At 70.8% G+C, this 111611-nt stretch carries 104 protein-coding genes, 1 tRNA gene and 2 pseudogenes (1 of these 107 running past the window's edge); 40 read left to right on the forward strand and 67 right to left on the reverse strand.

What is annotated here, in order from left to right; all coding sequences use genetic code 11:
- Positions 1–87: 87 nt before the first annotated feature.
- Positions 88–1599 carry an APC family permease gene (locus ABT254_RS21960; RefSeq protein ID WP_351472525.1) on the forward strand — a complete coding sequence of 504 codons (1512 nt, stop codon included), beginning with the start codon at positions 88–90 and terminating at the stop codon, positions 1597–1599.
- On the opposite strand, the gene ABT254_RS21965 is transcribed toward ABT254_RS21960, so the two are convergent.
- A complete protein-coding gene (locus ABT254_RS21965) occupies positions 1600–2097 on the reverse strand; it encodes a GbsR/MarR family transcriptional regulator (protein ID WP_351472528.1) in 498 nt (165 codons plus the stop codon). It lies immediately after the preceding gene.
- A gap of 83 nt (positions 2098–2180) precedes the next feature.
- Between ABT254_RS21965 and ABT254_RS21970 the strand changes: the two genes are divergently transcribed.
- Positions 2181–3080, forward strand: a complete 900-nt coding sequence (locus ABT254_RS21970; protein WP_351472529.1) for an ABC transporter ATP-binding protein — start codon at positions 2181–2183, stop codon at positions 3078–3080.
- Positions 3077–3955 (forward strand): annotated as a pseudogene (locus ABT254_RS21975) (efflux permease Rv1217c-related protein); the annotation flags it as partial. The gene ABT254_RS21970 and the pseudogene ABT254_RS21975, both read left to right, overlap by 4 nt.
- A gap of 99 nt (positions 3956–4054) precedes the next feature.
- Here ABT254_RS21975 and ABT254_RS21980 read toward each other — a convergent pair.
- The 11 genes from ABT254_RS21980 to ABT254_RS22030 form a co-directional block, all read right to left on the reverse strand.
- On the reverse strand, positions 4055–5260 hold the full coding sequence (locus tag ABT254_RS21980; RefSeq protein ID WP_351472532.1) for a cytochrome P450: 1206 nt from the start codon (positions 5258–5260) through the stop codon (positions 4055–4057).
- A gap of 42 nt (positions 5261–5302) precedes the next feature.
- A complete protein-coding gene (locus ABT254_RS21985; RefSeq protein ID WP_351472535.1) occupies positions 5303–5803 on the reverse strand; it encodes a GNAT family N-acetyltransferase in 501 nt (166 codons plus the stop codon).
- A 105-nt stretch (positions 5804–5908) separates the two neighbouring features.
- Positions 5909–6574, reverse strand: a complete 666-nt coding sequence (locus tag ABT254_RS21990; RefSeq protein WP_351472538.1) for a response regulator — start codon at positions 6572–6574, stop codon at positions 5909–5911.
- Positions 6571–7956, reverse strand: coding sequence for a sensor histidine kinase (locus ABT254_RS21995; protein ID WP_450748212.1), 1386 nt, complete (start codon positions 7954–7956; stop codon positions 6571–6573). Before ABT254_RS21995 ends, ABT254_RS21990 begins: the two co-directional genes overlap by 4 nt.
- A 121-nt stretch (positions 7957–8077) precedes the next feature.
- Positions 8078–8761 (reverse strand): response regulator, encoded by a 684-nt coding sequence (locus ABT254_RS22000; RefSeq protein ID WP_351472540.1) that lies wholly within the window; start codon positions 8759–8761, stop codon positions 8078–8080.
- Positions 8758–10143, reverse strand: a complete 1386-nt coding sequence (locus tag ABT254_RS22005; protein WP_351472543.1) for a sensor histidine kinase — start codon at positions 10141–10143, stop codon at positions 8758–8760. The genes ABT254_RS22000 and ABT254_RS22005 overlap by 4 nt, the downstream gene beginning before the upstream one ends.
- 83 nt (positions 10144–10226) lie before the next feature.
- A complete protein-coding gene (locus tag ABT254_RS22010; RefSeq protein ID WP_351472874.1) occupies positions 10227–11408 on the reverse strand; it encodes an acyltransferase family protein in 1182 nt (393 codons plus the stop codon).
- A gap of 124 nt (positions 11409–11532) precedes the next feature.
- Positions 11533–12438, reverse strand: a complete 906-nt coding sequence (locus tag ABT254_RS22015) for an alpha/beta hydrolase (protein WP_450748124.1) — start codon at positions 12436–12438, stop codon at positions 11533–11535.
- Positions 12439–12813: 375 nt separating this feature from the next.
- Positions 12814–13695, reverse strand: a complete 882-nt coding sequence (locus ABT254_RS22020; RefSeq protein ID WP_351472546.1) for an alpha/beta hydrolase — start codon at positions 13693–13695, stop codon at positions 12814–12816.
- Positions 13696–13901: 206 nt separating this feature from the next.
- Complete coding sequence (gene kynU, locus ABT254_RS22025) at positions 13902–15128, reverse strand: kynureninase (protein WP_351472549.1); 1227 nt, start codon at positions 15126–15128, stop codon at positions 13902–13904.
- Positions 15121–15966, reverse strand: coding sequence for a tryptophan 2,3-dioxygenase family protein (locus ABT254_RS22030; RefSeq protein ID WP_351472552.1), 846 nt, complete (start codon positions 15964–15966; stop codon positions 15121–15123). The genes kynU and ABT254_RS22030 overlap by 8 nt, the downstream gene beginning before the upstream one ends.
- Positions 15967–16172: 206 nt before the next feature.
- On the opposite strand from ABT254_RS22030, the gene ABT254_RS22035 reads away from it, so the two are divergent.
- Positions 16173–16655, forward strand: coding sequence for an SAM-dependent methyltransferase (locus tag ABT254_RS22035; RefSeq protein WP_351472555.1), 483 nt, complete (start codon positions 16173–16175; stop codon positions 16653–16655).
- Between the two features lie 93 nt (positions 16656–16748).
- Here the strand turns inward: ABT254_RS22035 and ABT254_RS22040 are convergent, their stop codons facing one another.
- The 8 genes from ABT254_RS22040 to ABT254_RS22075 all read right to left on the reverse strand — a co-directional run bounded on the left by ABT254_RS22040 (position 16749) and on the right by ABT254_RS22075 (position 24785).
- Positions 16749–17162, reverse strand: coding sequence for a DUF3151 domain-containing protein (locus ABT254_RS22040; protein WP_351472557.1), 414 nt, complete (start codon positions 17160–17162; stop codon positions 16749–16751).
- Positions 17163–17326: 164 nt separating this feature from the next.
- Positions 17327–18793 carry an MFS transporter gene (locus ABT254_RS22045; RefSeq protein ID WP_351472558.1) on the reverse strand — a complete coding sequence of 489 codons (1467 nt, stop codon included), beginning with the start codon at positions 18791–18793 and terminating at the stop codon, positions 17327–17329.
- Positions 18794–18867: 74 nt separating this feature from the next.
- The gene (gene fbaA, locus ABT254_RS22050; protein WP_351472561.1) at positions 18868–19890 is read right to left on the reverse strand and encodes a class II fructose-bisphosphate aldolase; all 1023 of its coding nucleotides are present in this window, start codon (positions 19888–19890) and stop codon (positions 18868–18870) included.
- A gap of 165 nt (positions 19891–20055) precedes the next feature.
- Positions 20056–20604: an orotate phosphoribosyltransferase gene (gene pyrE / locus ABT254_RS22055; protein WP_351472563.1), complete on the reverse strand. Its 549-nt coding sequence runs from the start codon at positions 20602–20604 to the stop codon at positions 20056–20058.
- A gap of 10 nt (positions 20605–20614) precedes the next feature.
- Positions 20615–21403 carry an aldose epimerase family protein gene (locus ABT254_RS22060; protein WP_351472565.1) on the reverse strand — a complete coding sequence of 263 codons (789 nt, stop codon included), beginning with the start codon at positions 21401–21403 and terminating at the stop codon, positions 20615–20617.
- Positions 21404–21436: 33 nt separating this feature from the next.
- On the reverse strand, positions 21437–22333 hold the full coding sequence (locus ABT254_RS22065; protein WP_351472568.1) for an SRPBCC domain-containing protein: 897 nt from the start codon (positions 22331–22333) through the stop codon (positions 21437–21439).
- A gap of 181 nt (positions 22334–22514) precedes the next feature.
- Complete coding sequence (locus ABT254_RS22070) at positions 22515–24149, reverse strand: polyamine aminopropyltransferase (RefSeq protein WP_351472571.1); 1635 nt, start codon at positions 24147–24149, stop codon at positions 22515–22517.
- A 99-nt stretch (positions 24150–24248) separates the two neighbouring features.
- Positions 24249–24785, reverse strand: a complete 537-nt coding sequence (locus ABT254_RS22075; protein WP_351472573.1) for a DUF2617 family protein — start codon at positions 24783–24785, stop codon at positions 24249–24251.
- Positions 24786–26703: 1918 nt separating this feature from the next.
- On the opposite strand from ABT254_RS22075, the gene ABT254_RS22080 reads away from it, so the two are divergent.
- The 3 genes from ABT254_RS22080 to ABT254_RS22090 all read left to right on the forward strand — a co-directional run bounded on the left by ABT254_RS22080 (position 26704) and on the right by ABT254_RS22090 (position 29579).
- A complete protein-coding gene (locus tag ABT254_RS22080) occupies positions 26704–27045 on the forward strand; it encodes an ANTAR domain-containing protein (protein WP_351472576.1) in 342 nt (113 codons plus the stop codon).
- Between the two features lie 29 nt (positions 27046–27074).
- Positions 27075–28280 carry a pyridoxal phosphate-dependent aminotransferase gene (locus ABT254_RS22085; RefSeq protein WP_351472578.1) on the forward strand — a complete coding sequence of 402 codons (1206 nt, stop codon included), beginning with the start codon at positions 27075–27077 and terminating at the stop codon, positions 28278–28280.
- Positions 28281–28463: 183 nt separating this feature from the next.
- Positions 28464–29579 carry a mannosyltransferase family protein gene (locus tag ABT254_RS22090; protein ID WP_351472581.1) on the forward strand — a complete coding sequence of 372 codons (1116 nt, stop codon included), beginning with the start codon at positions 28464–28466 and terminating at the stop codon, positions 29577–29579.
- A 31-nt stretch (positions 29580–29610) separates the two neighbouring features.
- Here ABT254_RS22090 and ABT254_RS22095 read toward each other — a convergent pair whose 3' ends face one another.
- On the reverse strand, positions 29611–30144 hold the full coding sequence (locus ABT254_RS22095; protein WP_351472584.1) for a type III secretion system chaperone family protein: 534 nt from the start codon (positions 30142–30144) through the stop codon (positions 29611–29613).
- A gap of 247 nt (positions 30145–30391) precedes the next feature.
- Positions 30392–32989 (reverse strand): ATP-dependent chaperone ClpB, encoded by a 2598-nt coding sequence (gene clpB, locus ABT254_RS22100; RefSeq protein WP_351472587.1) that lies wholly within the window; start codon positions 32987–32989, stop codon positions 30392–30394.
- A 129-nt stretch (positions 32990–33118) separates the two neighbouring features.
- On the opposite strand from clpB, the gene ABT254_RS22105 reads away from it, so the two are divergent.
- A complete protein-coding gene (locus ABT254_RS22105; RefSeq protein WP_351472589.1) occupies positions 33119–33532 on the forward strand; it encodes a pyridoxamine 5'-phosphate oxidase family protein in 414 nt (137 codons plus the stop codon).
- 175 nt (positions 33533–33707) lie between these two features.
- On the opposite strand, the gene ABT254_RS22110 is transcribed toward ABT254_RS22105, so the two are convergent.
- Entirely contained in the window at positions 33708–34004 is a 297-nt protein-coding gene (locus ABT254_RS22110) for a (2Fe-2S)-binding protein (protein ID WP_351472880.1), read from the reverse strand.
- A 333-nt stretch (positions 34005–34337) separates the two neighbouring features.
- Between ABT254_RS22110 and ABT254_RS22115 the strand changes: the two genes are divergently transcribed.
- Together ABT254_RS22115 and ABT254_RS22120 are read left to right on the forward strand one after the other, a co-directional pair.
- Positions 34338–35375: a helix-turn-helix transcriptional regulator gene (locus ABT254_RS22115; RefSeq protein ID WP_450748116.1), complete on the forward strand. Its 1038-nt coding sequence runs from the start codon at positions 34338–34340 to the stop codon at positions 35373–35375.
- Entirely contained in the window at positions 35372–36352 is a 981-nt protein-coding gene (locus ABT254_RS22120; RefSeq protein WP_351472595.1) for a LuxR C-terminal-related transcriptional regulator, read from the forward strand. The genes ABT254_RS22115 and ABT254_RS22120 overlap by 4 nt, the downstream gene beginning before the upstream one ends.
- Here the strand turns inward: ABT254_RS22120 and ABT254_RS22125 are convergent.
- Positions 36315–37361, reverse strand: a complete 1047-nt coding sequence (locus ABT254_RS22125) for a helix-turn-helix transcriptional regulator (RefSeq protein ID WP_351472598.1) — start codon at positions 37359–37361, stop codon at positions 36315–36317. The two genes, ABT254_RS22120 and ABT254_RS22125, sit on opposite strands and share 38 nt — an antisense overlap.
- 267 nt (positions 37362–37628) lie before the next feature.
- Here ABT254_RS22125 and ABT254_RS22130 point away from each other — a divergent pair, with 267 nt between their 5' ends.
- From ABT254_RS22130 to ABT254_RS22140, 3 genes are read left to right on the forward strand one after another with little or no spacing between them, the layout of a single operon-like run.
- Entirely contained in the window at positions 37629–39173 is a 1545-nt protein-coding gene (locus tag ABT254_RS22130; protein ID WP_351472601.1) for a circularly permuted type 2 ATP-grasp protein, read from the forward strand.
- Positions 39170–40102 carry an alpha-E domain-containing protein gene (locus tag ABT254_RS22135; RefSeq protein WP_351472604.1) on the forward strand — a complete coding sequence of 311 codons (933 nt, stop codon included), beginning with the start codon at positions 39170–39172 and terminating at the stop codon, positions 40100–40102. The genes ABT254_RS22130 and ABT254_RS22135 overlap by 4 nt, the downstream gene beginning before the upstream one ends.
- 1 nt (position 40103) lies before the next feature.
- Positions 40104–40958: a transglutaminase family protein gene (locus ABT254_RS22140; RefSeq protein ID WP_351472607.1), complete on the forward strand. Its 855-nt coding sequence runs from the start codon at positions 40104–40106 to the stop codon at positions 40956–40958.
- A gap of 31 nt (positions 40959–40989) precedes the next feature.
- Here the strand turns inward: ABT254_RS22140 and ABT254_RS22145 are convergent, their stop codons facing one another.
- The gene (locus ABT254_RS22145) at positions 40990–41871 is read right to left on the reverse strand and encodes a LysR family transcriptional regulator (RefSeq protein ID WP_351472610.1); all 882 of its coding nucleotides are present in this window, start codon (positions 41869–41871) and stop codon (positions 40990–40992) included.
- A gap of 161 nt (positions 41872–42032) precedes the next feature.
- On the opposite strand from ABT254_RS22145, the gene ABT254_RS22150 reads away from it, so the two are divergent.
- From ABT254_RS22150 to ABT254_RS22185, 8 genes are all read left to right on the forward strand, one after another.
- Entirely contained in the window at positions 42033–42485 is a 453-nt protein-coding gene (locus tag ABT254_RS22150; RefSeq protein ID WP_351472613.1) for a pyridoxamine 5'-phosphate oxidase family protein, read from the forward strand.
- A 75-nt stretch (positions 42486–42560) separates the two neighbouring features.
- Complete coding sequence (locus tag ABT254_RS22155) at positions 42561–43859, forward strand: ATP-grasp domain-containing protein (RefSeq protein ID WP_351472616.1); 1299 nt, start codon at positions 42561–42563, stop codon at positions 43857–43859.
- A gap of 1 nt (position 43860) precedes the next feature.
- Positions 43861–45120, forward strand: coding sequence for an MFS transporter (locus ABT254_RS22160; RefSeq protein WP_351472618.1), 1260 nt, complete (start codon positions 43861–43863; stop codon positions 45118–45120).
- 213 nt (positions 45121–45333) lie between these two features.
- Positions 45334–47127: a GH3 auxin-responsive promoter family protein gene (locus ABT254_RS22165; RefSeq protein ID WP_351472621.1), complete on the forward strand. Its 1794-nt coding sequence runs from the start codon at positions 45334–45336 to the stop codon at positions 47125–47127.
- Positions 47124–47990, forward strand: coding sequence for an alpha/beta hydrolase (locus tag ABT254_RS22170; RefSeq protein ID WP_351472624.1), 867 nt, complete (start codon positions 47124–47126; stop codon positions 47988–47990). The genes ABT254_RS22165 and ABT254_RS22170 overlap by 4 nt, the downstream gene beginning before the upstream one ends.
- Positions 47987–49189 carry an enolase C-terminal domain-like protein gene (locus ABT254_RS22175; protein ID WP_351472627.1) on the forward strand — a complete coding sequence of 401 codons (1203 nt, stop codon included), beginning with the start codon at positions 47987–47989 and terminating at the stop codon, positions 49187–49189. Before ABT254_RS22170 ends, ABT254_RS22175 begins: the two co-directional genes overlap by 4 nt.
- The gene (locus tag ABT254_RS22180; RefSeq protein WP_351472630.1) at positions 49186–50385 is read left to right on the forward strand and encodes an aminotransferase-like domain-containing protein; all 1200 of its coding nucleotides are present in this window, start codon (positions 49186–49188) and stop codon (positions 50383–50385) included. Before ABT254_RS22175 ends, ABT254_RS22180 begins: the two co-directional genes overlap by 4 nt.
- A gap of 14 nt (positions 50386–50399) precedes the next feature.
- The gene (locus ABT254_RS22185; protein ID WP_351472882.1) at positions 50400–51212 is read left to right on the forward strand and encodes a carbon-nitrogen hydrolase family protein; all 813 of its coding nucleotides are present in this window, start codon (positions 50400–50402) and stop codon (positions 51210–51212) included.
- 6 nt (positions 51213–51218) lie between these two features.
- Here the strand turns inward: ABT254_RS22185 and ABT254_RS22190 are convergent, their stop codons facing one another.
- Positions 51219–52334, reverse strand: a complete 1116-nt coding sequence (locus tag ABT254_RS22190) for a sugar ABC transporter substrate-binding protein (protein ID WP_351472633.1) — start codon at positions 52332–52334, stop codon at positions 51219–51221.
- 296 nt (positions 52335–52630) lie between these two features.
- Here ABT254_RS22190 and ABT254_RS22195 point away from each other — a divergent pair, with 296 nt between their 5' ends.
- Positions 52631–54289, forward strand: coding sequence for a PA14 domain-containing protein (locus tag ABT254_RS22195; RefSeq protein ID WP_351472636.1), 1659 nt, complete (start codon positions 52631–52633; stop codon positions 54287–54289).
- A gap of 75 nt (positions 54290–54364) precedes the next feature.
- Here ABT254_RS22195 and ABT254_RS22200 read toward each other — a convergent pair whose 3' ends face one another.
- From ABT254_RS22200 to ABT254_RS22220, 5 genes are all read right to left on the reverse strand, one after another.
- Complete coding sequence (locus ABT254_RS22200; RefSeq protein ID WP_351472885.1) at positions 54365–54811, reverse strand: heat shock protein transcriptional repressor HspR; 447 nt, start codon at positions 54809–54811, stop codon at positions 54365–54367.
- Between the two features lie 5 nt (positions 54812–54816).
- A complete protein-coding gene (dnaJ, locus tag ABT254_RS22205) occupies positions 54817–55983 on the reverse strand; it encodes a molecular chaperone DnaJ (RefSeq protein WP_351472639.1) in 1167 nt (388 codons plus the stop codon).
- Between the two features lie 57 nt (positions 55984–56040).
- Positions 56041–56697: a nucleotide exchange factor GrpE gene (gene grpE / locus ABT254_RS22210; RefSeq protein ID WP_351472641.1), complete on the reverse strand. Its 657-nt coding sequence runs from the start codon at positions 56695–56697 to the stop codon at positions 56041–56043.
- Positions 56694–58538: a molecular chaperone DnaK gene (dnaK, locus tag ABT254_RS22215; protein ID WP_266957944.1), complete on the reverse strand. Its 1845-nt coding sequence runs from the start codon at positions 58536–58538 to the stop codon at positions 56694–56696. The genes grpE and dnaK overlap by 4 nt, the downstream gene beginning before the upstream one ends.
- Positions 58539–58632: 94 nt before the next feature.
- Positions 58633–59667: an MraY family glycosyltransferase gene (locus ABT254_RS22220; protein ID WP_351472645.1), complete on the reverse strand. Its 1035-nt coding sequence runs from the start codon at positions 59665–59667 to the stop codon at positions 58633–58635.
- Positions 59668–59886: 219 nt separating this feature from the next.
- Between ABT254_RS22220 and ABT254_RS22225 the strand changes: the two genes are divergently transcribed.
- A complete protein-coding gene (locus ABT254_RS22225) occupies positions 59887–62169 on the forward strand; it encodes a (Fe-S)-binding protein (protein WP_351472648.1) in 2283 nt (760 codons plus the stop codon).
- Positions 62170–62245: 76 nt separating this feature from the next.
- Here ABT254_RS22225 and ABT254_RS22230 read toward each other — a convergent pair whose 3' ends face one another.
- Positions 62246–62572, reverse strand: coding sequence for an antibiotic biosynthesis monooxygenase family protein (locus tag ABT254_RS22230; protein ID WP_351472651.1), 327 nt, complete (start codon positions 62570–62572; stop codon positions 62246–62248).
- A 122-nt stretch (positions 62573–62694) separates the two neighbouring features.
- On the opposite strand from ABT254_RS22230, the gene ABT254_RS22235 reads away from it, so the two are divergent.
- The 4 genes from ABT254_RS22235 (at position 62695) to ABT254_RS22250 (ending at position 68263) form a co-directional block, all read left to right on the forward strand.
- Entirely contained in the window at positions 62695–63963 is a 1269-nt protein-coding gene (locus ABT254_RS22235; RefSeq protein ID WP_351472888.1) for an FG-GAP repeat domain-containing protein, read from the forward strand.
- A gap of 115 nt (positions 63964–64078) precedes the next feature.
- The gene (locus tag ABT254_RS22240; protein ID WP_351472654.1) at positions 64079–65482 is read left to right on the forward strand and encodes an FG-GAP and VCBS repeat-containing protein; all 1404 of its coding nucleotides are present in this window, start codon (positions 64079–64081) and stop codon (positions 65480–65482) included.
- Positions 65483–65691: 209 nt separating this feature from the next.
- Positions 65692–67167, forward strand: coding sequence for an FG-GAP-like repeat-containing protein (locus tag ABT254_RS22245; RefSeq protein WP_351472657.1), 1476 nt, complete (start codon positions 65692–65694; stop codon positions 67165–67167).
- Between the two features lie 190 nt (positions 67168–67357).
- Entirely contained in the window at positions 67358–68263 is a 906-nt protein-coding gene (locus ABT254_RS22250; protein WP_351472660.1) for a Yip1 family protein, read from the forward strand.
- An 82-nt stretch (positions 68264–68345) separates the two neighbouring features.
- On the opposite strand, the gene ABT254_RS22255 is transcribed toward ABT254_RS22250, so the two are convergent.
- The 3 genes from ABT254_RS22255 to dcd all read right to left on the reverse strand — a co-directional run bounded on the left by ABT254_RS22255 (position 68346) and on the right by dcd (position 70731).
- Positions 68346–69131 (reverse strand): calcium-binding protein, encoded by a 786-nt coding sequence (locus ABT254_RS22255; protein ID WP_351472663.1) that lies wholly within the window; start codon positions 69129–69131, stop codon positions 68346–68348.
- A gap of 500 nt (positions 69132–69631) precedes the next feature.
- Entirely contained in the window at positions 69632–70141 is a 510-nt protein-coding gene (locus ABT254_RS22260; protein WP_351472666.1) for a phosphoribosyltransferase, read from the reverse strand.
- 14 nt (positions 70142–70155) lie between these two features.
- Positions 70156–70731 (reverse strand): dCTP deaminase, encoded by a 576-nt coding sequence (gene dcd / locus ABT254_RS22265; RefSeq protein ID WP_123966424.1) that lies wholly within the window; start codon positions 70729–70731, stop codon positions 70156–70158.
- A gap of 506 nt (positions 70732–71237) precedes the next feature.
- Here dcd and ABT254_RS22270 point away from each other — a divergent pair.
- Positions 71238–71311: transfer RNA gene (locus ABT254_RS22270), tRNA-Gly, on the forward strand.
- Positions 71312–71584: 273 nt separating this feature from the next.
- On the opposite strand, the gene ABT254_RS22275 is transcribed toward ABT254_RS22270, so the two are convergent.
- The 6 genes from ABT254_RS22275 to ABT254_RS22300 form a co-directional block, all read right to left on the reverse strand.
- Entirely contained in the window at positions 71585–72244 is a 660-nt protein-coding gene (locus ABT254_RS22275) for a hypothetical protein (protein WP_351472668.1), read from the reverse strand.
- Between the two features lie 551 nt (positions 72245–72795).
- Positions 72796–73236 carry a DUF5615 family PIN-like protein gene (locus tag ABT254_RS22280; RefSeq protein WP_351472671.1) on the reverse strand — a complete coding sequence of 147 codons (441 nt, stop codon included), beginning with the start codon at positions 73234–73236 and terminating at the stop codon, positions 72796–72798.
- On the reverse strand, positions 73236–73859 hold the full coding sequence (locus ABT254_RS22285) for a DUF433 domain-containing protein (protein ID WP_078935935.1): 624 nt from the start codon (positions 73857–73859) through the stop codon (positions 73236–73238). The genes ABT254_RS22280 and ABT254_RS22285 overlap by 1 nt, the downstream gene beginning before the upstream one ends.
- Before the next feature lie 219 nt (positions 73860–74078).
- Positions 74079–75233 carry a tyrosine-type recombinase/integrase gene (locus ABT254_RS22290; RefSeq protein ID WP_351472675.1) on the reverse strand — a complete coding sequence of 385 codons (1155 nt, stop codon included), beginning with the start codon at positions 75231–75233 and terminating at the stop codon, positions 74079–74081.
- Positions 75233–75445: a helix-turn-helix domain-containing protein gene (locus ABT254_RS22295; RefSeq protein ID WP_007492203.1), complete on the reverse strand. Its 213-nt coding sequence runs from the start codon at positions 75443–75445 to the stop codon at positions 75233–75235. Before ABT254_RS22295 ends, ABT254_RS22290 begins: the two co-directional genes overlap by 1 nt.
- A gap of 142 nt (positions 75446–75587) precedes the next feature.
- Entirely contained in the window at positions 75588–75845 is a 258-nt protein-coding gene (locus ABT254_RS22300; RefSeq protein ID WP_351472678.1) for a helix-turn-helix domain-containing protein, read from the reverse strand.
- A 480-nt stretch (positions 75846–76325) separates the two neighbouring features.
- On the opposite strand from ABT254_RS22300, the gene ABT254_RS22305 reads away from it, so the two are divergent.
- The 4 genes from ABT254_RS22305 to ABT254_RS22320 all read left to right on the forward strand — a co-directional run bounded on the left by ABT254_RS22305 (position 76326) and on the right by ABT254_RS22320 (position 80675).
- Complete coding sequence (locus ABT254_RS22305) at positions 76326–77177, forward strand: helix-turn-helix domain-containing protein (RefSeq protein WP_351472681.1); 852 nt, start codon at positions 76326–76328, stop codon at positions 77175–77177.
- A gap of 7 nt (positions 77178–77184) precedes the next feature.
- On the forward strand, positions 77185–77874 hold the full coding sequence (locus ABT254_RS22310; RefSeq protein WP_351472684.1) for a zinc finger domain-containing protein: 690 nt from the start codon (positions 77185–77187) through the stop codon (positions 77872–77874).
- Between the two features lie 519 nt (positions 77875–78393).
- The gene (locus ABT254_RS22315) at positions 78394–79005 is read left to right on the forward strand and encodes a plasmid mobilization relaxosome protein MobC (protein WP_351472687.1); all 612 of its coding nucleotides are present in this window, start codon (positions 78394–78396) and stop codon (positions 79003–79005) included.
- Complete coding sequence (locus tag ABT254_RS22320; RefSeq protein ID WP_351472690.1) at positions 79002–80675, forward strand: relaxase family protein; 1674 nt, start codon at positions 79002–79004, stop codon at positions 80673–80675. Before ABT254_RS22315 ends, ABT254_RS22320 begins: the two co-directional genes overlap by 4 nt.
- Here ABT254_RS22320 and ABT254_RS22325 read toward each other — a convergent pair.
- The 5 genes and pseudogenes from ABT254_RS22325 to ABT254_RS22345 form a co-directional block, all read right to left on the reverse strand.
- Positions 80676–80918, reverse strand: a pseudogene (locus tag ABT254_RS22325) (flavoprotein); the annotation flags it as partial.
- Between the two features lie 221 nt (positions 80919–81139).
- Positions 81140–81841, reverse strand: coding sequence for an SDR family NAD(P)-dependent oxidoreductase (locus ABT254_RS22330; protein ID WP_274241413.1), 702 nt, complete (start codon positions 81839–81841; stop codon positions 81140–81142).
- A gap of 56 nt (positions 81842–81897) precedes the next feature.
- Positions 81898–82560, reverse strand: a complete 663-nt coding sequence (locus ABT254_RS22335; protein WP_351472693.1) for an NAD(P)-dependent oxidoreductase — start codon at positions 82558–82560, stop codon at positions 81898–81900.
- Positions 82561–82585: 25 nt separating this feature from the next.
- A complete protein-coding gene (locus tag ABT254_RS22340) occupies positions 82586–83230 on the reverse strand; it encodes an FMN-dependent NADH-azoreductase (protein WP_274249577.1) in 645 nt (214 codons plus the stop codon).
- A gap of 41 nt (positions 83231–83271) precedes the next feature.
- Positions 83272–83985: a DsbA family oxidoreductase gene (locus ABT254_RS22345; RefSeq protein ID WP_274241411.1), complete on the reverse strand. Its 714-nt coding sequence runs from the start codon at positions 83983–83985 to the stop codon at positions 83272–83274.
- 98 nt (positions 83986–84083) lie between these two features.
- Between ABT254_RS22345 and ABT254_RS22350 the strand changes: the two genes are divergently transcribed.
- On the forward strand, positions 84084–84509 hold the full coding sequence (locus tag ABT254_RS22350) for a winged helix-turn-helix transcriptional regulator (protein WP_120051528.1): 426 nt from the start codon (positions 84084–84086) through the stop codon (positions 84507–84509).
- 33 nt (positions 84510–84542) lie between these two features.
- On the opposite strand, the gene ABT254_RS22355 is transcribed toward ABT254_RS22350, so the two are convergent.
- The 5 genes from ABT254_RS22355 to ABT254_RS22375 all read right to left on the reverse strand — a co-directional run bounded on the left by ABT254_RS22355 (position 84543) and on the right by ABT254_RS22375 (position 88101).
- A complete protein-coding gene (locus tag ABT254_RS22355) occupies positions 84543–84692 on the reverse strand; it encodes a hypothetical protein (protein ID WP_351472697.1) in 150 nt (49 codons plus the stop codon).
- A gap of 111 nt (positions 84693–84803) precedes the next feature.
- Positions 84804–85553, reverse strand: a complete 750-nt coding sequence (locus ABT254_RS22360) for a class I SAM-dependent methyltransferase (protein WP_274241409.1) — start codon at positions 85551–85553, stop codon at positions 84804–84806.
- Positions 85550–86671 carry an asparagine synthase-related protein gene (locus ABT254_RS22365; protein WP_351472700.1) on the reverse strand — a complete coding sequence of 374 codons (1122 nt, stop codon included), beginning with the start codon at positions 86669–86671 and terminating at the stop codon, positions 85550–85552. Before ABT254_RS22365 ends, ABT254_RS22360 begins: the two co-directional genes overlap by 4 nt.
- A gap of 794 nt (positions 86672–87465) precedes the next feature.
- Complete coding sequence (locus tag ABT254_RS22370; RefSeq protein ID WP_351472703.1) at positions 87466–87594, reverse strand: hypothetical protein; 129 nt, start codon at positions 87592–87594, stop codon at positions 87466–87468.
- A 135-nt stretch (positions 87595–87729) separates the two neighbouring features.
- A complete protein-coding gene (locus ABT254_RS22375) occupies positions 87730–88101 on the reverse strand; it encodes a hypothetical protein (RefSeq protein WP_351472706.1) in 372 nt (123 codons plus the stop codon).
- A 166-nt stretch (positions 88102–88267) separates the two neighbouring features.
- Here ABT254_RS22375 and ABT254_RS22380 point away from each other — a divergent pair, with 166 nt between their 5' ends.
- The 4 genes from ABT254_RS22380 (at position 88268) to ABT254_RS22395 (ending at position 91255) form a co-directional block, all read left to right on the forward strand.
- Positions 88268–89524, forward strand: a complete 1257-nt coding sequence (locus ABT254_RS22380; RefSeq protein WP_351472709.1) for a helix-turn-helix transcriptional regulator — start codon at positions 88268–88270, stop codon at positions 89522–89524.
- A 14-nt stretch (positions 89525–89538) separates the two neighbouring features.
- Positions 89539–89904, forward strand: coding sequence for a hypothetical protein (locus ABT254_RS22385; protein ID WP_351472712.1), 366 nt, complete (start codon positions 89539–89541; stop codon positions 89902–89904).
- A 165-nt stretch (positions 89905–90069) separates the two neighbouring features.
- Positions 90070–90465, forward strand: a complete 396-nt coding sequence (locus ABT254_RS22390) for a hypothetical protein (RefSeq protein WP_351472714.1) — start codon at positions 90070–90072, stop codon at positions 90463–90465.
- Between the two features lie 253 nt (positions 90466–90718).
- Positions 90719–91255 (forward strand): hypothetical protein, encoded by a 537-nt coding sequence (locus tag ABT254_RS22395; RefSeq protein ID WP_351472717.1) that lies wholly within the window; start codon positions 90719–90721, stop codon positions 91253–91255.
- A gap of 507 nt (positions 91256–91762) precedes the next feature.
- Here ABT254_RS22395 and ABT254_RS22400 read toward each other — a convergent pair.
- Together ABT254_RS22400 and ABT254_RS22405 are read right to left on the reverse strand one after the other, a co-directional pair.
- On the reverse strand, positions 91763–92206 hold the full coding sequence (locus ABT254_RS22400; protein WP_351472719.1) for a PIN domain-containing protein: 444 nt from the start codon (positions 92204–92206) through the stop codon (positions 91763–91765).
- Positions 92203–92469 (reverse strand): ribbon-helix-helix domain-containing protein, encoded by a 267-nt coding sequence (locus tag ABT254_RS22405; protein ID WP_351472722.1) that lies wholly within the window; start codon positions 92467–92469, stop codon positions 92203–92205. Before ABT254_RS22405 ends, ABT254_RS22400 begins: the two co-directional genes overlap by 4 nt.
- Before the next feature lie 385 nt (positions 92470–92854).
- Here ABT254_RS22405 and ABT254_RS22410 point away from each other — a divergent pair, with 385 nt between their 5' ends.
- Positions 92855–93067: a hypothetical protein gene (locus tag ABT254_RS22410; RefSeq protein WP_351472724.1), complete on the forward strand. Its 213-nt coding sequence runs from the start codon at positions 92855–92857 to the stop codon at positions 93065–93067.
- 115 nt (positions 93068–93182) lie between these two features.
- On the opposite strand, the gene ABT254_RS22415 is transcribed toward ABT254_RS22410, so the two are convergent.
- Both ABT254_RS22415 and ABT254_RS22420 read right to left on the reverse strand, forming a co-directional pair.
- On the reverse strand, positions 93183–94319 hold the full coding sequence (locus ABT254_RS22415; protein ID WP_351472727.1) for a sensor histidine kinase: 1137 nt from the start codon (positions 94317–94319) through the stop codon (positions 93183–93185).
- Positions 94316–94987, reverse strand: coding sequence for a response regulator (locus ABT254_RS22420; protein WP_351472892.1), 672 nt, complete (start codon positions 94985–94987; stop codon positions 94316–94318). The genes ABT254_RS22415 and ABT254_RS22420 overlap by 4 nt, the downstream gene beginning before the upstream one ends.
- A 282-nt stretch (positions 94988–95269) precedes the next feature.
- Here ABT254_RS22420 and ABT254_RS22425 point away from each other — a divergent pair, with 282 nt between their 5' ends.
- Positions 95270–95425, forward strand: coding sequence for a hypothetical protein (locus ABT254_RS22425; RefSeq protein WP_351472730.1), 156 nt, complete (start codon positions 95270–95272; stop codon positions 95423–95425).
- A 142-nt stretch (positions 95426–95567) separates the two neighbouring features.
- Entirely contained in the window at positions 95568–96818 is a 1251-nt protein-coding gene (locus ABT254_RS22430) for a DUF418 domain-containing protein (RefSeq protein WP_351472732.1), read from the forward strand.
- Positions 96819–97318: 500 nt separating this feature from the next.
- On the opposite strand, the gene ABT254_RS22435 is transcribed toward ABT254_RS22430, so the two are convergent.
- The 12 genes from ABT254_RS22435 to ABT254_RS22490 form a co-directional block, all read right to left on the reverse strand.
- Positions 97319–99124 (reverse strand): ABC transporter ATP-binding protein, encoded by a 1806-nt coding sequence (locus tag ABT254_RS22435; RefSeq protein WP_351472734.1) that lies wholly within the window; start codon positions 99122–99124, stop codon positions 97319–97321.
- 196 nt (positions 99125–99320) lie between these two features.
- On the reverse strand, positions 99321–99542 hold the full coding sequence (locus ABT254_RS22440) for a hypothetical protein (RefSeq protein ID WP_351472736.1): 222 nt from the start codon (positions 99540–99542) through the stop codon (positions 99321–99323).
- A 103-nt stretch (positions 99543–99645) separates the two neighbouring features.
- Positions 99646–100941 carry a cation:proton antiporter gene (locus ABT254_RS22445; RefSeq protein ID WP_351472739.1) on the reverse strand — a complete coding sequence of 432 codons (1296 nt, stop codon included), beginning with the start codon at positions 100939–100941 and terminating at the stop codon, positions 99646–99648.
- A gap of 127 nt (positions 100942–101068) precedes the next feature.
- Positions 101069–102013, reverse strand: a complete 945-nt coding sequence (locus ABT254_RS22450; RefSeq protein ID WP_351472742.1) for an NlpC/P60 family protein — start codon at positions 102011–102013, stop codon at positions 101069–101071.
- Between the two features lie 229 nt (positions 102014–102242).
- Positions 102243–102725, reverse strand: coding sequence for a poly-gamma-glutamate biosynthesis protein PgsC/CapC (locus tag ABT254_RS22455; protein ID WP_351472745.1), 483 nt, complete (start codon positions 102723–102725; stop codon positions 102243–102245).
- Positions 102722–103981 (reverse strand): poly-gamma-glutamate synthase PgsB, encoded by a 1260-nt coding sequence (gene pgsB, locus ABT254_RS22460; protein WP_351472748.1) that lies wholly within the window; start codon positions 103979–103981, stop codon positions 102722–102724. The genes ABT254_RS22455 and pgsB overlap by 4 nt, the downstream gene beginning before the upstream one ends.
- Before the next feature lie 6 nt (positions 103982–103987).
- A complete protein-coding gene (locus tag ABT254_RS22465) occupies positions 103988–106243 on the reverse strand; it encodes a HAMP domain-containing protein (protein WP_351472751.1) in 2256 nt (751 codons plus the stop codon).
- A gap of 319 nt (positions 106244–106562) precedes the next feature.
- Positions 106563–108479, reverse strand: a complete 1917-nt coding sequence (locus tag ABT254_RS22470; RefSeq protein ID WP_351472754.1) for an ArnT family glycosyltransferase — start codon at positions 108477–108479, stop codon at positions 106563–106565.
- 143 nt (positions 108480–108622) lie between these two features.
- Positions 108623–109891 (reverse strand): DUF418 domain-containing protein, encoded by a 1269-nt coding sequence (locus ABT254_RS22475; RefSeq protein ID WP_351472757.1) that lies wholly within the window; start codon positions 109889–109891, stop codon positions 108623–108625.
- A gap of 146 nt (positions 109892–110037) precedes the next feature.
- Positions 110038–110661: an RICIN domain-containing protein gene (locus tag ABT254_RS22480; protein ID WP_351472760.1), complete on the reverse strand. Its 624-nt coding sequence runs from the start codon at positions 110659–110661 to the stop codon at positions 110038–110040.
- Positions 110661–111086, reverse strand: coding sequence for an STAS domain-containing protein (locus ABT254_RS22485; RefSeq protein ID WP_351472763.1), 426 nt, complete (start codon positions 111084–111086; stop codon positions 110661–110663). The genes ABT254_RS22480 and ABT254_RS22485 overlap by 1 nt, the downstream gene beginning before the upstream one ends.
- Before the next feature lie 447 nt (positions 111087–111533).
- Positions 111534–111611, reverse strand: partial view of a hypothetical protein gene (locus ABT254_RS22490; protein WP_351472766.1) — the end only. It continues 93 nt past the right edge of the window; only the last 78 of its 171 coding nucleotides appear in the window; its start codon lies beyond the right edge, outside the window; its stop codon occupies positions 111534–111536.

The following is a 111611-nucleotide window of genomic DNA, read 5'->3' on the forward strand; positions in this document are numbered from 1 at the left end:
TAACGCCCCGACACCCTTGACCGACTCATTCGGGCTACAGAGTTCCGGTCCAGTACAGCAACGGACCACCAGGAGAGGGGCCACCCGATGGCAGTGGATGAGGGCGTCGCCCCGGCGACGAAGACGGACGGCGACGGCACGGTCCACCGGCTCAAGCCCAACGCCGTGGGCCTGCTGGGGGTGGTCTTCATGGCCGTCGCCACCGCGGCCCCGATCACCGCGATGACGGGCAACGTGCCCTTCATGGTGTCGTCGGGCAACGGCATCGGGGCACCCGCGAGCTATCTCGTCGCAATGGTCGTCCTGGCAATCTTTTCCATCGGCTTCACCTCGATGGCGAAGCACATCACGTCGACGGGCGCCTTCTACGGCTTCATCTCCTACGGCCTCGGACGCACCGCGGGGCTCGCGTCGGGCCTCCTCGCGACCTTCGCGTACGCCGTGTTCGAGCCCGCACTGATCGGCATCTTCTCGACCTTCGCCACCGGAACCCTCAAGGACCAGACGGGCCTTGACATCCCGTGGTGGGCCTTCGCGCTGCTGATGCTCGCCGTCAACGCGACGGGCACCTGGTTCGGCGTCTCGGTCGCCGAGAAGCTCCTCGTGGTCCTGCTCGGCACCGAGGTGACGGTCCTCGCGGCGATGGCGATCTCGGTCGCCCTGCACGGCGGCGGCCCGCACGGCTTCACCTTCGGCCCGGTCAACCCGATCAACGCCTTCAAGGGCACGAGCGCCGGCCTCGGCCTGTTCTTCGCCTTCTGGTCCTGGGTCGGCTTCGAGTCGACGGCGATGTACGGCGAGGAGTCCCGCGACCCGAAGCGGATCATCCCCAAGGCCACGATGATCAGCGTCCTGGGCGTCGGCGTCTTCTACGTCTTCGTCTCCTGGATGGCCATCATCGGCAACGGCGAGACCGCGGCCGTCAAGGTCGCCTCGTCGGCGAACCCCCTCGCCCTGTTCTTCAACCCCACCGAGCACTACGTCGGCCACTGGGCGGTCGACCTCATGCAGTGGCTGATGATCACCGGCTCGCTCGCCTGCGGCATGGCGTTCCACAACTGCGCCGCCCGCTACATGTACGCGCTCGGCCGTGAGGGCGTCCTGCCGTCACTGAAGAACACCATCGGCCGCACCCACCCCCGGCACGGCTCCCCGCACATCGCGGGCCTGGTGCAGACGGTGGTGAGCGCCGTACTGATCCTCGCGTTCTGGGCCACGAGCAAGGACCCGGCGAACGCCCTCTACGTGCTGCTCGCCATCCTCGGCACGATGGCGATCCTGATCGTGCAGGCGGTCTGCTCCTTCGCGGTCCTCGTCTACTTCCGCAAGAACCACCCCGAGAGCCGGCACTGGTTCAAGACGTTCACCGCCCCGCTCGTCGGCGGCATCGCGATGCTCGCAGTGGTGCTGCTCCTGGTGTCCAACATGAGCGTCGCGGCCGGCTCGGAGTCCGGCTCACTGCTGCTGAAGGCGACGCCGTGGCTGGTGGCCCTGGTCGCGGCGACGGGCATCGGCTATGCGCAGTACCTCAAGCGGCGGTCGCCGGAGCGGTACCAGCTGCTGGGCCGCACGGTCCTCGAGGAGACCAAGGAGCGGTAACTAGCCTTCCCCGAACATCTCTCGGCGGTGCACCCGCCACCGCTCCATCATGGCCGCGACCTCGCCCTCGACGAACTCGAAGAAGGCGAGCGTCTCGGCCATGCGGCGTCCTGCGGGAGTGTCGGCGCCCAGGCTGCTGACGCCCTCCCGCAGGGCGACCTCCCAGCGCTTGATGACGGCCTCGCGGTTGGTCAGGGCCTCGTACCACTGATCCCCGTGCACCCGGTAGCGCTCGCGGCGGGAGCCGGGCTCGCGCTCCCGCGAGACCATGTGCGTCATGGTCAGATAGCGCACCGCCCCGGAGACGGCGGCGGGGCTGATCCGGAGCTGCTCCCCCAGGTCGGCGGAGGTCATCGAGCCCTCGTCGGAGGAGAGCAGGGCGGCGAAGACCCGGGCGGGCATCCGCTGCATCCCGGCCTCGACCAGCTGAGCCGCGAAGCTCTCCACGAACCTGGAGACCGCCTCCGGGTCCCGCCCCACCGCCTTCGACTCCGTCATGGTCACCACCCTAACCGGGCTTCATAGGCTTTATACGCTTCCTTAACTTCACAAATTTCTGAAAGAAGCGTACGTTCTGAAGCATGACGAAGGCAATCAGCGTCTCCGGCCTCCACAAGTCCTTCGGCCGCACCCGTGCCCTGGACGGTCTCGACCTGGAGGTGGAGTCCGGCGAGGTCCACGGCTTCCTCGGCCCGAACGGGGCCGGCAAGTCCACCACCATCCGCGTCCTGCTCGGCCTGCTGCGCGCGGACTCCGGCGCCGCGCAGTTGCTGGGCCGCGACCCGTGGCAGGACGCGGTGGAGGTGCACCGCCGGATCGCGTACGTCCCCGGGGACGTGACCCTGTGGCGGAACCTGTCCGGCGGCGAGGTCATCGACCTGTACGGCCGGCTGCGCGGCGGGCTGGACCCGTCCCGCCGGGCCGAGCTGATCGAGCGCTTCGACCTGGACCCCACCAAGAAGGGCCGCACGTACTCCAAGGGCAACCGGCAGAAGGTCGCCCTGGTGGCCGCCTTCGCCTCGGACGTGGACCTGCTGATCCTGGACGAGCCGACGTCGGGCCTGGACCCGCTGATGGAGGAGGTCTTCCAGCGCTGCGTGGAGGAGGAGCGGGAGCGCGGTCGCACGGTGTTGCTGTCGTCGCACATCCTCAGCGAGGTCGAGGAGCTCTGCGACCGGGTGAGCATCATCCGCAGGGGTCGGACGGTGGAGAGCGGTTCGCTGTCCGACCTGCGCCATCTGACGCGGACGAGTGTGACGGCCGAACTCGCCGGGCCGCCCGACGGGTTGGCGCACCTGCCCGGCGTGCACGACCTCGACGTACGGGGAAGGCGGGTGCGGTTGCAGGTCGACACGGACCAACTCGACGCAGTGCTGAGGAAGTTGAGCGAGTCCGGACTGCGGTCACTGACCTCGACCCCGCCCACGCTGGAGGAGCTGTTCCTGCGCCACTACCAGGACGAGGAGGTGGCGGCGCGATGACGTCGTTCGCGGGCACGGGGGTGCTGCTGCGCTTCTCGCTCCGCCGCGACCGGCTGATGATCCCGGTCTGGGTCGGCGTGAACGCGCTGATGGTCCTCTCCATGCCGAACACCCTCAAGAACCTCTACGGCACCCCCGCCGAACGCGCCGACCTGATCCACCAGGTGGCGACCAACGCCTCCTTCCGCGCACTGATCGGCCCGGTCTTCGACACCTCCATCGGCGCGCTGACGGCCTGGCGCGTCGGGGTGTACGCGGGTGCGCTCGCCGCGGCCATGAGCCTGATGATCGTCGTACGGCACACCCGGGACGAGGAGGAGAGCGGGCGGCAGGAGCTGGTGGCATCCGGGATGGTGGGCCGCCGGGCCTCCCTGACGGCGGCACTCCTTGCGGCGGCGGTCGCAAACGCCGTACTGGCACTGCTGGTTGCTGCCGGGCTCGCGGGCCAGGGGGCTGTCGGCGCGCTCGCCTTCGGCCTCGGACTCGGGGCCGTCGGCATGGTCTTCGCGACGACGGCGGCGATCGTCGCCCAGCTGACGGAGAGCGCGCGGCTGGCCCGCGGCCTGACGGCGGGTGTCCTGGGCGCGGCCTTCGTGCTGCGCGCGGCGGGCGACGCGGCGACGGACGACGGCTCCTCGCCCCTGACCTGGCTGTCCCCGCTCGGCTGGCTGGAGAACCTGCGGCCGTACGCCGACGAACGCTGGTGGGTACTGCTGCTGTTCGCCGCGGCCGTGGCGCTCCAGGCCGGGGTGGCCTACCTGCTGGCGGGCCGCAGGGATGTCGGCATGAGTTTCCTGCCCACCCGCCCCGGACCGGCGTCCGGCCGCCTGGGCTCGGCGGGCGCGCTGGCCTGGCGGCTGCAACGGGGCAGCGTCTTCGCGGTTGTGGGTGCCTCCCTTCGCAGGCAGGCACCAGCTTGACGAGTCGTTCACGACCATCGCTCGGCGTTGGTCGGTGATCAGCCAAACAAGTGATCACCTCACCGCGACACTCAGCCCCTCCAACCCCCGGATCACAAAGTTCGGCTTCCGCTCGGGTTCCGCCGCCAGGCTGAGCTTGGGGGCCTTCTCCAGCAGTGCCGTCATCGATGCCGCCAGCTCGATCCTCGCGAGGGGCGCCCCGATGCAGTAGTGGATGCCTGCGCTGAAGGAGATGTGCGGGTTGTCCGTGCGGGTCAGGTCGAGCTGCTCGGGGTCCCGGAAGACCTCCGGGTCGTGGTTGGCGGCGCCGAAGAGCATGGCGATCTCGGCACCCCGGGGGATCGTGACGCCGTCGATCTCGATCTCGTCCAGCACCCACCGCTCGAAGAGCTGGAGCGGGGTGTCGTAGCGCATGAGCTCTTCCACGGCGGTGGGGACGAGGGAGTGGTCCGCGCGCAGGGCGGCCAGCTGCTCCGGGTTCCGGAAGAGGGCGTACCAGCCGTTCACCGTGGCGTTGACGGTCGCCTCGTGGCCCGCGTTGAGGAGCAGGACGGCGGTGGAGATCATCTCCTGCTCGGTGAGGCGGTCGCCCTCGTCGTGGGCGGCGATGAGCCCGGAGATGAGGTCGTCGCCGGGGGTCCGGCGCCGCTCGGCGATCAGCTCGCGGAGGTAGTCGGAGAACTCGACCGAGGCCTGTACGGCCTTGCGGGCCGTGTCCTCGGAGGGGTTCAGCTCGTACATCCCGCAGATGTCGGCCGACCAGGGGCGCAGGGGCGCACGGTCGGCCTCGGGGATCCCCAGCATCTCGGCGATGACGGCGACGGGCAGCGGCTCGGCGACCTCGCTGAGCAGGTCCCCGCCGCCCTTCTCCACGAGCCGGTCCACGAGCTCCCCGGCGAGGTTGCTGACGTACGGCTTGAGCTGCTCGACCGTCCGTGGCGTGAACGCCTTCGAGACCAGCCGCCGGATGCGGGTGTGGTCCGGGGGCTCCAGGTCCAGCATCCCGTGGTCGTTGAGCGTGTGGAACGGCTCGTGTTCGGCCGGGGGTGCCGTACGCCCGAAGTCCTCGTGCGTGAACCGGTGCTGGTACGTCCGCCCGAGGCGCCGGTCGCGCAGCAACGCGGAGACGTCGGCGTGGTGCGGGACGAGCCACTGGTTCGTGGGCTCGTAGTGGTGCACGCGGCCCTTGGCGCGCAGCTCTGCATAGGCGGGGTAGGGGTCGGCCAGGAACGCCGGGTCCCACGGGTCGAAGGCGGTCATGGACGGACGCTAGCCCGGCATCCGCCCGCCTGACCAGGGATGTCAGTCCTCCGGTACGAGGTAGCGCCGGTACCAGGTGCCCGGCTGGCCGCCGATGTGCGCCGGGTCGGCCGGGCCGACCGGGACGAAACCGGCCTTGGTCAGCACCCTCTGGGAGGCCACGTTCCGGTGGGCGGTGGCCGCCCGCAGGGTGCGCAGCCCGTGCCGGTCCGCCGCCAGCCTGCACAGCTCCAGCACGGTCGCGGTCGCCACACCATGTCCGGCGACGTGCTGTGCGACCCGGTAGCCGAGCTCCGCCGTACGGTCCTCGATGTCGACCAGATTGAACCTGCCGAGCACCGAGCCGTCCTCCGCGACGAGCACGTGGAAGGCGCAGATACCCGCCTCCTGCTCCGCCAGCAAGGCGTCGTAGCGCTCGGTGAAGTGCTCGAAGTAGTCGTCGCCGCGGTCGGTGATCGAGGCGGCGAAGTAGGCGCGGTTCGCCAGCTCGAAGGCCAGGACCGCCGGGGCATGACCGGCCTGCAGCCGTTTCAGCTCGGGCATTCGCCCGACCCTACTCAGGTCGTGCGCCGAGGCCACCAGGTTTTTGCACCGGCGGCCCACGACGACAACTGTCGGTCATCGCGACAAAGAGGGGTGGCACGGCCCTCAGCCCGGCGTCACCAACCGCGCCTCATAAGCGAACACCGCCGCCTGGGTCCGGTCCCGCAGCCCCAGTTTCACCAGGATCCTGCTGACGTGGGTCTTGATCGTCGACTCGGCGACGACCAGGCGCTCGGCTATCTCCGAGTTCGACAGGCCCTGGGCGATGAGGACCAGGACCTCTGTTTCGCGTTCGGTGAGGTCGCCGTAGGCCGTCATCGCGGAGTGCATCGGGCGAGGGGCCTCCGACAGTTTCGAGAACTCCGTGATCAGGCGCTTCGTCACCGAGGGGGCGAGCAGGGCCTCGCCTGAAGCCACCACCCTCACACCGTCGGCCAGTTGGCGGGCCGAGGCGTCCTTGAGGAGGAATCCCGAGGCGCCCGCACGCAGGGCCTGGTAGACGTACTCGTCGAGGTCGAAGGTCGTCAGGACCAGGACCTTTGCGGTGCTGTTGGCGGCGACGATCTCGCGGGTCGCCTCGATGCCGTTCAGTTCCGGCATGCGGATGTCCATCAGGACGACGTCGGGGGCCAGGTCGCGGACGCGGTCCACCGCCTCGCGGCCGTTCACCGCCTCGCCGACCACCTCGATGTCCGGCATCGCGTTGAGCAGGACCGAGAAGCCCTCGCGCACCATCATCTGGTCGTCCGCGATCAGGACACGGATGGTCATGCTGCACCTTCGCCTGCGTGGGCGACGACCGGCAGGAACACCGTCACCTCGTAGCCTCCGTCGTCCGTACGGGCCGCCGTCATCTCGCCGTTCAGCATGGTGACGCGCTCCCGCATGCCGGTGATGCCGTGGCCGGCGCCGGGTGAGGGCTTGACCAGGGACGGGTTCGGGGGCGGGTCGTTCACTATGCGCAGGCCCAGGCCGCCGAGGACGTACGACACCTCCACCTTGGCAGCCGCGCCCGGTGCATGGCGCAGGGTGTTGCTGAGCGCCTCCTGCACGATGCGGTACGCCGACAGCTCCACGCCCTGCGGGAGTTCCCGTATCGCTCCGGTCGTCGTCCTGTCCACGTCCAGGCCCGTCTCCCGCACATTGGCGAGCAGGGCGTCCAGGTCGGCGAGGGTGGGCTGCGGGGCGTCCGGGGCCTCGTAGTCCTCGGCGCGGACCACGCCCAGGACACGGCGCAGCTCGGTGAGCGCCGCCACCGCGTTCTCCCGGATCGTGGCGAACGCCTTCTCCAGCTCCGGGGGCGGGTTCTCGACCCGGTAGGGGGCCGCCTCCGCCTGGATGGCGACCACCGACATGTGGTGGGCGACCACATCGTGCAGCTCACGGGCGATCGTCGTGCGCTCCTCCAGCAGGGTGCGCCGGGAACGCTCGGCCGCGGTCACCGTCTGCTGGGCGGTCACCTCCTGGCGGGCCTGGCGGCGGATGTGCCGGAGGGAGACCGCGAGGAGGATCAGGGCCGAGAAGGACAGCAGCTGGGCGGTGTTCGAGTCGAGGGTGCCCTCGGGGGCGGCGGAGAAGATCTCCGCCGCGGCGCCGTACAGCCCCGTCAGGATCCACATCCAAGCCGCGGTGCGCGGCCTGGTGCGCAGGGCGACGATGGTGAGCACGAACAGGTGGCAGACGAAACTGCCGGGCAGCCACGGCCACGCGTCGCCCCAGCTGCTGCCGAACACCGCGGCCACCGGCGTCGCCGCCATCGACAGCCAGAACGCGCCGATCGGCCGCACCATGGTCAGCAGGACCGGGCCCAGGGCGAGCAGGCTGAGGAAGAGGTTGACGCCCGCGCCGCGGTAGTCGCTGTGCGACGCGACGAGCATGGCGAAGAGGCCTGCCGCGGTGATCAGAGCGTGCGGCGTCCAGGTCGCGTACTCGCGCCACCGGCCAAAGAAGCGGCGGACGAACGGGGCCTCGACGCTCAGGCGCGGCAGCGGACGGTAGGCGAAGGCGTGGTGGAACAGGTCCTGACGCATTCCGCGCAGGGCGTCCATGGCCGCCCGGAACTCCGGGCTGCTCGGCTTGTACGGCTCGAATGCGCGGTCCGGCGGTTCCAGGTGCCTGGTGGGGTCCGGCGGTATCGGCTGCGTGCGGGGCATCTCGGTCACGATGAAAAGGTAGGCCGCGGCGCGGGTCGCGGTCGTCACCAGTGAGAAGGGTCCTTCGGCCTCCCTCTCAGGTACTACGAGTACGGGGAGTACGGGCCCCGGGACCGACGGGTCAGTAGCCGGACGGGCGTACCAGTCCCGACTCGTACGCGAACACCGCCGCCTGTGTGCGGTCCCTGAGGCCCAGTTTCACCAGGATGCGGCCCACATGCGTCTTCACGGTCTGCTCGGCGACGACCAGGCGCTGGGCGATCTCCGCGTTCGACAGGCCCTGGGCGATCAGTGCGAGGACCTCCGTCTCGCGCTCGGTCAGGTCGCCGACGCGTTCCTTCAGCGGAGGGCGGGGCTTGCCGTCCAGGCGGGAGAACTGGGCGATCAGCCGACGGGTGATGCCGGGCGCGAGCAGCGCGTCGCCGGCCGCCACCACCCTTACCGCCTCGGCCAGTTGGTCCACCGAAGCGTCCTTGAGGAGGAAACCGGACGCGCCTGCGCGCAGCGCCTCGTACACGTACTCGTCGAGGTCGAAGGTGGTGAGCACCAGCACCCTGATGTGCGGTGTCGCGGCGGTGATGCGGCGGGTGGCCTCGATACCGCCGAGCTCGGGCATGCGGATGTCCATGAGGACGACGTCCGGGGCGAGTTCGGCGACCTTGGCCACGGCGTCCAGGCCGTCGACCGCCTGGCCGATCACCTCGATGTCCGGCTTGGTGTTGAGCAGCACGGTGAAGCCCTGCCGGACCATCTGCTGGTCGTCGGCGATCACTACCCGGATGGGGCTGTTGCTGCTGCTCGTCATGCGGTGTCGTCCTTCGGGTCGGTGGCGGGGTCGGGGGCGTCGGGCAGGTCCGCGCCGTCGGCGCGCGGGTCGACCGGCAGGAAGGCGGACACCTGGTAGCCGCCGTTCGGTCTGGGGTGTGCGGACAGGTCGCCGCCCAGCATCGCCGCCCGCTCCCGCATCCCCAGCAGACCGTGCCCCGCGCCCGGTGACGCCGGAGCCTCGTGCAGCGGACGGGAGTTGACGACCTCCACGCGCAGTCCGAAGGGGACGTAGGCGACTTCGACGCTCGCGCTCGCGCCGGGCGCGTGGCGCAGCACATTGCTGAGCGCCTCCTGCACGATCCGGTACGCCGACAGCTCCACGCCCGAGGGCAGCGGGCGCCGCTCCCCCGTGGTCCGCGTGGTCACGGCCAGACCGGCGGCCCGGGTGTTCTCGACGAGCGCGTCGAGCCGGTCCAGGGTGGGCTGCGGGCTGTGCGGGTCGTTGCCGCCGTCGGCCGGTGCGTCGTCCGTACCGGGGTCCTCCGAGCGCAGCACGCCCAGTACCCGGCGCAGTTCGGTCAGCGCCTCCAGCGCGTTGTTCCGTATGCCCTCGAGGTTCTCCCTGAGCTCGTCGGGCGGGTTCTCGACGAGATGGGGGGCGACCTGGGCCTGGATGGAGATGACGGACATGTGGTGGGCGACCACGTCGTGCAGTTCGCGCGCGATGCGGTTGCGCTCCTCCAGGAGGGTGCGCCGGGCCCGCTCCTCGGCGGTGAGCGTGGTCAGCCGTCCGACCTCCGCGCGCGTCTCACGGCGGCTGCGCAGCGCGATGCCGAGCAGCACGGCGACGGCGGACAGGGCGATCGCGAGCGGGCCCGTCGACTGCTGGGGGCCGTCGGACACCGGGTGCGGTGACTCCCACACACCCTGAAGGACCAGGGTGACGAGCACCGTCAGGGCCAGCGCCTCCACGGACACACGGGTACGCACCCGCAGGGCGAGCAGCAGCAGCACCAGCAGCTGGGCGATGATCCCGGCCGCGGTCCAGGGCCAGGTGAAGTCGCGGGCCGCGGCGCCGGTCAGGCTGAAGTGCACCGCAACGGCCCCGAGGACCGAGCCCGTCGTCGACAGCCACCAGGCCGGGATCGGCCGCCACAGCGCCAGCGCCACCGCGCCGCCCTGCGCCAGCGCGATCAGCAAGCCGTAGCCGAAGCCCAGATGTCCGTTGTCCGTGAGCTGCGCGACACCGCCGAACGTGATCCAGAACGCGGCGACGTACAGCACGCCGTGCGGGAACCGCCGCAGCCGCCCGAAGGCGGGCAACGGATCCGCGCGCGCCGTCCACAGGTCGTCGCGGAGCAGGCGCAACCAGCGCAGGACGCGACCGGCCAACCGCCGCTGGATCCCCGTGTCAGTCACGTCGCAACCCTAGGCGGATCAAGCGGAGTCGGCCGCGGTCCGGCAGCGCACCGAAGGGGCGGGGGGCTGTGTCGTCATGCGGCTCAGGCACGATGGGCGACCCTCGCTCCCGCCCCGTCCGGGCCGCCGTGGCGGCGGATCACCCGGGAGGGGCCGGTGCTTCTGCCGCGCGGGCCCCGGTGCTCGTAGGAGTGGAAGGCCGCCCAGCAGACCGTGAGCGCGAGCGCGAACACGGGGAGCCAGGCCAGGCGGAACGCCACCCAGTCGAGGCCGTCGGGGGTGGTGTGCAGGCCGGGCAGGTGACCTGCCGGGAGGGCCGTGGCCGTGGTCGCCATCATGGCCGTCTGGTGCCAGAGGAAGATCGTCATGGCGGAGAGGTTCACAAAGGCCACCGCGGCCCAGGCCAGGGGCCGGCGCATCGTACGGCGCAGCCGGTCGCGCAGAAGCAGGGCCAGGCCGCACTGGGCCAGGCCGAAGGTGACCGCGGCCAGGGTCGGCGGGTTGAGGTTCGAGATCGTCCCGCCCGGGACGCCGACCATCGAGGCCGGGTAGCCCGCGAAGGCGACCAGCAGGGCCGTCGCCGCCGCACCCGAGGCGAGCAGGATCCAGCCCGCGCGGGCGCGCTCCAGTTCGCCGCGGGTCCAGGCCGCGCCCAGGGTGTACGGCACCAGCCAGCCGGCCGCCAGGTTCACCCAGCCGAGGCTATGCGGGGCGCCGAGGCCGAAACGGAGAAGGTCCACATGGAGAACGACGGCCAGCGGCCACAGGGGGTTGAGCCGGGTGAGAAGCGGGGTCGCCGCGGTCAGCGCCGCGAAGACCAGCAGGAACCAGAGGGGGGAGAGGGCCAGTTTGACCAGGGTGTGGATCGTGTCGGGTCGCGCGCCCGAGACGAACAGGGCCGTCGCGGCGATCGTCCAGAGGATCAGCACGGCGGCCACCGGCTTGAACAGCCGTGCCAGACGGGCGGTCAGCCACTGCCGGTACGGGGTGCCCTTGGCGCGGGCCGCCGTGTGGCTGCGGGTTGCCACATGGCCGCCGACCAGGAAGAACACCGCCAGGGTCTGGAAGACCCAGGAGATCGGGGCGAGCCACGGCATGTGCTGGAGGGGGCTGGAGGCGTGCAGGGAGCCGCCGTCCGCCACCAGGGCCGTGACCAGCCAGTGGCCGAGGACCACACCGAGGATCGCGAAGGCGCGCAGGGCGTCCACCGCGCGGTCGCGGTCGGCGGGGGTGGCGGCGTCGATCCGGCCGGCGGCCCTCCGCAGGGCGCTCTGCCGTACGGCGCCCTCCCGCTCCCGTACGGCGCTGTCTCGTACGGCCTCCTGTCCTGCGGCGCTCCGTACCGCGGCGCCGTGCCGTATGCCGTCCCACGCGTGGCGCACGCTCGACTCACGCACGGGTCACCTCCTTGGTGTCGCCGAGGACGATGCGGGTGAGGTTGGCCAGGGAGACCGAGCCCGGCCTGAAGTAGTCGCTGTGGCCGCCCGGACCCGCCGCGAAGACGCGGGCGCCGAAGGCCGGGGACACGGGGTCCGTGCCGAAGCCGACGGTCCAGCCGAACAGGTCCGCCCTCACGTGCGGGACCTCCTCGACCCAGTCGTCGGCGCCGCGGGCCGCCCACACGCGGGCCCTTGTGCGCAGGGCCGCCGCCGTGTCCGCGCCGGTGCCGGGGCTGCCGAGGAAGGCGATGTCCCGCACGTCGAGGCCGGGGGCGGTGCGGGCGCAGACGACCGTGCCGTAGGAGTGGCAGAGGAGGGAGATGTCGGCCTTCCGGCCCGCTATGCGGCGCAGTTGGGCGATGAACTCGCGCAGGTGCGGGACTGCCCGGTCGGCGCGGTCCGTGGTGAGGACCGTGGTGCTGACCGTGCCGGGGGTCTTGTAGCCGAGCCAGGCGACGACGGCGGTGGTGGTGCCTTTCGGGGCCTCCTGGACTAGGCGGTCGTGCAGGGCGACTGCCGTCGCGCGGAAGCGGTCGTAGGTGTCGAGGGAGGTGTCCGAGCCCGGGATCAGGACGGCGATGCGGGTGGCGGTGGCGAGGTCGCCGAAGACCTCCGTGGCCTGGCCCTCGCCTCGGCCGTCGTAGGCGAGGAGGTGGCGGGCGGGGGCGGCCATGGCTCGGTCTGCCGCGGCGCGCTGGTGGTCGCCGTCGGCTGCGGCCATGCGGGCGGCTCGGGCGGCGTTGGTGCGGTTGGCTTTGTAGGCGGCGTCGAGGGTGGTTGCCGTGAGGGGGGCGAGGGCTGCCGGGGGTGGGGCGGGGATCTCCGGTCGGGCTGCGCCCGAGAGCGGGACGACCATGGCGGCGGTGATGAGGGCTGCGAGCGTGGCTCGGCGCCACCTTTGGGTGCCGCGGCGTTTGGGCTGGGGTGAGGGGGTGTCGCTCGCCGGCGCATGCCGGGTGCCGCTTTCTTCGGGTCGGGAGCCGCCCCAGCGGCACGACTGGCCGCAGCTACGGCGGCTGCACGATTGGCCGCAGCCATCGCGGCTGCCGGCTGCGTGCCCCGCCGCCACCCGCGCGTCCGTCTTCAGCCCCATGGTCGTCCCCCTCCGGTTCGCCCGGCCATCGGGCTTGTCCGGAAGGGAAGTTACGGAGTGTTACTTGTCGTCCGCGTCACGCCAGGGAGCTGTCCTGGGGCGTAGCTCTCAGGTACTACGGGTATGAAAGGGGACCGGTCACCAGGCCAGTTGGGCGATTTCCTCCGCGACGACCGCACAGGCGTCCGCCGCCGGGTCGATCAGCGGGAAGTGGCCGACGTCCTCCAGGAGCGTGAGGCCCACGACCTCGCCGGCCTTCGCCGCCGCGTCGGCGTACGACTCGGCGACCGCCTGCGGGACGGTGAGGTCCGTGCGGCCCTGCACCAGGGTGGTCGCGATGCCCGTCGGGAGCAGGAGCGAGGGGTCGGCGTACGGACGGCGTTCGGCGAACTTCTCGTCGCCGCCCAGCAGTTGACGCGAAGCGCCCCCGCACACGTCCAGTTTGTCGGCGACCTCGAAGTCGGCGATCGGGGCCAGGGCGACGACCCCGCGCAGCGGCGCGGGGCGGTCGATGCGCCAAGGGGCGTCGGCGGGCAGCAGATGGCGGGCCGCCCCCCACAGGGCGAGGTGACCGCCGGCCGAGTGCCCGGTGATCACCATGCGGCGCGGGTCGGCCCCCGGAAGACACTCGCGTACGAGAGCGGGCAGCGCGTCCAGCGCGGCCGCGACGTCGTCGAAGGTCTCCGGCCAGCGGCCCGCGACAGGGCCGACGCCCTGGGCCGGGACCGCGCTCCCCCGCCGGTACTCGACACTGGCCACCGCGAAACCACGCCGGGCCAGGAAGTCCGCGAACGGGGAGATGTGCAGTCGGTCGTACGGCGCCCGCCACGCGCCGCCGTGCAGCACGACGACCAGCGGGGCGAGGGCGCCGGGCACCACCTCGGTGCGCGGGGCGTAGAAATCGATCAGCTGGTCGGGATGGTCACCGTACGCGGCGGTGGAGTCGGGATCGGCCGCCGGGTGCGAGAACGCCGACTCCTCCTCGGCGGCGGCCCGGGCAGCTGCGGCGTCGTCCGGCATGCTCCAACCTCTCAGCGACGTAACGTTATTGACGTGGCGGACCAGGGTGGGAAACCGGCCGTTGGCGGGGACGGTATCAGGCCGGTGACGTGGGCCGACACGGGGATGTCACGCTCGGTGAGGGGAAACGATTCTGTAGGCCGCGGGCCGGGCGGTTCCGCGACCACCGAAGCCACCGCGGACCGCCCGGCGCCAGCCCCCTGGTGCTATCCCGCGAGTTCGCCGAGCGTCTCCGCCAGCACCCGCGCCGCGCGCTCCACGTCCCCGAACCCGACGTACAGCGGTGTGAATCCGAACCGCAGGACGTCCGGTCGCCGGAAGTCCCCGACCACCCCGCGCTCGATCAGCCGCTTCATCACGTCCCCGGCGTCGTCGCAGCGCAGCGCCACCTGGCTGCCGCGCTCCCGGTGGGCGAGGGGGGTCAGCGACTCCACCCGCCCCTCGGGGACGTACGCCGAGACGCACTCCAGAAAGAAGTCCGTCAGCGCCAGGGACTTGGTCCGCACCGCCTCGATCGAGACCCCGTCCCAGACGTCCAGCGCCGCCTCCAGGGCGAGCATGGACAGGATGTCCGGCGTGCCGACCCGGCCGCGCAGGGCACCGGACGCCGGTTCGTACCCGGGCCGCATCCCGAACGGCTCCGCATGGGAGTTCCAGCCGGGGAGCGGCGAGTCGAAGCGGTCCTGGAGGTCCCGCCGGACGTACAGGTACGCCGGGGAGCCCGGGCCGCCGTTGAGGTACTTGTAGGTGCAGCCGACCGCCAGGTCGACGCCGTGCTCGTCCAGTCCGACCGGCAGCGCGCCCGCGCTGTGGCACAGGTCCCAGACGGCCACCGCGCCCGCCTCGTGCACGGCGGCGGTCAGCGAGGGCAGGTCGTGCAGGCGGCCCGTGCGGTAGTCGACATGGTTCAGCAGGACGGCGGCCGTACGACCGGACAGCGCGTCCGGCACCTGCGCCGGGGCCACCGGGCGCAGCGTGCATCCGGTCATGCGGGCCGCCGACTCGGCGATGTAGCCGTCGGTGGGGAACGTCGTCGCGTCCACGAGGATCTCGTCCCGGCCCGTCCCGGACACCAGCCGTACCGCTCCCACAAGTGCCTTGAAGACGTTGACACTTGTCGAGTCGCCCACGACGATCTGCCCGGCCGCCGCCCCGACCAGCGGGGCGATCCGGTCGCCGATCCGCTCGGGCGCCGTCCACCAGCCGCTCTCGTCCCAGGAACGTATGCGGAGCTCACCCCACTGTCTGCGGACGACGTCGTCGACCCGCCCCGCAACCGCGGCCGGCAGGGCGCCGAGCGAGTTCCCGTCCAGGTAGACACCCGCGGCCTCGGCCGCATGATCGGACACAGTGTCCAGCACGAACTGCTTGCGCGTACCGGCCAGTTCGTCGGCGGCGTCGAGTTCCTGCGCGCGTGCCGTCAGCTCAGACATGAGACCTCGCCGTCCACAGCTCGGGGAACACGTTCTTCTGCGCGCGCTTCTCCAGCCAGGCGACGCCCGCCGAGCCGCCCGTGCCGGGCTTGGAGCCCATCGCGCGGCGGGTGGCGACCAGGTGGTCGTTGCGCCATCGCCACACCAGTTCGGCGACGTCGGTCAGGGCCTCGCCGAGGCGGGCGAGTTCGGTGTTCTCGTCGCCCGCGTAGATCTCGGTCCAGGCGGCCTCGACGGCGTCCGAGGGCTCGTACCGGCGCGTGACGTCGCGACGCAGCACCGATCCGGGGATCGCGCAGCCGCGCCGCGCCATCAGCCGCAGCACCTCGTCGTAGAGGCTCGGCTCGGCGAGGGCCTTCTCCAGTTCGGCGTGGACGCGGGGGGCGCCGCGGTGCGGGACCAGCATGGACGCGGACTTCTCGCCGAGCAGGAACTCCATCCGGCGGTACATCGCCGACTGGAAGCCGGAACCCTCGCCCAGCGCGCTCCGGTACGAGTTGAACTGCGCCGGGGTCAGCTGTCCGAGCGGCTTCCAGGAGGCGTTCAGCGCCTCCAGCTCCCGTACCGAACGCTTCAGCGCGGCGACGGCGGTCGGCACGTCGTCGGAGCGCAGGGCGCGCGCCGCGATCTCCCACTCGTGGACGATGACCGTGAACCACAGCTCCATCACCTGGGTGGTGACCAGGAAGACCATCTCTCCGGGGTCGTCGGAGAGGGTGTGCTGGAGGTGGGTGAGCACGTCCGCCTTGACGTAGTCCTCATAGGGCGTCGTGCCTGCGAAGTCGAGATGCGGGGTCTCGGGCTCCGAAGCCTCGTGGGGCTGAGCCTGGTGGGACATCGCTGTCTCCTGTTGTTGCTCCGGGTAGCGGTCCGCCCCTGCCGTTACCGACACGGGGGCCCCGGTCCCCGCCGGGCATCTTCTTCGATGGTCCGCCCGGAACGCAAGGCCCGCCTGGTCACCGGCTCGTCGAGCCGCCGGATGACCTGCAGTACGCTCGGGCGCCGCACAGAAACCGTTGTCGCACTTGACGAAAGGCACGGCAGATGTCTGAGAAGAGCACCTCGTCCGAGGTGGTCTCCGTCCCGGTGGGCCGGGTGGTCGGCGGACGTGCGGAGGTCCTCGACGACGACTGGGGGAAGGTCGAGGCCGTCATCCGCCTGGACGGCGAGCAGTTCGACGCGGACGCGCTGGCGGGTCTGGACGCCTTCTCCCACCTGGAGATCGTCTACCACTTCGACCGCGTGCCCGTGGCGAAGATCGAGACCGGTGCCCGCCATCCGCGGGGCAACACCGACTGGCCGATGGTCGGCATCTTCGCGCAGCGCGGCAAGAACCGCCCCAACCGCCTCGGTGTCTCCCGCTGCCGCCTGGTGCGCACCGACGGACTCGACCTGCACGTCCAGGGCCTCGACGCGGTCGACGGCACCCCCGTCCTCGACATCAAGCCCTACATGAGCGAGTTCGGCCCCCAGGGCGCCACCAGCCAGCCGGACTGGGCCACGGACATCATGAGCCGCTACTACTGACCGGGCGGTGCCCGCCGCAGGACACCGCTCAGCGCAGCGCAAGGCCCGCCCGGTCGCACCGGGCGGGCCTTGCGAGGAAACAGCAGCGGACCGCTAGCCGAGGGTCTGGGCCGCCGTCGGCGAGGAGTCCTTCAGGAACTGGGTGCAGCGCTCGTACTCCTCCTGCTCGCCGATGGATCCGGCGGCGCGGGCGAGGGCGTGCAGGGCGCGCAGGAAGCCGCGGTTCGGCTCGTGCTCCCAGGGCACCGGGCCGTGGCCCTTCCAGCCGTTGCGGCGCAGGGCGTCGAGGCCGCGGTGGTAGCCGGTGCGGGCATAGGCGTACGACTCCACGACACTGCCCCGCTCGAACGCGTCGTCGGCCAGCTGGGCCCAGGCCAGCGAGGACGTGGGGTACTTTGCGGCGACGTCCGCGGGCGCGGTGCCGTTCGCCAGGAGCTCGCGGGGCGCGGGGTCGTCGGGGAGGTGGGTCGGGGGCGGGCCCCCGAGGAGGTTTTCGTGAATCGACATGTTCACCAGTGTCGCCCTTGCCGGGGGCTGCCGCCCCCAGACCCCCGCTGTCGGCCCTCAAGGGGCCTCGTCCTCGAACTCCCCCACTCTCGCCTTCGCTCGAGGGGGACCCCCATGACGGGCTGGTGATGCCGACCGGCGCTGGAAACGGCACCCGCGGTCTGTCACCCGATCCGCTTCCTCGCCCGCTCCCCCTCCAGCGGCGGCGCCGTGACCGAGCCGTGCGTACGGCACTCCGGGCGGCGGCAGCCGGGCGGCAGCGGACGTACCGTCGCGAAGGCGACGACCGCGCCGAGCACCAGGACTCCGGCGCAGATCAGCATCGCCCGGTGGAAGGCGTCGTCGAAGGCGCTCGGGGAGAGGTACGCGTCCGGGCCCATCCCGGCGAGCAGCGGCAGTGCGGCCACCGCGACCAGGCCGGCCGCGCGGGCCGCCGCGTTGTTGATGCCGCTGGCCAGACCCGCCCGCGCGGTGTCCACGGAGGCGAGGACGGTGGCCGTCAGCGGTGCCACCAGGGTGACCATGCCGGCGCCGAGGACCAGCACGGCGGGCAGGACGTCGAGCACGTACGAGGTGCCCGGCCCGACCCTCAGCATCAGCAGCATGCCCGCCGCGCACAGGAGCGGGCCGACGGTGAGCGGGATGCGCGGCCCGATGCGGTCGGCGAGGGCGCCCGAGCGGGCGGAGAACAGCAGCATCAGAACGGTCGTCGGCAGCAGGGCCGTACCGGCGGCGAGGGGCGACCAGCCCACGGCGACCTGGAGCTGGAGGGCGGTGAGGAAGAAGAAACCGCCGAAGGCCGCGTAGACGCAGAGCGTGACCAGGTTGACGGCCGTGAACTCGCGGGACTTGAAGATGTCCAGCGGCATCATCGGATCCGGCCGCCGCTTCTCGACCTGGACGAAGGCCACGCCCGCGGCCAGCCCGGCCACCGCCGTGACGGCGACCACGAGGGAGCCCTGCCGGGCCTCGATCAGCGCGTACGTCACCAGGGCGAGCGCGAGGGCGCCGAGGACCGCGCCGAGCACGTCGAAGCGGCCGTGGGTGCGGCCGTCGGCGGACTCGGGGACATGCCGTACGGCGATGGGGGCGCACAGCAGCGCCAGCGGGACGTTGAGCAGGAAGACCCAGCGCCAGCCGGGGCCGTCCACCAGCCAGCCGCCCAGGAACGGGCCGACCGCCGCACCGATCCCGCCGAAGCCGGACCACAGGCCCACCGCCCGGCCCCGGTCGTCGGGGTGGAAGGACGCCTGGATCAGGGCGAGGGAACCGGGGGTGAGGAGCGCCCCGCCGACCCCCTGCAACGCGCGGGCCGCGACGAGCACGCCCGCGCTCGGCGCGAGGCCGCACAGCAGGGAGGCCGACGCGAACCACACCACCCCGATCACGAAGATCTTGCGGCGGCCGTAGTGGTCGCCGAGGGAACCGCCGAGCAGGATCAGCCCGGCCAGGGTGAGCATGTACGCGTTGACCGTCCACTGGAGGGCGGCGAGGTTCGCGTCCAGGTCGCGGCCGATGCGCGGCAGGGCGACATTGACGACGGTCGAGTCCAGCATCGCCATGCTGGAGCCGAGCACGGTGGTCAGCAGGATCCACTTGCCCTGCGGGGTGGCGATCCGGACGTCGGGCATGCCCCCAGGTATACGCCGAGCCCGGCGTCGTGGCACAGACGCCGGGCTCGTGAGTTCCCGAGAGGCCCGCGGGGTTACTTGATCTTCGTGCCGGCCGAGCGCAGGTTCTGCGTGGCCTCGACGACGCGGGCGGCCATGCTCGCCTCGGCCAGCTTGCCCCAGGTGCGCGGGTCGTAGGTCTTCTTGGAGCCGACTTCGCCGTCGACCTTCAGGACGCCGTCGTAGTTGCGGAACATGTGGTCGGCGACGGGACGCGTGAAGGCGTACTGCGTGTCCGTGTCGATGTTCATCTTGACCACGCCGTTCTCCAGCGCGGTGCGGATCTCCTCCTCCGTGGAGCCGGAGCCGCCGTGGAAGACGAAGTCGAACGGGGACTGCTTGCCGAACTTGGCGGCCACGCCGTCGTTCAGCTCCTTCAGCAGGTCGGGACGGAGGACCACGTTGCCCGGCTTGTACACGCCGTGCACATTGCCGAAGGACGCGGCCAGCAGGTAGCGGCCCTTCTCGCCGAGGCCCAGCGCCTCGGCCGTACGGATGGCGTCGTCGACCGTCGTGTACAGGGAGTCGTTGATCTCGTGCGAGACGCCGTCCTCCTCGCCGCCGGTCGGGGTGATCTCGACCTCGAGGATGATCTTCGCGGCGCGGGCGCGCTCCAGGAGCTCCTGGGCGATGGCCAGGTTGTCGGCGAGGGTCTCCGCGGAGCCGTCCCACATGTGTGACTGGAAGAGCGGGTTGCCGCCGGCCTTCACGCGCTCCTCGGAGACCGCGAGCAGCGGACGTACGTACCCGTCGAGCTTGTCCTTGGGGCAGTGGTCCGTGTGCAGGGCGACCGTGACCGGGTACTTCTCGGCCACGATGTGCGCGAACTCGGCGAGGGCGACCGCGCCGGTCACCATCTCCTTGCTGTACTGACCGCCCAGGAACTCGGCGCCACCCGTCGAGATCTGGATGATGCCGTCGCTCTCCGCCTCCGCGAAACCGCGCAGGGCCGCGTGCAGGGTCTGGGTCGAGGTCACGTTGATCGCCGGGTAGGCGAACTTGCCTGCCTTCGCCCGGTCCAGCATCTCGTTGTAGACCTCGGGAGTTGCGATGGGCATCTGTCCGCTCCTTGGTATGTGCGGGTTGGCGTGCTGCGTACTACGGCCCTGACCTAGACCTTGGGTGGTGACGTCATCGTCGGGCCCATCTTTCCAGACTTGGCCTGATGCTTTGCCCGCCGTGTCCGGCTTGTGGACAACGGGGCCGGGGTACCCGGGAGTAGCTCAGTCGAGTCCCAGTTCGTCCTTGGAGTAGGCGTAGAGGTACGGCACTCCGGCGCCCTCCTGGATCTTCTCGGCGGCACCGGTCGCACGGTCGACGATCGTGGCGACGGCGACGACCTCCGCGCCCGCCTCACGCACCGCCTCGACGGCGGTCAGCGGGGAGCCGCCGGTGGTGGAGGTGTCCTCGACGACCAGCACCCGGCGGCCCTTGATCTCCGGCCCCTCGACCCGCCGCTGCAGCCCGTGCGCCTTGGCCGCCTTGCGCACGACGAACGCGTCGACGCGCTTGCCGCGGGCGGCGGCCGCGTGCAGCACGGCCGCCGCGACCGGGTCGGCGCCCATGGTCAGACCGCCCACCGCGTCGAAGTCGAGGTCCGCGGTCAGGTCCAGGAGCACCTGCCCGACCAGGGGGGCGGCTTCACCGTCAAGGGTGATGCGGCGCAGGTCGACGTAGTAGTCGGCCTCCAGACCCGAGGAGAGGGTCACCTTGCCGTGCACCACGGCCTTGTCCTTGATCTGCTGCAGCAGCTCGCCACGTACGTCCGTCATGCCTGCCAGCTTAAAGGCGGCGCCAAGTCCAGGTCGTCGAGGCCTCGAGCGGCTCCAGCGGGGTGACCAGGCGGGGCAGGGTGTTCAGGCCGTTGGGCGGGCCGGTCTGGGGTTCCACGCAGACGGCCTCCTGCTGCTCGTCGTAGACGACGACCCACTCCTCGCGGCTGGTGACCTTCAGCTCCAGCCGGCCCGGCCAGGTGAGGGTGACATCGACTCCGCCGGGCATGCCGAAGCAGTCGTCCCAGGGGCCGGGGCGGGGGTCGACGCGGCTGCCGGTGGGCAGGTGGTCGTCGCCGCGCTCCTCCTGCCAGGCAGGGGTGAAGTCCAGTTGTACGTCCTTGCCGCCGAGGTTCCGGTTGAACCACGGGTGCCAGCCGATCTGGGCCGGGAAGGAGGAGCCGATCGTCTCGACGGACATCGTCAGGGTCAGGGCGTCGGGCGTGAGCGCGAACTGCTGGGTGACACGGCCGGCGTAGGGCCAGGGCTCGACCAGGTCGTACGTGAGGACGGCCTCGTCGGCGTTCACGCGCGCGGTGTGCCAGGCGCCGTCGCGGACCGTGCCGTGGATGGCGTGCGGCGGGGAGTTGAGCGGCATCTGGTGGACGGTGGCGCCGTCCCGGAAGCGGCCCTCGCGGATCCGCCCGCACCAAGGGACCATCGGAAAGCAGCCGAAACGTTCGCCCTGGCGGAGCAGTTCCGTGCCGCCGACGCGCAGTCCTCCGACCCGGCCGCCGTTGCCCGGCTGCACGGTCACCTCCGCGTCGCCCGCGGTCAGCGTGATGTCTTCGTTACTCACGGGACGACCCTACTGGGGCGATCAAGACCGCCGTCAGTGGCGCTTGCGCAGCAGCCGGCCCACGACGATCGCCGACGCGACGACGAGGGCCGCCGCCGGGGCCGCCCAGCGCAGCGAGGAGCCGGCCGAGACCGTCTGCGGGGCGGGGACCGGGGCGTAGCGGCCGCGGGGCGGGGCGTGGTCGACCTCCTCCGCGCTGCGGCCGATCATCGTGCGGCGGGCGTGGGCCGCTTCGGCGGGGGGCGCGCCCTCGACCACGTCGTCCGTGTCGTCGGTGTCGTCCGTGTCCTCGGCGAGCGGGTCGAGGGACGGCGGGGGCACCTCGGTGTCGTGGACGGAGGTGTGCTCCGTGGGCTCGGCGGCAGGGGCGGGCGCGTCGTCGGCGTCCGGGGTCGTTTCGAAGTCGCTGGTCGCCCTGGGCTCGAACTCCTGGGTGACGAGGGGCTCGGGCTCCTCGGCCTCCTCGGGTTCCTGGGGCGTCTCGGGCTGCCCCTGAGCGCCCTCGGTCCCCGCGCCGGCCGCCAGGCTCTCCGCGAAACGGTTCAGCAGACGGGTCGCGGCCGACGCGACCTGTTCGGCCGGCAGTTCGGTGAGGCGGCCGTCGGCGGAGGCCGTGCCCTCGAAGGTCAGCCGGGAGCCGCCGTCGGCCTCCTCGACGCGGAGGGTGAGGGCCAGCTTGACCGAGCCGGTGCCCCGGGTCTCGGTGGCGTCGCCCTCGGCGGCGTACGAGCCGTCCTCCTGCGCGGTGACGCGGACGGTGCCGCGGTAGGTGACGGAGTGGCTGCCGACGCGCATTTTCAGCCGCCCGGTGACCGGCTCGGCGCCCGCGTCCTGCTGGAGGCCGGGAACCGCCCGGGCCACCTGCGCGGGGTCGGCGAGGGTTTCTTTCAGCCGTGCGGCCGGAACCGGAACGAACACCTCATGCTCCATGTCGGCCGAGCCTACCTAGATGGCCGGGTCATGCACCCGCGTTGGACGAAAGTGACCGCGCGTCGGTGTCTTCGCCCCAGGCCGCGCACCGGGCACGGACCAGGCGTCAACCGGCAGCCGCCGTAGCCCGCGGAAGTTGGGATTCGGGGCGGGCCGGGACGGCCGCCGGCCGTGGCCGGCTTCAGTACCGGGGGTGGACCAGCGTCGACGCCAGGAGGCCCGGGATGCGGGTGGCCGCCGCCGCCCTGCCGTCCGCCGCCAGGGACGCCGGGGCCAGGGTCCGCGGTCGCGGGGCGTGCGGGTCGAGGCCGAGGGGCGGGGTCGTGCGGGCCGCCGCCAGGACGAACCCCCAGTCGCGGACCGCGCGGGAGGCGTCGGCCGTGCGGTCGGGGCCCGCGGCGAAGCCGGAGTGGCGGCCGCCCACCCGGTAGGGGGTGGTGTGCAGGCCGGCGGCGCGCAGGGTCGCGGCGACCGTCCAGAACACCCGCGGGCGGGTGGCGAACGGCCCGGCGTGCACCACCAGACGGCCACCGGGCGCGAGGGCGCGCCGGGCGAGGCCGTAGAACTCCTGGGAGTACAGCTTGGTGCTGGCCGTGATGCCCGGGTCGGGGAGGTCGGAGATCACCACGTCGTACGTCGAGGTGGGCGCCGTGCGCAGCCAGCGGAAGGCGTCGGCGGTCGTCACGCGCACACGCGGGTCGTCGTAGGCGTGACGGTTCAGCTTCGCCAGGGCCGGGTCGTGGCGGGCCAACCGGACGACTCCGGCGTCGAGTTCGACGACGTCCACCCGCCGCACGCCCGCGTGGCGCAGCACTTCGCGGGCGGCGAGGCCGTCGCCGCCGCCGAGGATCAGCACGCGCGCGTGCGGTCCGTTCATCACGGGGTGCACCAGGGCTTCGTGGTAGCGGAGTTCGTCGCCGCCCACCCGGAGGCGTCCGTCGAGGAAGAGGGCGAGGGGGCGGCCGTCGGTGCCGCCGGTGAGGACGATCTCCTGGGTGCCGGTCTGCAGCGCCACGCGCACGTCGTGGCCGTACACCGCGTGCCTGGCCGCCTGTTCGAAGTCGTCGACCAGGACGGCGGCGGCCGCGAGGAGGCCGAGCACGGCGAGGTTGGCGATCAGCAGCAGCCAGCGGGTACGGCGGGTGAGGTCGCGGCGGAACAGACCGAGGACGAGGGCGCCGCCCGCGACCGCGTTGACCGCGCCGGTGATCAGCGCGCCGGTCAACTGGCCCAGCAGGGGCAGCAGCAGGAACGGGAAGGCGAGACCGCCGACCAGCGCGCCGACATAGTCCGCGGCGAACAGGTCGGCCACCGCGCCGCCCGCGTCCTGCCGCCGGATGCGCTGGATCAGCTCCATGAGGAGGGGGACCTCGGCGCCGATCAGCAGACCGATGGTGAGGGAGAAGGCGACCAGCAGCCAGCGCGGCCCGCTCGCCCACAGGCCGCCCCAGTCGCCGGTCCACGCGAACACCGCGTACAGCGCCATCGCGCTGCAGCCGCCGACGAGCGCGAGCGTCGCCTCGATCGCGCCGAAGGCGGCCGCGGCACGCCAGCGCAGGCGCTTCGCGGCGAGCGAGCCGATGCCCATCGCGAACACCATGACCGACAGGACGACCGAGGCCTGGGTGACCGAGTCGCCGATCAAGTACGAGGCCAGGGCGACGAGTTCGAGCTCGTACACGAGTCCGCAGGCCGCGCAGACGAAGACGCATGCGAGCACCAGGAACCGTCCGGTGCTCGGCTGGACGGGCAGCCGCGCCGGGCCCGCCCAGGGGGGCGGGGGGCCGGGTGGTGCCGGCGCGTGCGGTTCGATCACGACTGCGACGTTACGTCACTGCTACTTCACGCTTCGTCACCCACACGTGTGGAACTGCCGGACAGTTCCACATCGCGTGTTTGAGAGCGCCTGTTCGGGTCAGGCGGCCGGCGGACTGACCTGCGGTGCCGGAACCCGGGCGCCCACCCGCGTCCGCGTCGCCACCAACTGCCCGTCCTGCGGGTACGCGTGCCAGGTCCGCCAGTGGACCTGGCCCTCGTGCCACCGGGCCAGCAGCGCGGTGAAGGCGTGCGGGCTGCCCGGGAAGACGCCCGCAAGTCCGTGCGGATGGTCGGAGACCAGCGCGAGCAACTCCTGCGCGCGCCCCGCGAACGACCCCGGTGACAGGACCTCCACGCGGGCCGCGAACTCGTACTCCCAGTCGCCCATCCGCTTGGCGACACCCAGCGGCAGCGGTGTGCTGCTGCCCGGCATGCACGCCACCGTCTCCGAACAAGTGCCCCGCTGTTCCTCCAGGAGCACCTGGTGGGACGCGCCGAGAAGTCTCAACTGGAGCTTGGACCCGGCCAGTTCGAGGTCGAGCGTGGCCAGGGCGGGAAGCGGCTCACGCCCAAGAGCCCAGGCGAGGTCGGCCGCGCGGGTGTCGGTGTATGAGGTGTTCAGGGTCGTGAGCATGGGTCGGCTCTCCGCTGGCACACAAAGAAAGGTAAGGAGGAAGGCGTGGGGGGGTCCGGCACACCGGGCGACACCGGGGGATCGGCCCGGACGGCCCGGTCGGCCCAGTCGGGAGATCAGGGAGGTCAGGAAGGTCTCAGCAGGACGTCCGAGGACCGCACCGGCGTTTTAGAGGGAATCATGAACGGTGGCGCCGTCACAGCGTTTTTACCCAACTTCGTGGGGTTTCCATCCCTCAGAGGGCTCCACTGCTCAACTGTTCAACCACGGCGTGCGCCACGGCGGCCATGGCGTACGCCGGAGCACACGAGCACCCGCCGGGGCGTGGGCTCCGGCGGGTGCTCGGCGGGTGTGACAGGCGAGTATGCGGTTCCCCCTCGGAGCTCGGCCGCCCCGTGTCAGCTGCCTCCGCCGCATCCACCACCGCCACCGCAGGACGACCCACCGCCACAGGACGACCCACCGCAGGAGGAGTGACCGCCCCCGCAGGAGTGGTGCCCCCCGGAGTGGTGCCCCCCGGAGTGATGACCGCCCGAAGAGCCGCCGTCTCCCCCGCCGGCCCACCAGCTGCTGCTCCCGGTGCTGCTGTCCCCGCTGTGCGAGCCGCTCCGGCTCCCGCCGCCGAACGACTTCGCCCCGCCCTTGCCCGCTGCCTTCGCGACGATCGCCACGAACGCGATCACGACCGCCACCACGATGAAGCCGGTGATCATGGCGCCACCGTCCTTTCGATGTCCCCCGAAGCAGCCCCCCGTGGGTGCCTCGCTTCTTGCGTGAACGGGGGATGCCCGGCGGTCCCGGCGGCCAAAGCAGAGTTGAGGAACTTCAGAGGGTTCTGACGCGCGAACGGCCCCTGACCTGCACAGAAGGGCAGGTCAGGGCGGCGACGGCGGCCAGGAGCGATGAGTGCGGGCAGCCAGTTCGGCGGCGGCACGGCTGTCGTGGTCGACGGCACAGCTGGTTTCTTTGTCCGCTTGCCTGCGGCACGCGGACGTGCGTAGATGAGCGGCATGTCACAAGGGGCACGGCGGCTGGCCGCCTTCGGTTCGGCCGCGTTGGTACTTGGGCTTGCGGCTGTTGGGGGAAGGTGGTGGGTGGGCGAGTCCTGGACCACCGTGATCACCATGTGCTGCCTTGAGGTACTGATCATTTCGACGGTTATCGGAACCCGCCGACTGCTGCGGAAGCGCTAAAGCCCCCCGACGGGGCCCGCCTTCAGAGCTGGGCGGCGATGGCTTCGGCCATGGGAGCCGGAACGCCGAGGCGGGCACGAAGGGTTTAGCCCCGTATAACGAAGTGGGCTGGCTCTCCAGCAGTGTTTCCACCGTCAGGGTTCCTGCCAGCGTGCCCGCCAGCCACTCCGCGAGGTTCACGCCCTGGGGCCAGCACTCGCCTTCATGACGGCCTCCGGCGTTGCGGGCGGCGGCAATATCCCCGCCCGCGCTACGATCCGCACCGCCTCGACAACCTCGTCATCAGTCACGGGCACAGGCTCTCAGCCCGAAGTGGTCGGACGCGCCAACCTGAGGCCCCGGCATGCACTGGCTCCCCGAAGCGTCAGAGCAAGTCCCGCCAGAAGGGGACCGTCGCTCGCGGATTCCAGCTTTCGTCGCCCTCGCCCCGAGCCTCGTCGAACTCCTTTCTCATGTCTGCGCTGAAGCCAACTTGCCGTTGGGCGCAGTGCCGCGGCACTGCGTCGCCGGGCAGTCTCTGGGCCGTCCGACACCGCCCGACGACAGAGGGTGACCGTCGATGACAGCCCTCCCCAGCTCAGAGACGGCGCCTGCCGCGTCGCCGCCCCCGCTCAACCCCGAAGCAGAGTTGAGCAACTTCCCAGGCCGCGTGTACTGGGCTCTTCCCGGGGCAACAGGACCACAGAGCCCAGTCCCCGCCCCTCTCGCCCAGTGGAGAGCCCCCCATGGCCTTCTTTGCGGTCTCCCGATCGCAGCCCCTGAAGTTCCTGTCGGCCACCGATCTGGCCATGGAGCACGAGCGCCTCGAAGCGGAGTGCGCCCAGCTGGAGCAGGCGGTCACCTCGCACGCCATCGTCGACCAGGCCATCGGCGCCGTCGTCGTCCTCGGACGGATAGCGCCGGAGGAAGCGTGGCGAGTCCTGCGCGACGTGTCGCAGCGCACCAACACCAAGCTGCGCGTGGTCGCCGAGCATGTCATGGAGTTCACGCAGGGTACCGAGCTGCCGCAGGCCGAGCGGATCGAACTGCGGAAGGCGATCGCCCGGTACCAGTCGTGGAAGCGGTGAGTTGAGGAACTCCGCAGCCTGGGCGCAGGATGACCGGCATGACCTCCAGCACCCGCCCGCTCCTCAACCGCCGCCTCGCCGAGTTCGGGACGACGATCTTCGCCGAGATGTCGGCCCTGGCCGTGCAGACCGGCTCCATCAACCTGGGCCAGGGCTTCCCCGACACGGACGGCCCCGAGGAGATTCGCGAGGCCGCCGTACGGGCCCTGCGTGACGGACGCGGCAACCAGTACCCGCCGGGCCCCGGCATCCCCGAGCTGCGCACGGCGATCGCCGCACACCAGGAGCGCCGCTACGGCCTGGCGTACGACCCCGACACCGAGGTCCTGGTCACCGCCGGCGCCACCGAGGCCATCGCCGCCACCCTCCTCGCCCTGCTGGAGCCAGGCGACGAGGTGATCGCCCTGGAGCCGTACTACGACTCGTACGCGGCCTGCATCGCCATGGCGGGCGGGACACGCGTGCCGGTCACGCTGCGTCCGCACGAGGATTCCTTCCGCCTCGACCTCGACGAACTGCGCGCCGCCGTCACCGACCGCACCCGCCTGCTGCTCGTCAACACCCCGCACAACCCCACCGGCACGGTCCTCACCCGTGAGGAGCTCACCGCGATCGCCGAGCTGGCCGCCGAGCGCGATCTGCTCGTCGTCACGGACGAGGTCTACGAGCACCTGGTCTTCGACGAGGCCGAGCACCTGCCGCTCGCGACGTTCCCGGGCATGCGCGACCGGACGGTCACCATCGGCTCGGCCGGCAAGACCTTCTCCTTCACCGGCTGGAAGGTGGGCTGGGTGACGGCGGCCCCGGGACTGGTCTCGGCGGTCCGCTCCGCGAAGCAGTTCCTGACGTACGTCTCCTCCGGGCCCTTCCAGTACGCCGTCGCCGAGGCGCTGGCACTCCCCGACGGCTACTTCGCCGCCTTCCGCGAGGACATGCTCGCCAAGCGGGACCTGTTGGCGGCGGGCCTCGCGGACGCGGGCTTCAAGGTCTTCCAGCCGGCCGGCACCTACTTCATCACCACCGACATCCGCCCTCTCGGCACCGTGCTGTCCGAAGAGGGCGACGGCTTCGCCTTCTGCCGCGCCCTCCCGGAGCGCGCCGGGGTCGTCGCCATCCCGAACGCCGTGTTCTACGACCACCGGGAGGCGGGCGCCCCGTTCGTACGGTTCGCGTTCTGCAAGCAGACGGCGGTCCTGGAGGAGGCGGTCAAGCGGCTCAAGGCACTGGCGGGCTGATCCGGGGCCCGTCACGCCGCCACGCCGAGCGCCCCGAAACCGTACCCGGCCGGACGCCCAGCGCTCGCGCGGTCCCCGTTCACGCTGCACTGTGCCGGTGTGACCCACGCCAGCCCCCTCACTCGTTCCGCCGTCGCGGAGCCTGCCGCCCGGGGTCGTGTCCATGCGACCCGGGTGGCAGCCATGGCCACCGCGCTCGGTCTGTTCCTCGCCGTACGGCTGCTCGGTGTCGCCACGCTCGCCCTGGTGGCCCGGGCGACGACCGGCCGGGACGCCCTCGGGCTGCTCGGGCGGTCCTGGGACTCCGTGTGGTACCTGGGGATCGCCGCCCACGGGTACGGCCGCATCCAGCACCCCCGGACGGGGGTCATGTTCAGCGACATGGCGTTCTTCCCGCTCTACCCGGCACTGGTGCGGGCGGTGCGCGCCGTGAGCCCGCTGGGCGGGGGCGCGTCCGGGCTGGTGGTGTCCTGGGCGGCGGCCGCCGTGGCCGCCTGCGGGATCTACGCGATCGGTGCCCGGCTGCACGGCCGGGCCGTCGCGTTCGCACTGGTGCTGCTGTGGGCGCTGCTGCCGCACTCCGTCGTGCTGTCCATGGCGTACACCGAGCCCCTGCTGACCGCGTTCGCCGCCTGGTCGCTGTACGCGGTGCTCACCGGGCGCTGGCTGTGGGCGGGGTCGCTGGCGGCGCTCGCGGGGCTGGCCCGGCCCAACGGGTTCGCGGTCGCCGCGGCGGTGCTCGCGGCGGCGGCCTGCGAGGTGTGGCGGTGCCTTCGTGAGCGCCGCAAGGTTTCCCACAGGCTGTGGACGGGCGCCGCGCTCGCCCCGACCGGGTGGATGGCGTACATCCTGTGGGTCGGGCGGCACGAGAGGAATCTGCTCGGCGGGTACTTCGCGGTGCAGCGGCAGTGGGGCTCCCGGTTCGACTTCGGGCGGGGCTCGCTCCGGTTCGTGAAGCACCTGCTGCTGCACGGGGACCGGTTCGTCTTCCCGATGACCATGGTGATCGTGGCGGCGGGCGTCGTGCTGTACGCCCTCCTCCTCGCCGACCGCGCCCCGCTCCCGCTCCTCGTCCACAGCGGTGTGCTGCTGCTGATCGCCCTCGGCGGCTCCGGCTTCTTCGAGTCGAAGCCACGCTTCCTGCTCCCCGCCTTCCCGCTCCTGCTGCCCCTCGCCCAGGCCCTCGTGCGCACGGCGAGAGCCCGGCCGTGGCACGCGACCGTGGTGGTCGCCGCCCTGGCCGGGCTCTCGTTCGTATACGGGGCGTATCTGGTCGTGATCGCCCAGATGCCCCTGTAGAGCTGTCGCGCTGTGGAAGCGGGCGGGAGGACTACTCCTCGTCGTCCCCGGGCTTCTCGTCCGCCTCGTTGATCTCCTCTTCGAGGCCGAGCTGCTCGATGAGCCACTTGTCGAACTCGATGGCGGCCCGCACCCAGCTGACCGTCGACGAGACGAAGTGCTCCAGGCTGACGCCGGTGCCGATCAGCATCTGCGCCTCGCCGATCAGCCGGACGGTACCGTCGTCGTGGGTGTGGCTGTAGACCTTGGGCCACAGGGTGCGGCGGTTCCAGTCGTCGATCGACTCGAGCAGCTGCGGCTTCTCGTCGATCTGGTGGGGCCGGTCGTAGAACGTCCGCACCGAGAAGACCTGCTGCTCGCCCTCACCGCGGAACATGAAGTACGTACGGAACTGCTCCCACGGCGCCGCGAGGTCACCCTCGTCGTCGACGACATACTTGAGCTCCATCTGGTCGAGGAGCTGCTTCACGAGGTCCTGATCCGGGACGACGGGGCCCGCCGGTCCTTGGGGCTGCGGCTCGGGCTGGCCCCCGAAGTTCGGAATCGAGGACGGGTCGATGCTCACCGTGATTTTCCCTTCGTACGGATGCCGCCATCCTCCCCCATGCAGGGAGGGGGGTGGCAACCCGGTGCGATGATCCCTCCGTGCGTCTACCGAGAGCGTTGCGCTGGTTGCTGTGGGTCCTGTGGCTGGGATGTCTGGTGTTCGCCGTCTGGTTCTTCGTCACCGTGTACCTCGCCATGACCGAGGTATGACATGCGGCGGGCCCGCCACCGGAAGGTGGCGGGCCCGTGCGGCGGCACCTGGCCGGTCACAGCGTCTTGCCGGTCGCGGGCCCCACGATCAGCCCCTCCCCGAAGGCGTCCACCCGGACCGTGTCGCCGTCCTTGACCTCGCCGGAGAGGATCTCCTTGGCGAGGCGGTCACCGATCGCGGTCTGGACGAGCCGACGCAGCGGCCGGGCGCCGTAGGCCGGGTCCATGCCCTCGACGGCGAGCCAGTCCAGGGCCGCGTCGGTGACCTCCAGCGTGAGCCGGCGCTCCGCAAGACGCTTGGCGAGCCGGTCGATCTGGAGCCGGGCGATCCGGCCGAGCTCGTCCTTGGTGAGGGCCGAGAAGACGACCAGGTCGTCGAGCCGGTTGAGGAACTCCGGCTTGAAGGAGGCCCGCACGACCTCCAGGACCTGCTCCTTCTTCTCCGCCTCGCTGGTGATCGGGTCGACGAGGAACTGGCTGCCCAGGTTGGACGTCAGCACCAGGATCGCGTTGCGGAAGTCGACCGTGCGGCCCTGGCCGTCCGTCAGGCGGCCGTCGTCCAGGACCTGGAGGAGGACGTCGAAGACCTCGGGGTGGGCCTTCTCGACCTCGTCCAGCAGGACCACGGAGTACGGGCGCCTGCGCACCGCCTCCGTCAGCTGGCCGCCCTCCTCGTAGCCGACGTAGCCGGGCGGGGCGCCGACCAGGCGGGCCACGCTGTGCTTCTCGCCGTACTCCGACATGTCGATGCGGACCATGGCCCGCTCGTCGTCGAAGAGGAAGTCCGCGAGCGCCTTGGCGAGTTCGGTCTTGCCGACGCCCGTCGGGCCGAGGAAGAGGAAGGAGCCGGTCGGGCGGTCGGGGTCGGCGATGCCCGCGCGGGTGCGGCGGACGGCGTCGGAGACGGCCTGCACGGCCTCCTGCTGGCCGATCAGGCGCTTGCCCAGCTCCTCCTCCATGCGCAGGAGCTTCTGCGTCTCGCCCTCCAGGAGGCGGCCGGCGGGGATGCCGGTCCAGGCGGCGACGACGTCCGCGATGTCGTCGGAGCCGACCTCCTCCTTGACCATGGTGTCCTTGGACGCCTCCTCCTCGGCTTCGGAGGCGGCCTCCAAGTCCCTTTCCAGGGTGGGGATCTCGCCGTAGAGGAGCTTGGAGGCGGTGTCGAAGTCGCCGTCGCGCTGGGCCCGTTCGGCCTGTCCGCGCAGTTCGTCGAGCTTCTCCTTCAGTTCGCCGACGCGGTTGAGGGACTGCTTCTCCTTCTCCCAGCGGGCGGTGAGGCCCCGCAGCTCCTCCTCCTTGTCGGCGAGGTCGCGGCGCAGCCGCTCCAGGCGTTCGCGGGAGGCCGGGTCGGTCTCCTTCTCCAGCGCCAGCTCCTCCATCTTCAACCGGTCGACGGCGCGCTGGAGTTCGTCGATCTCGACGGGGGAGGAGTCGATCTCCATGCGCAGGCGGGAGGCCGCCTCGTCGACGAGGTCGATGGCCTTGTCGGGGAGGAAGCGGGAGGTGATGTAGCGGTCGGAGAGGGTGGCGGCGGCGACGAGTGCGCTGTCGGCGATCTGGACCTTGTGGTGGGCCTCGTAGCGGCCCTTCAGACCGCGCAGGATGGCGATCGTGTCCTCGACCGTGGGCTCGGCGACCAGGACCTGCTGGAAGCGGCGCTCCAGGGCGGGGTCCTTCTCGATGCGCTCGCGGTACTCGTCGAGGGTCGTCGCGCCGACCATGCGCAGCTCGCCGCGCGCGAGCATCGGCTTCAGCATGTTGCCGGCGTCCATGGCGGAGTCGCCGCCGGCGCCCGCGCCGACGACGGTGTGCAGTTCGTCGATGAAGGTGATGATCTGGCCGTCGGAGTCCTTGATCTCCGCGAGGACGGTCTTCAGGCGCTCCTCGAACTCACCGCGGTACTTCGCGCCCGCGACCATCGCGCCGAGGTCCAGCGCGACGAGGCGCTTGTCCTTGAGGGACTCCGGTACGTCGCCCTTGACGATCCGCTGGGCGAGTCCCTCGACGACGGCGGTCTTGCCGACGCCGGGCTCGCCGATGAGGACCGGGTTGTTCTTCGTACGGCGCGAGAGCACCTGCACGACGCGGCGGATCTCCTGGTCGCGGCCGATGACCGGGTCGAGCCGGCCCTCGCGTGCCGCGGCCGTGAAGTCCGTGCCGAACTTCTCCAGGGCCTTGTACTGGCCCTCCGGGTCGGCTGTGGTCACCCGGCGTCCTCCCCTCGCCTTCTGGAAGGCCTCCTGCAGCTTCTTCGCACCGGCCCCCTGCCCGGACAGTACGTCACCGGCGGCGCCGCCCTTCGCGGCGATGCCGATGAGCAGGTGCTCGGTGGAGAGGTACTCGTCGCCGAGGTCCCTGGCCCGCTCGGCGGCGTCCGCGATCACGGCGAGCAGCTCGCGGCCCGCCTGCGGGGGCGCGACGGTCGAGCCGGTCACGCTGGGCAGCCCGGCGAGGATCTTCTCCGCGCCGGCGCGTACGGCCGCCTGGTCGGCGTCGACGGCGGCCAGCAGGTCGGTGATGTTCTCGTTGTCCTGGCCCTGGAGCAGGGCAAGGAGCAGGTGCGCCGGGGTGAGGTCGGCGTGCCCGTCGGTCAGGGCCCGCTGCTCGGCCGCCCTGAGGGCGTCCCGGCTCCGGTTGGTCAGCTCGGCGTCCACTGTCGCGTTCTCCTCCTGAGGTCAGCCGTCCGCCACAAGTCCAGTACTGACTCAGTCAGCGTACACAAAGTTGAGTCTATTCCACTCAAGTAGGCGCCCGGGAGAGTCCGGGGGCTAAGTTCCGGAGCCATGGCGACCTATTCGCAGGACCCGGGTGCCCCCGACGCCGCGTACCTCGACTTCTGGCGGGAACGGCACCTGTGCACGCTGACGACCCAGCGTGCGGACGGCAGCCCGCACGTGGTGCCCGTCGGGGTCACATACGATCCCGGCGCCGACCTTGCTCGGGTGATCACGAACAGGACGAGCACCAAGGTGCTGAACGTGCTGGCCGCCGGCGACGGGGGCGCCCGGGTCGCCGTGTGCCAGGTGGACGGCCGGCGCTGGGCGACGCTGGAGGGTCTGGCCGTCGTACGGACCGAGCCGGAGCGGGTCGCGGAGGCGGTGCGGCGGTACGCCGAGCGCTACCGGCGCACGCCCGGTCCGAACCCGTCACGCGTGGTGATCGAGATCGAGCTGACGCGGGCGATGGGCCTCGTATGACGGCTGCGGCCGCCGTGACGGCAGGGACTGCTTTCGGCCAGTACTCGTCTGCGGCCAGATATGCCGATACCCGGAAATGTCCCGCAAAACTGCAGCGGCGTCACCGTGTTCAGGTCACGGTGACGCCGCTGCGGGGGGAAGCACCTGAGCGAACTGTTACGACGGGGGATTCGCGTCAGGCACTGCGGGGGGTGGCTGAGATGGTCCGAACATCGGGGGTTTCCGGTTCCACCAGCCGGTGGTCTCGCTGGTCGAGATTCACAAAGATCATTCCGTACCGAATGGCACATCGCACAGGCTGCGGCGCCCCCCGAGGCCGCCGCAGACACCGGTACGCCCGTACGTCCTCGTCCTCGTCCCGCGTGACGACGACCGGCTCACCGAAGACGGTCACCATCAGCGAGTCACCGGAGTGGGGGATCGCGGTGACAAGATCGATGAAGTGCCAGCCGGAGCGGTAGGCCGTGGCCATTTCGCGGCGGAAGGAGCGGTCGTCGGGTGGGGTGCTCACGATCAGCTCCACACACTGTCGTCCGCGTGGACAGGAGTGCCATCCGTAGCCGCGCTGGCGGCTGTGAACGACCAGACACTGTCCGCCCGCACGTCACCCTTCGCGCCAGAAAGGCCACTCAGCGTTCCGAAGGCCACAACGGCGGAGAAGGCGGCGACAAGCACCGAGCGAAGCATTCTCTTACCCATAGTCGGCTTCGTCCTCACTTGAAGGTCCCCTCTTCCCCCGTCTCGAGTAAGACGATGGCTCATTCGGGCACGTCATGGCCACACGATCGGTGCATCATGTTCCTGCATGTTCAGGACCCTGGGGGGTGGAGATTTGGAATCAAATCGGACTAAAGCGACGCATCCCCACGCCGTGACGGAGCTGTGTGAGGAAGGGAGTCGTCTCTACGCGAACGCGCTTCGCACGGGACGTATCGCCCGCGCGGACGTGGAACCCGCCCCTTGTCTGATGGAGTTCGCCCTGCTCCACCCTGATCCCGACGACGCGAACTGGCTGCGCCCCGTTCCTCCGGCGATCGCCCTGGCCCAGCGGCTCAATCCCATAGAACGCGAAATCACCGAACGCCGGCAGCTGTCGATCCAGATGGCCGACGCCTTCGAGCCGTTCATGGCTCTCAGTGCCCAGGTCACGGCGTCGACTCACTCGATCAGCGTATTGGAGGGCCTCGACCGCATCAACGCGGCGCTCGACCTGGCGATCTCGCAGTGCCGGAACGAGATGCTCACCGTCCAGCCGAGCCAACGCCACCCGGAGCGCAGGCTCATGGAAGCCCTGGAGCGCGACAAGCCGTTGATCGAACGTGGGGTGCGGATCCGGACCCTCTACCAGCACACGGCCCGCTACAGCCCGGAGCGGCTCGCCTGGGTGGACCACTTCGCCGACGGGAAGGCGGAGTACCGCACCATCGACGAGCTGGTGGAGCGCCTCATCATCTGCGACGAGACCGTCGCGTTCATCCCCACGCGCGACGACCGGCAAGTCGCCCTCGAACTCCGTCATCCCGGTCTCGTCCGGTACCTGATCAAGGTGTTCGAGTTCATGTGGAGCCGTGCCGTCCCGCTGAGTGCCGGCGCCCCCTACGAAACCGCTCCCGACGGCATCACGGACATCCAGCACTCCATCGCCAAACTCCTCGTGGAGGGTCACGTCGACGAGGCGATAGCCCGCCGCCTCGGCATGAACGTACGCACCTGCCGAGCCCACATAGCCAAGCTGGCGACCGCCCTCGGCAGTGGCAGCCGTGCCCAACTCGGCTTTCTCATAGCTCAGTCGGGGATCCTCAACTCGGACCAGCCGATACCGGAGGGAGAGGACCACCCGTGACCGGGGCGCATGCGCACGGCGTGGAGGAGCTGTGTGCCGCCGGGACACGGCTGTACGAGCGGGCGGTGAAGGAAGGCAGGGTCCGCGCCGAGGAGGCCGGCCCGGCGCCCTGTCTGGTGGACTTCGGGCTGCTGCACCCCACGGTCGAGGACCTCGACTGGCTGGAACCCGTCGCCCCGGCGGTCGCACTGCGCCGGCTGCTGCGGGTCTCGGAGGACCGCATCGCGGACGAGCGGCGGCGCGGTGAACGGCTGGCCGAGACGTTCGAGTCGCTGCTGCGGATCGGCGACCGCGGCGCGGGAACGACGGACACCCCGACGCTCAGGGTCCTCAGCGGGCTGACGCGCATCAACGACGCTCTCGACCAGGCCGTCTCCGAAGCCTCCGGCGAACTCCTCGCCATCCAGCCGCACACCACCCACACCCGCATCTCCGCCGAGCGCCGCGCGGCCGCCCTGGCCCGCGACCAGGTCCTGCTGGACCGCGGCGGCCGCATCCGCACCCTCTACCAGCACACGCTGCGCCACGCGCCCTCGGTCCGCGCCCGCCACGAGCAGCTGGCGGGCGACGTCGAGGCACGCACCCTGGACGAGGTGACGGACCGGCTGCTCGTCATCGACCGGACCGTGGCCTTCGTACCCGCCGCCACGGACCACTCGCTCGCCCTGGAGGTCCGTCACCCGGCCCTGATCTCGTTCTTCGTCACGGCCTTCGACCGGCTGTGGCGCCTGGCCGTCCCGATGTATCCCGAAAACGTGCAGGCCCCCTCCCTGGACGGCATCACCCCCCGCCAACGCGCCATAGCCACCCTTCTCGTCGAAGGCCGAACAGACGCCGTCATCGCCGACCGCCTCGGCATGAACATCCGCACCGCCCGCGTCCACATCGCCAAACTGGCGGCCACCCTGGGCAGCGAGAGCCGGGCGCAGCTCGGCTATCTCATCGGACAGTCGGGGATTCTTGACCGGGAAGAGTGACCGACGAGCCGACGTCCGCCGGGTGCCGGGGGCCGTCGAGGCCCACCTGGGCGATGCGGACGCCGAGTTGGGTGCGGCTGGCCGCGCCTAGGGTCTCGGAGAGCCGCGCGATATGGGCACGGCAGGTGCGCACGCTTATGCCGAGCCGTTCCGCGATCACCGCGTCCTGGTGGCCCTCCGCAAGGAGCGCCGCGATGGACCGCTCGCGGTGCGAGATGCCCTCGATGCCGGTGTCGGGCAGTGGCGCGGTCAGCGGGATCGCCAGGCGCCACAGCCGTTCGAAGACCGTGACCAGGTACTCGACCAGCGCCGGGTGGCGCAGCTCCAGCGCCAGGGTGCGGTCCGCGTTCGCCGGGATGAACGCCACCGTGCGGTCGAAGAGGATCAGCCGGTCGATGACCTCGTCGAGGGTGCGGGCCTCGACAGAACCGCCCATCAGTTCAAGGTAGTTGAGCAGCCCCTGCCCGTGCCGGGCCACATGCGTGTACAGGTCGCGCATCCGTACGCCCCGTCCGCGCAGCGCCAGCGCCCGGTGCAGCCCCTCGGTCAGCTCGTGCTCGGGGCGGATGCCGCCGGGCTGGACGGTGAGGACCTCCGTGGTGCACGCCTCCGTCGCCTTGTCCATGGCGTCCTGGATGCGGGAGAGTCCGTCGAGGACGCGGATCGCAGCGCCCTCCCCGGCGCCCGGGCCCGTCTGCGTGGCGGGGCCCAGGCCCGCGTACCGCTCGACGGCTGCGACCGCCGCGCCCACCCGCCGTTGGCTCGCGCTGACCTCGTCGTACACTCCGCGCAGCAGTCTGGTCATGACCTCCTGCGGGGACGTCGGGACCAGCCAGTCCATGTCGTCGGGGTCCGGGTGCAGCAGGGCCAGCTCCAGCAGGCAGGGCACCGGTTCGGCGTCCCGGCGCGCCACCCGGCCCCGCCGTACGGCCCGGGAGTACACGCGGTCCCCGGCGTCGCACAGCCGGTCGGCACCGTGCGGATGCTCATCCGTCCCGCGCCCGGCCATCGCCCATCCCACCCCCGGTTCCACCGTCTGTCGCAGCGCAACTATGCGCGGCCCGGACCAGCTCCGCAACACGGCTCGGCCCGAACCGAGCGCCCCGTAAGGGGCGGGCCCGTGTCGGTTTGCGGCTCCGCCGCGCGGGCCCGGGCAGGCACCACACGGCTGCGGAAAACCGGCGGGGCAGGCCGGCGACAACCCGCGAAGAGCCGCGCAAGCTCCCGGAAATGAGCCAGTGATCACCTCGTTACACCCCGCCTCTAACGTCCCCTCATGGCGGACATATTTGACGCATACGCGTTGGCCGACGCGTGGGACGAGATGTTTGAGCGGCCGGGTGAGGTCAGGACCGCCTACGAGCCGGTGCTGGCGGCACTACAGCCCATCGAGCCGAGCGAACTCCGGTTCCGGGCCGACCAGATGGCCCGGGCGTTCACGGACCGCGGCGTGACCTACGCCTTCGCGGGCGAGGAGCGGCCCTGGCCGCTCGACCTGGTGCCCCGCATCCTCGACGCCCTCGAATGGGATCTCATACAACGCGGGGTGAGCCAGAGAGTCAGGGCCCTCGAGGCCTATCTCGCCGACGCCTACGGGCACTGCCGTGCCTTCGAGGACGGCGTGGTGCCCTGGCGGCTGCTGCTGAACTCCCCGCACTTCCACCGGGCGGCCCAGGGCGTCGAGCCACCGGGCGGCGTCCGCATCCACGTCGCGGGCATCGACCTCGTGCGCGACGAGGCCGGGGACTTCCGGGTGCTGGAGGACAATGTGCGGGTCCCCAGCGGGGTCAGTTACGTCATCGAGAACCGCCGGGCGATGACCCGGATCTTCCCGTCCCTGTTCGCGGAACAGCACGTGGTGCCCGTCGACGGGTACGCGCAGAAGCTGCTCGCCGCGCTGCGGGCCGCCGCCCCCGGCGGGGTGCAGGACCCGCGGGTCGTGGTCCTCACGCCGGGCCCCAGCAACGCCGCCTACTTCGAACACGCGCTGCTGGCCCGCCTGATGGGCGTGCAGCTGGTCGAGGGGCACGATCTGGTCTGCCGGAACAACCGCGTGTGGATGCGCACCACGCGCGGCGAGGTGCCCGTCCATGTCGTATACCGGCGCCTGGACGACGACTTCCTCGACCCGCTCCACTTCCGCCCCGACTCGGTGATCGGCTGCCCCGGCATCATGGGCGCCGCCATGGCGGGCAACGTCACACTCGCGAACGCCGTGGGCAACGGGATCGCCGACGACAAGCTGCTCTATACCTATGTCCCGGATCTCATCCGCTACTACCTCTCCGAAGAACCGATCCTCCCCAATGTCGAGTCCTACCGGCCCGATGAGCCCGGGCAGTTGGAGGCGGTCCTCGACCAGATCGACCGGCTGGTCATCAAGCCCGTGGACGGCGCCGGAGGGCAGGGCATCGTGATCGGCCCGAAGGCCGACAAGGACACCCTGGAACGCACTCGCAAAGCCGTCACCGCCGACCCGCGCGGCTTCATCGCCCAGCGGCCCGTCGCCCTGTCCACCTCCCCCACCCTCGCCGGCGAACGCCTGGCACCCCGTCACATCGACCTCAGGCCGTTCGCCGTGAACGACGGCAACGATGTCTGGGTGCTGCCCGGCGGGCTGACCCGCGTCGCCCTCCAGGAGGGCAACCTGATCGTCAACTCCAGCCAGGGCGGCGGCTCCAAGGACACCTGGGTGATCGCGGAGGGCCCCGCGGAGCAGCCGGCGCCCGAACCGGCCGCCGTGCTGCCCTCCGTCGCCCCGCGCCGGCTCGGACCCGACGGCTCCCGCGCCGTCGTACAGGAAGGGGCCCAGCAGCAGTGAACGACGTGATCCTGTCCCGGATAGCCGAGGCCCTGACCTGGACCGGGCGCTATGTCGAGCGCGCCGACGCCACGGGCCGCATCCTCGACGCGTATCTGCACCGTATGCTGGAGGACCCCTGGCGCGACGAGGACGCGGCCTGCCGGTCGCTGTACGCGATCCTCGGCATGGACGCGGGAGCCGGGCCCTGCGACATGCAGCAGGTCCTGGACCAGCTGGCCTTCGACGCCCGCTCCACGGGCTCCATCGAGGGGGCCCTCGGCGCCGCCCGGCTGAACGCGCGCAGCGCCCGTGAGGCGATCTCCTCCGAGATGTGGGAGTGCCTCAACTCCACCTGGCACGCGCTGGCCGACCAGCGGATGGCGGCCCGCCGTACCGGCCCGTACGCCTATCTGGAGCTGGTGCGCCGCCGGGCCGCGCTCTTCTTCGGGCTCGCCGACTCCACCATGAGCCGGGACGACAGCTGGCGGTTCGTGGTGCTGGGCCGCAGCCTGGAGCGGGTGGACATGACCGTACGGCTGCTGTCGGTGCGTGTGCTGGACGCCGTGCACGCGCCCGACTGGCCGACGCTGCTGAGCGCTTCGGGGGCCGATGAGGCGTATGCCCGGGTGTACGGCGGTTTCGGCGACACCCCGCGGGTGGCCGAATTCCTGCTCCTGGACCGGGACTTCCCGCGCTCGGCGCTGCACGCGCTGACCACGGCGGAGGAGTGCCTCACCGCGCTCGGCCGCCCCCGCCACGACCCCGCGCGCCGCCCCATCGGCAGGCTCCGCACCCGCCTCGAATATCTGGACACGCACGCTCTGGAGAACCAGCTGCCCGTGCTCCTCGGCGACCTGCAGCAGGCCTGCATGGCGTCCGCGGACGCGGTGGCCGAGCGGTTCTTCCCGTACCAGGGGCCCATCGAGTGGGCCCAGGAAGGAGCGTGAGATGACCGCCGAACGCGTACGCCGCCTCCGTATCGAGCACACCACCCGGGTCTCCTACGCCCAGCCCGCGGCCTCCTCGCACAACGAGGTCCGCATGACCCCGCTGACGCTCCCGGGCCAGACCACCCTGGACGCGCGGGTCACCGTCAACCCCACGACCTCCACCTGGTCGTACTGGGACTACTGGGGCACCCAGGTCACCGGCTTCGACCTGATGGACCCGCACGGCGACCTCACCATCACGGCCTCCAGCCTGGTCGAGACCTCCCCTCCGGAGGCGCTGCCGCCCGCGCCCGCCTGGGCCGAGGTGGCCGAACGCATCGCGAACTCGCGTCTGCTGGAGTTCGCGAGCCCCACCGGCCGTACGACGGTTCCGGCGAAGCTGGTGAAGAAGGCCCGGAAGGCGGCGGCCGGCCTCGATCCGCACGAGACGGCGGTCGCGGTCTCCGCCCTGGTCGCCGACCGGGTGTCGTACCTGCCCGGCGCCACCAGCGTGAACACCTCGCCCGCGGAGGCCTGGGAGCAGGGCGCGGGCGTCTGCCAGGACATCACCCATCTCACCGTCGCGCTGCTGCGGGGCGTGGGCCTGCCGGCCCGTTACGTCTCCGGCTATCTCCACCCGGAGCGCGAGGCCGAGCTCCACCGGCCCGTCGCCGGGCAGAGCCACGCCTGGATCGAGTACTGGGCGGGCGACTGGTGCGGCTACGACCCGACCAACCGCACCCGTGCCGACGAGTCCCATGTCGTGGTGGCCCGCGGCCGCGACTACGACGACGTCACCCCGCACAAGGGCATCTACCGGGGTGTGGCGGGCGGCCCGCCGGAGGTGTCGGTGGTGTTCACGCGGGTGGGGTGAACAGCAGTGGGCTGAAACCCTGCCGTGCCCCCTATCGGGGCGTCTGCCGTACGTACGACGCGAACCTGGCCAGCACCGGGTTCGGGTCGTCCGTGCGGTGGGCGAAGGAGACGGCGTAGCGGGGCGGGTGCTCGGCGAAGTGACGGATGACGACCCCGGGCGGGCAGAGTTTGCGGGCGCGCCCGAGGTCCATCACGGAGACGCCCGTGCCCTCGGCGACGGCGGCGACGACCTGCTCGAAGTCCGGTTCCTCGGCGGCGAGGTGCGGGGGTCCGTCAGGCCAGACGTCGGCGACGAGCTCCTCGTACAGCGTGGGTCCCGCCTCCCGCGGCCACAGCACGACCGGCAGGCCGCGCAGGTCGCCGCGGGTGAGGCGGTCGCGGGCGGCGAGGGGGTGGTCGGCCGGGAGGATCACCGCGGCCTCCTCCTCGGCGACGACGGCGGCGGTGACGCCCGGTTCGCGGATGACCCCGCGGACGAAGGCGGCGTCGAGGCCGCCGTCCCGCAGCAGGCGCAGGCACCAGGACGACATGCCGGTGGTCACCGACACCTGGACGTCCTCGTGGTCCTTGCGGAAGCGGCGGATCACATCGGTGATGCGGTCGTCGGCGCCCGAGCGGGAGTAGGCGACGCGGAGCCTGCCGTGGGTGCCGTCGGCCACCGCCCGCACCCGCTCGCCCAGTTCGTCGGCCGCGCCGAGCAGCGGCTCGGCGCCCTCCAGCAGCGCCCGGCCTGCCGGGGTGAGGGTGACGCCCTGCGGGCCCCGGTCGAGCAGGGACACCTTCAGTTCCTGCTCCAGCACCTTGATCTGCTGGCTCAGCCCGGGCTGCGCGATGCTCAGCTCCGCGGCGGCCCGCCCGAAGTGCCGGTGTCGGGCGAGCACCACGAAGTACCTCAGGCGGCGCAGTTCCATACGGGCATCGTAGGCACCGCGGGACGGCGGTACGGGCCGCCCGGCGGACAGTTCATGGCCTGTACATACATCGCCTGAGCAGGGCCCGATAAACAAGGCTGATCGGCGGCGAGAAAACCTGTATTGGACCTGTGCCGAGGTGCCCCGCACGCTGGGACGACATGAGTGAGCGGGGGAAGGACCAGCAGGTGCGTGCCATGACGCGGGCGGAGCGCGAGGCGTTCCTGGCCGAGCCGCACATCGCCGTCATCAGCATCACGGGCGAGCCCGGGCGCGGCCCGCTGTCCGTACCGCTCTGGTACGGCTACACGCCCGGCGGCGACATCACACTGATCACCGCGCTGGACAGCCGCAAGGCCGCCCTGGTGCGCCGGCACGGCCGGGTCTCCCTGTGTGTGCAGCGGACCGAACCGCCGCGCACGTACGTCAGCGTCGAGGGCCCTGTGGTGGAGTTCCGCGCCCCGGCCACGCTCGACGAGCGGCGGTCGCTGGCGCACCGCTATCTGGGGGCGGCGGCGGGCGACGCGTTCGTCGAGGCGAGCGCCGGGCGGACCGCCGGGTCGGTGCTGATCCGGGTCCGGCCCGAGCACTGGCTCTCCCGCGGCGCGTCCTGAGCCCGTGCCAGGGCCTGTGTCCCCTCCCCGGCCACTCCCCACACCCATCACCACCCCAGCAGAGGGGAAGCACGCGTGGCCCACCTCGTCTTCGTCGAGATCACCGCGTTGGGCGTCCAGTCCGTCGCGCACGCCAAGCGGCTCGGTCACGAAGTGACCCTGCTGCGTTCACCGCTGTACGACTTCGTCACCCCGCCCGCCGAGCGCGCGCAGGCCGAGCAACTCGCCGACCGGACCATCCACTCGGACGACCTCCAGGACGTCGGCCGGCTCCTCGGGCTGCTGCGTGAGCACGGCATCGGGCGCGGGGACGTGGACGCCGTCCTGTCCACCCTGTCCCTGTGCGTGCTCAGTGCGGCCAGGCTCGCCGAGCGGCTCGGGGCGCGCGGCACCCCGTACGAGGCCGTCGCCGCCGCCCGTGACAAGGGCCGCTGCCGGGAGATCCTGCGGGAGACGGGCGTGCCGAGCCTGGGATTCGCGGTGGTGACCACACTGCCCGAGGCCCTTGAGGCCGCGGCGGCCATCGGCTACCCGGTGGTGATCAAGCCGGTGTCGGGCGTCGGCAAGGCCGTCACCAGCATCGTCGAGACGCCGGACGGACTGCGCGCCCACTTCGCCGCCGCCGCCGAGGAGCTGCGGTCGATGCAGCCGGGCCTGGCGGCCGAGCTGGACGAGCGGTACATCGTCGAGGAGCTGGCGGTCGGCGAGCTGTACTCGGTCGAAGTGGCCGCGGACGAGGAGCGGTTCACCCCGCTGGTGGCGGTCGGCCGCAAGATGGGCCGCGACAACCCGGTGCTTGAGCTCGGCTGCACGGTCCCGTCGGGGCTGCCCGCGGCCGAGGAGGCCGAGCTCGGCCTGTACGCGGCCCGCGTCTGCGAGGTCCTCGGGCTGGACCTCGGCATCTTCCACGTCGAAGTCATGCGTACGGCGAAGGGCTTCCGGCTCGTGGAGGCCAATCCGCGCATCTCCGGGGGCTCACTGCCGGACTCGGTGCGGATGGCCACCGACCACAACGTCTTCGAGATCCTGGTCGATCTGTTCCTGGGTGCGCCCGCGCCCGAGCACCCGCTGCCGTGGCGCCGGGCGGCCAGCCACACCTTCCTGGCCGCCGCGCAGGACGCCGTCGTCCCACGGGATCTGCCGGCCGACTGGTTCGAGGAGTTCCGGCCGCGCCTGCACTCCGGCTGGAGCCGCGCGGAACCCGGGGCCCGGCTGCGGGCGATGAACGGCAACTTCGACACCTTCGGCATGGTCCGGGTGGTCGGCGACGACGCCGACCGGGCCGCCGAGGAGGTCGCGGCGGTGCGGCGGGACATCGAGAAACGGCTCGGGTTCACGCTGACGGCGGTGGCCGAGGCGCGGGGCGGCGGCTGACATGGGCGCCTCACGCGGCACCACCCTCGTCCGCTATCTCCTCACCGCCTCCCTGGTGCGCACCGCGAGCGGCGGCGCGGCCGTCGGCCTGTTCACCCTGACCGTCCGCACGGGCGGATCGGGCGGTGCGGCCCTCGGCGGTCTGCTCGCCGCGCTTCTGACCGCGCCCTATGTGGCGGGGCCCTGGCTCGCGGGTGTGCTGGACCGGGCCCGCGACGGCCGTCGGGTCCTGGCCGTCTCCTTCGTGGTGTTCGGTCTCGCGCTGGCCGCGGCCGCGGCGCTGCTCGGGCGCGTCCCGATCCTCGCCGTGGCCGGACTCGTCACGGTCGCCGGGCTGTGCGGGCCGCTGGTGACGGGCGGACTGAGCAGCCGGCTCGCCGCCGTGGACGGCTGGGACGAGCGGGGGCGGCGCCGGGCGGAGGGCTGGGACTCGGCAACGTACGGCATCGGCAACACGTTCGGGCCCGCGGCCGTGGGCGCGGTCGGAGCCGCGCTGGGTGCGCGCGCCGGGGTGCTGTGTCTGGGCGGGGCGGCGGCGACGGCCGCGCTCACCGTGCTGACACTGCCCGTCGGAGCCCCGCCCGCGAAGGGCCCGGCGGGCCCGCTGCGGGTCCGGCAGACCTTCCGGATCATCGCGACCGTCGGCCCGCTGCGCCGCGTGATGCTGGCGATGGCGCTGACCGCGCTGGTCGCCGGTGGCATCACGGTCGTGGCGACCACGCTCGGGCACCGGCTCACCGGCAGCCCCGACGCGGGTGCCGCACTGGCCGCCGTCTACGGCTTCGGCTATCTCGCGGGGTCGGTCGTGGCCGGCATCGTGCCGCTGCGGGGCGAGCCGGAGCGGACGTCGACCGTGCTGGTCGCGGTGAGCGCGACCGCGGTGGCCTGCTGTGCCGTGGCGCCCGGCTACGCGGTCGCCGTGGTGACCTTCGCCGCCACGGGCGTGGCCAGTGCCCTGCTGTTCACGGCGACGCTCGCGGTGCGCGCCGTGTATGCGCCCGCGGAGGCCCGCGCCCAGGTGTACGTGTCCATGGGCGCCCTCAAGATGGCCGTCTCCTCGGCCGGCACCGCCCTCGCGGGCAGTCTGATGGGCCTGGGCCCGCGGACGCTGCTGGGCGCCGGCTGCGCCGTGACGGTTTTCGCCCTCGCGGGGGTGCTGGGCGACCGGCGCATCAGTGGACGAATGAATTCCATATTGCCGTCGAGGTGGAATTCATCCCCGCGCAACAATAGCCGTACATTGCCTTCCGAAATTTCTTGACGGACAGCAGTGAAACCGCAAATAATCATGTCCATGCGCAACTTCTGTCGCACTTCTCGCTGATCCTGCCGCGCCGGCGCCCTCGTGCGCCCACCCCGTCCACGGCAGTTGACAAGCAGCTTCCCCACCGGCTCCCCCCCCCACCAGGCGAAACCGGTGATTTCCGCTGTACCTGCACACGTGAATCCCGACCAGAGGACAAACATGGCAGCCTTGGCCGCACCCGCAGTGAATTCGGCCACCTCTTCCCCCACGCCTTGCTCGTGCCACGCGTTCGGTATCCGCACCCAGCACGCCCTGCAAAGCCTGCGGAAAGTATTCGCAAATCCCGGGCCCACCGCCCGGAATGTATTCGAGGACATTCTCGACCAGTGCGCGGACACGGAGTTCGGCCGCGCCCACGCCCTGCACCGCGTCCGCACGACGGACGAGTGGCGCCGGGCGGTGCCGATCCAGCAGTACGAGGACGTCGAGCCGTACGTCCGCCGCGCCCGCCAGGGCGCGCCCGCGGTCCTGACCCGCAGCCGGCCGTACGCCTTCCTGAAGACCTCAGGCTCCAGCGGCACCCCCAAGCACATCCCCACCACCCGGCACTGGCGCGACCACTACCGCGGGCCCGCCCTGTACGCGCAGTGGGGCCTTTACTTCGAGGCGCTCGCGGAGGCGGACGCGCTCTCGGCGCCCGCCGCGCACATCCCGCAGGTCCTCGACCTGTCCTGGGAGCGCACCCCGGGCCGCCCCGGGCCGGGCGGCGAGCAGCCCGTCTACAGCATCTCCAACCGCCCCGCGGCGGTCGGTGCCCGCGACTGGCTGCCGCCCTGGTACGACGAGCCGTGGCTGCTCGCCGAGCCGGGCGAGGGCTGGGAGGCGGCCCTGTACCGCAAGCTGCGGCTGCTCGCGGGCAGCGACGTACGGGCCGTCGTGGCCCTCAACCCGTCGAAGATCATCAGCCTGGCCGAGACGCTGGCCTCCTCCGGCGAGCGGCTGGTGGCCGACCTGCGCGACGGCACCCTGAACGGCCGCCGGCACCCCGCCGTCACCCCGGACCGGGAGACCGCCGACCGCCTGGCCGCCGTCCTCGAAGCGACCGGCGGCGCCCCCGGCCTGACGGACCTGTGGCCGCGCCTGGATCTCGCGGTGGCCTGGAACTCCGCGTCCGCCGCCCTGTACCGGGACTGGCTGACGGAGGTCCTGCCCGGCGTACGGCGGCTGCCGTTCAGCACGACCGGCACCGAGGGCATCGTCACCCTCCCCGTGGACGGCCACGCCTCGGCCGGCCCGCTCGCCGTCGGCCAGGGCGTCCACGAGTTCGTCCCCGTCGACGGGCCCGAGGCCTCCGACGGCCCCGACGCGCTCGCCCCGGACGCGGAGACCGTGCTCTTCGACGAGCTGGAGAACGGCCAGGAGTACCGCCTGGTGATGAGCCAGGCCAACGGACTGCTGCGCTACGACGTCGGCGACGTGTACCGCGTGGTCGGCCACTACGGCGCCACCCCGCGCCTGGAGTTCACCGGCCGGGCAGGCTTCCGTGCCTCCTTCACCGGCGAGAAGCTCACCGAGACCCAGGTCCACGAGGCCGTCGTGTCCTCCCTGCCCGACGGCCTCGGCGGCCGCCCCCTGTTCACCTGCGTGCCCGTGTGGGGCGCCCCGCCGCGCTACCACGTGATCGTCGAGGGGGCCGCCGGCCTGGGCGCGTCCACCCTGGAGTCCTTCGCCCAGGACATCGACACCGCACTGCGCCGTATCAACATCGAGTACGGCGAGAAGCGCGCCTCCCGCCGCCTGGGCCGCATCGAGGTCGTCGCCGCCGAGTGGGGCGCGTTCGCCCGCGCCTCGGAGGAACGGCTGCGCGCCCGCGGCACCTCCTCCAACCAGGTCAAGCACCACTGGCTGCAAAGGGACCGGGAAGTGCTGGACACCCTGACCGAGCGGGGGCTGCTCAGGGCAGGCACGGCACCGGGACTCCGGCTCACCGCCGCCTCCGCCGAGGCCGGTGCCGCCCGATGAGCGCCCTGACGGCGCGTTCCCACGACCGCGCGACGCTCCCCCTCACCGCCTCCGACGGCACCGAACTCGCCCTGCACCACTGGGCACCCGACCGCCCGCCCGCCGCGGCCGTGTTCTATGTCCACGGCATCCAGAGCCATGCGGGCTGGCTCTTCGAGACCGGCCCCGAGCTCGCCGCGCGCGGCCTCGCCGTGTTCGCCCTCGACCGGCGCGGCAGCGGCACCAGCGGCGGCCCCCGCGGCCACCTCCCCTCGGCCGCGCAGGTCACCGACGACTACGCCAGAGCCCTCGCGGCGGTGCGCGCGCGGACACCGGGCCTGCCGCTGACGGTCGTCGGGCAGAGCTTCGGCGGCAGCGTCCTCGCGGCCCTGGTCACCGAGGGGCACACCGCCGGCGCCCGCCTGGTGTTCTGCGCCCCGGCGCTGGGCCAGCAGCGCTCCCGCCACGGCAGCGGCGAGGCCCTGGCGGCCCTGCGCTCGGCGGGCGGCCTCGGCACCGCGCCGCTGGCGCTGGCGGACGCGGACTACACGGACGTCACGGCGTACCTGGACTTCATGGCCAACGACATCCTGATGATCCGCCAGGTCACCGCGTCCACCCGCGCGGTGATGGTGCAGCTGGAGGACGTCTACATGCGCGGCGGCACCTGGGACGCGGATCCGTCCGCGGATCCGGTGCACTTCGTGCGTCCGCGGCACGACGCGATCATCGACCTGGACACCTCGTGGCAGGTCCTGACCGGCCTGACGCGGCGCGCGGCCGCCGTCGACTTCACGGACTCGGGTCACTACGTCGAGTTCTCGGCGGCCCGGCACCGCTACTGGGACTGGCTGGCTTCGACGGCCATCGGGAGCACGCGATGAGCACTCTGCCGTTGCCCGTCGAGGTGTTCACCGCCGAGGTCCCCATGGCCCGCCCCTTCGCCCACGCGGCGCACTCGCGCCGTACCTCCCGTTCAATCCTGGTCCGCTGCACCCTGGCGGGGGCGACCGGCTGGGGCGAGGGGGCGCCGCGGACGTACGTCACCGGGGAGAGCCTGGAATCGGTGGTGCGGGCTCTCCTGCACGCCCGGCTCCCGGAGTTGGAAGGGGTCTTCTCCGGCCCGTTCGAGTCCGGTGTGCGGGAGCTCGCCGCCCTCGACCTGCCCGCCGCCCTCGGCACCCCCGGACACCCGGCCCCGGCTGCCGCGGCCGCCCTGGAGACGGCCCTGCTGGACGCCTGGTGCCGCGCCCACGGCCGGGACGCGACGGACGCCCTCGCGTTGGTGGGCGGGGAGGTGCTGCGCGCTCAGCCCCGGGTTCCGGTCTCCGCCCTGGTCGTCGACGCGAGCCGTACGCCCGCGGAGTTGCTCGGTGCCCTGCCCGCCGAGGCGCGCTCCCGCCTGACCCATGTCAAGGTCAAGGGCCTGCCCGACCCCAAGGCGACCCGCGAACTCGCCCTGTCGGCAAGGGAGTTGACCGACCCCGCCCGCACCACGGTCTCCGTGGACGCCAACGGCGTCTGGCCGCCCGCGCAGGCCCTGGAGGCGGCCGCCCTCCTCGCGGACACGGTCGACTGGCTGGAGGAACCCACCCGATCCCGCGACTGGGCCACCCTGCACCGCATCCAGCGGGAGGCCGGCTGTCCCGTGATGCTGGACGAGTCGGCGGCCGTCCCCGCCGACCTCGACGAGGCGATCCGGCACGCGGCGGCGACGTACGTCAACGTCCGGGTCTCCAAGTGCGGCGGCCCGCTGGCGAGCCTGCGCATGCTGCGCCACGCCCGCACCCTCGGCCTGCGCGCCCAACTCGGGGTGCAGGTCGCCGAGGTGGGCCCCCTGTGGGCGGCGGGACGGCTGCTGGCGGCCCACGTCGAGGGCCTCGTCGCCGTCGAGTCCGGCCGCCAGGACGAGTGGTTCCCACCGGACCTGACGACCCCGCCGTACACGATCGACCGCACCCATCACCACGCCGCCCCCTTGCCGGGCCCGGGCTTCGGCCTGGTCCCCTCACCCCGGCTCCTCCGGGACCACGCCCGCCCGGTCACCGAAGTGCCCCGACTGACGACAAGGACCCCCGCATGACCCCCGCACTCACCACCCCCGCCCCCGGCACCCTGATCTCCTCCCGGATCTCGGCCCTCTCCCTCTCCTCCCCCTACGCCGTCCCGGCCCGCAAGCCGGGCCCGGACTTCGTGAACCTCGTCAGTGGTGCGCCCGCCGTCGAGGCGCTGCCGCTGGACGCGATCAGGGAGGTGACGAACGACCTGCTGGCCGGGCCCGACACCGGCGGGCCGGCACTCGCGTACGGTCCGAACGCCGGTGATCCGGCGCTGCGTTCGCTCATCGCCGCCCGCGAGGGCGTGGACCCCTCGCGGGTGCTGATCACCAACGGCGGGCTGCACGGCACGGCACTCGCGCTCCACGCGGTCGCCGAACCGGGCGACGTGATCGTCGTGGACGACCCGGTGTTCCCCGACACGATCCGCATCGTCGAGAACACCGGCGCCGACATCCACCCCGTCCCGGTGGGCCCGCACGGCCTCGACGTCGACGTCCTCGCCGAGCGGCTGCGCGGCGGGCTGCGCCCCAAGGCCCTCTACACGGTTCCGGACTTCCACAACCCGGCCGGCGGCCTGCTGCCGTACGAGAAGCGACGTCAGCTGGTCGAACTCGCCGAGCGGTACGGCTTCTTCGTCCTCTCCGACAACCCGTACCGGCCCTTCGCCCCCGACGGCCGCAGCGAGCCGGACTTCCCGCTCGACAGCGACCGCGTGGTCGTCGTGCAGACCTTCGCCAAGACGCTCGGCCCCGGTCTGCGGCTGGGCTGGCTGATCGCACCCGAGTGGCTGGCCCCGCACGTCATCAACCTGCGGCGCCGCTACGACTTCCAGAGCTCGACCCTCTCCCAGGCCATCGCCCGCACCCTGCTGGCCCGCGAGGGCTGGTTCGACCGGCTGCTCGCCCGCGGCAGGGACATCTACCGGGAGCGCGCCGAACTCACCGTCCGCAGCCTGCGCGAGGCAGGCGACCGGCTGGAGTTCGACGACCCCGCGGGCGGCTTCTTCGTCTGGGCGAAGGTGAACGGCGGCCGCCCGGCCGCCGAGCTGCTCGCCGAACGCGCCCGGGAGGCCGGGGTCGTCTACTCCGTCGGCACCTTCTACGACCCGCTCCAGCAGGGGCGTTACGCCGACCATGTGCGGATCGCCTACTCGGCCGCCCGGCACGAGCACCTGGTGGCGGGCCTGGACCGCCTGACGACCGTCCTCAAGTCCCTGTGACCGCGCCCGTATCGCTGCGCGTCGCGCTCGGCCAGCTCGCAAGCACCGCGGACCCCGGCGCGAACCTCCTGCTCGTGGAGCGGGAGGTCGCCCGGGCCGCGGCCGCGCGGGCCCGGCTGCTGGTGCTGCCGGAGGCGACGATGTGCCGCTTCGGAGTACCCCTGCGGCCGGTCGCCGAGCCGCTGGACGGTCCGTGGGCGACCCGGGTGCGGGAGCTCGCCGCCGGCGCCGGACTCACCGTCGTGGCCGGGATGTTCACCCCGGCCGCCGACGGCCGTGTCCACAACACGCTGCTCGTGGCCGGCCCCAACGGGCTCCTCGGGCACTACGACAAGATCCACCTCTACGACGCGTTCGGGCACCGCGAGTCCGACACGGTGGCCCCCGGCACCGAGCCGCTGACCGTGGACGTCGACGGCGTCCGGATGGGCGTGGCCACCTGCTACGACATCCGCTTCCCCGGCCTGTTCACCGAACTCGCCTCGCGCGGCGCCCTGCTGACGGTGGTGGCCGCCTCCTGGGGCGCGGGGCCGGGAAAGCCGGACCAGTGGACGCTGCTGGCCCGCGCCCGGGCGCTGGACTCCACCAGCTTCGTGGTCGCCTGCGGCCAGGCCGCTCCGGGCGGGAGCGAGGCCGGTGGCGCCGCGTCCGGTGCGGCGCCCACGGGCGTCGGCGGCAGCCTGGTCGTCTCACCGCTCGGCGAGATCCGCGCCCGGCTGGGCCCGGCACCGGACTTCACCTGTGTGGACCTCGACCTGCGGGAGGTGGACCGGGCGAGGCGGGCGGTGCCGGTACTGACCGGCGGACGGCCGCTGCCGGTGGCCTGAGAGCCGCTACTTGAGGCCGATGGCCGCGCACTCCGAGGCGAACTTCGACGTGCAGATCTGGGAGACCTTGTAGATGCCGTCCGCGACGACCGTCGACTTGATGTTCTTCCTCGTCAGCGCGGTCACGGTGACGAGCTGCGCGGGGATGCCCTTGTCCGTGGGGCTGTCGACGGTGTCCTGGGTGAGGGCGTCGAACTCGATCTCCTTGCCCTGCACCTTGGCCACCGCCATCTGCGCGGCCGCCGCGGCCTCCTGCGGGTACGACTTGTACACGCTCATGTACTGCTCGCCCGACACGATCCGCTGCACGGCCGCGAGTTCCGCGTCCTGCCCGGTGAGCGGCGGCATCTTGGTGACACCGGCGTCCTCCAGGGCCTTGACGATGCCGCCGGCCATGCCGTCGTTGGCGGAGTAGACGCCGGCGATGTTGCCCTTGCCGATCGCCTCGATGGCCGCCTTCATGTTGGCCTGGGCGTTCTTCGGGTCCCAGTCCGTGGTGTCGTACGACTTGGCGATCGTCACCTTGCCGTTGAGCTCGGACAGGGCGCCCGCCTTGAACTGCTTGGCGTTCGGGTCGGTGGGCGAGCCGTTCATCATGACGATCTTGTCGGAGGTGTCGACCCCGCTGCCCAGCGCCTCCAGCAGGGTGCGGCCCTGGACCTCGCCGACAAGCTCGTTGTCGAAGGAGATGTACGCGTCGATCGGGCCCTCGGCCAGCCGGTCGTAGGCGATGACCGGGATACCGGCGTCCTTCGCCTTCTTCACCTCACCGGCGATGGCGTGCGAGTCCACGGCGTCCAGCAGGATGATGTCGACCTTGTCGTCGATCATCTTCTGCATCTGGGCCGCCTGCTTGGCCGCGTTCTGGCCGGCGTTCTGGTAGTCGACCTTGCCCTGCTGCTTGGTGAGCGAGGCGACCTGCTTCTTGATGATGGGGTAGTCGAAGTCCTCGTACCGCGTGTTGGCCGTCTCCGGCAGCAGCAGCCCGACGGTGACGTCGTTGCCCTTCGTGGGGCTCGCCGAGCTGCTGTCCCCCGACACGTTCAGCACGCCGCAGGCGGAGAGCGACAGAGTCATCGTGGACGCTGCCACGACGATGGCGGTACGACGCGTGGAACGCATGCAGGAGCTCACTTCTGGTGTCTTGCGGACGCGGGCGCAAAAATGCGACCCAGGTGACTGAAAAGCCAACGCGGAGCGGCCCCCGGGCGTCAAGCGCAACTACTTAACGAGTGCGCAACGCAACACTCCGCCGACCATGTAAAGACATGGCGGAAACGCCTCCAAAGGTTCTTTACGGACCCTCCATGCAACGGCAGGCAATCGGCAGGCAAAGATCCGTACAACCAACGCGATTGCTCACGAGTCGTGATCACGGCAGCTTGCATCAGCCGTTCCCATCCCGACCAGAGGACCGAATGAACCCAGCCAGACCCACGACCGCCGCGGCCACGACCGCCGTCGTGCTCGCCACCGCGGCCGGTCTGCTCTCCGCGACGGCCGCTCCGGCCACCGCCGCGACCACCTGCGCCTCGCCCGTCTACACGCGCCAGTTCTTCGCGAACACGTCGTTCTCCGGCACCCCGAAGAAGACGGACTGCGACGCGGCGATCGACCAGAACTGGGGCACCGGCGCCCCGGCCTCCGGCCTGCCGAGGGACAACTTCGGCGTCCGCTGGACGGTGACGAGGGACTTCGGCTCGGGCGGCCCCTTCGCCCTGCCGGTCGCCACCCAGGACGGCGTCCGCGTCCACCTGGACGGTGTACGCAAGGTCGACCTCTGGAAGAACGTGTCCACGACGGTGAAGAAGACCGTCAACATCACGATCCCCTCCGGCCGCCACACCCTCCGCGTCGACTACGTCAACTGGACGGGCACGGCGAACGTCTCCTTCGCCTACAAGCCGCGCACCTCCGCCGACGTCGACAAGGTCAGCCCCCTTGCCCCGACGGGAACTTCGGTCGCCTACGACTCCACTGCCGGCAAGGCGAAGTTCAGCTGGCCGGGGAACAAGGAGATGGACCTCGCCGGCTACCGCGTCTACCGGCGGCTCAAGGGCACGTCGTTCGGCGCCACGCCGCTCGCGACGACGACCTCGACGTCGTACACCGACACGAGCCTGCCGGTGACCGGCGACACGTACTACTACGAGGTGCGTGCCTACGACAAGGCGGGCAACACCTCGGCGGGTTCGGCCGACCAGGGCGTGACGACCGCCGACCGGACGGCGCCCGCGCGGGTCACCGGCCTCACGGCCGAGGGCACCACGGCGGGCAACACGGTGGCGTGGGAACCCTCTTCGGCGGCGGACGTGCACCACTACGAGGTGTGGGGCGCGCCGGAGGGGCAGCAGGACCCGGACGGGCCCGAGACCGTGTTCGGGACCTCCTTCACGGACGTCACCGCCGGGACGGGCACGCCCTACACGTACACGGTGCATGCGGTCGACGGAGCCGGGAACGTCTCCCCGGTCTCCGCAACGGTGACGGCCACGCGCCCCGAACCCAGCGGCACGCCCGCCCCGACCGGGCTCACCAGCGTCCTCCAGGACGACAGGACCGAGATCCACTGGGTGCTCCCCGAGGACGCCCCCCAGTACCGGGTCTACCGCCGCACCGACGGCGGCTGGACGGCCATCGGCAACCTGCACGGCGGCTGGTGGGAGGACCGTCTCGCCCCGGCGGGCAAGGCGTCCTACTACGTCGTCGCCGTGGATGCCGGCACGGGGGCCGAGTCGGCGCCCTCCGCGGAGATCACCGTCGACCGGCTCGCCCGGGCCACCCCGTTCGGCCCGGCCGCACCGCAGCTGACGCTGGTCACGGCGGGCATCCCCGCCCGGCAGGCCGTCCAGATCAAGGCCGCACCCGGCGCGGGTGACGAGGGGCGGGTGCTGAAGGGCTACTCCTGGGAGATCAGCGGCGCCTGCGGCGACAGCGGCACCCTGCTGTCCGCGACCGGCTCCCTCTCCTGGACACCGCCCTACAACGGGCCGTGCACGGCCACCGTGTACGCCGTGGACCCCTACGGGCGGCAGAGCGCGCAGAGCTCGTCGCTGGAGTTCTTCGTCGGCCGCTGACCCGGTCACCCACACCGGCGGGCATACGGAAGGGGCCCGGAGGTTCAACCTCCGGGCCCCTTCCGCACACGTACCTCAGTCCTGCTGCCGCTTCGGCCGCCACACCACCAGCGCGCTGGTCTGCTGCACCTCCTGGTACGGGACCAGATCGCGGCGGTACGACGCGTGCACCGCCGCCTCGCGCTGCTGCATGGCCGCCGCCGCGCCCTCGACGGCGGCCTGGAGTTCGGCGACGCGCTGCTGGAGCGCGGCGACCTGGTTCTCCAGTTCGATGATCCGCTTGATGCCCGCCAGGTTGATGCCCTCGTCCTGCGACAACTGCTGGACGGTGCGCAGCAGTTCGATGTCACGGGCCGAGTAGCGCCGGCCGCGGCCCGGGGTGCGGTCGGGCGAGACCAGGCCGAGGCGGTCGTACTGGCGCAGGGTCTGCGGGTGCAGGCCGGAGAGCTGGGCCGCCACCGAGATGACGTAGACCGGGGTTTCCTCGGTCAGCTCGTACGGGTTGCGTCGACGGCCGTCCATCTTGGTCATGCTCCCTTCGCGGCCTTGAACAGCTCCGCCCGCGGGTCCTCGCCCGCGGTCGCCTCGCGATACGCCTCGAGTGCGTCACGAGCCTTCCCCGTCACATCCGCCGGGACACTCACCTCGACGGTGACCAGGAGGTCGCCGCGGGTGCCGTCCTTGCGGACCGCGCCCTTGCCGCGGGCGCGCATGGTGCGGCCGTTGGGCGTGCCGGGCGGCAGCTTCAGGGTGACGGGCGGGCCGCCCAGGGTGGGCACCCTGACCTCGCCGCCGAGCGCCGCCTCCGCGAACGTCACGGGGACGGTGACGGTGAGGTTGTCGCCCTTGCGGCCGAACACGGGGTGCGCGTCGACATGCACGGTGACATAGAGGTCGCCCGCAGGGCCGCCCCGCTCGCCCGGTGCGCCCTTGCCGCGCAGCCGGATGCGCTGGCCGTCCGACACCCCGGCCGGGATGCGGACCTGCATGGTGCGCGAGGACTTGGCACGCCCCGAGCCCTTGCAGACCTCGCAGGGGTTCTCCGCGATCAGGCCGCGGCCCTTGCAGTCCGGGCAGGGGTCGGTGAGCGAGAAGCCGCCGCCGGAACCCCGCGCGACCTGGCCGGTGCCGACGCACGTCGGGCACACCCGCGGGTTGCCGTTCGCGTCGCCGGTGCCCGAGCAGGCCTTGCAGGGTGACTGCGAGGACATGCGCAGCGGGACCGTCGCCCCCTCGATCGCCTCGGTGAAGCTGAGGCTGACCTCGGTGTCGATGTCCTGGCCGCGCCTGGGCTGCACCCGGGTCGTACCGGAGCTGCCCCGGTTGAACAGGCCCCCGAAGACGTCACCGATTCCGCCGCCGAAGCCTCCGGAACCCGCCTGGCCTCCGAAGAGGTCGCCCAGGTCGAAGTTGAAGGAGCCGCCTGCGCCGCCCGGCCCGGGGCGGAAGCCACCGTTGCCGAAGAGGGCGCGTGCCTCGTCGTACTCCTTGCGCTTCTTGGGGTCGCCGAGTATGTCGTTCGCCTCGGAGATCTCCTTGAAGCGCTCCTCGGCCTTGGCGTTGCCCTTGTTGGCGTCCGGGTGGTTCTCGCGGGCCAGCTTCCGGTAGGCCTTCTTGATCTCGGCCTCGGTGGCGTCCTTGGGGACGCCGAGGACCTTGTAGTAGTCCTTCTCGATGAAGTCCTTGGTGCTCATCCCCGACGCCCCTCCTCTCTCATCGATTCAGCGGTCGGTGCTGCGACCGGTTCGAGCTCAGCCCTCGTCCGGGCCACCGCTCTCCTTGTCGTCGGCCGCCTCGGTCGCGTCTTCGGCCTTGACGGTCTGGGCGCCGGGCTGCGGCTCGGCGACGGCCACCCGCGCGGGGCGGATGGTGCGCTCGCCGAAGCGATACCCGGGCTGCAGAATCGCCACGCAGGTCGTCTCCGTGACGTCCGGCGCGTACGAGTGCATCAGGGCCTCGTGGATCGTCGGGTCGAAGGGCTCGCCCTCCTTGCCGAACTGCTGCAGTCCCATCTTCGCCGCGACGGTCTCCAGCGACTCCGCGACGGACTTGAATCCGCCGACGAGTTCGCCGTGGTCCCGGGCGCGGCCGATGTCGTCGAGCACGGGCAGGAGCTCGGTCAGGAGGTTCGCGATGGCGATCTCCTTGACCGTGATCCGGTCCCGCTCCACCCGGCGGCGGTAGTTCTGGTACTCGGCCTGGAGCCGCTGGAGGTCCGCCGTGCGCTCGCCGAGCGCCGTGCGCACCTGGTCCAGCTGGGCCGTCAGACCGGCGATCTGTGCTGCGTCCCCGGCCGGGGCCGCCCCCTCCCCCGAGGAGGGGGAGGCGGCCTGCGGCTCGGCGTCGTCGGGGGTGGCGCCGGAGGGGACGTCGGGCTTCTCGTCGAAGCCCGGGGTCTCCTCCGTCACGCGGCACCGTCCTTGCGCTCGTCGTCCACGATCTCGGCGTCCACCACGTCGTCGTCGGCCTTCGGGGCCTCGGCGCCCGCGGCACCGCCGGCGGCGGCCTGCGAGGCCTGGGCGTCGGCGTACATGGCCTGGCCCAGCTTCTGCGAGACGGCCGCGACCTTCTCGGTGGCGGTGCGGATCTCGGCGGTGTCCTCGCCCTTGAGCGCGGTCTTCAGCTCCTCGACGGAGGCCTCGACCTCGGTCTTGATCTCGCCGGGGACCTTGTCCTCGTTGTCCTTGAGGAACTTCTCCGTCTGGTAGACGAGCTGCTCGCCCTGGTTGCGGGTCTCGGCGGCCTCGCGGCGGGCGTGGTCCTCCTCCGCGTACTTCTCGGCCTCCTGGCGCATCCGGTCGACCTCGTCCTTCGGCAGCGAGGAGCCGCCGGTGACGGTCATCTTCTGCTCCTTGCCCGTGCCCAGGTCCTTCGCGGTCACGTGCATGATGCCGTTGGCGTCGATGTCGAAGGCGACCTCGATCTGCGGGACACCGCGCGGGGCCGGCGGCAGACCGGTCAGCTCGAACATCCCGAGCTTCTTGTTGTACGCCGCGATCTCGCGCTCGCCCTGGTAGACCTGGATCTGCACGGAGGGCTGGTTGTCCTCGGCGGTGGTGAAGATCTCGGACCGCTTGGTCGGGATCGTCGTGTTCCGCTCGATGAGCTTGGTCATGATGCCGCCCTTGGTCTCGATGCCGAGGGACAGCGGGGTCACGTCGAGGAGCAGGACGTCCTTGACCTCACCCTTGAGGACACCGGCCTGCAGGGCGGCGCCGATGGCGACGACCTCGTCCGGGTTGACGCCCTTGTTGGCGTCCTTGCCGCCGGTCAGCTCGCGGACGAGCTCGGCGACGGCGGGCATACGGGTGGAACCGCCGACGAGGACGACGTGGTCGATCTCGTTGATGGAGATGCCGGCGTCCTTGATGACGTTGTGGAACGGCGTCTTGCAGCGCTCCAGCAGGTCGGCCGTCAGCTGCTGGAACTGGGCCCGGGTGAGCTTCTCGTCCAGGTGCAGCGGGCCCTCGGCGGACGCCGTGATGTAGGGCAGGTTGATCGAGGTCTCGGTGGACGAGGACAGCTCGATCTTGGCCTTCTCGGCAGCCTCACGCAGACGCTGCAGGGCCATCTTGTCCTTGCCGAGGTCCACGCCGTGACCGCCGGCGAACTGCTTGACCAGGTAGTCGACGATGCGCTGGTCCCAGTCGTCACCACCGAGGTGGTTGTCACCGTTGGTGGCCTTCACCTCGACGACGCCGTCACCGATCTCCAGGAGGGACACGTCGAAGGTGCCGCCACCGAGGTCGAAGACGAGGATCGTCTGGTCGTCCTTGTCGAGGCCGTACGCGAGCGCGGCCGCGGTCGGCTCGTTCACGATGCGCAGGACGTTCAGACCGGCGATCTCGCCGGCCTCCTTCGTCGCCTGGCGCTCGGAGTCGTTGAAGTAGGCCGGGACGGTGATGACCGCGTCGGTCACCTTCTCGCCCAGGTAGGCCTCGGCGTCCCGCTTCAGCTTCTGCAGGATGAACGCGGAGATCTGCTGCGGGTTGAAGGGCTTCCCGTCGAGCTCGATCTTCCAGTCCGTGCCCATGTGGCGCTTCACGGATCGGATGGTCCGGTCCACGTTCGTGACCGCCTGGCGCTTGGCGACCTCGCCGACGAGCACCTCACCGTTCTTCGCGAAGGCGACGACGGACGGCGTGGTCCTGGCACCCTCGGCGTTGGTGATGACGGTGGGCTCGCCGCCCTCCAGAACGCTGACGACGGAGTTAGTCGTGCCCAGGTCGATGCCGACCGCACGTGCCATGGTGAATTCCTCCAGCTGACTTGAGTGGAACGGACTCAAGTGTGCACGACACCCGGCGATGGGTCAACAGACCTGAGTCGGACCGACTCAACTCTTATCCGTTCCTTACACGCAATGGGCCGCTGACCTGCGTCGATTGCGTGGGCACGGACCGCCGGAGCCCGTACACAGGCACCCGAAGGAGCATGAGGACGACGACGAGCGCCACCGCCCCCACCCAGTAGACGGCGGACAGCGCGGTCCACCCGATATGCATGAGCACTCCGACGAACACGCCGGCGAAGGCTCCGATTCCGGGCAGCACGGTCGCCCCCTGCGGGGTCAGCCCCAGCCGCCGCAGCCGGTGGGCGACATGGTCGGGTCCGCCGCGCAGCAGCGGCCGCCCGGCCAGCCGCCGCGACAGGACCACCAGGAGTACGTCGGCGCTCGCCAGGGCGGTGAGCGAGAACAGCACTCCCGCACTCGGGGCGAGCCCGTAGCCCGCCCGGGTGAACACCGCCGACGCGGCGAGCAGGAACCCCGTGAACAGCGACCCGCAGGCGCCGAGCCCCACGCGCGCGGGCGGCCAGTTGTGCATGAGGAACCCGGTCAGCGCGGCGGCCAGCACGCTCAGCAGCACCGCGAGCCCGTCCATCAGCTCGGCCGCCGCACAGGCCCCCACCCCGAAGGCGGTGAGCACCCCGACGGTCCCCGCGAGCGCGTCCGCGTGGTCGAGCGCCTTGAACCCGACGGTGACGAAGACGATCCACGCGACGGCGAGCAGCCCCACCGGCACCCCGGTCTCCTCGTACGGCACGACACTGGCCGCGGCCACGGCCGTACCGGCCACGAGCACCCGCGCCTTGACCCGCCCGATGTCCGCGACGAGCCCGAGCAGGGCCACGGCACCGCCGGCGACGAGCAGCCGCCCCACCCCCGCACCCAGGGGCGCGACGCCGGTCCGGTCCATGGCCACCGCCACCGCGCAGGTGGCGAGCACCACGGCCGTACCGCCGAGCAGCGGCACGGGCCGCTGCCGCTGCCGTCTCCGCTCGACGATCCCGAGGCGCAGCGCGGGCACCCGCAGCAGTGCGGTGAGCACGGCGGCGAGCAGCAGGGCGGTGGTGGCGGCGGCGATCCCGTATAGCACGGGTCTAAGTTAGGCGCAAATGTACCAATTTGGCATGAATAACACGATCGCATCGTCGCAAGCCGGACAGCAGACCTGGTCACGGACGCTTAAGGCAACCCTCAGCGACGCAGATCACCGCACGCCCGGCTACAGTGCGACAGAGGATGGGGGTAGTCTCAATCGGACTACATAAGTTACCGCTTAGTAATGACCCTCGCAGTCCCGAGGAGCCCCCAAATGCAACTCGCCGCGATCATCGTGTCGCTGGTCCTGACCGTGGTCGGCGTTGCGCTGCTCGCACGCGCCATCGGTCAGTTCGTCCGGTACTTCAAACTGGGCCAGCCGGTGCCCGCCGGCACCCGGACCGACAACCCGTACGCGCGCAGCGTGACTCTTGTCAGGGAGTTCCTCGGCCACACGCGGATGAACCGCTGGGGCATCGTGGGCTTCGCCCACTGGTTCGTGGCGGTCGGCTTCCTGACCCTGCCGCCGACCCTGGCGCAGGCCTTCGGGCAGCTCTTCCAGGCCGACTGGACGCTGCCGATCGTCGGCGACTGGCTGCCGCTGGAGATGTACACCGAGTTCATCGGTGTGATGACGGTCCTCGGCATCCTCGTACTCATCGCCATCCGCCTGTCGAACCTGCCCTCCCGCCCCGGCCGCAAGTCCCGCTTCGCGGGCTCCAAGTCGGGCCAGGCGTACTTCGTCGAGTACGTCATCCTCACCATCGGCCTCGCGATCTACGTGCTGCGCGGCCTGGAGGGCGCGATCCACCACGTGGACGGCTACGACGCCTCGTACTTCGCGTCGTACCCCCTGGTCCTGGCCTTCAAGGGGCTGAGCGTCGGCACGCTGCAGAACCTGGTCTACCTGGTCGCGATGATCAAGATCAGCACCTCGTTCATCTGGATGATCGTGGTCTCGCTGAACACCAACATGGGTGTGGCCTGGCACCGCTTCCTGGCCTTCCCGAACATCTGGTTCAAGCGCAACGCCGACGGCTCCACCGCGCTCGGCGCCCTGCAGCCGATGACCTCGGGCGGCAAGCCGATCGACTTCACCGACCCCGGTGACGACGACGTCTTCGGCGTCTCCCAGGTCGAGCAGTTCTCCTGGAAGGGCCTCCTCGACTTCTCCACCTGCACCGAGTGCGGCCGCTGCCAGTCGCAGTGCCCCGCCTGGAACACGGGCAAGCCCCTCTCCCCCAAGCTGCTGATCATGTCGCTGCGCGACCACGCGCACGCGAAGGCCCCCTACCTGCTCGCGGGTGGCGGCAAGAGCATGGAGGGCGAGGAGAAGGCCTCCGAGGAGCAGCTCAAGGACGTCCCGGCCGCGGCTCTCGCGGAGGCCGAGCGCCCGCTGATCGGCACCGCCGAGGAGAACGGCGTCATCGACCCGGACGTCCTGTGGTCCTGCACCACCTGCGGCGCCTGCGTCGAGCAGTGCCCGGTGGACATCGAGCACATCGACCACATCGTCGACATGCGCCGCTACCAGGTGATGATCGAGTCCGCGTTCCCGTCCGAGGCGGGCACGATGCTCAAGAACCTGGAGAAGAAGGGCAACCCCTGGGGCCTGGCCAAGAAGCAGCGCCTGGAGTGGCTCAAGGAGGTCGAGTTCGAGGTCCCGGTCGTCGGCCAGGACATCGAGGACCTCACCGAGGTCGAGTACCTCTACTGGGTCGGCTGCGCGGGCTCCCTGGAGGACCGCGCCAAGAAGACGACCAAGGCCTTCGCCGAACTCCTCCACATCGCGGGCGTCAAGTTCGCGATCATGGGCGGCGACGAGAAGTGCACCGGCGACTCCGCCCGCCGCCTGGGCAACGAGCCCCTCTTCCAGGAGCTCGGCATGGAGAACGTCATGGCGCTGAACATGGCGTTCGGCGAGGAGCTCGACGACGACGGCAAGGTGGTCCCCGAGTCCGCCAAGCCCAAGTCGGCGAAGAAGATCGTCGCGACCTGCCCGCACTGCCTGAACACCATCGGCAACGAGTACCCGCAGCTCGGCGGCGACTACGAGGTCATCCACCACACCCAGCTGCTCCAGCACCTCGTGGACGAGGGCAAGCTGGTCCCGGTCACCCCGGTCGAGGGCATCATCACCTACCACGACCCGTGCTACCTGGGCCGCCACAACAAGATCTACACGCCCCCGCGCGAGATCATCGCCAACGTCCCGGGCCTCAGGAACGAGGAGATGCACCGCCACAAGGAGCGCGGCTTCTGCTGCGGCGCCGGTGGCGCGCGCATGTGGATGGAGGAGCGCATCGGCAAGCGCATCAACAACGAGCGCGTCGACGAAGCCCTCTCCCTCAACCCGGACATCGTGTCCACGGCCTGCCCGTTCTGCCTGGTCATGCTCACGGACTCCGTGAACGGCAAGAAGAACGACGGAAAGGCGAAGGAGTCGATCCAGGTCGTCGACGTCGCCCAGCTGCTCCTGGAGTCCGTCAAGACCCCGGTCGACCCGGCCGGCGAGGAGGAGACGGAGACCGCTCCGGAGCCGGAGCCGGTGAAGTAGTCCGCAAGGCGATACGAGGGCGCCCCCTGTCCGCAGAAGGACAGGGGGCGCCCTCGTTTCTGCCACGCCGGAGCGCCTACGCCCCCTTGGGCCCCGCCGACTGCACGACGTCGAAGGACCACAGGGTCGAACCGGAGGCCGCCGGCTTCGGGCGCTCGGCACCCTCGCCGCCGCCCTGGTGGGCGGACTTCATCGGCCCCTCCATCCAGGCCTGGAAGGACGCCTCGTCACGCCACCGCGTGTACACCAGGTACTGGTCGGTCCCCTCGACCGGCCGCAGCAGCTCGAACCACTCGAAGCCGTCCGAGTTCTCCACGGCGTGGGCCCGGGAGGCGAACCGCTTCTCCAGCACCTCGCGCTGCTCGGCGGGCACGGTCAGCACATTGATCTTGACTACGCTCATGCCTCCATCTTGAACCCCGCCCCGCTCCGAGCGACTGTCGCCCCACCCCGAACATGTGCATCATTACCGAGGCGTTGTCGACGGTGCTGACGAGGTGGACGGTGCGCGTGCCAAGAGGCGGAATGTGTACGGCGGCGGCCCTCTGCGGCACGCTTCTGCTCGCCGCCTGCGGCCCCGGCGGGGACGCCGGAGCCGCCCGCCCCACCCCCGTCCGGGTCGCGGACGCCCCTGCCAAGCTGCCGATACCCCGCGGCAAGGGCAGCAGGACCCCCGACGACTTCAACGGCGACGGCCACCGCGATCTCGTCCTCGACTCGCTCGTGAAGGTGCAGAGCCACGCCGACGACGCGGGCATCGGCGTCGTCTACGGCAGCGCGCGCGGACTCACCCCGGGGGCACGGCAGTTGCTCAGCCCCGCAAGGTACGCGGCCCGTACGAAAGGCCGGCTCCCCGCGGTCTTCGACGCGGAGGCGAGCTGCGACCTCGACAAGGACGGCTTCACCGACCTGATCGTCTCGACCGACCCGCCCTACGACGGCCAGGGCCGCCCCCCGGTCCCCCTCCAGGTCCTCTTCGGCGCCCCCGGCGGCCTGACCCGCGCCGTCAAGCTCACCGTCCCCGCTGCCGCCCGCTTCGGCAACGACTGGCCCGACCAGCCGGTGTGCGGCGACTTCGACGGCGACGGCGCCCAGGACCTGGTCCTGCACGCGTCCGGGGAGCAACTGAGCTATCTGCGCGGCCCGTTCACCCGCAAGGGCACCCCGCGCACGGCCGGCGCCCCCGTCCCGTCACCGGGCGAGGTCCCCACGGGCCCCGCGGCCGACGTCAACCGCGACGGCTACGACGACCTGGTGGTCCGTGCGGCGGAGGGCGAGAGCAGGGCGTCCGTCGTCCTCGGCGGTCCCGCCGGCCCCACCCGCACCGGCACCGTGCTGCCCGAGGGCCTCGACGTCGCCCTCGGCCGCTTCGGCAGGGGCGCCGCCCTCGACGCGGCGGTCGGCACCCTGGACGAAACGTTGCTGCGCTACGACCTCCCGACCGCCGGCCGCGCCGTCCTCCGCTCCCCCGGCTCCCTGCTCGACGCCGCCGACTTCGACGGCGACGGCCTGAGCGACCTCGTCTCCAGCGGGTCGGGCGTCCGGGTGTTCCGAGGCCGTACGACGGGCTTGTCCACGGCAGGCACGGTGACCGTGGAGCCCTCGGCCCGGGGGACGACAGAGGTCCTGGCGGTGGGCGACTTCGACGGCGACGGGCGGGCGGACCTCGCGCTGCGGACGTACCTGGGCGAGACGAAGGACACCGTCACGGTCCATCCCGGCGTGAAGAAGGGGCTCGTGGCGGCCAAGCCCGCGGTCACCTTCTCGACCTCGGAGTTCCTGGCGGACAACTGACGTCACAGCGGCACCGGAAGTTCACCGAACTCCCCTACAACTCATCGCCCTTGCCGGGAGTCTCCTCATCGCGACCCCGTGCGATTCCGGGATCGCCACGACCCTTGGAGCCCCCTTGAGCCGCCGTACCCACGTCTCCCTCCTGGCCGCCGCCCTGCTCGCCGGCGGTCTGACCCCCCTCGCCCTGGCCGCCCCCGCCGGCGCCGCGGCCGCGAAGTACGCGGACGACTTCAACGGCGACGGCTATCGCGACCTCGTCCTGGGCGACCGCACCGCCACCGTGGGCGGAAAGTCGGAGGCGGGCGCGGTCGTCGTCGTGTGGGGCACCTCGAAGGGGCTGGACCTCACCAGGCGCACGGTCGTCACGCAGAACAGCCCGGGCGTCGAGGGCGCCGCGGAGGCCAGGGACTTCTTCGGCGCGAAGGTCACCACGGCCGATCTCAACAAGGACGGGTACGCGGACGTCATCGCCACCGCGCCCGGCGAGAAGGCGGGCTCCCGCTACGGCATGTTCACCGTGCTGTGGGGCTCCGGGTCCGGCCTGACGAAGGGGACTTCCTACACCGCCCCGGGCGGCGACGACCTGTTCGCCAAGGACGTCGCGGTCGGCGACTTCAACGCCGACGGCAAGCCGGACGTGGTCGCCGTCGGGGACGAGTACGTCTGGTACCTGCGCGGCCCGTTCACCGAGTCCGGCTCGCGCGGCACCGCCACCAACCTCGACCCGATCGACGGCGAGGACATCAACCCCGAGCTGGTCGTCTCCGGCAAGGTCACCAAGGACGGCACGGCCGACTTCGCGGTCGTCGGCTACGACGCGGACACCGACGGCAACCGCGTCTGGTTCTACCGCGGCAGCACGAGCGGCCCGGTCAGGCCGCCCAAGAAGTACGGCCTGCCCGCCTCCTCCGAGCTCGTCGGCTCCAGCGCGGTGATCGCCGACTTCGACAAGGACGGCCACGGCGACCTGGCGCTCGGTGTCTCCCGGTCCGGCAAGGGCGGCGCGGTCCACGTCCTCAAGGGCACCGCCACCGGCTTCGGCGCCGTGAAGTCGATCAGCCAGGACACCGCGGGCGTGCCCGGCGTCCGCGAGTCCGGGGACTACTTCGGCTACGACGTCTCGGCCGGCGACACCGACGGCGACGGCTACCCGGACCTCGCGGTGGGCGTCCCGAACGAGACGCTCGGCCGCGAGGTCTGGCGCTCCGGTGCCGTCACCGTCCTGCGCGGCGGCGCCTCCGGTCTCACCGGCGCGAACTCCCGCCAGATCGACTACACGACGTCCGGCTTCCAGCGCCCCGCCGACGAGAGCGACTCCTGGTTCGGCGCCTCGGTGCTCCTGCGCGACTACAACCGCGACGGCCGCGCCGAACTCGTCGCCACCGCACCGGAGATCGGCCGTCTGCACTTCTTCCCCGGCACCTCGTCCGGCCCGACGGGCACGGGCTCGACCACGCTCACCGGGAGCGGTCTGGGCCTGGGCTCACGCGGGTACTTCGGGGCCGTCCTCGCCGACTGACCACCCTCGATCAGTCCCCGGACCACACCGGTCACAGCAGCCTCAAAACTTTACCGAACTCACGTACAACCCTTATGGCCCGATGCGGGTCTCCTGATCGCCGACCGGCCCGTGAACGCGAGGACAACTCCCGGCGAACACGGGCCGGCGCACCCCACCGACTGCGGATGCCCGCCAGGCATCCCCGCATGCCGCAGGAGAAGACCCGCATGCACAAGCCTCTGCGACTCGCCCTCGCGACGGCCACCGCCGCCGCTCTGACGGGCGGTCTGCTCACGTTCTCGGCCGTGAACGCCACGGCCGCGGACTCCACCCACGTCCCGCAGGCCGACTTCAACGGCGACGGAATCGGCGACGTGGCCTTCTCGGCTGCCGGCGCCTATGTCAGCGGCCACAAGACCGCCGGACAGGTGGTCGTCCTCTACGGCACCGCCACCGGCGTCTCCTCCGCCAAGCGCTCCACGATCAGCCAGAACACCACGGGCAACCCCGGCACCGCCGAGGCCGGCGACGCCTTCGGCTATGAGACCGCGTACGCCGACTTCAACGGCGACGGCTACGACGACCTCGCGGTCGGCTCCCCCGGCGAGGACGTCGGCAGCGACACCGACGGCGGCGGCCTGGTGATCCTGTGGGGCTCGGCCTCGGGCATCACCGGCAAGGGCACCGGCATCGCCGACCCGGCCCCCTCCAGCCACGACTACTGGGGCAAGAACCTCGCCGCCGGCGACTTCGACGGCGACGGCAAGGCCGACCTGGCCGTCGGCAGCTCCGCCTCCACCATCTACGTCTACAAGGGCGGCTTCACCCCCTCCGGCACCGCGGGCGGCCGCTACACCATCAAGCCGCCCATCCAGTCGGGCGGCGACGCGGGCGGCCCGCTCAACCTCACCGCCGGTGACGTCAACGGCGACCAGCGCACGGACCTGGTCGTCGACGGCTACGAGACCCAGACCGACTACGGCTGGAACCGCAACTACTACATCCCCGGCACCGCGAGCGGCCTGAGCGTCGCCTCCGCCCAGACCCTCAAGCCCGGCGTGATCACCGCGATCGGCGACATCAACGCCGACGGCTACGGCGACATCGTCAGCGGCGCCTACTGGGACACCACCACGAGCGACGGCACGACGATCCCGGACTCCGGCAAGGGCGGCAAGGTCTGGGTCACCTACGGCTCCGCCGGCGGCCCCGGCAACTCCACCGGCATCACCCAGGACACCGGCAACGTCCCCGGAGGCGCCGAGAACAAGGACTGGTTCGGCTCCGAGCTCGACCTCGGCGACATCAACGGCGACGGCTTCCTCGACCTCGCGATCGGCGTCACCGGCGAGGACTTCGGCAGCTCCGCCGACACCGGCGCGGTCACCGTCCTCTACGGCACCTCGACCGGCCTGAACACCACCTCCGGTGCCCAGTCCTTCGCCCAGAGCACCCCGGGCGTGCCCGGCAACGACGAGGACGACGACGAGTTCGGCCTCGACGTCAAGCTGGACGACGTCACCGGCGACGGCAAGGCCGACCTGATCGTGGGCTCGTACGAGAACGCGGGCAACGGCGCGGTCACCTACCTGCCCTCCGACGGCACCGTGATCACCACGACCGGCTCGCGCGCGATCTCGCCGAGCACCTCGGGCGTCTCGACGACGGGAACGCCGGCCTTCGGCGCCAACTTCGCGGACTGACCCGCCCGTACCGGAGCCGGGCCCTCACCCTCGGGCCCGGCTCCTTTCCCCGCGGCGGAACCGGCCGCCGCAGGGCTTCCCTAGGGGTTCCTTTACCGTCCCCTTAAGGGATGTCACAGCTCGGCAGCAAAGCCGGGCCCAAACTCCGGGCCCGCCACGTCACTCTCCGGGACCAGGTACGTTCGAAGACGTGGCTGGATTCAGGAACGGACGCGGCGCCCGGAACAACGGCGCTCCGCAAGCGCGACCGCAACAACCCCCGTACGGACAGCAGGCGCCGCAGGGCCGCCCGTCGTACGGCGGGCCCCCGGCGCCGCAGCCCCACCCCGGGCAGCAGCAGTACGGGAACGGCGGCGGCCAGTGGCCGCAGGGCAACGGCGGCGGGTACGGCGAACCCGAGTACTTCGGCGATGGCGGCGCCTACGCACCGCAGGGCGACCCGGACCCGTACGCGGCCAACAACCCGGGCCACACCCAGGCGTTCACGGTCGGCGAGGACCCGTACAACCAGGGCGGCACCTACCGCGCGGGCTCGGCCCCGGCGGCCCCCACGGGCCCCCGCCTGCACTGGAAGGACCTGCTGAGGGGCATCGTCTTCTCGCCCACCCAGACCTTCCTCCAGATGCGGGACTACACGATGTGGGGCCCGGCCCTCATCGTGACCTTCCTCTACGGCCTGCTCGCGGTCTTCGGCTTCGACGGCGCCCGCTCGGACGCGATCAACGCCACCCTGGCGAACGCGGTGCCCATCGTCCTGACGACGGCCGTCGCACTGGTCCTGTCGTCCTTCATCCTGGGCGTGGTCACCCACACCCTGGCCCGCCAGCTCGGCGGCGACGGCGCCTGGCAGCCCACGGTCGGCCTCTCCATGCTGATCATGTCCCTGACGGACGCGCCGCGTCTGGTCTTCGCCATGTTCTTCGGCGGCAACGCGACCTTCGTCCAGGCCCTGGGCTGGGCGACCTGGGTCGCGGCGGGCGCGCTGCTGACGATGATGGTCAGCCGCTCCCACGACCTGCCCTGGCCGAAGGCCCTGGGCGCCTCGGCGATCCAGCTGATCGCCCTGCTGTCGATCGTGAAGCTGGGCACGTTCTGACCTGTTCCGACAGGACCCGGTACGACACGAAGGGCTCCCGGCGCACTGCCGGGAGCCCTTTTCAGCACGTGGCCGCAGGCGGCTACCGCACGTCCACGTAGTCGCCGGCCGCGCTGACCGCCGGAGTGGTCGCCGTGCCCGCGAAGCTGTAGCGGAAGTAGCCGTCGGTGGCGGCGGTGACGGTCGTCCTGAGGGCGCCCGTCGAGTTGGTCCTGATCGTCTTCACCGTGGTGTAGGTGCTGCTGCCCTTCTTGCGGAACTGCAGCTTCACCGGCTGGTTCGCGTAGCCGTGGTACAGGTTGTCCTCCCAGTTGGCCCGGGAGAGCTTGCCGGTGACCGTGAGGGTCTTGCCCTTCCGCACCGGCTCCGGGGAGGCGTTGACCGTCAGCTTCGAGGCGCGCTGCACCTTGAACGTGGTGGCCGCGTCCCGGTGGATGTAGTTGAAGTCATTGGCGGACACCAGCGTGCCGAGGTCCCAGGTGGCCGCCGCGTTGTTGTCGACGAAGCCGGTCGCCGCCTGCGGGTCGAAGGTCAGCGTGCCCGAGCAGGTCGACGTGGTGTCGCTCAGCTTGACGCAGGTGATGTCACCGTCGTCGTACCAGATCTGCGCGAAGTTCGGGTTCGGGCCCTGGGCGTGGATGTACGTGGTCTCCTTGATGCCCGAGTCGTCCGACGCGGTCACGGACACCTTGGCGGTCACCACCTTGGTGGTTCCGACCACGACCGGCTTGCCGCCGTTGACGACGACCTTGTCGATCGTGATGTTGCCCGAGCCGCCGTCGTCCGCCTGCGCGGCGGTGGCACCGGCTACCCCGGCGACCAGCGCGAAACTGGTCCCGAGCAGGGCAAGGCGCGCGGTTGTGCGCATGGATGGTTCCCCCCACTGAATCTGTGATCGGTCAGAGGGAGCCTACGGTGTTGGCCAAAGCTTTACCACGCGATTGTTTGAGCAACTCCACGCTCAGAGCGCTTCGTTGTTCTCCTTGGCCACAGGCCGGGCCTCGGGCCTAGCCCTGAATCGGCAGGTCTGGATGCGTGAACACGAAGGTCATGTACGCGACTGCCGCCACCGTTCCTATCGCCCCCAGCGCCAAGCCGATCAAGGGCTGGGCACGGCTGACGCCCTGACGGGAGGCGGCTCGACACTCGATGATTCCCCGGACAACGCCCGTAAGACCGACGGGCAGAGCAAGCGGCCACACAACCATCCAGAAGGGGCAGCAGAACCAGCACACGACAGAAGCAGCGCCGAAAACGACGGCCAGTCCCGCTCTACCGCCTGTCACATCATCAGTACGGGTCACGCGCTGATCAAAGCAGCCCGGAGTGATGGCTCAACAATCACCTCACCCCGGCCATTGGCTCGGGTCAGAGAGCTTCCTTTGACGGAGTGATCGGCTCGCCCGCCTTACGTACTACGGGCAAGACACTCCACGGGAAGTTGATCCAGTCGTCGGTCCGCTTCCACACGTACTCGCACTTCACCAGCGACTGCGACTTCTCGTAGACGACGGCGGAGCGGACCTCGGCGACGGTGTCGAGACAGAAGTCGCGTACCAGCTTCAGCGTCTTGCCCGTGTCGGCGACGTCGTCGGTGATGAGCACCTTCTTGTCGGAGAAGTCGATGACGTTGGGAACGGGAGCGAGCATGACCGGCATCTCGAGGGTGGTGCCCACGCCCGTGTAGAACTCGACGTTCACCAGGTGGATGTTCTTGCAGTCGAGGGCGTAGGCGAGCCCGCCTGCGACGAACACGCCCCCGCGGGCGATGCTGAGCACGATGTCCGGCTCGTACCCGTCGTCGGCGATGGCCTGCGCGAGCTCGCGCACCGCGTGCCCGAAGGCCTCGTAGGTCAGGTTCTCCCGCGCACCGCTCACCGCACTCGCTCCGCTCACACCTGGGTCCGGTGGAAGTTGAGGTAGGACCGGGAGGCGGTGGGACCGCGCTGCCCCTGGTACCGGGAGCCGTACCGCTCGCTCCCGTACGGGAACTCGGCCGGCGAGCTCAGCCGGAACATGCACAGCTGGCCGATCTTCATGCCGGGCCAGAGCTTGATGGGCAGGGTGGCGAGGTTGGAGAGCTCCAGCGTCACATGCCCGGAGAAGCCGGGGTCGATGAACCCGGCGGTGGAGTGGGTGACCAGTCCGAGCCGCCCGAGCGAGCTCTTCCCCTCGAGCCGCGAGGCAAGATCGTCGGGAAGCGTGATGACCTCGTACGTGCTGGCGAGGACGAACTCCCCGGGGTGCAGGATGAACGGCTCGTCACCCTCGGGCTCCACGAGCCGCGTCAGATCGGCCTGCTCGACGGAGGGATCGATGTGCGGGTAGCGGTGGTTCTCGAACACCCGGAAGAACCGGTCCAGCCGCACGTCGACACTCGAGGGCTGCACCATGGATTTGTCGTAGGGATCGATCACCACCCGCCCGGCGTCGATCTCGGCCCGGATGTCCTTGTCTGAGAGAAGCACGCCCTGAGGATACGCAAGGCGCGCGGACCGGCCACAATCCGGCCACCCGCGCGCCCGCTACGGCTCCGCCTAGTACTTCTGCCTCTCGAGGCTGACCGGCACCACACTGCGGAGCCGGGCACACCGTGGGCACCGGAGGAGCCGGCCGGGGCCGAGCCGCTCGGCCTGCTGCATCGGGAACGAAGCGGTGCTGAACACGTGCCCATCGGCACAACGGACGACGGTGCGCTCCATCAAGTCCAAGAGTCCCTTCCCCAAGAGCCACGTCCGGCTACTGCTCACCTGACGACAAATGCCACATTACGGGATCAAAGGAACGACTCTCCAGGGGGCTCTCCGACCTCCCCAGGACCCTCACCCACCCCCACACCGTACGCCCCAACTCCGGCCCCCCGCAGCCTCATCGCCCCCCGAAACGCACGACGGCCCCACGGCTTCAGCGCCGGGGGCCGGGGATGAGGTAAGGTGACGATGCGTTCGGACACCGACTCCGGTCGGCGTCTTACGCGGGTGTAGTTTAATGGTAGAACATCAGCTTCCCAAGCTGAGAGCGCGAGTTCGATTCTCGTCACCCGCTCCACTTCGAACCCCCAGGTCATTGACCCGGGGGTTGCTTGTTGTCTAGTCCAATTTGGGGGCGGCGTGCCCTTGGCGTGCCCTAAGTGCAGGTCGAGAGCCCTTTCCGCGGCCCTCCAATGCCGCTTCGGGAGTCTCAGCCGCCAGGTGTCCCGAATCGTGAGACGCATTTCGTGTGACCCGGGTCACCATTGAGAGCCGGACCTGCGAAGTCACGTAAGCAAAGCCGGAGTTGCCCCAGGACCCGCTTGACCGTGCTGGGCCGGGGCCGCTCAGGTCAGGCAGGAAATAGTTCGAGGATGCGGGTGACTCGCCCCCAGCCGGCCACCAGCGTGGCGGCGAGAACCGCTGCCCCAAGGGTCAGCCACGGACGCACATCCTCTGCCACCCCCATCGACGGCAGGGCGCGTGCGGCGCCGGCTGCCGCAGCCATGGCCGCGAGGATCGCCATGGCGACGTGGGCCGACTCGCGCCAGGTGTTCCGCAGACGCGACACGGGCCGGACATCTTGGAGCAGCTCGACGGGCAGAAGCGCCGCCTGTCGGCCGTACAAATGGTTCTCGGCGATGACGAGCTGCAGCCGTGCCAAATCGGTCAGCGCGGGCTCCGGGTCGACGTCCACCTGGTGCAGCGCCACCCGCTGCACCCCGGCGACCAGCGCGGCATGCCGTTTGATCGGCCGGAGCCTGGAGGAGCGGCGCGGAACCGAGCCAGCGATGCTGTGTACCTTGAACAGTCGCTTCTCGATGTGCCGACAGCTCTGATCCAACTGCCGCAGCGCCCTGGACCGGCCCCTGCCCCGAGGTGCAGTGCGTACCTTGGCTGCGACCACAACCGCATCGATCACTGCCAGGACCAGCCGGTAGCGAGCGGTCGAGCTCCATCGCATGGCCCAGAACACGGGCCATAGGAACACGCCAGACATGATCGCGAGCATGATCGTCCAGTCAAGGAGACTCAAGGCCGGGGTGTTCCCATCCTCTGCCGTCCAGTGAAGGTGCTCTATCGCCCGCGCACCCCAGGCCCAGCGCAGGTGTGAGACTCCGGCCTCGGCCAGTGCGAGCGATAGTCGCCAACCCGCCCACGCCGCGATCCAACCCCCGACGACACCGACCGCGCAGGCCACCCAGTTCGGACGCCATGAGCTGAGAATGCCGCGGACCCTTGCAGCCTCTTCCACCGGGATGCCCAGCTTCCCCAGGGCCGCGTCCAGCTCACCCTTACGTAGTCCTGCCCAGCCGCTCTCTTGGGCAGATCGCCTGAGCCAGAGGCGGTGGCGAGCCCATAGACGCATGGCCCAGCGCTGCAGACGTAAGTCGTACGACGCCACCCAAAATCCCCCCGCCTGCGCTGTGCCTCATGTGGTGCGGAGTCGCAGTATGTACCATCTGGTGCCGCTGCCGCAGAGCAAGCAGCTTGCTCGTTCCGGCAGTTGATGCGGGGTAGCACTCACAGCCAGGCTCGTTCGAGCAGCGTCGCCGGACGCGACTATCGCGGCCAGTAGCGAGGCAGTTCCTTGACAGGGTCAACCAGATCGAACCGCTGCTTGCTGCCGGGGTTCAGACCTTTGATGTGGACGAGCTGCTGGCCTTCCGCCGCGTCGAGTTCACGGACGATCAGAGGCATGGCGGCGATCACAGCACCCATGGCAAGCCCCAGGCCGGCCATGCCTTTGTGACCATGGCTGAACCGGATGTGGTGCATGCCGGACTTCTTGATGGCGGTCGTCTCCGACGGGTCTTCCAGCTGACGTCCGTCCTTGGTGAGGAAGGCTTCGAAGCCTCTCTTCGCGGCGTCGGGGAGGAGGGCGAGGTCCTTCTTCCCCGTCCACTTGATCTCGCTGACGTGGCGCACCTCGTGCCCGGGCAGCAGCCGCCTGAGCATCTCCAGCATCTGTACCGGGACGTTCTCGTCAATGAGGATTCGCATCAGGCAGCGCGCGGTCCCGGGCTGTAGCTGTCCACGTACAGGGCGAAGGACACCGCGTCGCGGGCTGCCTCCGCTGTCACACCGGGGTAGTAGTCGGCGATCTTCTCAGGTGGGATGCCATCCTCCACCAGCTCCGCGACTGCGTCGAACGGGACGCGAGTGCCGGTGATGACCGGCTGTCCCCCTTGCGTCTCGGGGTCCACGCTGACGTGCTGCTTCGGCCGCAGCAGGTGCGGGACCACGACGCCGGCGCGGGGCGCGAACTCCTGGAGGATGTCCTCCATGGTTGCGATGACCCGCTGTCCGGGGTGCTTGACGAGATCCGTCGCGTGATCGTCGTTGTCATGGCCCACGAGGACAATGGAGTCGCCCTCAGCGACCAGCGAATAGCTGGACAGGTGCTCGAACTCGCCGAATCGCTTCAGTGTGGCCAGTGCCTTGCGGATCTTCTGCAGCGATACGTCTTGCCTGAGGATCGCGAACGCGCGTAGCGCTAGGACGTCCCGGAAGGAGTACAGGGCAGGCTTGGCCGCGAGCTCAGGGCAGAGAATCGGTCCATTGCCTCGATCCTGCCGCCATGAGCGCAGCTGCCCGGTGGTGGCCCCGGAGAGAGCCGCAGCCATACGAGTCGAGTACGCCATGATCCACTCCCTCCAGTTCTCGCGAGATCTTCTACCCCCAGCATCCCAGTTGTGCGCTTCAGGACGCTACAGGAAGACGGAGACGCAGGACCGAAAGCGGCATGGAGGTCATTGAGCCAGCCAGCACGCTTACGATTCGCTGCCTCCCCACGCAGGGGGAGCCGGCGGAAGAGCCGGTCCCCCGAACGAGGCAAGAGAGGCTTACGCCTCCCGAGCGTCTTGCTGCGCCCCTGACGAGGCTTCGCGGAGCCTGGTACGCACTTCGGCATCGATCCCGCGTGCCAGCCGCCGCTGATGCTTCGCCGTCGAGTGCTGATAGATCAGCTGGGCCCGCTCCGAGGACTGGCCGGCGCGGACCATCAGGTCCTTCAGCTTGGCACCAGTGTCGGCGGCCAGGGTGTTGCCGGTGTGGCGGAGGTCGTAGAAGCGGAAGTTCTCCGGCATGCCGACCTTGGTCCTCGCCTTGCGCCACTTGCGGCCGAAGGTCGAGCGGCGGAAGGGGGCGCCCTTCTCGCCGACGAAGAGGAGGCCGTCCGGTCCCTTCTCGGCGAACCACTGGAGGTGGCGGCGGATCTCCGGGAGCAGGAAGTCGGGCAGGTAGACGGTGCGTTTGCCCGCGCGGGTCTTGGGGTCGCCGGTGACCCTTCTGCCGTTCGTCAGCTCGGGGGATGCGTGCGTGACGCGCAGCGCGCATTCGTCGAGATCGACACTGTGACGGCGCAGTTCGGCCAGCTCCTCCGGGCGGAGAGAGGCGAAGGCGCCCAGCAGGACCATCAGGCGCCAGCGCGGGCCCAGGGCGTCGGCGAGGTCGAAGACCTGCTCGACGGTGGCGGTGGGGCGTTCGTCGGCCTCCTCCTTGCCCGCGCCCTTGATACGGCATGGGTTGCTGCGCAGGAGGTCGTCGTCGACCGCCGTCTGCAGGATGCCCTTCAGCAGGCGGTACGACTTGGCGACCGTGGTGGCGCCGGTCGCCTTCAGACGCTCGGCTCGCCACGTGCGGACGGAGGGCGGGGTGATCTCGTCCAGGTCCTTGCCGCCGAAGGTCGGCAGGAGGTGCAGGCGCAGCAGGCCGTCGTAGCGGTCGACGGTGGTGAGGGCCAGGCCGCGCTCCTCCATCCAACGGAGTGCGTACTTCTCGAAGTTGACCGCGCCGGCTTCCGGATCGCGCCATACGTTGCGCTCGATGTCGGCGCGGACGAGGTTGAGCCAGTCCTGGGCGTCGGACCTGGTCTCGAACGTCTCCGGTGCGGTGTACCGCTGGCCGTCAGGTCCCATGTAGCGGGCCTGCCACCGGCCGGAGGCGAGCTTGCGCACCGTGCCGAACTCGCGCCGCCGCTGCGGCTTGCGTCCCGCCATCAGGCCGCCTTCCCGTAGCGGGCACGGACACGGCGCACCGGCTCGACGGTGCGCGCCTCGACGTACTCGGCGATCGCGCTTTCCGGGATGCGCACAGGGCGGCCGAGCTTCACGTAGCGGATGCGGCGCTCGGCGATCAGGCGACGGACGAAGCGCTCGCCTGTACCGAGCATTTCGCCAGCCTCGGCCACTGTCAGGAGGCGATCAGCCATTTGCGGTCACCTCCTGTGCGGTGCGAGCGGTGCGCTGGGAGCGGGGACGGGCAGGAGGTATTGCGGGTCGGCGCAAGGGCGACGGGTCCTTTACTCGGGGTGGTTCTGGGCGGCAGACCGTTCCTGCTGGCAGCGCTTGGCGTTACGCGGCGCGGGGCCCATGGAGGAGGGCCAGGGGCGAGACCCGGAGGGCCTGGGCGAGGGCGACTAGGTCGTCGATGTCGCAACGGCGTTGGGCGCGTTCGATGCGAGACAGCATCGTGTTGGTCATCGGGCGGCCGAGGGCGGTGACGCGGGCGGCAAGCTCGCGCTGGGCGAGGCCGCGTTCGGTGCGGAGGATTTCGATGCTGCGGGCGGTCCGTATTCCGGCCGGTCCGATTTCCAGGGATCGTGCTGCCATGGCTCCATTTGTAGCTTGCATTCGCCGGTTTGGTTAACCGGCGATCGTCGGCTATGTTGCGCCCGGCCGACGGCCGGGGCTTACTTCTGGGCTGGGTTCCGGATGTCCGGCTGGCGGCGTCTTCGCCAGCCGGATGACACGCTCTGACGTGGGGTGTTGTGTTGTAGCTTGCGCTCGCAGCGGGAGTCAACGGTCTCCCGACGTGATGCTTCTGGCTTTAGCTGACGAACCATTATTTCGGCAACCGCCGATTCGGGTTTATGGTTTTGGTGATGCCTCGCAGCACACGTTCGCCGTCAGCTGTCTGATTTCCCGGCGGAATGCTGGACTTGTGCGGCATGCATGTGGCTGTCTTGGCTATACGACGCCACCAGCCCTCCCTCGCGCCTTCGGACCGGGGCTGTGCGCCACCCCCCTTCCCCTGCACCGCCCGACGAGGGCGCCCACACCGCCACGCCCTCACCTAGGAGCCGCCGCCCGATGAGCTACGACGCCCGCGAATGGGTGTGGGACCACAGCCACAGCAAAGGCACCGCCCGCATGGTCCTCGCCCTCATCGCCGACCGGTGCCGCGACCGGCACTGCGTCGCATACGCGTCCGTGCCCACCCTCATGAAACGCGCCAACGCCTCCCGCACCGCCGTGCGCGACGCCCTGGCCAAGCTGATCGCCGGCGGCGAGCTGGTGCAGCTCGCCGGCCGCAAAGGGCCCCGGGGCGAGACGTACTACTGCCTCCCGTTCGCCGCCCGGTTCCTCGCCGAGCAGGCCGCGGAGAGGGACCGGAATTCGGCCCTGCAGGGGGATCAGATTCCGACCCTCGGGGGGTCGGAATCCGACCCGGTCGAGTCCTTCGAGGGGGGATCGGAATCCGACCCCGGGGAACGGAATCCGGCCCCCAGGGGGTACGGATTCCGACCCGGTGGGGGTGCAGATTCCGACCCCCAGAACAGAAGAGAACCGAAGGTGAACGGTAAGAGCAGCAGCAGCTCTGCCCCGCTCATCTCCGCCACCGAGTGGGAAATCGACGACGACGCCCGTGCCTGGCTGCAGCACCACGGCCACCTCGACCGCCTCGGCGATCACGCCCTGCACACCGCCGACGAGAAGTGGCGCACCTACCGGGCTGCCTGGGCGCCCCGCACGGCCGCCGCATGGTCAGCCGACTGGCGCGCGTGGATCGCCCGCGAGCACACCCCCGCCCCTGGCCGCCCCAACCTCTACGCCCTACCAGGCGGCACCACACTCACCCCAACAACGCCCGGCATGACGCGCTCCGAGGCGCACATGGCCGCCCTGCTCGCCGCCCTCGACGAACCGACCGGAACGGAGTAACCCGCCTTTGGACCGACGCGAAGTCGCCGCTGTCCTCGCCTACACCGGCCGCCTCGACCCCCGCACCATCCGCACCGGCACGGGCGAGGCCCGTGACCAGATCGCCCAGTGGCAGGAGCTGCTCGACGACGTACCCTTCGCCACTGACCACGGCTGGGACGTCCGCGAGGCGATACGGTCCCACGTTCTCGACTCGCCGTACCCGATCCTGCCCGTGGACATCGCCCGGAGATGGCGTGCCCACCGACGCGACCGCCTCAACCGGCATACCGACCCCACACCCGCCGCCGACCCCGACGATCCGGCCGCCTGGCGAGCCGAGTTGCTCCGGTCCCGCAACGCGGTCGCCGCCGGCCAGGCCGCCCCTTCGACGCATCGGCAGATCGCTGGCAGTGGCCGGCCTCGCGACATCGAGGAGCGCCTACGCGAGCTCGGGTCGTGCATCCCACCGGCCGTACGCGCCGAGCTCACCCGCTACCGTCCGACCCGCGCCGCGCGCGACGCCGCCGTCGCCGAGGGCATTCCCGATGCGCTCGGCGTCCGATGCGACTGGTGCCACGCACCCGTGGGCTCCCCGTGCCGTCAACGCAGGGCGAGCCCCGACGGGACCGCACGGGGCAACGCCGTACGAGCCACTCCCCACCCGTCGCGCGTCGATCTCGCCGCTACCCGGAAAGGCCGACACCGAGCCGCCTGAACGGGACCGGCTTCGCTCCTCGCGGAGGCTACGTGGGGATACGACCGTCGGTCCCCGCACCGCGTACACGGTCCCGACGAACACTTTGGGGACGGTGTCGCGGGGACGGTGCCGACGAGCACCGGGGACCGGTCCCCTCTGAAACCGCAGCTCAGAGGGCCTTTCATGCCGTCCCCAGAGCGTCCCCAGAACGGGGACCGTCCCCACAGCGGCCCCCTCGGTCCCCTCCGGGACCGGGACCGCGCAGCGGAAAGGGGACCGTCCCCGTGACGACGCGTCAGGGGGACCGTCCCCGATGAGCGTCACATCCTCGTCCCCAAACGTCTGGGGACCGTGCACCGCGGCGCTTTGGGGACCGGTCTCCGTCCCTCTCATTTCAACCGCAGCCCTCGCCCGGACAGCGCCTATCTCGGCTGCCTGTCCAGACCTCAGCCCACCACCGCCGAACTGCTCCGGCCGCTGCCCTCGCGCGGCGCCTCAGCGGCGCTCCCCCACCGAACACACCCAGGAGAACCACACGTGCACGACCGACACCACGAACACACCAACCAGCAGGAGACGCCCATCGCCCCAGACAACCGCGCAGCAAGTTGTCGGGTAAGGAGTCCTTACCCGGCCTTCGCCCCCGGGGTGGCGGAGGCACCCGGCGCCGAGGGGGCACCGGGATCGGCCGGCCCAGGGGTGCCGACCTGTACGGGAGACACCAGACCGTCGCCGCACGCCGCGCAGACGCCGACGCCACAGCGCCGCCTGCGTCAGCCGCGCCTGCGTGAGCGCCGCGTCCACCCCCGTTACAGCGACAGCGAGTTCACCGACCTCGCCCACGGCGCCGCGCTCAGCCGTATGCAGATCGGCGGCTACGTCGCCGAGGCGTCGCTCGCCGCGGCCCGCGCCGAGGACCCCACGGCCGCGATCGCCGACTACCGCACCATGGTCAAGGCACTGATGGCCGCCAACCGGCAGCTCGCCTGGCTCGGCAACAACCTCAACCAGCTCACCTGGCACCTCAACAAGGACGGCGCCTGGCCCGAGCCCGACGTCGTCCATCGGCTCCTGGCCCGCGTCGAAGCGTCGCTCGCCGACGTGGACACCGCCGTCGCCCAGGTCACCGAGGGACGGCAGGGCCGGTGATACCGAAGATCATCACCGGCAAGGGCAGCACCCGCCGTCTTATCGCCTACCTCTTCGGCAAGGGCAACGCCAACGAGCACGTCGACCCGCACCTGGTCGCGTCCTGGAACGACTTCGCCCCCGACCCCGGCCGCAGCCCGCGCCGCGACCCCAAGGAGGTGGAGAAGCAGCTCTACACCCAGCTCGACCAGCCAGTGGCCATGCTCGGCCGCCAGGCTCCCCAGACCACGGTCTGGCACTGCCCGGTCCGCGCCGCCCCCGAAGACCCCATCCTGTCCGACGCCCAGTGGGCGGAGATCGCCCGCCGGATCGTGGCCGCCGCCGGCATCGCCCCCGCCGGGGACACCGAAGCCTGCCGCTGGGTGGCCGTCCGGCACGCCGACGACCACATCCACATCGCCGCCACCCTCGTCCGCCAAGACGGCCGCCGCCCCAAGCGGGACTACGACATGCGAGCCGTCCAGCGCGAGGCCCGCCAGATCGAAGTCGACTACGGACTGAGGCGATTGAAGCCCGGCGATGGCACCGCCGCCAAGCGCCCCACCAGCAAGGAGCACTTCAAGGCCAAGCGCCTGGGCCAGGACGCCACCTCTCGCGAGATCCTGCGCCGGCGCGTCCGCCGCGCCATGGCCGCCGCCTCTACGGAGCCCGAGTTCTTCGTCCTGCTGGAAGCGTCCGGCGTGGTGGTGCGGCCGAAGGCAGAGCCGTCCGGAGACGTGTCCGGCTACAGCGTCAGCCTGCCCGGCGACGTCAACAAGCAGGGCGAACCCATCTGGTACGCCGGCTCCACTCTCTCCGGCGACCTCTCCCTGCCCCAGGTCCGCAAGCGCCTCGCGACGACCGCTCCTGAGCCGGTCACCGTCCGGCCGGGCAACCGGTGGCACCAGGCCACTGCCGCCACCGACCGCATCCCCCACCACCTCACCCACAGCGACGACGGTATGGCCCAGGGACAGCTGGCAGCGCTCGGCGGAGCACTCGACTTGCTCTCCCTCACCGCCCCGGCCGCGGCGCGGGCCGAACTGGAACGAGCCGCAGTAGCCTTCGAGCGGGCCACTCGCTCCCGCATCGCCGCCGACCACGCCAGCGCCCGTGCCCTGCGCCGCAGCGTCCAGGCGATCTGGAACGACCCCGTACGCCACGGCGACGGCACAGGACTGGCGATGCTGATCGACGCCGCGCTCACCGCCGTCGCCTACGCCGTGCACTGGCACCGCACCCGCCGGCACGCCCAGCAGGAGGCCGCAGCAGAACAGGCCCTGGTCCATCTGCAAGCGGCGTACGCGCAGGTCGCGGAACCCGTCTTGGTGGGGCTGGCCCACCGCTCACCGGGTTTGCAGAGCAAGCGCCGCTATGCCCGCCACCTCCAGCAGGCGGTTCCCGAGCACGCCGAGCGCATCCTCAACGACCGTGCCTGGGATGCCCTGGCCACCGTGCTCGCCGAAGCGGAGGCGGCAGGCCACAATGCCTCCGCCCTCCTCGACCAGGCCGTCCGCCAACGCACGTTGGACGACGCCCGCAGCCCCGCCCGCGCCCTGACCTGGCGCATCCACCGCCTCGGCCAGCGCCACGCACCCGGCCCACAGGCACAGGCAGCCAACGCCCGCCACACCGTGCAGCGCCCGGCCGCGCCCTCGCTCATTCCGGAGGCCAAGGGACAACAGCGCTGATCACGTCGCCACGGACACCACAGGGGCGAGGAGCTCCAACGCCTCCTCCCAGCGGTACCGGTCGGCTCCGCCGCCGGCCTTGGGCTTGTGGGGCTCGTACGCGCCGATCAGAACGCCCATCTCGCGCAGATGCTCCAGACTCCGGCGGTAGGAGGGGTGGGCGGCCTGGGCCGAGTTCAGGTACGGCAGGACAGCGGTCAGGATGCCCATGCCGTACGCCTCGCACAGGATGCCCAGAGCGGGTTCTCGTCTCGGTTGGGCGGGGATCAGCGAGAACGGCCAGGGTGCTGCCGGTTGGTGAGGTCCGGGGCGCGGCGCAGCAGGCCCCGTTTCTCCAACCTGGCCGCGACCGTCGCGGTGCCGTACGGGCCAGCGGGTTTTCACCGCCACGCCGCGCAGCTATGCGGTGTTGCAGTCGGTGTCAGGAATGTGTTTCCAGATCGGCGGCCCACCGCGGAGCGGGGTTACGCCTGTGGGTAGACCTCCTCGACCCGGTCGCGCTTGGTGTACATCTCCCAGTAGAGCGAGGCGAGGTCGGCCGGGTCTACGACCGGGAACTCGCTCGCGGCCCCCGACGCCCCGGCAGCCTTCGCAGCCTCGCTACCGCCGATGAACGCGGCGACCGACAGGGTGCCCGCGTAGACCCCGGACTCGGCGAGTTCGCCGTTGAGGGAGTACAGCCAGTTGCGGGCGGCGGCCATCAGCGGGCCGACGCCGCTGGCGTTGGCCATGGGGTGGACCGCGGTCGCTCCGGTGGTCATCAGCAGGGCGCCGTCGCCGCGCTCGGTCCACTCGGGCAGCACGGCCTGGACGATGGCCAGCGGGGTGAGCACGAGCAGCGGCATGTCTTGGATCAGGGTGGCCGGTTCGAGCCGCGCGGCCGGGGTGAAGCCAACGCTGGGGATGGGGCCGTACTCGATGACATCGATCCGGCCGAACCGCTCGCGGATGGACTCGATCACCGTGGGGATCTCCTCCGGCGCGGACAGGTCGGCGGTGAAGCCTGCCGCCTCGATGCCCTCGCCGCCCAGCTGGTCGACCAGCGCGTCGAGGCGGTCCTTGCGCCGGGCCACAAGAGCGACGCGGAAGCCCTCGCCGGCGAATCGACGGGCGACGGAGGCGCCGAGGCCGGGGCCGGCACCGAAGATCACGATCACTTTGGGCATGGGTACTCCTCCAAGTGCCGTCACAGTGACGGTGGATGACGGATGAGGTGGTTGGGTCAGCCCTTGGCGTTCCACACCAACGGCGCCTTGCGAATCCAGGTGGCCTGCTCGATGGCGTCGAGAAGGAAGCCGGCGAGGTCGGCGCGGTTGATCCGGGGCCCCGGCTTGGCCTTGCCGGTCTCGGCGGCCTTCAGCGGGCCGCTGGCGGGCTTGTCGGTCAGTGCGACGGCCCGTGCGAGGGTCCAGTCGGCGTCGGAGGCTCGGACCAGGCGGTCGACGCCGTCGTGGTCGGCGAAGCTGACCTTGAGGTTGGACAGCTTGATCGCGGCCTTGACCGCGGGGTTGAGCCGGTCCCAATCGTCTCCGGCGCCCTGGGTGGAGGTCAGGACGATCCGGCGGATGCCCTGCTCGCCCATCACGGTCAAGGTGTCGCGGGCCGCGTCGCTCATGAAGTGCGGCGGGCTGATCGGCTTGGCCCAGGGGTTGTCGGAGGCCCGGGCGTTGTTCAGGACGCTGATGACCGCGGTCGTGCCTTGGGCGGCCTTGCGCAGGTCGTCGATGTTGGCGGGTGTGCCCTGGATCAGCTCGACGCCGTCCGGGGCCTGGACGGCGCCGGGGTTGCGCACCAGAGCGCGGACACGGTGCCCACGCTCGGCGGCTTGGGCGAGCACGTGCGTTCCGGTGCGGCCGCTGCCGCCGAGCACGAGCAGGTCAGTCATGGGGATCACCTGGAGTGAAGAGAGGTCAGGCGGCACTCGGGGTGCCGAGGGCGGCGGCAAGACGGCGGGCCTGGTCGTGGGCGTCGGCCAGGGATGCCTCGTGCAGCGGGATGAGCGAGGCCAGCGCCGGGGCGTGGGGCGCCATGGTCAGGTCGGCTGTCACCGCGGTCACGTCCAGGCCGAGGAGGTTGGGGTTGCCCAGGACCGCTTCCAGCGCGGGCACCACGTAGTCCAGGCCGTGATTGGGTGTGCCAGGCCCGTAGCCGCCGCCTCGGGCGGAGATCAGCACGGCCGGCCGTCCCTCGGCGGGAGAGGGACCGGCGTGGTTCAGGGTGCGGCCGTCGACGATGATCTGGTCCAGCCACGCCTTGAACACCGATGGCATCGAGAGGTTGTACATCGGCACCGTGAACAGGTAGGCGTCGGCGCCGAGGAACTCCGCGATCAGCTCGTCCTGGAGCGCAGCCGCCTTCGCCTGCTCGGGGGTGTGCTGGGCCGGGTCGGTGATGCGGGCCGTGATGCCCGCGGCGCTCAGGTGGGGCACCGGCGAGACGGCGAGGTCGCGGTGGACGACCGGGCCCTGCCACTGGTCGCGGAAGGACTGGGCGACCTGGCGGGAGACGGAGGCTTCGCCAAGCGAGGACGAGTCGATGTGCAGCAGATACGACATGCTGGTGGTGCCTTTCAACGAGACGGGGGAATGGTGAGGGGTCAGGGACGGGCGGGGACGGCGCAGCCGTCGGGGCCGCAGCCCGGGGCGTCGCCCACGGGGGTGAGGATGATGGGGTGGGTTTCGTCCCAGGCCGTTTGCAGCAGGTCGAGCAGGGTGTCGCTGTCCTGCGCGCCGGGGACGCCGTAGCGGCCGTCGACGACGATGAACGGAGCGCCGGTGGCGCCCAAGCCCTGAGCGCGGCGGGCGTCGTCCTTCACCTGGGTGCGGTAGCGGCGGTCGGTGAGGACCTGGCGCGTCAGGCTGCGGTCGAGGCCCAGCTCGTCGGAGAGGTGGAGCAGGTCGTCCAGGGCGAAGACCGGCTCGGCCTTGCCGAAATAGGTACGGAAGATCGTGTCCCAGGCTTCGCGGTTCTTGCCCTCGGCGGAGGCGTGGGCCAGGAACTCGTGGGCCAGCTCGGTGTTGCCGACGACGTTGTCCAGCACCCGGTAGGGGCTCAGGCCCTCGGCGCCGGCGAGCGTCTCGATCTGCCGGGTCGCCGCCTTGGCCTGCGTGCCGCTGATGCCGTGCTTGCTCAGCAGGGCCTCGCTGACGCTGACCGTGCGGTCGGCGGGAAAGCCGCCAGCCAGCGGGAAGGAGCGGTGGACCACGTCCACCTGGTCGCTGTGCTCGAATCGCTCCACGGCCCGGTCCAGACGGTGGCTGCCAAGCCCGCACCAGGGGCAGGTGACCTCGGCCCAGATCTCTACCTTCATAGCCCCGACCTCCAATTCCTCTTATTTGTTCGTAACGCCATGATGCGCCAGTATGGAAGGCGGTACAAAAGGCACATCGGTGTGCGTGACAGAGAGGAATGGGCGCCATGCAGGACAGCGCGGAGACCGGGATGGCGGCGGCGGTCGGGCCGTGCGCGAGCATCCCCGCCGATCACATGGCCTTCATCCGCCAGGTCCTCGACCGCGTGGGTGACAAGTGGAGCATGTTGATCATCGCCGTCCTGGAGGTCGGCCCGATGCGTTACACCGACTTGCAGCGCCAGATCCCGGGCATCTCCCAGCGGATGCTGACCCACACCCTGCGCCAGCTCACCGAGGACGGCCTGATCAGCCGCACCGCCTACGCCGAGGTGCCGCCGCGCGTCGAGTACGCCCTCACCCCGCTAGGCGGCGGTCTGAACGAGATCGTCAAGCAGCTGATCGGCTGGGCGGCCCACCACCACGACGAGATCCGCGCCAACCGCTCCCGCCCGGGCGCCGCAGCATCCCCGTCACGGTCCTGAACCGCGGCGCCCACCGCCTCGGCCGGCTCGGCGTCAGCAGGCCGTGGCCGAGGGGGCCACGGTCCAGCCGTTGCCACCGACGGTGGGGCTGCCGCCGCTGAAGACCACGACCGGAAAGAAGCCGACTTGCTCGTCGGTGATCTGGCACTGTTCGTTGTGCGGCACCGGCACTCTTTGGCTCATACCGCTGGTCCTTTTCGGATGCCCTCGATGCTGTGCGGTTGGGGGTTCAGCACGTGCTGGAGGGCGGCCCCGTCTCCTTCCCGCCATGTCGCGGCGGCATTGGCCGGAGCCTTACCCCTGATAGCGAGCCACCGTGTAGGCGCCTGGACCCAGGACAGGCAGTGCGCCAGCTTCGTTGACGATCTCAAAGACCTCGAAACCGGCGAGGAGCGCATGCAGCTCCAGTTCGCGAGGGCCGAGAACACGCCGCCGGATGGCATCGTGGCACTCCTCGCCCGAGTCGAATACCCAGTGTCGGCGCATGGTGTTGATCTGTGTTCGCAGGTCCCACTCGTAGCTGATGGTCACCGTGGCGGCCCCGAGGCGGGTGTCGACGCGGGCCTGTTGAGAGCTGCGGGACTCGATCGGGGCCACTGGGGAGCACAAGACGAGCAGGGTGTCCGGGTGCGCGTGCGCGGCGAAGGTCTGGAACGCTGCCCGGACGTCCGCGTTGTCGTGCACGTAGGCGAGCGAGTTGCCCAGGCACACCAGGACGTCGGCGGTGTGGCCGAGTCGGACGGAGCGCATGTCCCCGACCCGGACGTCGAGTCCGGGGCGCGTGCGGCGGGCGTAGTCGACCAGGCCGGGCTGGAGATCAACGCCGACGCAGTCGAAGCGCCGGGCAAGCAGCTCCAGGTCTCTTCCGGTGCCGCAGCCGAAGTCCAGCAGCGTCCGGGCTTCCGGGCAGTGCCGGTAGATGAGTTCCCGGCAGATGCTCGCACTGTCGCTGGCGGACTGCACGTCGTCGTACAGCGCGGGGTCCCGGTAGAAAAGGTTCGACGCTTCGAGGCGTTCTGCCTCCACGATGTCCAGGCTGCTCATGCAAGGCTCCGGAGTCCGACTTCCAGGGCGAGTGTGTCGCACAGCAGGTCAGGCACCACGGGGGCTCGCTCGGCGTGCTCCCGGGCTCGGGCCAGGGCGACGGGATCAACGTAGCCGAGGTCGACCAGCAGCGACTCGCGGAGCATGTCGTCCAGGAGCGGAAGGCCGTAACTGCGCAGGCCCGACTCCATGACCGCGAGGAAGTTCTCCGGTTCGGTCGGGGCCGCGACGGACTCGGGCAGTCCCGCGCGCCGCAGGCGGTCGCGGAACATCACCTTGCCCCGCTTGTGCTCCTGCGGCAGCTGCTCCATGAAGCGGACGACTCGGGGGTGGACGAGTGGAGCGACGGGCCAGATTCCGAGCCCTAGGTAGGCAGGGTTGTGCAGGCCGAACGCCATGAGCGTGGGTACCGGGAGCACGGGGATCGGGGCGAGGTCCTCGTCCACCTGGGCCAGGGCTTCGGTTGCCGTATCCCCGAGCCACGGGACGGGCTCCGCCGCGGGTAGTTCGCCGCCCGTACGGGAGTGACAGGCATTGACTTCGTCCCCACCACCGCCCGTGAAGATCACCTCGCAACCGTGGGCGGCCACGTGCCCGCGCAGGACGTCGAACGCCTCCTGATAGAAGGCTCCCGCCGGGTCGTGCGGCAATCCGCGCTCCCGTACTCCACCGGGCACGAACGGCGGGTACTGCATGGCCGGGACAGCGGTGTCCCACAGCCCCAAGTGATCCACCAACCTGCGGCGTCGGTCTTGCTGGAGCCGCCCGATTCGTCCGCCCATGAGCAGCCCGAACGTGTGGACGGAGCCGAAGCCGGCCGCAGCGGCCGAGAGAGCCACGTTGCCCGAGTCGGCCCCGCCGGACACCTCCACGCCGACGCAGCTCGCCGTAGAACGCCACCCGGCCACGGCCTCGGTCAGCAGCACATCGAACGCCTCCACCGGGTCAACACCCGCGCGCAGCCTTCGAGGCTCCAGCACGTGCTGGGCGGGCTCGGGGTAGAGGATCGTGAGTCCCGCGGTCGTGAAGACGGCCGTGGCGCGTTCCGTGAGCCGGTACACGCCGTCAAAGAGGGTGTCGGCGCTGTAGCGGTGCCGGCGGGTCAAGGTGCGCGCCATGGCCCGGGGATTGAGTCGATCAGGTCGTAGGTGGAGCCGTAGGTCAGCCAAGTCCCAGGAGCCGTACAGGTCTTCTCCGGCCGCGACGAGGTACAGCGGCGCGGTGCCGAACACGCCCGCTGAAACCTGAACCTCGCCCGGGCGTAGGAGCAGGGACGTGAAGTCGACCTCCCCGCCCTTGTCCTCCCTCACCAGCGCGTGGACGCCGGATCCATCGCCCGGCGCAAGCTCGGCTTCCAGGGCGGCTACGTGAGCGGGTCTGAGCCAGCTCTGCCCGCTGACCCACCGGTCTTTGTCCCAGCGCCAGGCTGTGCTCCGGGTGTCGGCCAGACGCACACGAAACGAAATCACCTGCTTCCCCCTCGGTCATGGGGCGGTGGAGCAGGGCGTTCGGCCCTGCTCCACCGCGTTCACGGGCTGATCAGCTGCAGTGGTCGCCGTTGTTGTCGCCACCGCCGGGCATCTTGTCGAGCAGCGCTGCGTCCATGCTGGGGACGCCGGTGATCAGGTGGCCGGTGAACAGGTCGTCGATGTTCATGGTCGTTCCTCTCCTACGGAGTGAGTGGATGAGCCCCGCGAAGTGCGGAGCCCTGGACCCGTCCCGGCCGCGGGCAGACCCGGCGGCCAGGACGGGGGTTCATCGGGTGCTGCTGCCACGGCGGCAGGGCGCCGGTGTGCCGTGGTGGGATCCCGCTCTGGCCGCTGGGGAGTTGTTGAACCCGCCCCGGTGGGGAGCCGGGTCTCCCTGAGGGCTCGCGCAGCCAGAGCGGGAGTCAGTGAGTGCCCGTCGAGGGCTAGGAGCGGTCGAAGTACCAGAAGGCCCAGGCGACCGGTGCGGTGAAGGCGATGATCAGAGCTGACAGCAGCCACTGACGCCAGCCGTAGGGGCCACGGCGCAGGTGGCTGCGCTGGCTGCTCTTCATTGTTCGCGGTGCCCCTTCTCGGGTTGCCGGACGATGGGTGGGACGCCGGGTGGGCTGATGAAGAGGCGCCTTGCCCGCTTCTGGTCAGGCAGGGTCGCTCCGGGCGACCGCATGGGCAGTTCGATGGGGGCTTCGTCAGCCATCGGCTGCATCCTGTTCCTGCGCCTCGCGGTAGACGTCGGCGAAGCGCCGGGCCAGCAGGCCCACCTCGCGCATGTACTGGTAGGCGCCGAAGTGGGTGGACTCCGCGGTGGGCCGGCGCGTCAGGTCGAGGACCCGGTAGCCCTCCCGGAACAGCGCCTGCACGGCCGGGTCCTCGTCGAAGCCGAGGTCCTCGGCCATCAGCGCTCTGAGGTGGCCGACCAGGTCCCGGGTCGTCGCGTCGATCACCGAGCGATCGGGCATCGCCAGCCCGACGGCGAGCGCCGTGGCCACGCTCTCGTCGACCGCCTCCAGGACGATCGGGAGCTGCCCCGCCTCGGACGACATGGCGCTCTGTGTTCCCATGCCCGCACCCCTTCTCCGGTGGCCACCGTTGTCGTGGCTGACAACGTCCAGAAAACCGGAGCGGGTTGGCGCGGACCACGGCATCCATGAGGCAGTCCTGGGACACTCATGGGACAGATCAACGCCGCCAGGGTAGACACGGACGGGAACGTGGAAAGGGGGCGGCATGGGGCTTGCGGAGCGGCGCAGGGCGCTGGGCTACAGTCAGGAAGAGCTCGCGCACGCCCTCGGCGTCGACCGGCGCACGATCGGCCGCTGGGAGACCCGGACCACCGCACCCCAGCCGCCATTACGGCCACGGCTGGCCGAGCTGCTGCACCTCGACCTTGACGAACTCGACGCCCTGGTGGGACAGCCACAAGCAGCCCGTCCGGAGTCGGCAGGGTCGCCGCCTCGCGACCACCACGGCTCAGGGGACCCCGACGACATGATCCGACGCCAGTTCCTGCGCGCCATAGCCGTCACCAGCGCCCTCGTGGCCCTGCCCGCCGACGACAGCGCCGCCCTCACCGACGGAGCCCACCGTGGGATGTCGGAGGACTTCCTGCGCATGAACGGCCACCTGTGGCAGGTGTACCAACTCGCCCGCGCCAAGGGCGCCGTGTACCCGATCGTCCGCGACCAGCTCACCACGCTCAACGACACCCTCGACGGCCGGCCGGCATCTGAATCCCAGGCCCTGTGCGGCGCGGCCGGCGACCTCTTCCAGCTCGCCGGTGAACTGGCCTTCGACGGCAACCGCTACACCGACGCAGCCGCGTCCTACACACTCGCCGCCTCCGCCAGCAAGGAAGCCAAGTCCTACGACCTCTGGGCATGCGCCCTGGTCCGACACGCCTACGTCGACCTCTACGAACGACGCTACGCCGAGGCCGCCACCGCACTCTCGGCGGCTGAGAGGGTGGCGCGGCGAGGAGACAGCTCCCTGTCCACCCGCCACTGGGTCGCCTCTGTTCAGGCCGAGGCGTATGCCGGACTCGGGAACCTGTCCGCCTGCGAACGCGCCCTGGACGAGGCGGAGAAGGTCACGGACCTGGGCGGCCCGTTCCACAACGGCGGCTGGCTGCGCTTCGACGGCTCCCGCCTCGCCGAGGAACGCGGCGCCCGCTACCTCCAACTCGGGCGCCTCGACCTCGCCGAGAAGGCCCTCTCCACTGCTTTGAGCCAGGACGTACTCGCCTCCGGGCAGTCCTTCCGGCGCCGCGGCGCCGTCCTCACCGACCTCGCGTCCATCGGCGCCAAGCGGCACGACCCGGACCAAGTCCTCACTTACGGCCGCGAGGCCCTGCAGCTCGCCCGAGCCACGTCCTCCGGCTACGTCGCCCGTAAACTCCAGGGGCTACGAACCAACCTCGGCCCCCTCGCCCGCGACGCCCGCGTGGTCGAACTGGGCGCCGAGATCGACGCACTGTGCACGACGTGACGAGAGGGGAAGGCATGTCGCAGATCGAGGGCGCACGCGTGTTCCGCGAGGCTTGGATCACCGGCGTTCGAAAGCACTTCCCCGGCGAACCCAAGCCCGGCTACATCACCCCCTGGGAAGAGACCCCGGAGTGGGAGCGCCAGGCCGCCGGGGCCGTGTACGACCAGGTGCGACAGTTCCTCGACCTCAGCGACCGCCACGCCTCCCGGCTCACCCGCGAGCAGAAGAGCCGCTTCGTCGCCACCTGCTGGACCGCCCAGATGTACAAGCACTTCGAGGACCCCAAGCCCGGCTACGTCGCCGACTGGCCCGACCTGCCCGACTGGCAGAAGGAAACCGACGCCGACATCTTCGAGGCCATCGAAGACGCCTTGAAGTAGTCGCGCACCCGCTGGAGTTGAACACCTCTGGGAGCCCTGCCAGCGATGGTGCTGGTGCCGACGCTTCGTCGACGCGCACGCGGCGGCCGCCGTCCTCTTCGGGCGGGTACACGACCACGTGCATCACCACTACCGCGTCGTTTGCCCAACCAGCACACTGGCCCGATGTCACACAATCTCTCCAAGGACACTCCTGCACCTCAGCCGGGACCGCAGGTTTTCAAGGGCTACGTCGCGACGGTGACGCTCTACACAGACCGGGCCGAGATCAAACGCAAACTCATGGGCAAGATGACAGGCGCACGAGACTCTGTGACGCCCCTCCGCAACGTCATCAAGGTGCTGTCCAAGGAGCCAACGCGACTGATGAACGGCTACGTACAGCTCGCCACGGAGCAGGACCGGGGGCGCCTCGTCGTCGCCACCGCCGAGGCCGAGAAAGCGATCGCGAACAACTCCCGTACGGTGATGTTCACGTGGAAGCAGCGTGAGACTTATGCCGCCTGCCTGGCCGCCGTCACCGCCGCAATCCATGCGGAGGGCGGCAACCCGTTCGGATAGGAGAGAGACCCATCCGCGCGGACGACGGCTCCGAATCACCAGTGAGGGCATCAGGAAGGCGTCCTCACCCGTCGCCCGGCTGCAGTTGGGACGCTCCAGCCGGGCGGCGCGAGACGTGCCAAGTGCGTGCCAGCGTCAAGAGAAGTCACAGGTCAAGCCCAATCAATCGCAGACTTTATGCGGTTAGGGGGGTCTCCGGCGGTAGCCCGAAATCGGCTGCATTGCCCGAGCTTCCCGCCGTACCATCCCGGCCATGACCACAGATGCCGCTCCCCGTGAGCGGAACCCCTTCCTGGAAGCGGTCGGCCGCGTAACGCTTGCTGGCGGGGAACTCGACTTCAGCCTGCGCCACCTGCTCGGCGCGATCACGATCGAACCCACGCTGATCATGTACGCGAACGCAGCCAACACCAGCCAGCTGATTGAGTTCTGCAAGCTGGCTCTCAAGGTCGGGCACCTCCCCGCGGAGGACGTGACGGCGATCGAGGTCTGCCTCACCCGCGCAGAGAACTTCCGCAACCGGCGCAACACCATCGTGCACGCGCTCTACACGCCGGCCGAATCCGGCAGCGGTCTCGAGGCGATGAACCCACTGAAGAAGAGCCTGGGCTATCGCGCCTCTGCCGTCTCCGTCGAGGAGATGGAGACGCTGGCCGATGAGGTGACGCTGTTGCAGAGCGACATGTTCCGAGCGGGCTGGAACGCGCGTGCCGCCCAGATGCCGGGCATGCAGAAGATCCCGGCTCCTGCGCCCGGGCAGACGGTCAACGGAGTCGTTGTGCCGGAGTAGCAGACCTCTCAGCCACTCTTGACCCGCCACGTACGACCGGGACATCGATGATTCCATGTGCTCCTGCAACGGCACCTTGCCGACCGAGGCTCGTCTCCGGAAGCCGGCTTTCCGTCAGCCCGTGAGAAGTGCTCCCCGCACCTCCGAGCCAACCGCGTGCCCATAGCGTGCCCATAAGACCGGTAAACCACGGTCAACAGCGGTGCGATCCCGCACCCTCGGACGTCACGTCACAGCACATACACCCAGGTCAGAAGCCATCCGCCTCCCCAAGCGCCGTCGCTTCCCAAGCTGAGAGCGCGAGTTCGATTCTCGTCACCCGCTCCATGATGAAACCCCAGGTCAGTGGCCTGGGGTTTGTTTCATTGGGGAGCCGTTGCCGCGTGGAGGCGAGCCCTCAGCTCACCGTCCCTGGGCGATGGCGGACACCCGTCCTGCACGTGCTTCGTCGTGGGCGGCGCACAAGTCCCTGGCAGGAGCGGGCACTTGACTCCCCAGGAGCCTGTGTCAGAGCGGGAGGTCGTCGGGCAGCACCCGGAACGCCTTGTGGCGGCCCAACGGGCGTACGGCCCGGAAGTCCCGTCGGTCGAGGGTGAGAATCGCGTCCGTGTCGTAGTCGGCGGCAAGCGCCACGTTCACCGCGTCGGCGAGGTCGAGGTCCAGCGCGCGGTAGCGGACACGGACGGACTGGGCGGCGCCCAGGTGGTCCTCCGTGATCTCCGGCAGGACGACACGACCCCGGCCCATCCAGCGCCGTAGGTCGTCCACCGCGCTGAGGGCGGCCTCCCTGCCGAGCTCACGCGTCGCCACATGATCCAGTTCGGCCAGCAGGAGCGGGGACATGACCAGCAGGCCCGCCGCCATGATCGCCTCGTTCGCCGCCCGGTGTTCCGGATGAGCCGAGTCCAGGGCCGCCAGAAGGCCGGACGTATCGGCGATGACAATGATCACGCGGCGGATCCGGAATCCGAGCCGGTCTCACGCCGGACGGCCTCGGCGACCGTGTCGCGGACCTCCGACTTGGGCAGGTTGCGTCCCGGCCCCTCGAACGTGCGCGAGAACAGCGGCTCGTCCCAGACCCTGTTCGCCATGGCGGCAAGGTGGATGCCCTGGCGGATGATTTCGGCCTCGCTTATACCTCGGCGCTTGGCGGCCTCTTTGATGATCGCCAGGTCCTCGGGGTCGGCGTAGACGTTGGTGCGCTTCATGGACATGTACCAAGCGTAGTTCATGTACCGGATTGATGTATCCCGCCCACTTTCCCGTGTCCCGTTGCCGAGGACCGGCCGAGCCGACCTTGTGCCCGGGATGAGTGTGCGGGTCTCCACTCGTGGAGTGCGCACCTCGATCGGGCCACGTGCGGTGAGGCTCAGCGTGGGCAGTGGCGGCGCCAGGATGTCGACCGGGCTCGGCCCCTTCTACGCGTCGAGTTCTCTCGGCGGCAATCGACGGCGCACCAGTACGCGGCGTACGACACGCTCTCGTGCGGTCGCCCCCTCAGCCGCGCAACTGGACCGGGCGCGCCGTCAGGCGGAGCGGGCTCAGAGGGAGGCGGAGCGCGATGCCGCCATCTCTCAGTTGCCGGAGCTGAGGCGGCAGATGACCAGCGTTCACCTGGAGTCCTTCCCCGCGGCGCATCCGCCCGCCATCCCTGACGCCCCCCAGCTGAGCCTGTTCCATCTTCAGGGTGTGGGGCGGCTGGCCCGCGCGGAGAGGGCCGCGGCCAAGCAACGGGCGGAGCAGGACGCGCCCGCCTACCTGGCCGCCGAGACAGCGCGACTGCTGGAGATCGAGCCGCGCCTCGCAGGATGAAAACCGGCCGACTGAACGAGCATGCCGGTGGCGATGAGGGGTATGCGGCCGATCCGGTCGGCGAGGTGGCCGGTGGGGCGTCCGGTTGCGCCGATCCGCGTCTGGCTGGTTGTGCTCAGGCGGGCCGGCTGGAGGCCCGTAGTTCGATCTCGTATCCGCCCTGTGGAGTGGGTTCGGCGGTGAGGGTGCCGTTGAGCAGTTCGGCGCGTTCTCTCAGGCCGATCAGGCCGTGCCGGGCGCTGGGCAGGGCGACGGACGGGCGGGTGGGGGCGGTGTTGGTGACGGTGACGCCGAAGTGCTGCGCGTCGTGCCACAGGCGCACCTCGGCGCGGGCGCCGGGGGCGTGCTTGCGTACGTTCGTGAGGGCTTCTTGGACCGTGCGGTAAATGGTGCGTTGGGCGGTGGTGCTGATGCCGGGCGGGAGCCCGCCGGTCAGGGTGGTCTCGATGCCGCTGTTGGCGATCAGCTGCTGGAGGTCGGCGAGGGTGGGCTGGGGGGTGAGTTCGGTTTCCTTGCCGCCGGAGGCGCGCAGCAGCGTGACCATGTGGCGGAGTTCGTCGAGGGTGTTCACGCTCAGGGTGCGGATGGTGCGGGCGGCGTCGCGGGCGTCGGGGTCCTTGGCGGCGACCTGCAGCGCTCCGGCCTGTACGGCGATGAGGCTGACCTGGTGGGAGACGACGTCGTGCATCTCGCGGGCCAGTTGGGCGCGTTCGCGGGCGAGGACGGTCTGGGCGTACAGGGCGCGTTCGTGTTCGCGGGCCACTTCGACCTCGACGAGCTGGCGGGCCACGTCGTGTCTGGCCTGCACGAGCTGGCCGAACAGGATCGGGGCGAAGGCCGTGGCCAGCGTGTAGACGAACTGGATGAGCGTCCAGGTGCGGTCGCCGGAAAACGTGTCGCCGGAAAACGTGTCGGACAGGGGCCAGGCGAGGGTGCCCACCGCCGCGTTCAGCAGGGCGCAGCCGACCAGCAGGGGGCGGTTGCGGGTGCGCGTGGCCAGCGTGTACAGGGCGGCGATCGGCGCGACCGCCACGTCCATGAACAGGGTCATGGGCAGCGTCAGCAGGAAGACGGCCAGCGGAAGGCGCCTGCGCAGGAACAGTGCGGCGCAGCCGAGGGCCGCGCAGGCCCACATGAACGGTGTCGCCTCGCCGTACAGGTTGATCCAGGCGTCGAGCGCGGCGAGCACGACGATGCCCGCGTCGACCCCCCAGGGCGGCACCCGCCGCCACAGTGCCTGAGCCGTGCTCACCGCCCGTTGCCCCGTGCCGTGTTGCTGCCGTCCTCGCTGAGCAGTCCGGCCCGCTCCGCGAGGAGCGCCGCCTGGACGCGGCTGGAGACCCGGAGCTTGGTCAGGATCGAGCTGACGTGGTCCTTGACGGTGCCCGCGCTCAGATGGATGCGGGCGCCGATGTCGGCGTTGGACAGTCCTTCCGCGATCAGGACGAGGACGTCACGTTCGCGGTCGGTGAGCAGGTTCACGCGCGCCACGTCCTCCGCGACCTGGGGCGCGTCCGCCCCGGGATGGCCGCGCAGCAGAGCCCGCGAGGCTTTCGGGGACATCACCACGCCACCGGCGGCCAGGGTGCGTACGAGGTGGGCGAGTTGTTCGGGCTCGGTGTCCTTGAGCAGGAAGCCCGCGGCTCCCGAGCGCAGCGCGGTCAGGATGTACTCGTCGGTGTCGAAGGTGGTCAGCATGGCCACCGTCGGCGGCTCGGGCAGCGTCCGGATCTCCCTCAGGACGGTCAGGCCGTCCACGTCCGGCATGCGGATGTCGAGGAGCACGACGTCCGGGTGCTCGCGCCGGATCACGTCGGCGGCCTGCGCTCCTTCCGCGGTCGCCACGACCTGGATGCCGTCGGAGGCGTTCAGGATCAGCTCGAACCCGGACCGCACCAGCGCCTCGTCGTCCACCACCACTACCCGGATCACCGGCGTTCCGCCTCACACTCGTCTGCTCTGTCCACCGCTGCCGTCGACACTACGTCCGGCACGGCGCGCGGCGGTGCGGCTGCTGTGGACACCCGCCACCCGGCAGGCCGGTTCCAGCCGGTCGGGGGGAGCGCTCCGGCCCGTCGGCGGGCGGGTGGGCGAGGCTCGGCGGATGGTGTCCGTGGTTGTCGTCCGGTGGGATCGGTCCGTGGGCCCGCCCGAGTCCGCGGGCCGCAGTCTATTTCCGTACCGTTCGAGGACCACCCAGCCATGCCCCGCCTGTACCTGCGTCAGCCTGTCCGTGCCCTGCGCGGCTGTGCGGCGCGGCCCCATGTGCTGTTCGGGGGCCTGTACGGGGCGGTACTGGCCAGCTCCATTGCTGCTCGGCGCGGCCCGGGGGTGGTGGCCAACGCCCTCATCAAGTAGGGCAGTTGGCCGTCCGGGGCCCGCCGAACGGCCGACGCGGCGCTGTTCCGCCTGTCGGCGGGGCAGACCCGGCCGGTCGGCGGGGGTGCTACCGAAGCCTGCCGGATGGTCCGCCTCCTGACGGCACCGAAGGATTTTCCGTATGACACAGATACAGCCGCCCCAGGAGACACCGGCTCCGCAGGAGAGCGCGCCGCCACGGTCCCGAACCTCGCCCGACTCCGCCGGGCAGACCCCCGGCGGTCCCTCGATGGGACGCCTGGTCGGGGTGGACCTGGCCCGCGCGCTGGCGGTGTTCGGCATGTACGTCGTGCACATCGGCCCGCCGCTGTCGGCCACACACGGCGTCGGCAGCTGGGTCCGGTACATCGCGGACGGCCACTCGTCGGTCCTGTTCGCCACCCTCGCCGGGTTCTCGCTGATGCTGATCGCGGGCCGCTTCGAGCCGAAGAGCGGCCCGGCGGGCCGGCAGGCGAAGGCCCGGATCGCGATCCGCGCCGTGATCCTCCTGGCGCTGGGCACCGTGATGGCGATGGAGTACGGGGGCGTGATCATCCTCGGCTTCTACGGCGTCTACTTCCTCCTCGCCCTGCCCCTGGTGCGACTGAGCGCGGGGACCCTCGCGATGATCGCGGCGGGGCTCGCGCTCGTCATGCCGCAGCTGGCGTTCGTCCTGACCACGCGGCTGAGCGAATCCGTCCAGCAGAGCATCAACGCCTACGACCCGCTCCGCCACCTCAGCGAGGTGGGAGTGCTCGATCTGCTGCTCACCGGTTTCTACCCGGCGCTCACCTGGATGCCGTTCGTGATCGCCGGCATGGCGCTGGCCCGCATGGACCTGTCGGCGACCGCCGTCCAGCGGCGCCTGGCGGCGCTCGGCGCTTGCCTCGTCGTGGGGGCTTACGGCTTGTCCCTGCTGCTGGCGGGCAAGAACGCGTTGCGGAGCACGGCTGAGGACATGCCGTCGTCCAGTGGCTCCGGGGCGGTGTCCATGGGCAGCGGGTTCATGGAGCCCCAGCGGTCGTTCTCGGAACTGATGGCCGCCGGGCCGCACAGCGGCACCACGTTCGACATCATCGGCAGCGTGGGCGTCGCGATCCTCGTGATCGTGGGCGCGACGGTGGTGATGGACCGCCTGCCACGTCTGCGCCGCCTGGCGAAGCCGGTCATCGCCGTGGGCACCATGTCCCTGACCGCCTACGTCGGCCACTTCGTCGCGCAGTCCGTGCTGTCCACGCCCGCCGGGACAGGGACCCAGCAGTCCTGGGTGCCGCTGCTCATGTACGTCCTCGGGGCGATCGTGTTCGCCACCGTCTGGTCCCGCTTCTTCCGCCGCGGCCCTCTGGAGCACCTGCTCAACACCGCCACCAAGCCCGCCAAGTACGTCCGGTGAGGTCCGGCCGGGGTGGCGCGGCTTCCTGCCCGTCCCGGCCTGAACGGTCTGCCCGGCCCGCAAGGGGATCGCCCTTGCGGGCTTCGGCTACTGCGGGACATACATGTGCCAGGTGCCGGCACGGCCGGGGGGCAGGGGCTGGTGCGGGTCAGGCTGCCCGGGTCGCCGTCCTCTCCGTCCGTGTGCGGCCGGGGGCTGACAGCTGCTCCTGGTCCAGGAGTTGCTGCAGGCGGACTTCGCCATGAGGCCGGTGATGTGCTCGATGGACTCGTCCGGGTCGCGGGGGTTGCCGGTGAACCGAACGTCGAGGAACCGGCCGTGGCTGTACAGCACGGCGAAGGTGCCCGGGCGGCCACGGTGGTGAAGCCGTCGGACTGGGCGGGAGAGCGAACCGCCTGGTGACGCAGGCGCTGTCCTCAGCCTCACGCGTCGTGTGGCGCGCCGGTATCCGGCGGATGTTCCGACGCCGCCCCGCCGCGAGCCCACAGGTCGGGCCCGTCTCAGTCGCGGGGGCGTCCCGCCGAGGTCAGAAACTGCGTCGCCGCGAGCTGCGCGTACAGCTCGTCCTTGGCCACCAGTTCCTCATGGGTGCCGACCGCGCGGACCGTGCCCGCGTCCATGACGACGATGCGGTCGGCGTCCGTGACGGTCGACAGGCGGTGGGCCACCACCAGCACGGTGGTCTCGCGTGCCGTCTCGGCGATGACGTCCCGCAGTGCCAGCTCGTTGACGGCGTCGAGCTGCGAGGTCGCCTCGTCCAGGAGCAGCAGCCGGGGCCTGCGCAGCAGCGCGCGGGCGATCGCGACGCGCTGACGCTCGCCGCCGGACAGTTTCGTGCCGCGGTGCCCGACCGGGGTGTCCAGGCCGTGCGGGAGACGCTCGACGAGGGCGTCGAGCCTGGTCCGGGCGAGGACCTCGCGTATCTCGTCGTCGGTCGCGCCGGGCGCTGCGAAGACCAGGTTCTCCCGCAGCGTGCAGGCCAGCACCGGCGCGTCCTGCTCGACGTACCCGATGACGGACCGCAGCTCGGACAGCGGCCACTTCGTTACGTCCCTGCCGTCGACCAGGACGCGGCCGCCGGTCGCTTCGTAGAACCGCTCGACGAGCGCGAAGACCGTCGACTTGCCCGCGCCCGAGGGGCCGACGAACGCCGTCATCCCGCCCCCCGGCACCTCGAAGTCCACCCGCCGGTGGATGTCCGGCAGCCGGGGCCCGTACCGGAAGGACACCTCCTCGAAGCGAACCGACGCCGGACGCGGCCGCACCGCCCGGTTCGCCACGGGCCGCACCGACCGGTGCCGGTCCTGCTTCTCCGTCGCCAGGCCGTCCACCTGCGCGATCCGGGCGATCGCTGCCGCGCCCTCCTGGTAGTGGGACGCTGCCTCGACCAGCTGGTACACCGGCTCCATCAGGAAGAAGAGGTACAGCAGGAACGCGATGAGCGTGGACACGGGCATGTCCCCGGACGCCACCCGCGCCCCGCCGACGGCGAGCACCGCGAGGAACACCAGCTCGACGGCGAGGTTGTCGGCCGAGCCCAGCACGGCCTCCCACTTCGCGCTGCGCACGCCGTGGCGCCACGCCCGCCGGGCCGCCGCCTCGACGCGAGCGGTCTCCCGCTCCTCGGCGCCGGACGCCTTCACCGTACGGAACGCGCCGAAGACCCGCTCCAGGCCCGTGGACATCTCCCCGACAGCCGCCTGCGCACGCTCGGCTGCCTGCCCGATCTTCGGCATCACCAGCACGGCACCCACACCGACGACCGCGACCACGCCGAGCGTGACGCCCAGCAGGACGGCATCGAGGAACGCCATCACCACGACCGCCGCGACCAGTGTCACCGCCCCCGTCGCCGCTGAGACCACCGCCTGGGTGCTGACCGCCCGCAACAGCGTGGTGTCGGAGGTCACCCGCGACATCAGATCGCCCGGCTGCATCCGGTCCACCTCCGCGAGGCGCAGCCGCAGCAACCGCCCGACGAGGCTGCGGCGGGCGGCGAGCACCACCGACTCCGCCGTCCGTTCCAGCACATAGGCACCGAACGCCTCGGCCACCATGCTCAGCAGGACCAGAACGGTAAGGGCCAGCAGGACGGTGCCGATCGTGCCACCGGACGAGAGCCGGTCGACCAGTGTCTTCGTGGCCAGGGGCTGGAGCAGTCCGCCGGCGGCCCCTGCCAGCGCCAGCAGCAGACCGAGTACGACGGCGCACCGGTGCGGGCGGACATAGCCGTACAGCGCCTTGAGCGTCTCGCTGGTGCGCAGGGACTCGGCACCCGTCGCCTCCGGGGCGGATGCGGTGTTCACAGAGTTCCTTCCCTAGGTGGTAGGCCACGCACCGCGTCAGCGGCCGAGGGCAACGGCACCAGCCAAAACCTGCGAAGGAGGGGGCAGGGGCGGCGGAGCCGGAGCCAGGCCCGCGGCTTCATCGAGATCAAGGACGGCACCGCCTCCCGAGGTGACGGCGGAGACGCCCGCACCGGAGAGATCTGCGATCGCCGGCTCAGTGGACCAGTGACGCCACCCGCGTGGCGAAGATGTGCACCCCTGCCTCGTAGAACTCAGGACGGACGACGAACAGGACGCCCGCGCCCGCCCCCAGCGTCAGGCCGAGAAGTTCCAGCAACCCGCCCCTGCCAGAAGGGACGTCAGGGCCCGGCACGTCGATACCGGCCGACGTCCCGAGGGTGGTCTCGGACTCCTTGTCACGAACGCGCTGTGTCATGCCTCCAGCCTGGACGCCCAGCCGATCTCCGCCCATCCGGCGACTGTCGGGTCCACCCCCGCCGAGTGGCTGGAGAAGACCGGCCTGCGGTAGGAGCGGCACATCAACTCGGCATGGTGCCGACCGGTGCGTCAGGCTTGTCGATCCCCGGGGAGCCGGGGCCGCCGGCAGCCGACGGGGGCGGGCCGGTCAGGGACCGGGCGATGACCACCGAGCCGCCGCCGTGGAGCAGAACGCTGCCGAGCACCGTCAGGGTCATGGCGTACAGGGCGGTGTCGGCGTACCGCCCGTCCGGCAGAGCGTTGAACGCGAGCAGGCCGAACACGATGGAGGTGGTGCCGCGTGGTCCGAGCGCGCCGACCATGAGCCGTTCTCGCCAGGTGAACGCCGAGCCGAGGAAGGCGAGCATGATCGGAAGGATGCGCACGACGGTGAGCGCGGCGGCGCAGAGCAGGACGGTGGGCCAGTGGACGCCCTCGCTCATGGCGAGCACCACGGCGTTACCGAAGAAGAACCACATGCACATCGTCATCATCGAGTTGGTGTCCTCGATGAGCTGGAAGTCCGAGACGTGGGGAGCCGAAGCGCCCCGTCGGCGGACCGGCGCCTGCCTGACGTAGCGGAAGGCGATCCCGCATACGAACGAGGCCACGAAGCCATTGCCGTCCATCGCCGTGGTGACGGTGTAGGCGAGCAGCGGTGTGACCAGCACGACGATCCGCCGGGACTGCTCGGTCATCCACTCCGCGCGGTCGGCCAGATTGATCAGCCACGCCACCTGCGCCCCCACCGCAAAACCGGCCACGAGGGCCTTCAGTGCGAACGGCACGGCCGTGCCGAGGGCCTGCACGGGCGTGCGGGTGACGGAGTTGGTGCCGACGAGGATCAGTGCGAACAGGAAGAGGGGCGAGACGATGCCGTCGTTGTAGCCGCTCTCCACGTTGAGCACGCTGCGCACCCTCGCCGGGATACGCCGGTCGCGGACCAGCGTCTCGGCGGGGGCGAAGTCGGTCGGGACGACGATGCACGCGATGAGCAGCAGCAGCGCGACCGGCAGTCCGGGCAGCAGCAGCGTTCCCAGCAGGACCATCGTGATCAGGCTCAGCGGCAGGGCGACCAGCAGGGCCCGCGCGGCGGAGCCGAGATCGTTGCCGAACAGTCGCCCGCCCGGCAGCTCGGTGGCGTCGACGAACAGCAGGACGGCCAGGATGACCTCGGCCACATGCTGGGCGACCTCGGAGTTCAGGGTGACGGCGATATGGCTGTGGGTGAACACCCCCGTGACCACGCCCGCGAGCACCAGCACCAGAGGAGCCCGCACATGCCGGTGCTCCAGCCGACCGGCGACCAGCGACCACCCGACCACCACCGTGGTGATCACAATCAGGACAAAGATCATGTGAATCCGCTTCAGAACTCGGAACCGACGCCCTTCTCATCCCAGCGCGCCGTTCACCGCAGGTCACTCCGCCGATCAGCGGGATCCGCCCCGCCGACAGGCCGGCGCCGGCCCGGGCGGAGCGCCGTCAGAGGCGCCGGGCCCCGCGCAGCCCCTGGGCGTAGTAGCCGTCACCGTCGAGCCGTGAGGTGCCGCCCTTGTCACCCATGGTGGGGCCCCCCGCGTTCTTCCGGCTGGAGATGAAGCGCGGGTGGTCGGCGGTGTCCAGGCCGAGGTAGACACCGATGTGGCCGATCCGTCCGCCGGGCAGCTCCCGTGTTCTGAAGAAGACCAGGTCGCCGGGCTGGAGCTGCTGGATGACAGCGGGGCGGCGGTCGGTGAGAGGGATCACGGGCACGCCGGGCCGCCCGTGGGCGATCGCGTCGGGGGTCCGCTGCAGCCCGCTGCCCGCCGCGCTGTCCCTGCTGTTCAGCGGGAACCCAGAACGGTATCCGTACACCAGCCGGACATAGCCGGAGCTGTCGACGGAGCGCGCGCGGTCCTTCTCGGGGCGGCGGGTGACCGTGTCGGGGAAGGCCCAGGGGATGCCCAGGTAGTCGTAGAAGTCCGAACCCGTGCGCTCCTTCGGCTTCCCTTGCCCGGCACGCTTGGAGTCGCCGGCGGTGCCCGGTGTGTAGCGGGCGGCACCGCTGTATTTGACTCCCGCTGCCGTCGTCCGGACCGGGGCACCGGCGACGTAGTCGAAGGCCGTGGCGAGGATGTCGGGGTCGCGGCTGCCGAGCCGGGACCTGAGCCAGGTCCTGAACCAGCCGCTCCGCTCCGCGCCACGGGCCCATGCCTTGGGCAGCAGCCGCACCCAGCTCTTGGTGACGACCTTGGCATCCGTCGTACGCGGCTCCGCGAACGTCCGGCTGGGCCCTGTCAGTACGGCTGTACGGGCGCCGTCGGTGAACGTGGCGATGACGGTGCCGTGCCGGTCGCGGGCGACCGTGCGGGCGGGGTTGCCGATCCGCTCGAAGTGCAGCGGGCCACTCCTGACCCGGATCCCGGAGCCCAGTGATGCCCGTGACATCCGGGATGCCCAGGATGCCGGTGGTGCCGGCGATGCCGCCGGGCTGTCGGTACGGTGCCTGAGCTGCAGGGTCAGCCCGCAGCTCGCCGGTAGCAGGACGGCTGTCACCAGGAACAGGACCGCGTTCCTGGTCAGGGAGAATCTACGGATTCTGGGCAGGAGGCGTTTCACTGGTCAACTCCGATGGGAGGAAAGGGGAGATGGCGCCGCAGGTCGGTGCGGGGGCGGCTCATTTCGTGGGCAGGGCGCCCAGCAGCAGCCCGGACACCAAGATCACGTAGGTGGCGAAGGTGACCGCGCCGGTGGAGAGGACCGTCGCCGTCTTTGGCTGCCTCTCCAGCTGGTAGGCGATGAGACCGGGGACGATGAACCCGAGGGCCTGATGGGCGAACAGCAGCGGGAACTGCTGTTGGAGCAACAGGGAGAGCCCGGCCTGGAGCAGGACACCGGTGAGCACGACGGCGGCGAACAGTCGCTTGCCGTAGAGGATGACGAAGCGCTGCAGCAGCTTGGTCAGCAGGTAGGTCAGGCCTGCCGCGGCCCCGACCATGGCGGCGCGCCGCAGATCGTCGACGAGGGTGAGGGCGAGCCAGCCGGGGGTGATCATGCCGCCCGGTGAGAGGTTCGTGGTCAGGTAGCACAGGAGGGAGAACACCAGACCGAGTGCGATGCCGATCGCGGCGATCTGCGGGGTGACTACTGCGGGGATCAACGGGACGCTCCATGGGAGGAGTGGTGGGGGGCGACGAGTGATGTGTGGGCGTCGCTCGGGTCAGCCCAGTCGGGGTGGTCGGGCGCGAGTGCCGCGAGCCGCTCCAGGAAGAGTTCGCCCTGGCCGTGGATGTTGCCGATGGCGACGAGCGAGGAGTCCGGCCCCAGGTGAGCCAGCAGATCCGTGGTGAGCCGGTCGGGGTCGCGGCGGTCGCCGCCGAGATCGACGACGTTCCCGGTCCAGTGGGCGGGTATGGCGTCGGCGGCCGACTTGGTGGGGTGGCCGATGAGGAACACCGTCTCCGGGTCGAGCCGGGGGATGAGCGCGCCCATCTGACCGTTGCGCTCCACACGGTCGGGACGGCAGTTGATGACGACGTGCAACGGACGGTGGATCGCGCCCAGTTCGAGCAGCTGCTTGATGTTCATCAGCGTCGACTCGGGGTCGTTGGCGGCGAAGACGTTCGCGAATCGCAGGCGCTTTCCGTCAGGGGTGCGGTACCGCTCGACGGACAGCACACCCGGGTCCGGCGGCGCCTCGTGCATTCCCTTCAGCGCGGTCTCCCGGTCGACGCCGAGCAGTTCGGCGACCGCGATGGCGATGGCGACGTTCTCCTTGAAGGTGAACCAGCTGAAGCCGCGCAGTTCCTCGTCGGTGACGGTTTCCGGGTCGGCGTGGACCAGCTTGCAGTTCCGGGCGTCGGCCTCCTCCTGGAGGATGTGGAAGCGCTCCTTCTCGGAGGTGACACAGACGCCGCCCTCCGGCATCGAGCGACACAGGGAACGGGCCACGTCGTCCAGCGTCGGGCCCATCTCGGCGAGGTGGTCCTCGCGGACGTTGCAGAGCACGCCGATGGTGGAGCGGATCAGCTTGGTCTGGTTGATCTCCTGGAGTGCGGGCATGACGGCCATGCACTCCATGACCAGGACATCGGGTCGGTAGCCGGCGGCCCGCCGGACGATGCCGATCTGCTCCACGATGTTGGCGATGCCGAACTTGCGGTAGACCGGCTCCTCGGTGGCATCGGGGTGGATGAACCGGGCCGCGGTGCCCGTGGTCTTGGCGACGGTCACCAGGCCGCTGCCGCGCAGCGCGCCCGCGCACAGCCGGGTGATGGAGGACTTGCCGCGAATGCCGTTGACCAGCACTCGGGTGGGTATGGCGGCGAGATTCGCGTCATGGCGGCGCTGTTCGACGATGCCTGCGAGGAGCAGGCCGGCGCAGCACGCCGCGAGGACGCAGTACAGGAAGAGCATGGCAGGTCAGCTCCTGGGACCGGGGCCTGACGGGGAAGTGGAGGAAGCGGACGCCCCGTCCGGGGAACCGGGCGCGGGCGGTGCGTCGGTGCGGAGGAGTCGCTGTCTGATCAGTTCGAGGCTGCGGGCGACGGATCCCACCTCGTCGTGGTAGCGCGGGTAGAGCACCGTTCTGCGGTCCCCGGCTGCCAACGCCTCGGCGCCCTGGGCGACTTCACGCAGCGGACGTACGACGACGAGGTACAGCCAGCCGAGGCAGAGGGCGCCCGTGGTCACCCCCAGCAGACCGACGAGCATGATCCGCCGCTGTGCCTCGTACTCGGGCAGACCGATCCAGAACACCGGTCTGATCGAGGCGACCTTCCAGCCGAGTGCGCTCGCGACGCCCAGCCTGTCGTTGAACGGCGCCACCGCGGCGACCGCCGGATCCCTCCAGCCGAGCAGCAGCTCGGCGGAGCCCTTGGTCGTGCGGACGGCCTTCATCTGGGCTCGCAGCCGGCCGTCGGAGACCCGCCCGAAGGCCACGAACCCCTTGTTGGACGCGATGACGCGATCCGCGGAGTCCACCAGCCATACCGAGCCGAGACCGGGGCGGTTGAGGATGCCGGTCAGGTACTGGACCTTGAACTCACCCACGACATAGTGGCGTCCGGACCTCGCCGGCGCGCCCTTGACCGGCTGGGCGGCCACGGCGGCGAGCACCGGTTCCGTGCCGGAGGTGTTCGTCTGTCTGACCCCGGGCCTGATGCGGACCTTCTTCGGGGTACGGGGTTCGTCGCCGGCCCGGAGGAGGATCCTGCCGGCGCCGTCGACGACGTACAGGGACCGATACCGGCCGTGCTGCTCCATGGATCTGTCGAGGACCTTGCCCGCGTCCTGCGACCGGGAAGCGTCGATCACGGTGGCGAGACGGGTGAGATCCGCGTATCCGTCGTTGATCCCCCTGCGCACGCGATCAGCCGTCGTCTCGGTGCGTTGCCGCTGGTCGTCGGAGATCAGCCGCGGTACGACGGCGGCCGGGCGCGGCAGGGTGCTGCCGAGCGTCAGCAGCATCGACGCGGGCCAGGCCAGCAGGGCGAACGCGCACACCACGAGGACGGTGCGCAGCCCGAGCCGACGCCGTCCCCTGTCCGTCCCGCGCAGCACACGCATCTCGGCCGGTGACTGCGCGGCCGTCTCCTGCGACGGCCCGCCGCTGCCCCGGAGTTGCCCGCGCAGTGCCTCCAGCGCGGCGCCGACCCGGGCAGGTTCCCCGAAGTGGGGCATGTGGACGGGAGCAGTGAGGTCACCCGAGCCGAGCCTCTGCGCTTCGCGACGCAACCGCAGCAGAGGCCGCTGCACCACCAGGTGGAGGGCGGCGGTGACCCCGGCCGCGAGGGCCAGGAGCACGGCTGCGGCGAGGAGGGCGAGACGAAGGTCACCGGTCCCGGCCCCATGGCGCTCGGTTTGCACCGTCGTGACGACCGTCAGTCCGAGTGCGCTGCTCGGACTCTCTTTCGCGGCAAGCCCCCGGGCCACTCCGGCGTACCCGACGGCGGTACGGGTGTTGCCGTCCGCCGCCCCGACGAGACTGCCGCTCGGACCATCGAAGCCGCCGGCGGCGGTGTCCGACGGTCCCTTGCTCTGCGCCTGGCGGGCTGCGGTGCCGGCCAGCGCCTTGGCCCGGTCGGTGCCGGATCCCGGCCCGGCCGAGGTGAGAGTGGCCCCGTCACGGTCCACGACGCCCAGCGTGTGCTTCTTGCCGACGGAGATGCCCGGCAGCTTCAGGCTCTGGGAGGCGACGAGCAACTCCTGCCTGCCACCCTGCGACAGCGTCGCAAAGGCCAGCAGCCGGGTGACGCCCGAGTCGTCCCGCACCAGTCTCGGTGGTGGGTTCGCCGGCAGTCCACGAAGGTTCACCTTCCCGAGCGGTACGGCCTCGCCCTGCGAGGCGAGCAGCCGACCGGTGGACTGGTCGACGACGGCGGTACCGCGCCACTTGGGGTAGGTCCGGTCGATGCGGCTCAGCACTCCGTCCGCCGGTACGGACTCGGAGCCCGCGAAGTCCGCGGCCGCTGTCCGCAGATCGGTGACGCTCTGGTCGACGGATCCCTGCAGCGCGATCGCCCCGTCCTCGGCGATGTGCTGCTGGGAGCTGAGAACGGCCTCGGGGACGCCCCGTTCAACATCGCTCCCGACCGCGAACACCGTCAGGCCGGCGACGAGCGCCAGCAGAACCGGCAGGGCCGCCAGTGGCGGCCGTACACCTCCTAACACAGCCATGTCCGCCCGACGCCGAGCGGAGCGCAATGTGGATATCGGGGATCGGGTGGTGGTCAAGAAGAATCCTTTCCAGGAAAGAAGTTCTCGACCTGTCTGACGACGGGAATGCTTCGCCGGTTTGTCGGAGAGGTGTGACGATACTCACCGAAAGAATGCAACAGCCACCATGACCTGCTGGTTTGCATACCTGTGACCATGGTGAATTTAGGCTTCACGAAATGCGAACAATTGCAATGGACCAACCCGCGAACGGGACGGCAATTACCCGCAAGGATTATTTTGCATTTCTTCTTCCTCCGCCATCCCGCAGTCGGCTGTTTCACCCCCGCCGATCGGCGGGGGTGCGGCAGTCGTAGAGGCCGAAGCTGCCCCTGGTGCGCCAGCCGTAGGCCCCGGAGCGGATGCGCTCGCAGTGGGACTTCACCCACGTCGTGGCGGGGGTGGTGGGTCGCAGGTGGGTGAGCAGCACGTAGCGGAGTTGGTGGCTGGCGATCAGGTTGCCGAGCTGCGGGGCGCTGGGGAAGGGGGTCTTCCCGGTGAACCCGCCCATGACGAGCACGGGTTGGGACTGAGCGCGCAGCAGACGTTCCGCGGGGTAGGCGGCCTGGGTCGCGAGCAGGTACTTCTCGCCCCTGCGGTGCGCGATGAGGTAGTCCAGCAGGGCGGTGTCGCGGGCGCTGGGCCGGTCGAGCTCGGCCCGGCGGAGAGCGGACGGGTCATGGAGAGCCCTGGCGTAGAACTCGCCGACCGGACCGGCCGTCGGGGACGTGGAGGCGCCCGCGTAGCGCGGATCGAGGGACGAGACGGCCCAGCCGGCGGGTACGAGCAGAGTGGCCGCGATTCCGGCGGCCAGAGAGCCTTGGACCAGCCTCCGGGAGGCGCGTGACCCGCCGGACCACAGGCCGACCGTCCCGCACACCGCGAAGATCATGGCGAACACCAGCAAGCGGGAGACGAACCAGGTCGGCCCGTCGAGTACGAGCGCCCAGGCCACCGTCAGCACGATCGCCGACGGCAGCCACAACCGTCGCCGGCCGCCCGCCTCGTAAGCGGACCAGAAGAGCGCGAGTCCGCCTCCGGCAAGCGCGGCGATCGCCGGGGCGAGCACGGCCGTGTAGTAGACGTGATTGCCGTTGGAGACGCTGAACACCACGGCATGGACGGCGAGCCAGCCGCCCCAGAGGAGGAAGCCCGCACGCGGCGGGTCGGTCCGCGGCTCACGGGCGCGCCGGATGAGGGCCGTTGCGACGGCGAGCACGGCGAGCGGCAGGAACCAGGCGATCTGCGGGCCGACGGTGTGGTTGACGAGCATCCCCCAGCCGGTGTTCCCGGTCGTACGGCCGGCGGCGGTGGCCGGAACGGCGCCGAACGCGGTGGCGTCGTCGCTGAAACGGCTCAGGCCGTTGTAGCCGAAGACCAGGCTGAAGGGGTTGTTGTTCGAGGTGGCGTCGATGTACGGGCGGCCGCCCGCGGGAGTCATCCACGCGATCAGAGCCCACGAGCAGGAGACGGCCAGCGTGACCGCACCGCCGAGCAGCAGGCGCAGAACCCTCTGCAACGGCGAGTTGGGCGCGGTGAGTTGATGGACCACGGCGAATACCGGCAGGACGAGCCAGGCTTGCAGCATCTTCGTCTGGAAGGCCAGCCCGACCCAGACGCCACACGCGATCAGCGGGAGCAGCCGCCCGGTCCGTACCGCCTTCTGCAGAGCTCCGGCGGCCGCCACCAGCAGCAGCGTGAGTGCGGTGTCCGGGATGGTGGCCCTGTTCAGTGCCACGGTGACCGGAGTGAAGGTGAGCGTCAGCGCGGCGATCAGTGCGGCGAGGGGCCCGGCCCATGCCCGTACGATCCGGTGCAGCAGCCATACGGTGAGCACGCCCTCGATCACATGGGGCAGCGCGGCCGCCCACGTGTGCGGCCCGAAGGTCCATACGGAGACGGCATCGGGCCAGAAGGCGCCCGGCACCTTGTCGAGGGTGATCGAAGCGCTGGTGTCGAGACCGCCGAAGAAGAAGGCCCGCCGACTGGTGGCCATCGACCGTATCGCCGCGCCGTAGTAAGGGTGGATCGCGGCGTGCCCCATGCCCCAGGCGTACAGCAGCGCGGCGACGCCCAGCACCGCGGCCAGCGCCGGACGTTCCCAGCGCGCCGGAACTTCCGGCCGGTCGGCGCTGTGGTGCGATTCCCGGCGGAGGCCACGGGAGGCGGCGCTCCGGGCAGTGGGGAGGGCAGCCATGGCGAAGTCCTTGGAGTCAGGGTTGAGGCGGAACGGCAGGTGAGAGGCGGAGGCCTGCGCGGGAGCCGCGAGGCTACGGCTTCCGGCGCCCGCACGCCGGAGGCCACCTCACGCTCGGACTTCCCGGGGTGCCCGCCCGAGGCTCATCGGACGCGATTCGCCAGTTCGGTGGCGCCGTTGAGCAGGTACTCCAGCGGTCCGCGGCGGAAGAGGCGGGACCAGACCGCCGCGAACACGGTGGCCCCCACGATGAAGCAGAGCAGCAGCGCGGCGGAGGCGGAATGCGGCGGGGTGGCCGCTTCACCGGGCAGGGCGAGGATCACCAGGATGTGACCCACGTAGAGAGTCAGGGACATGGTGCCGACGGCGATGACCGGCGCTGCGAGCCGGCGCAGCCACGGCAGCCGGGCCATCGCCACCGTCACACACAGCAGCACGGTGATCGCGATCCCCAGGCTGCCGATGAGGTCGAACGTGGAACCGGTGTGCGGCTCGGCTGCCAGGAGCCCCCATGCGTCGGGGCCACCCAGCCCACCACCGACCGGCGAGTCGAAGGAGCCCGATGCCATGCCGGGATCCTTCATGGCGGCGGGGTCCTTCATGGCGGCCATCCCGGCCGTGAGCTTCTGAGCGCCGCCGGTCACCCGGAGCACCAGCCATGAGACGCCGTATCCGAACGCGATCATCGCCGGACCCACCACGGCCAGCCGCCGCTGCACAGCACGGGAGCTCAGGTCCAGCCGGCCCAACGTCATGCCGGTGACCACGAACGTCATCCAGGTGATCGCCGGGTAGAGGCCGGTGAGCAGGAGATCGAGCACGCCTACGCCGCAGAGTCGCGCGATCGGGTCGTACGCGTCGATGCTGTGCACCATCGACTCGGTGAGCAGGGCCCGGATCACGTACGCCAGCTGCGGCGTGACGACCGCGAGCGTGACCGCGGTGATCGCGAGCGTCCTGGCCCGCAGCCGCAGCAGGGGCAGGGCCAGCAGGAAGTACACCGCGTAGAAGTTGAGGATCCCGGCGCCGCCGAAGTTGGTCATCGCCAGCGCGCTGCCCAGCGCCAGCAGGATCACGGCCCGGATCACGATCCGTGCCCTCGCCTGCCGGCCGGCCAGTCCGGTCTTCGGCTCGAAGCGGCCCCCGATCAGCATCAGCGAGAAGCCGGCGAGCGTGGCGAACAGCGCCGACGCCCGGCCGCTCGCGAGCTCCAGGAACCAGTCGCCGACGCCGCCGCCCGGCGTGGGTGCGGGGCCGACGTGCACGGCGAACATCCCGAACACGGCCAGTGCACGGGCGAGGTCCACCCCGACCAGCCGCGCCAACGGCGCGGGGCGTTCCGTCGCCGTGTCGGACCCGGCTGAGGGTAAGGGCCGGGGAGGCGTCTTCTCGGCGCTTTCGATCTCGGTCACCGGGACAACCCTGCCGAGGCGGTGGGCGGTCGACCATCCGCCGGGCTTCGGGAGGTGCCCCGCCAGTCGGCCGACCGACCCCCTCCGATTGGCGGGGGACGGTCTCGGCCGTACACGAACGACTGTGGCCGCCGACCTGGATGGCGTCACCCTCCGCCCGACGGCGGCAGCCCATCTGTGAAGCGGTGCCCGAGAGGCCCCCGAAGCAGGCTCCTGGTGGCTGCCACGGCCGACCGACAGGGACTGATTTGCTGGTTGGTGCCGCCGTTGCAGTCCCAGATCTGTGTCCGGGTGCCGTTGGTCTGCGAAAGGCCGGGCACGTCAAGGCACTTGCCGGAACCGGTGGCGTGGACCGGTCCCGTGGTGGTCCCACCGGTACCGCCGGAGCCGTCGAGTCCGAAGAAGGCGATGGCCACGGTGAGTTGCTCGATGCTCCGCGGCAGCGCTCCGTCGAACCCGCGCCACCAGAAGCCGTCACTGGCCACCGGGAACCCGTGGACACACCCCATCAGGTGGTCCGTCTCCGCGATCACCATGGCGAACCCCGGCCGCCGGATGTCGCCGGTGAGACGGTTCAGGAAGTCCTGCCGGCTGCGGCTGCGGTACGCCTCAGCGACGGACGTCTCTCGGGAGTCGACGTACAGATCCGCCAGCTCCCCGCCCAGGTCCTGCGCCAGCCAGCGGTTCACGCGGCGCAACCGCACCGCGCCCATGGTGGACGACTCGCCTGCATGCGGCTCGTGCGACTGCCCCTGCCTGGGCAGGTCCATCACCGCACATCGCCCGAGAGGTCCGCCACCAACGGAACACTCCGGTCCGGCGGGGCTGGAGCGACCGGGGCAGGGACGTCCCCGGGAGCCGGTGGCAGATGCCCGGGGGGAAGGCCCAGAAGCAGGAACCCCGCGCCGGTGAGGTCGAGGATCCGCCCCAGTGACTGCGGCGGGTTGTGCAGTCGCAGGATCCCGCCGGCCTCCCTCGTCCGCTGCCCGGCGCAGAGGAAGACATTGAGGCCACTGCAGTCGCAGAAGGTCACAGGGGTGAGGTCGACATCCACGATGCGGATGCCGTCGCTCAAGCACCGCGCCAGTGCCGCGCACACCAGCGGCGCCGATTCCAGGTCGATCTCACCAGCCAGGGTGACCAGCGCCCGGTCCCGTCGGTCATGACGGTAGATGCTGAGCTGGGGAAGGGGCATGACGCCTCGGTTCCAAAGACCATCCGGCAGCGAGGAAAGGACGCCAGGTCCCGGCCCCCCTTGGCGCGCTGTCGGCAGGGGCGTACGTTCGGCGGAGGTGGAACGACGGCGGTCCGAGGGCCTGTGCGACAGGACATGGGGTCCGCCCGGTTCTCTCCGGGGATGCGTCGGGTGACGGACGAGAGGTCCGCTCCACGCAGCCGTCTGTGTCGTGAGACGACAAGCCGCCGGGGTCTGGGACGCCTGTACGGCACGATAGTCCTGCCCCAGTGCGACAGACGGCCCGGAACCGCCCCATCTCAGGATGTGGACAATGTCGAAGGGTAACGGCGCGCTCATACCCGGTGCCCTGCACGGCACTTGGACCCATGACGGAAAGGCCGCTGCTCGGTTGCGCCTGGCTGTCGTGCTGTCAGGCCCGGACTGTCCTGGGCATTCGGGAGCCGGTCAGCGGGCCGGGCGCCGGGTGGAACGCCGGATGGAGCGGATCGCCAGGTAGAGCAGATCGACGATCAGAAGCAGTAC

Source organism: Streptomyces sp. NPDC001137 (assembly GCF_040298885.1).
GTDB lineage: Bacteria > Actinomycetota > Actinomycetes > Streptomycetales > Streptomycetaceae > Streptomyces.

What these genes read in the sequence shown, in the direction of transcription:
- ABT254_RS22160 (WP_351472618.1), top strand. Translation starts at nt 43,861, where the DNA reads ATGGGCGCCTCACGCGGCACCACCCTCGTCCGCTATCTCCTCACCGCC.
- ABT254_RS21990 (WP_351472538.1), bottom strand. Translation starts at nt 6,574, where the DNA reads ATGACCATCCGTGTCCTGATCGCGGACGACCAGATGATGGTGCGCGAG.
- ABT254_RS22190 (WP_351472633.1), bottom strand. Translation starts at nt 52,334, where the DNA reads ATGCGTTCCACGCGTCGTACCGCCATCGTCGTGGCAGCGTCCACGATG.
- ABT254_RS22390 (WP_351472714.1), top strand. Translation starts at nt 90,070, where the DNA reads ATGTCACACAATCTCTCCAAGGACACTCCTGCACCTCAGCCGGGACCG.
- ABT254_RS22370 (WP_351472703.1), bottom strand. Translation starts at nt 87,594, where the DNA reads ATGAAGAGCAGCCAGCGCAGCCACCTGCGCCGTGGCCCCTACGGCTGG.
- ABT254_RS22295 (WP_007492203.1), bottom strand. Translation starts at nt 75,445, where the DNA reads ATGGCTGATCGCCTCCTGACAGTGGCCGAGGCTGGCGAAATGCTCGGT.
- ABT254_RS22290 (WP_351472675.1), bottom strand. Translation starts at nt 75,233, where the DNA reads ATGGCGGGACGCAAGCCGCAGCGGCGGCGCGAGTTCGGCACGGTGCGC.
- dnaK (WP_266957944.1), bottom strand. Translation starts at nt 58,538, where the DNA reads ATGGCACGTGCGGTCGGCATCGACCTGGGCACGACTAACTCCGTCGTC.
- ABT254_RS22235 (WP_351472888.1), top strand. Translation starts at nt 62,695, where the DNA reads ATGTGTACGGCGGCGGCCCTCTGCGGCACGCTTCTGCTCGCCGCCTGC.
- ABT254_RS22350 (WP_120051528.1), top strand. Translation starts at nt 84,084, where the DNA reads ATGGGCGCCATGCAGGACAGCGCGGAGACCGGGATGGCGGCGGCGGTC.
- ABT254_RS22275 (WP_351472668.1), bottom strand. Translation starts at nt 72,244, where the DNA reads ATGCTCGCGATCATGTCTGGCGTGTTCCTATGGCCCGTGTTCTGGGCC.
- ABT254_RS22395 (WP_351472717.1), top strand. Translation starts at nt 90,719, where the DNA reads ATGACCACAGATGCCGCTCCCCGTGAGCGGAACCCCTTCCTGGAAGCG.
- ABT254_RS22085 (WP_351472578.1), top strand. Translation starts at nt 27,075, where the DNA reads ATGACCGGCATGACCTCCAGCACCCGCCCGCTCCTCAACCGCCGCCTC.
- pyrE (WP_351472563.1), bottom strand. Translation starts at nt 20,604, where the DNA reads ATGACGGACGTACGTGGCGAGCTGCTGCAGCAGATCAAGGACAAGGCC.
- ABT254_RS22385 (WP_351472712.1), top strand. Translation starts at nt 89,539, where the DNA reads ATGTCGCAGATCGAGGGCGCACGCGTGTTCCGCGAGGCTTGGATCACC.
- ABT254_RS22200 (WP_351472885.1), bottom strand. Translation starts at nt 54,811, where the DNA reads ATGGACGGCCGTCGACGCAACCCGTACGAGCTGACCGAGGAAACCCCG.
- kynU (WP_351472549.1), bottom strand. Translation starts at nt 15,128, where the DNA reads ATGTCTGAGCTGACGGCACGCGCGCAGGAACTCGACGCCGCCGACGAA.
- ABT254_RS22130 (WP_351472601.1), top strand. Translation starts at nt 37,629, where the DNA reads ATGGCGGACATATTTGACGCATACGCGTTGGCCGACGCGTGGGACGAG.
- ABT254_RS22485 (WP_351472763.1), bottom strand. Translation starts at nt 111,086, where the DNA reads ATGCCCCTTCCCCAGCTCAGCATCTACCGTCATGACCGACGGGACCGG.
- ABT254_RS22225 (WP_351472648.1), top strand. Translation starts at nt 59,887, where the DNA reads ATGCAACTCGCCGCGATCATCGTGTCGCTGGTCCTGACCGTGGTCGGC.
- ABT254_RS22255 (WP_351472663.1), bottom strand. Translation starts at nt 69,131, where the DNA reads ATGCGCACAACCGCGCGCCTTGCCCTGCTCGGGACCAGTTTCGCGCTG.
- ABT254_RS21970 (WP_351472529.1), top strand. Translation starts at nt 2,181, where the DNA reads ATGACGAAGGCAATCAGCGTCTCCGGCCTCCACAAGTCCTTCGGCCGC.
- ABT254_RS22365 (WP_351472700.1), bottom strand. Translation starts at nt 86,671, where the DNA reads ATGGCGCGCACCTTGACCCGCCGGCACCGCTACAGCGCCGACACCCTC.
- ABT254_RS22445 (WP_351472739.1), bottom strand. Translation starts at nt 100,941, where the DNA reads ATGATCTTTGTCCTGATTGTGATCACCACGGTGGTGGTCGGGTGGTCG.
- ABT254_RS22245 (WP_351472657.1), top strand. Translation starts at nt 65,692, where the DNA reads ATGCACAAGCCTCTGCGACTCGCCCTCGCGACGGCCACCGCCGCCGCT.
- ABT254_RS22335 (WP_351472693.1), bottom strand. Translation starts at nt 82,560, where the DNA reads ATGACTGACCTGCTCGTGCTCGGCGGCAGCGGCCGCACCGGAACGCAC.
- ABT254_RS22075 (WP_351472573.1), bottom strand. Translation starts at nt 24,785, where the DNA reads ATGCTCACGACCCTGAACACCTCATACACCGACACCCGCGCGGCCGAC.
- ABT254_RS22030 (WP_351472552.1), bottom strand. Translation starts at nt 15,966, where the DNA reads ATGTCCCACCAGGCTCAGCCCCACGAGGCTTCGGAGCCCGAGACCCCG.
- ABT254_RS22145 (WP_351472610.1), bottom strand. Translation starts at nt 41,871, where the DNA reads ATGGAACTGCGCCGCCTGAGGTACTTCGTGGTGCTCGCCCGACACCGG.
- ABT254_RS22360 (WP_274241409.1), bottom strand. Translation starts at nt 85,553, where the DNA reads ATGAGCAGCCTGGACATCGTGGAGGCAGAACGCCTCGAAGCGTCGAAC.
- ABT254_RS22410 (WP_351472724.1), top strand. Translation starts at nt 92,855, where the DNA reads ATGACCAGCGTTCACCTGGAGTCCTTCCCCGCGGCGCATCCGCCCGCC.
- pgsB (WP_351472748.1), bottom strand. Translation starts at nt 103,981, where the DNA reads ATGCTCTTCCTGTACTGCGTCCTCGCGGCGTGCTGCGCCGGCCTGCTC.
- ABT254_RS22020 (WP_351472546.1), bottom strand. Translation starts at nt 13,695, where the DNA reads ATGCCGGACGACGCCGCAGCTGCCCGGGCCGCCGCCGAGGAGGAGTCG.
- fbaA (WP_351472561.1), bottom strand. Translation starts at nt 19,890, where the DNA reads ATGCCCATCGCAACTCCCGAGGTCTACAACGAGATGCTGGACCGGGCG.
- ABT254_RS22465 (WP_351472751.1), bottom strand. Translation starts at nt 106,243, where the DNA reads ATGGCTGTGTTAGGAGGTGTACGGCCGCCACTGGCGGCCCTGCCGGTT.
- ABT254_RS22140 (WP_351472607.1), top strand. Translation starts at nt 40,104, where the DNA reads ATGACCGCCGAACGCGTACGCCGCCTCCGTATCGAGCACACCACCCGG.
- ABT254_RS21985 (WP_351472535.1), bottom strand. Translation starts at nt 5,803, where the DNA reads ATGCCCGAGCTGAAACGGCTGCAGGCCGGTCATGCCCCGGCGGTCCTG.
- ABT254_RS22115 (WP_450748116.1), top strand. Translation starts at nt 34,338, where the DNA reads ATGTTCAGGACCCTGGGGGGTGGAGATTTGGAATCAAATCGGACTAAA.
- ABT254_RS22300 (WP_351472678.1), bottom strand. Translation starts at nt 75,845, where the DNA reads ATGGCAGCACGATCCCTGGAAATCGGACCGGCCGGAATACGGACCGCC.
- ABT254_RS22035 (WP_351472555.1), top strand. Translation starts at nt 16,173, where the DNA reads ATGTCTGAGAAGAGCACCTCGTCCGAGGTGGTCTCCGTCCCGGTGGGC.
- ABT254_RS22110 (WP_351472880.1), bottom strand. Translation starts at nt 34,004, where the DNA reads ATGGCCACGGCCTACCGCTCCGGCTGGCACTTCATCGATCTTGTCACC.
- ABT254_RS22040 (WP_351472557.1), bottom strand. Translation starts at nt 17,162, where the DNA reads ATGTCGATTCACGAAAACCTCCTCGGGGGCCCGCCCCCGACCCACCTC.
- ABT254_RS22375 (WP_351472706.1), bottom strand. Translation starts at nt 88,101, where the DNA reads ATGGGAACACAGAGCGCCATGTCGTCCGAGGCGGGGCAGCTCCCGATC.
- ABT254_RS22305 (WP_351472681.1), top strand. Translation starts at nt 76,326, where the DNA reads ATGAGCTACGACGCCCGCGAATGGGTGTGGGACCACAGCCACAGCAAA.
- ABT254_RS22170 (WP_351472624.1), top strand. Translation starts at nt 47,124, where the DNA reads ATGAGCGCCCTGACGGCGCGTTCCCACGACCGCGCGACGCTCCCCCTC.
- ABT254_RS22285 (WP_078935935.1), bottom strand. Translation starts at nt 73,859, where the DNA reads ATGGCTGCGGCTCTCTCCGGGGCCACCACCGGGCAGCTGCGCTCATGG.
- ABT254_RS22180 (WP_351472630.1), top strand. Translation starts at nt 49,186, where the DNA reads ATGACCCCCGCACTCACCACCCCCGCCCCCGGCACCCTGATCTCCTCC.
- ABT254_RS22450 (WP_351472742.1), bottom strand. Translation starts at nt 102,013, where the DNA reads ATGTCACGGGCATCACTGGGCTCCGGGATCCGGGTCAGGAGTGGCCCG.
- dnaJ (WP_351472639.1), bottom strand. Translation starts at nt 55,983, where the DNA reads ATGAGCACCAAGGACTTCATCGAGAAGGACTACTACAAGGTCCTCGGC.
- ABT254_RS22045 (WP_351472558.1), bottom strand. Translation starts at nt 18,793, where the DNA reads ATGCCCGACGTCCGGATCGCCACCCCGCAGGGCAAGTGGATCCTGCTG.
- ABT254_RS22230 (WP_351472651.1), bottom strand. Translation starts at nt 62,572, where the DNA reads ATGAGCGTAGTCAAGATCAATGTGCTGACCGTGCCCGCCGAGCAGCGC.
- ABT254_RS22480 (WP_351472760.1), bottom strand. Translation starts at nt 110,661, where the DNA reads ATGGACCTGCCCAGGCAGGGGCAGTCGCACGAGCCGCATGCAGGCGAG.
- ABT254_RS21965 (WP_351472528.1), bottom strand. Translation starts at nt 2,097, where the DNA reads ATGACGGAGTCGAAGGCGGTGGGGCGGGACCCGGAGGCGGTCTCCAGG.
- ABT254_RS22330 (WP_274241413.1), bottom strand. Translation starts at nt 81,841, where the DNA reads ATGCCCAAAGTGATCGTGATCTTCGGTGCCGGCCCCGGCCTCGGCGCC.
- ABT254_RS22090 (WP_351472581.1), top strand. Translation starts at nt 28,464, where the DNA reads ATGGCCACCGCGCTCGGTCTGTTCCTCGCCGTACGGCTGCTCGGTGTC.
- ABT254_RS22355 (WP_351472697.1), bottom strand. Translation starts at nt 84,692, where the DNA reads ATGAGCCAAAGAGTGCCGGTGCCGCACAACGAACAGTGCCAGATCACC.
- ABT254_RS22015 (WP_450748124.1), bottom strand. Translation starts at nt 12,438, where the DNA reads ATGGTCGTCCCGCTCTCGGGCGCAGCCCGACCGGAGATCCCCGCCCCA.
- ABT254_RS22440 (WP_351472736.1), bottom strand. Translation starts at nt 99,542, where the DNA reads ATGACACAGCGCGTTCGTGACAAGGAGTCCGAGACCACCCTCGGGACG.
- ABT254_RS21995 (WP_450748212.1), bottom strand. Translation starts at nt 7,956, where the DNA reads ATGCCCCGCACGCAGCCGATACCGCCGGACCCCACCAGGCACCTGGAA.
- ABT254_RS22065 (WP_351472568.1), bottom strand. Translation starts at nt 22,333, where the DNA reads ATGGAGCATGAGGTGTTCGTTCCGGTTCCGGCCGCACGGCTGAAAGAA.
- ABT254_RS22470 (WP_351472754.1), bottom strand. Translation starts at nt 108,479, where the DNA reads ATGGCTGCCCTCCCCACTGCCCGGAGCGCCGCCTCCCGTGGCCTCCGC.
- ABT254_RS22150 (WP_351472613.1), top strand. Translation starts at nt 42,033, where the DNA reads ATGAGTGAGCGGGGGAAGGACCAGCAGGTGCGTGCCATGACGCGGGCG.
- ABT254_RS22080 (WP_351472576.1), top strand. Translation starts at nt 26,704, where the DNA reads ATGGCCTTCTTTGCGGTCTCCCGATCGCAGCCCCTGAAGTTCCTGTCG.
- ABT254_RS22340 (WP_274249577.1), bottom strand. Translation starts at nt 83,230, where the DNA reads ATGTCGTATCTGCTGCACATCGACTCGTCCTCGCTTGGCGAAGCCTCC.
- ABT254_RS22430 (WP_351472732.1), top strand. Translation starts at nt 95,568, where the DNA reads ATGACACAGATACAGCCGCCCCAGGAGACACCGGCTCCGCAGGAGAGC.
- ABT254_RS22105 (WP_351472589.1), top strand. Translation starts at nt 33,119, where the DNA reads ATGGCGACCTATTCGCAGGACCCGGGTGCCCCCGACGCCGCGTACCTC.
- ABT254_RS22280 (WP_351472671.1), bottom strand. Translation starts at nt 73,236, where the DNA reads ATGCGAATCCTCATTGACGAGAACGTCCCGGTACAGATGCTGGAGATG.
- ABT254_RS21960 (WP_351472525.1), top strand. Translation starts at nt 88, where the DNA reads ATGGCAGTGGATGAGGGCGTCGCCCCGGCGACGAAGACGGACGGCGAC.
- ABT254_RS22175 (WP_351472627.1), top strand. Translation starts at nt 47,987, where the DNA reads ATGAGCACTCTGCCGTTGCCCGTCGAGGTGTTCACCGCCGAGGTCCCC.
- ABT254_RS22380 (WP_351472709.1), top strand. Translation starts at nt 88,268, where the DNA reads ATGGGGCTTGCGGAGCGGCGCAGGGCGCTGGGCTACAGTCAGGAAGAG.
- ABT254_RS21980 (WP_351472532.1), bottom strand. Translation starts at nt 5,260, where the DNA reads ATGACCGCCTTCGACCCGTGGGACCCGGCGTTCCTGGCCGACCCCTAC.
- ABT254_RS22425 (WP_351472730.1), top strand. Translation starts at nt 95,270, where the DNA reads ATGCCCCGCCTGTACCTGCGTCAGCCTGTCCGTGCCCTGCGCGGCTGT.
- ABT254_RS22345 (WP_274241411.1), bottom strand. Translation starts at nt 83,985, where the DNA reads ATGAAGGTAGAGATCTGGGCCGAGGTCACCTGCCCCTGGTGCGGGCTT.
- ABT254_RS22125 (WP_351472598.1), bottom strand. Translation starts at nt 37,361, where the DNA reads ATGGCCGGGCGCGGGACGGATGAGCATCCGCACGGTGCCGACCGGCTG.
- ABT254_RS22405 (WP_351472722.1), bottom strand. Translation starts at nt 92,469, where the DNA reads ATGTCCATGAAGCGCACCAACGTCTACGCCGACCCCGAGGACCTGGCG.
- ABT254_RS22195 (WP_351472636.1), top strand. Translation starts at nt 52,631, where the DNA reads ATGAACCCAGCCAGACCCACGACCGCCGCGGCCACGACCGCCGTCGTG.
- ABT254_RS22000 (WP_351472540.1), bottom strand. Translation starts at nt 8,761, where the DNA reads ATGACGAGCAGCAGCAACAGCCCCATCCGGGTAGTGATCGCCGACGAC.